Consider the following 115,343-nt stretch of genomic DNA (forward strand, 5'->3'; position numbering starts at 1 on the left):
GAGGCGATGCCGGTCTTTTCGGCGATCTGGGCGGCCGCCTGGGCTGCGATCTCCCGCGGGGATACGGCGGGGTCGTGAAGCGGGTTTGTGGTGGTGTCAGACATGTACCCACTCTAACCGGAGCGCCGATTTCGTGCCGGGTTTTTGGGCGCGCCGAATTCACTTTGAACCGGTCGGTACACCTGCAAGAATGGAGGTCATGGTCTACGACTTTGAACGCACCCAAAAGATTGCGGTAATCGGTGGCGGCCCGGGCGGCTACGAGGCTGCCCTGGCTGGCGCACAGCTTGGCGCGGAGGTGACCCTGATCGAACGGATCGGGGTGGGCGGATCCGCCGTCATCTCCGACGTTGTCCCCTCGAAATCCCTGATTGCCACCGCCGAGGCAACCACTGCCATCCGGACCGCGAGTGATCTCGGGGTCCGTTTTTATGCGCAGGATGAGAGCACCGGTAAGCCCATTCAGCCCGAGGTGGCGGTGAACCTGGGCGCGGTGAACAAGCGCCTGCTGAGCATGGCGCACGCGCAGTCTGAAGACATGCGCCAGGCGCTCGTGGAGGCCGGGGTGACCATCATCGATGGCCATGGCCGCCTCGATGGTCGCGACGCCGTGATCGCCTCGACCGAGTCCGGCGGCACCGGTGCTGACTTCGACCGCATTGAGGCCGACACCATCGTCGTCTCGGTGGGTGCGAGCCCCCGTATTCTGGACACCGCGAAGCCCGATGGCGAGCGAATCCTCACCTGGACCCAGCTGTACAACCTCAAGACCGTTCCCGAGCACCTCATCGTGGTGGGTTCCGGCGTGACCGGCGCCGAGTTTGCCTCGGCCTACCGGGCCCTGGGCTCCACCGTCACCCTCATCTCTAGCCGTGACCAGGTGCTCCCGGGCGAGGACGCCGATGCGGCCGCCGTGATCGAGAAGGTCTTCAAGCGCGGCGGCATGACCGTGCTCAACAAGTCGCGCGCCGATTCCGTGGTGCGCGATGGCGATGGCGTGCTGGCCACGCTCTCCGATGGACGTACCGTCTCGGGCTCGCACGCGCTGATCGCCGTGGGTTCGATCCCGAACACCGCGGGTATCGGCCTCGAGGAGGCCGGGGTGCTGATGAGCGAAACCGGTCACATCCGTGTGAACCGCGTGGCCCGCACCTCCGTGCCGAACATCTACGCCGCCGGCGACTGCACCACCTTCCTGCCGCTGGCCTCGGTGGCTTCGATGCAGGGCCGCACCGCGATCTATCACTCCCAGGGTGACGCGGTGAACCCGATCGAGCTGCGCAACGTGGCGGCCAACGTCTTCACCCAGCCGGAGATCGCGACCGTCGGCTGGAGCCAGAAGGAGATCGAGGACGGCAAGGTGCGGGGCGAGATCTATAAGCTGCCCCTCGCGCACAACCCCCGTGCCAAGATGATGGGTCTGAAGGACGGCTTCGTGAAGCTGTTCGCGAGCGTGGGATCCGGCGCCGTGCTCGGCGGCGTGATCGTCGCCCCGAAGGCCTCCGAGCTGGTCTTCCCGCTTGCGCTCGCCGTGGAGCACCGCCTGACGGTGGACCAGGTGGCCGCCGCCTTCGCGGTGTACCCGTCTCTCGTGGGCTCGATCACCGATGCCGCGAAGGCGATGCACCGGGTCGGTTAGGTCGAACAGGAGCTCGTCCGGAACCCCGCCCACCCGTAGTGGTGGCGGGGTTTCGTGCTGTCACCGGGGTGTGTTGTCCGTATTGTCCGCGTTATCTCGCCCATGTTTCGGCGGCTCCGTCTAGCCATACGGGTATTACAAATCTTTCGTCCTCAGGCTGATCGAAACGATCACATCGAGGAGGGAACACCGTGGTTCAGAAGTTCGAAATTAGCTATTCAACGGCCTGCCAGCGCGAGATGGATAATCTGCGTGAATCCCCGCAGATGCGGAAGAAACATCGGCGCGTGACGCTCGCGCTGGAAAAGCTCGCAAACGACCCCTGGTACCCCTCGCTGCGCAGCCATAAGCACGTCGCGGTGAATGACGAGGAGGGGGCGGGAGTATTCGGCTCGTATGTGGAGCACCACACCCCGGGGGCCTGGCGGTTGCTCTGGCGGTATGGCCCGGGCCCACGGGAAATCACCGTGCTGGGTGTTGGGCCACACCCCTAGGCCTCGCAATGTGACCCGCTCCCGAGGTATGGTATCGAAACAAACCTCGGGTCGCCGATGTGCGAGCCGAGGCCTCAGAACGGCGAGAGGAGTGACATGAGCGCACAGACCGAGGGCACCAACGGCGGAAACGCGGAGCACGACCACGTGTCGGATCCGGCACACAGCGATGAGGTCGGGAGCGACTGGACCGATGAGGGCGGGGCCACCAAATACGGGGCAGCCACCCACGTGGACGATCCAGACGCCCACGAGCTGCCCGCTGACTCGGAAGTATAGACAAAACGAAGGCCCGGATCCTCTGGATCCGGGCCTTCGTGGTGTGGGGAGCGGTGCACCCGTGGGTGTTCCGCACTGACGCGTTATGCGATGCAGGGTGCTCCGGGTTTGAGGGGCACGGAGTCGTCCGCGGATTCCATCGGGGAATCGGTTTCGCGGAGTGCGCGGCGCAGATAGGCCGAGTCGCGCATGTCATTCCAGAGGCCGCGAACGGCCTCGCCGAGGCGGAGGGCTGTGGTGATCATCGTGTGTTGATGCTCCCTTCGGAATTGCTGGTGTGGATGGTCTCGGGCCGAGGCGCCGAGGCCGGGTTACCGGACGGCGACGCCGTCGCGGTGGTCGGGGGCCGCATCGAGATCGCGGGCGATTTCGATGCCGGGGATTTCGGTCGCGGGCAGTGCGGCACCGGCGGCGGCGATAACCACCGCGGCTTCAGCCTCGAGGGCCTCGTCCCGCAGTTCCTCTCGGGTTTCGGTGGGTGCCGGGCGGCGGCGCGGGATGAGCGCTGCCGCGGCGGTGGCGGCGATGCCGGTGATGGTGATGAACACGAATCCGGCGGTGTAGCCCGCGGCGGTGGGGATGCCCTCACCGTTTGCGGTGGAGGTGACGATTGCGCCGAAGACCGCGGTACCGACGGCCCCGCCGACGGTACGAATGTTTGTGTTCATGCCGGTGGCCACGCCGGTCTGGTGGGCGGGTACGGCACCGACGATCACGTTGGTGAGGGCCGCGTAGGCGATGCCGAGGCCGAGGCCATAGATACCGCAGGCGAGGGCGATCTGCCAGAGCGCGAAGTGCTCAATCACGATCAGTGCGGAACCGATGGCGCCCATCGCGCTGGCGAGCATGAGCGGCAGGCGGTATCCGAATGAGCGGGTCAGCGGGGCGCTGAAGACGCCACCCACGGCCATGCCCACGGTCATTGGCAGGATGACGAGGCCGGCCAGGGTGAGGGTCGCACCGAATCCGTAGCCCTCGGCGGGGTTTGTCTGCACGTACTGGGGCACAAACGCGATCATCGCGAACATGCCGGCACCGAAGAGGAAGGCCACCAGGTTGGTGGTCCAGACCGCGGGGAGCCGCATCATCTTCATGTCGACGATCGGGGTGGGGGAGCTGGCCTCGATGCGGATCCAGGCGAAGATCAGGACGGCCGCGAGCACAAACAGGCCGATGGTGAGCGGTGACGCCCAGCCCCAGCGCGAGCCATTGGACAGCGGGAGAAGGAGCGCAACGAGCCAACCGGCGAGGAGCACTGCACCGAGTGGGCGCAGGCGACCGCCGGGTCGATCCTCGGATTCGGGGAGCACAAACGCGGCACCGATTGCAACGACCGCGACCACGGTGGCGGGCAGCCAGAACAGCGCGCGCCAGCCGAGGGCGTCCACGATCGGGCCGGCGAGCACGCTGCCGAGTCCGCCACCCACGGCGATCACCGAGGACATGATGCCCACGGCGCCGGCGACCCGGGCGGTTGGGAAGTTTTCGCGGATGAGGCCGAAGGCCAGCGGGAAGACCGCCCCGCCGAGGCCCTGGAGCACGCGGCCGGCGAGGAGCAGGCCGATGCTCGGGGCGAAGGTGGCCAGGATGCTGCCGGCCACGATCGCGCCGAGGGCGAATAGGATGGTGCGCTTCTTGCCGAAGAGGTCTCCCATTCGGCCCACCAGCGGGGTGCTGGCGGCGGCGGAGAGCGCCCAGGCCGTCAGGATCCAGGTGGTGGCGGTCTGAGTGGTGTTCAGCTCGTGCTGGATCAGCGGAAGTGCGGGGTTCAGCAGCGACTGCAGCATCGACATCGCCGCGGAGGCGATGGCGAGGATGATGAAGATGAGGGTGAGTGGACGACGAATCGTGGTCGACACGGTGGGGACCTTTCAGAAACGACTCGAACGCTCGGGCTGCTGGTGGCGAGTCGGAGTGTCGTGCCGAAGGGTAGATTATGGCCTGCACGAGGAGTAAAGTGGAGGCGTCCTCCTGGATTACCGGAGGCATGCTCTTAGATTACCGGAGGGTTCCTCCGGTTCGCAAGTGTTGGAGAAAAAATTGGTGGAACTCGAGGCGTTGGTTGAAACCAGCAGACCCCACCGCGCCGATGCGGCCCGCAACTATGACGCGCTGATTGACACCGCGAAGGTGGTCTTCCGTGAGGAGGGCATTACCGCCTCCCTGGAAGAGGTCGCGCGCCGCGCGGGCGTGGGCATCGGCACGCTTTATCGCAACTTCCCCACCCGGGAAGATCTCATCGAGCGCGTTTACGCCTCCGAGGTGCTCGTGCTGTGCCGTAAGGCCGATGACCACCTGGAGGATGGCGGCAGCGAGTGGGCCGCGTTTGAGGCGTGGCTGCGCGAGTTCATTCCGTTCCTCGCAACCAAGCGCGCACTGCTGGATGGCCTGAACCGCGGCTCGGAAACCATGCTGTGCTGCCGTACCGCGATGTACGCGGCGGGGGAGCCCCTGCTGGAGAACGCCCAGAAGGCGGGACTCGTGCGCCCGGACGTCGAGATCGCCGACGTGATCCGCCTCGTGGTGGGCGTCGCCGGCGTCGCCTACGAAACCGAGGAACAGGGCGAGCGCGTGCTCGGCTTCGCCTTCGACGGCATCCGTACCGCCCACGCGTAGGCGTTTCCCTGCTGCTAGGCTGTGGGCATGCCCAGCACCCGTGATTGATTGGTCGCTCCCGTTTCTTCGGTAGCTTGACCCATCATTCATCGCGCCCGTGTGCGCCCCTGCCTGGAGTTTTTCGATGCATTCATCGCGGAATGCACGCTATTTTGACGTGCTCGCATTACCCGCTGTCCCCCTGACGTTTTTGAGCGCAACGGTCGGTCGCTCGGCCTACGCACTCGTTTTTCTTCCCCTGCTCTTTGCCGTTCAGTCCACCACCGGTTCGGTCGCCGTGGCGGGCCTCGCGGTGGCCGTCTGCGGAGCCACCGCAGCGTGCCTCGCCCCGTTTCGTGCGCGCCTCATCGATCGTTTCGACCGGCGGTGGGTGCTCCTGTGCCTCGCCCTGGCCTACGGTGGCACGCTGATCCTGTTGGCCCTCGGAGCGTTTGGCACCTGGCCCGGCACCGTGATGACGGTGCTCGCGGGTCTCGCCGGAGCGGTCGCGCCACCGATCGGCCCGGCGATGCGGGTTGCCTGGTCCGAGATGGCGGCGGATCCGGATCTCCGTCGCCGTGCCCTCAGCCTCGACGCGGTGGTGGAGGAGATGCTCTACCTGGTGGGCCCGGCCGTGTCCGGCCTGCTCCTGGCGGTGTGGGTGCCCGGTGCCGTGATGCTGGTACCCGCCGGTCTCGTCATGGTGGGCGCGGCGCTGTTTGCCTTTTCGCCCGGATATCGGCCGCGGGCCGCTGCGGCGGTGGAAACACCCGATGCCACGGAAACACCCGATGCGGAGGCATTGGCCGCGCCGGTTCCCTCGCAACAGCGTGCCCCCTCACCCTTTCGTGATCCGCGCTTTCTCGGGCTGCTCCTGCCGGTGGCCGTTGCCGGCCTGATCTCGGGCAACCTGACCATCGCGCTCCCCGCGGCCTTCCCCGGTGCGGAGGGTGCCGCCACCGCGGGCATCGCGCTGGGCCTGTTTGCCGGGGCGAGCGCCCTCGGCGGTCTCATCTTTGGGGCGCTGCGCCTGACGGCGTCCTCGCGGGCACAGCTCCTGGGCTGTAGCGGTGCCCTGGTGTTGCTGTCCTCGCTCGCGATGGTGTCCGGTCATCCCGCCTGGCTGATTACCACGGTGATCGCCGCCGGGCTCTTCTTTTCACCGGTGATGATCGTTGCGTATCTGGCGTCTCAGGACTTTGGCGGCGAACTGCGCCGCACCGAGTCCACCACCTGGGTAAACACCGCGCACAATGTCGGCGGTACGGCGGGCACGGCGCTCGCGGGCTTCGTCATTCAGGGGGTCGGGCCTGGCTCATCGTTCCTGGCCATCGGCGCGGTGTCGCTGGTGCTCCTCCTGGTCGCGGCACCGCTGTCGCGAACGTCTCACCCACGGTGGGCTTCGGCTCGCATCTAGGGGAACGCACAGCGCCCCGGCCGAGTACTCTCGGCCGGGGCGCTGTGCGTTACCGGAGTGGTTACGCGTCGACGATGTTCAGCAGGACGTGACCGGCCGAGACGGTCGAGCCAACCGTGGCGTTGATGGCACTGATCAGGCCGTCCTTGTGGGCGGTGATCGGCTGCTCCATCTTCATGGCCTCGAGGACGAGCACGAGGTCGCCCTTGACGACCTTCTGGCCCTCCTCCACGGCCACCTTCACGATGGTCGCCTGCATGGGCGAGGCCACCGAGTCGCCGGTGGCGCGGGCACCCGAGCTCGCGCCAGCACCGCGGCGGGCGGGCGGGGTTGCGAGCTTACGGGCACCGGAGTTCTGCACGGGCAGCACCGAGTCGGGGAGGCTGACCTCGAGGCGCTTGCCCGAAACCTCAACCACCACGGTGTTGCGGCCGGCCGGGGCACCGAGCGCCTGCGGCTCGCCATCCCACGGCTCGATGTCGTTCACGAACTCGGTCTCGATCCAGCGGGTGTACACGCCGAAGGTGCCATCGGCACCCACGAATGCGGGGTCGCGCACGATCTTGCGGTGGAAGGGCAGCACGGTCGGCAGACCGGCAACCTCGAACTCGTCGAGGGCACGGCGCGAACGCTCGAGCGCCTCCTGACGGGTCTTACCGGTCACGATGATCTTGCCGATCAGCGAGTCGAAGGCACCGGAGATCTCATCGCCGGCGGTCACGCCGGAGTCGAGACGGATGCCGGGGCCACCGAAGGTCTTGAAGACGCTGATGGGGCCGGGCTGCGGCAGGAAGTTACGGCCCGGGTCCTCACCGTTGATGCGGAACTCGAACGAGTGCCCCTCGGGCTTGGGGTCGTCATAGTCGAGCAGGCCACCCTCGGCGATGCGGAACTGCTCGCGCACCAGGTCGATCCCGGTGACCTCTTCGGACACGGGGTGCTCCACCTGCAGGCGGGTGTTGACCTCGAGGAACGAAACGGTGCCGTCCTTACCAATGAGGAACTCGCAGGTACCGGCACCCTGGTAGCCAACCTCCTTGAGGATGGCCTTGGACGCGGCATACAGCAGGGCGTTCTGCTCGTCGGTGAGGAACGGTGCCGGAGCCTCCTCCACGAGCTTCTGGTGGCGACGCTGCAGCGAGCAGTCGCGGGTCGACACCACAACAACGTTGCCCTCGGCGTCGGCGAGACACTGGGTCTCGACGTGACGGGGCTGATCGAGGTACTTCTCCACGAAGCACTCGCCACGGCCGAACGCGGCCACGGCCTCGCGGGTGGCGGAGTCAAACATCTCCGGCACCTCCTCGCGGGTGCGGGCCACCTTCAGGCCGCGTCCACCGCCACCGAAGGCGGCCTTGATCGCGACCGGCAGGCCAAACTCATCCACGAACGCCAGCACCTCTTCGGCACCGGAAACCGGGTTCAGCGTGCCCGGGGCGAGCGGAGCGCCCACCTTCTCGGCTACGTGACGCGCGGACACCTTGTCGCCGAGGAGCTCGATGGCATCCGGGCTCGGACCGATCCAGGTGAGACCGGCACCGATTACGGCGCGGGCAAAATCGGCGTTCTCGGCGAGGAAGCCGTAACCCGGGTGCACGGCGTCGGCACCGGAGCGACGGGCTACCGAGAGCAGCTTGTCGATAACGAGGTAGGTCTCGGCGCTGGTGCTGCCGCCGAGCGCGTAGGCCTCATCAGCGAGGCGAACGTGGAGGGCGTCACGATCCTGGTCTGCATAGACCGCGACGGAACCGATTCCGGAGTCGCGAGCAGCACGAATGACACGGACGGCAATTTCGCCACGGTTGGCGATGAGAACTTTAGAAATACGGGGCACAGTCCCCTAGCCTACGACGCCTTTGGCCCCTGGCTTTGGTTGACTCTCACAAAAAAGTGAATTGGATTGCGTGAAACCCTACAGTTCCATCTCGCCGAGGGCACCCGAACGGTTCCAGAGGTCCGTCCATTCCACCCCTAATTCGGCGAAGGATTCGCGTAATAGTGGGAGGGAAAGTCCAATAACGGTTGATGGGTGACCGGAGATCTCGGAGATGAACGCCCCGGCCAGACTGTCGAGGGTGAACGCCCCCGCCACCCACAGCGGCTCGCCCGACGCGACATAGGCGTCGATCTCGGCATCGGTGATGTTCTCGGCAAAGGTTACGGTGGCCTGCGCCACCGCACCGGTTGCGGCACCCGCCACGCCATCGCGATACTCGATCAGCCAGTGACCCGAATACAGGGTGCCGGTGCGTCCTCGCTGGGCGTGCCAGCGCGCGGTCGCCCTCTCTGCGGTGTGCGGCTTGCCCTGGGACACACCGTCGAGTTCAAACGAGCTGTCGCCACCGAGCACATACCCATTCAGGGGGGCACCCTCGGCATCCGTGGTCACCGCCTCCGCCTTCGCCCGGCCGAGCAGCGCCACCATTTCCGGGGTGGTCAGTGGCCCGGAAATGGCCTCCGCCGCCGCGACCGCCGCGGGCTCATCCACGTGGGAGGGCATCACGACCGGTTCGATTCCCGCGGAGCGCAGGAGCATGAGCCGGGCGGGGGAGGTCGAGGCGAGGTAGAGAGTCATGACGTTCCTTGGCACAAAAGTAGGTTGCGGCGGGCAAAACGTGGGAAGCTCAGAGGGTGAGTGTGCAACCTGATTCCCAGTTTCTTGAGCTTGATGTAACCAACGTAGCCCACGGCGGGGTGTTTATTGCCCGGCACGAGGGGCGCGTGGTGTTCGTCTCCGACGCCATCCCCGGTGAGCGCGTGCGTGCGCGCGTGCGTCGGCAGAAGTCGAGCTTCTGGGAGGCCGACACCGTCGAGGTGCTCAGCGCCTCCGAGCACCGCCGCGACCACGTGTGGGCGTCGGCGAGTGTGGATCGCGACCCGGCCGAGCGTGCCGGCGGTGCCGAGTTTGGCCACATCGCCCTCGCGCATCAGCGCAGCCTCAAGGAGACCGTGGTCACCGAGGCGCTGTCCCGGTTCGCCGGCATCGACCTGCCCGTTACCGTGTCCGCCGTGCCCGGTGATGACGCGGCAAACGGCCTCGGCTGGCGCACCCGGGTGAGCCTGCAGGTGGATGACGCGGGCCGGGTCGGCCCCTACGCCGCCGGCAGCCACACCGTCATCGAGGTGCCCGATCTGCCCCTCGCTCACGCAGACATTGCCGCGCAGATCCCGCGCTCCGGTGTGCCCGCCGGCACCGCCTCGATCGACATCCTGCGCACCTCCGGCGGCGAAACCCGCGTGAGCCTGCGCGCGCAGCAGCGTCGCCGTGGCCGTGCGCCGGTCGCCGCCGCGGACGCCCCCACCATCGTGGAGACCGTGGGCGGGCGCGAGTTCCGCCTGGCCGAAAACGGCTTCTGGCAGGTGCACCACGGTGCCGCCCAGGTGCTGACCGAGGCCGTGCAGAACGCCGTCAACCGCGGCCTCTTCGACCCCGCCGCGGGCAACCTCGACCTCTACGGTGGCGTGGGCCTCCTCGCCGCCGCGCTCGGTGACCGCTTCGGTGCGGGCACCCGCATCACGAGCGTCGAAGCGAGCGAGCGCGCCACCACCCACGCCGGCGAAAACCTCGCCGAGTGGGTCGGTGCCCGGGCTCAGACCGGCCGGGTCGACCAGTTCCTGGACGAACTGCTCGCCACCGCCGGAGGCGCTGCTCGCGACCGCATCGCGGCCGGTACCGTGGTGCTGGATCCTCCGCGCGCGGGTGCCGGCAAGCGCGTCGTGGAGCAGCTGGTGGAGCTCGCCCCCGCTCAGCTCATCTACGTCGCCTGCGACCCGGTGGCCCTGGCCCGCGACCTCGGCCAGCTCACCGCCGCCGGATACACCCTCACCGGCGTAACCGGCCACGACCTCTTCCCGCACACCCACCACGTCGAGGCCGTCGCCTCGCTCGTCAGAACGGATCTTGCATAATGGCTGCTATTCGCATTGCCGTCATCGATGACCACGAGTCGGTACGCCTCGGCCTGCAGGCCGTGTGTGCGGCCGCGGGGCACCGCATCGTGTCCAGCACCGCGGGCGTTGCCGAGTTCCTCGAGATCCACATTCCCGTGGACGTCGTGGTGCTCGATCTCTCCCTCGGAGACGGATCAAGCGTCTCCGACAACGTGCGCGCCGTCTCTCAGGACGGTGCTGCCGTGCTGATCCACAGCATCGCCGACCGGGTAAACCTCGTGCGTGAGGCCCTTGCCGCCGGTGCCGCGGGCGTGATTCCAAAATCCTCGCCCGCGCACGACGTGGTCGCGGCGATCGAAACCGTCGCCGGTGGCGGCCCGCTCACCAACGTTGAGTGGGCGAGCGCGATCGAGGCCGACCGCCAGTTCGCCGTCGCCCAGCTCGGGCCGCGCGAGCGCGACGTGCTCAACCTCTACGCATCCGGCCTGCCGCTGAAGGACGTGGCCGTGGAGCTCGGCATCGCGCCCTCCACGGTCAAGGAATACCTGAACCGTATTCGCGCAAAGTACGTGGAGGTCGGGCGCCCCGCCCGCACCAAGCTTGAGCTGCTGCGTCGCGCGGTGGAGGACGGCATTCTCGAAGACCTGCCCGGTGCCACCGGTGACGCCACCCCGGGCGCGTAGCTCCGTCGCGGGCCCCGGGCCCGCGGGAGCCGCGTCCGTGGACACCGCGTTCGCCGCGGTGGTCGCCGACACCCTGGTGAGCCGCGCATGGTGACGTTCCCGGGCGTGAGTGTCACGCGCGCCGAGGAATCGACCCGGCTCGGCCGCGAGCTCAACTCGATCGCCGCGGTCAGTTCGCTCGGTGCCCACCGGGTCGAGCGCTGGATCGCGATCTGTATCGGCCTGATCGGGTTGCTGTACGGAATCCTGGCGCTCACCGGGATCCTCGCCGACGGCGTGCAGCGCTTCGACCTGCCGATCATCGGCTGGGCGGTGGCCCTTCTCGAGCTCGTCCCGCTGGCGTTTGTGGTGCTCACCACACCCTGGCCGCGGATCCAGCGCTGGGCAAGCCTGATGTTTGTGGTCGGCTATCTCATCGCGGTGCTGCTGTGGGTGCGTTTTGTGCCCAACCCGCTCGATCAGCCCTCCTGGATCTGGTACCTCTGCACCGTCGCGAGCGCCTGCGTTGCGCAGCCGTTTGGCCGCACCATCGCGCTCTGGTACACGGTGCTGATCGCGCTGCTCGTCGGTGCCAGCGGCGTGGTGCACGAGGGCTTCACCGCGGCCGCCCGCGAGCCGATGATGGACGCCGTGTTCTCGCTCACCCTGGGTGCGCTCGTGGTGATCCTGGTCGATCTCTTCCGCTCCTCCGTGCGCAAGATCGACACCACCGCGCGCCTGGCGCTCGAACAGTATCGCGGCACCGTGGAGCGGGCCGCGCAGGAGCTCGAGCGTGCCGAGGTGGACGCCCTGGTGCACGACACGGTACTGGCCAGCCTGAGCGCCGCCGTGCAGGCGCACTCGCCCCAGCAGCAGCATGTGGCGCGCGATATGGCCGATGACGCCATCGTGCGCCTCACCACGGCCGTGGCGCTCGCCGCCCCGCTCGAAGAAAAAATCCCGCTCGAGGACGTCCATAAGCGCCTCGCCGAGACCATTGCGCTGCTTGAGGCCCCGGTGCTCATTCAGCGGTACGGCCTGCTCACCGGTGCCCTCCCGGCCGAGGTGGCACACGCGCTCATCCAGGCGGCCACCCAGGCACTGACGAACAGCGTGCAGCACGCGGGAGACGCCGCGGTGCCGCGGCAGCTGACGCTGCGCCCGACGGAAAACGGGGGCCTCGTGATCGAGGTGATCGACCGCGGGCGCGGATTTAAGCCCGATCAGATCGCACCGGGACGCCTCGGCGTACGGGTATCGATTCGTGGCCGAGTGGAATCCGTGGGAGGAGAGGTGCGGGTGCTCTCCGCCCCGGATCGAGGCACCCGGGTTGTGCTCTCCTGGAACCCCGTGGAGACCGCCTCATGATGCGCCGCGCCCCCCTGCTCGTGCTCGCCGGGGTATTCTCCCTGCTGCACGGAATCCTCGCGCTCACCCACCTCGATCGCAACCCCTCGACCCCGCCGGTCCTGATCGCGATTGCCCTGTACCTCGGGATATCGGTGCTGAGCCTGGCGCTGCCCGGAGGCAAGCGCCTGCCCCTGGTGGTGGCGGTGCTCAACGTCCTGGTTTCCGGGGTGGTACTGCTGCTCGTGCTCCCGCCGCTCGATCCCCACGCCGTCAATGGCTACGCGACCTGGCCGATCGCCGCCATCGGCACGATCATGGTGATCACGCTGGTGCGCGGGCGCGAACTGACCGCGTGGGTGGGCACCGGGGTACTGATCGCGATTGCGATGGCCTGGGCCGGCCCCGCGGGCGCCATGGGGATCGGTCTGCCGGGTTCGGTGGTGTGGATGGTTGGTGCGAGCCTCCTGAGCCGCGCCATGCGCCGCCTGGAGCGCGACAACGCCCGCCTCATGCAGGCCAGCCGGGAAACCACCCTGCTGCGCGCCGGGCAGGACGCCTACCGCGGCGTCCGCCTGCACCGACTGCGCCAAACCCAGCTGCGTGCGGCCCCGATGCTGCGCGAGATCGTGCGCAGCGCGGGAAACCTTGATGATGAGGGCCGTGCCGAGGCGGTGCTGCTGGAGGCCGGCCTGCGCGACGAGATCCGCGGCGGCGGACTCCTGAGCGATCGGGTACGTGCCGCCGCCCTCGACGCGCGTCGCCGCGGCGTACGCGTTGACCTCTTCGACGAGGACGGCCTGGCCGGGGTGCCCGCCGAGCGTCGGGAACAGATCGCCGACGTGATCGCCGATGCGCTGGGCAAACTTCACAACGGCCGGATGGTCATCCGCACCGGTACCGGTGAGATCGCCGTCACCATCGTCGGTATCGCACCGGATGAACACGGCGAGGACGAGCTCAAGTTCCGCACCCAGGTGCCGCGGGTCGCGTAGCGGCCACACGAGCCCGTTAACTACTCTCACGACGATCTAGAGCCCGGTGCCTCTAGGTGGTGTAGTTTTTTGCCGAGTTGTACCACGAGGAGGGATTGCTCACACCGTGCTGCCCACCATAGACGATGACGCCCGAGCCCGGATGAGGCGCGTGTGCGACGCTCGTGCTGTACGCCCACGGGCCGTAAAAGCGTTGAGGTTCACCCCGTGCTCCATATACGAGACGCACACCAGCCGTTCCACAGACTACCCCGTCGGTTGTGAAACCCCCGTTCGTCCTACTACTCGAACCGGTTGTCTGGGCGTCACGGGTGCAATCCATGGTCTTGTTTCCCACCGCATTCGCGGGTGTCGCCGTTCCGAGGAGAAACGTGGCGACCGCCGTCATTGTCAGTACCGAACCTGCAATAGTTCTTTTCATGGTTAATCATCCTTGATCCCGTATCAGAAAGCCTGCTGTTGCGAATGATCGTATGCGGGTCTGCGCAGTCTGCGGGTCATACCCGCACCAACTCCGATCACAATTCGGCTAATCACATCGCATATGTCACCGCTCTTTAGCCTGGGTAATCGGATCTCTTGCGATCTGACCGAGGGCAAAGGGGGCGCCTGCCACACACCACGCAGCGCTCGCAGCTACCGCCGTGAGGAGCATGGCCACAGGGGAGACGAAGGTCGAGTAAAGCACCGACAGCGACAGTGCCGTTGACATGAAGAAGATGCCTGAGACGATTAACTGTTCGCAAGAGATGATGCTGAAGAGCACTGCCCGAGAGGTCCCGCTGAGCCGATAAGTGGAAAACTCGCTGGTGCGTGCTCGCAGTACAACGCCGGAGAGCAACGCGCCGATTGTGCCGAGGGCCACGGGCAAGAAACGCTCCGTGCGCGTGAGATAGTCCATGACGGGGTTCGTTACGGCCTCAAGACTCGTATTCGCGCCAAGCGAAGACTCAGAGACGCTGAGGCTGAGCGCAGCATCCTTGGTTTGCCCAGTGATATCGGCATTCTCCGAGAACTGAACGATGCACGCCTCTCCTTCGCGCACGTTCGGGGAGAGGGGAAGGACTATTCCGGTGTTCACGTCTAGCCCACGGGGCTGCTTCGGCAACACCGCCGCAGAGCGCGCCCCACCGGCTATTCCAATCAGGGCGGGGCGATTATCAGCGCCGAGCACCGAACCAATCAGCGCGTCATAGCGCTCAAGGCCGGGAAAGAGTGTGACGCTCGCCCGGTAGATGTGCACGCGGGGGTCGATTCCTGAGACATTCTCGATTCGATCCGGTTGGAGGAGCCCTGATCGTTGGACATCGGGCCGAACGGAGAGAGCCTCACAGGACGTTCGGTCGATTTTGGCAGCCGCATCAGGTGAGGAAGACAGAAACGTGACGACGTTTCTACCCAGCTGATTCTGCCGTAACATCTCCTGCGTAAAGCTCTGGTCCCGATACGACGAGAATGAGCTAACGAACACACCCGCAAGCACGGCATAAGCGAGTAGCAGCCCCATTCTTCGATCATCGCTGAATAGGTTCCGTCGTGCTTCCGTAAGGATGTCCCGCTTATTCCAGCTACGTTTCACGATGTTCAGACGCATCGCGGATATCGATGGTGGCATCGCCTGAAGCGACGAGCACGGGATCATGGGTGGCGATGATGATGGTAGCCGTGGTCGAGAGGGCTCTGAGAATCTCTGCGAGAGCGAGCGTGTTCGCGAGATCCAGGCTTGAGGACGGTTCATCCGCAAGAAGTAGAGGCCTATTCGTGGCAAGGGCCCGCGCGAGCGCGAGTCGTTGCAATTCACCACCGGAAAGCAGCTTGGCCCGGAACGTGGCTAGGTGCGCAATTCGGACGGTAGCAAGGAGATCGTGCGCTCGTTCGCGCGCACGTTGCCGGGGCTCACCGGCCGACAACGATCCCATCATGACATTGTCCAGCACACTCCGGTGGGGGAGAGCGTTTGTCCCCTGGGTCACCCATGCCGTTATCGAGGTGTGCTCGGGGACCGTTCGCCCCAGCGAGTCAGTAATCGTTATGTGGCCGCTAGTGAGTGGGAGGTACCCTCCGATAGCCGCGAGAAGGCTTGATTTACCAGAGCCGGAGGGGCCGGTAATCGTGGTTATTTGAGACGGCTCAATGGTCGCGCTCAGGTGGGAGAAAACATCCCTCCTTCCGAACGAGATGGCGGCGTGAGAAATAGCTACTCGCACTCGGCCCTCACCTCGGTCGGGAGGTGAGAGGGGGCCCGCAGGATTTCACGGCCCTCCAGCGAATCTGGCACGATCACATATCCGATCTCGGGGATGACCGCCGCCGACCGTGGCACTGCAATGGGGCGTGGCGATTTTTCATCTTCTTCCGGGACGAGGAAGACGCACTGCCTCCCGGTGGATGAGACATGAACGGTGGTGGCAGGGGCGACCGCAACGCGGCGAGGATCAGCTACCCGAAGAATAATTCCAGTGGCAACAAGGCTGCGGCCGAGCTGATCAGGATCCGAAAGATCCACTCCCGCACGGAGCAGCGCATCGTAGAAGGCTTGGACCTCCGACTCGGGCACGAGAGGAGACGCGAGTACGAAACTCTGGCCTGAGAACTCGGCGGTGACGGGCGCATCCTCAAAGTCGTTCAGGGAGCCGGCTGCGTCGACGGGCTTGAACTCAACCCGCGCGGTGCGTGCCGTTGAACGGGCAATCTCCGAACCGGCCTCAACCGGATCTCCCAAACCAACCGAGACGCTCTCCAGCGCATTTACCGACCGGGGGAGGAAAAGCAGGGAGCGATGATCCATGCTGCCGGTTGGTGGCAGAAAGTGGCGTCCCTGCCACTTTTTCACCGCTCGCTCTACGGCCGGGGTAAACCTCTCTCCGACCAGGCCCGGAGCAAGGAGACCCGTGTCGGCCAGGAAAAGGGTGAGTTCACCAACATCTTTACCGGCATCGCCGCGGGCAAGATCCCGGTAGAGAGGTCGATCGGCAAGAAAGAGGAATGCGGGCTCTCCATCCAGATCAAACAGGCGCTGCCCCTGAGTCAGCGATGCGTGTTCGACAAGCTGAATGTCGGTCACCATCCCGCTCCTCTTTGACCGCAGCAGAGGTTGCTCATCAATTTCGAAATGGGCCGTCACCGCGAGGGGAAACGAAAGATCACGCGAGCCCACGCGCACGCTCTCCGGGAGATCCGCGCGCACCTGCAGACTTTCAACCGTGGGTATTACAAAACTCGCAAGTGCAAACACCAGGAGTGGGACGAACCACAGCAGGGTGAGCGGCCAGACGGAGAACAGAGCTCCGTCTGAGATGGCACGGTTCTTGCCCATTATTGGGAGGCACCGGAGAGACAGGTTGCCGGATCGATGCCGGCCGCAATCACCTGCTGATAGAGCTCGTCCTCTGTCGTTTGAGGCTCAACCTGATTCGCGACTAGGCACCCAATAAGAAGCTGGATGACCGCCGAACTGTCACGATTCGCAAGCTGCCACGAACGGTCCACAAGCTCGAACTCTCGTTCGTAGCACTCGCGGTCCTGCCCGGAGTCTACGGCACCTTCGGGCACGCCATAGTCGATGATTTGACCCGTTTCTCCTCGATCATCGAGTGAGTAGCCGGCCACGCGCAGACACTCGGAGTACCGCGCAAATGACTGACGGTAATCGTCCACACTCACCGTTTCAGCAGCCATGGCGTCTAGCTGAAACTTCGAGCGCGCGACGGGTGCGGTGCCTTCTCCCTCCTGAGGTGGCGATGCGATCGGTGTGACACCACATCCGCTCAGGAGAAGCACACTCAGGATCGCGATTGAGACGAGTGTTCGGCGGGTCATGTCGAATAGTTCCGATTTTGAGTAAATAGTCCTGCCGGTTTACTCACCGAATTGTGACCCCCATAGACCAGCAAGCCCTGCCCGGGGTGGCCGATCGTGGCAACGGAGGGGTCGTAACTCCAACCCGTATAGAATCGCTGAGGTTCCCCACGCGCCCCATAGACCAGCCGAACGCTGGCTGTGCCGCAATTGCCATTCGAGCTGGTCGTAAATCCACCCATTTGCGCGGTGCTAGACCCGGTAGTTTGGTCGTACCATGCGCAGTTGAGGGTTTTGTTTCCCAGCGCTGACGCGGGAGTAGCCCCGACCAGAACCAGGGCGGAGGCAATGAGGGTGACGACTCCAGACCTCAGCGAAATGGATGTGCGCATGGCATTTTCCTCTCGATTCGTGTGTCTGAAACCTATGCACAACAAATCGAAGCGGCAACACCCAAAGCGATTTCCCCGGGAATACTAGGTGTTTGGTGCATGGCAGTGTTCACGCGCCACCGGTTAAAGAAAGCGGTCGGAGTCATTCCGAAGAACAACCCCGACCGTTCCGGTTGAAGAGTCTAACCCGAATAGACTCTCCATCCTCCCCCCAAGACGTTGTTCTTACCCTAGAACGAGTGTCTTGGTAGACGAGTGGTGTATCCACCACACATCTGTTGTCTATTTTGCTGGAAACCGCGCGGAACGCCAAGCGAAACGGTGTTTTTGTCAAAAGTGGAAACGTTTGCGCTGATCCGGGGCGCGATTTCACCGGGGGTTCCGGGCGTGTCATACGACAGCACGGCGCCCCCACACGCGAGGTGCGGGGGCGCCGTGGACGCAAAAAGCGGCGGACTATCCGGTGAAGCCACGCCAGCGGCCGGCACCGGGGTGCAGCGGTGCACGCACGGCACGCTGCGAGCGGGTCCAGGCCGACACCGAGGTGTTCTCCTGACGCTCGGCGCGGGCACCCTCCTCCGCCAGGGCGAGGGTCAGCACGGCCGAAACCGCGGCGATCTCCTCTTCGGTGGGGGTGCCGCGGGTGAACCGCAGATCCGGGGCGGGCAGGCCTGCGTCACTCACAGCGGGATGTTTCCGTGCTTCTTGGGCGGCAGGCTCGCACGCTTGGTCTTGAGTGAGCGCAGGGCCTTGATCACCGCGACGCGGGTGGCCGCCGGCTCGATCACGCCGTCCAGCTCGCCACGCTCGGCGGCGAGGAACGGGCTGGCCACGTTGTACGTGTACTCGTTGGCCAGCTTGGTGCGAACGGCGGCGACGTCCTCGCCAGCCTCCTCGGCCCGCTTGATCTCACCGCGGTAGAGGATGTTAACCGCGCCCTGACCACCCATCACGGCGATCTCAGCGGTGGGCCAGGCCAGGTTGATGTCGGCACCGAGCTGCTTGGAACCCATCACGATGTACGCGCCGCCATATGCCTTGCGCAGGATCACGGTGACCAGCGGCACGGTGGCCTCGGCGTAGGCGTAGAGCAGCTTGGCGCCGCGGCGGATTACGCCGGTCCATTCCTGGTCGGTGCCGGGCAGGTAGCCGGGCACGTCAACCAGGGTGAGGATCGGGATCGAGAACGCGTCACAGAAGCGCACGAATCGGCTGGCCTTCTCGCCGGCCTCGATGTTCAGGGTGCCGGCCATGGCCTGCGGCTGGTTCGCCACGATACCCACCGGGCGGCCCTCGACACGGGCGAAACCGATCACGATGTTCGGGGCGAACAGCGGCTGCACCTCGAGGAACTCGCCGCCATCCACCACGTGCTCAATGACGGTCTTGACGTCATAGGGCTGGTTGGGGGAGTCCGGGATCAGGACGTTGAGCTTGCGGTCCGAATCGCTGGTTTCGAGGTCCACCTCGGTGGGGTACTCGGGCAGCTCGGCCAGGTTGTTGTCCGGCAGGTAGGAGACCAGCGAGCGCGCGTAGTCGAGCGCGTCGGACTCATCCTCGGCCAGGTAGTGGGCCACACCCGAGCGGGTGTTGTGGGTGAGCGCGCCGCCGAGCTCCTCCATGCCGACGTCCTCGCCGGTGACGGTCTTGATGACGTCGGGGCCGGTCACAAACATCTGGCTGGTCTTGTCGACCATGATGACGAAGTCGGTCAGGGCGGGGGAGTACACGGCACCACCGGCGGCCGGGCCCATGATGATCGAAATCTGCGGGATGACACCCGAGGCGGCGGTGTTACGGCGGAAGATCTCGCCGTACTTACCGAGGGCAACCACGCCCTCCTGGATGCGGGCGCCGCCGGAGTCGAGGATGCCGAGGATCGGGACACCGGTCTTCAGGGCGAGATCCATCACCTTGATGATCTTCTCGCCGGCCACCTCGCCGAGCGAGCCACCAAACACGGTGAAGTCCTGCGAGTACACGGCCACCTGGCGGCCGTGGATCGTGCCGGTTCCGGTGACAACCGCGTCACCGTAGGGGCGCGAGCGGTCCATGCCGAAGGCGGTGGTGCGGTGGCGCACAAACTCGTCGAGCTCGACGAAGCTGCCCGGGTCGAGCAGCTGTTCGATGCGCTCGCGCGCGGTCTGCTTACCCTTGGCGTGCTGCTTGGCTTCGGCGGCCGCGCTCGGCGCGGTTACGGCCTCGTCGTAGCGACGCTTAAGGTCGGCGATACGGCCGGCGGTGGTCGAGAGGTCCGCCGCGCTGGCGGCGTTCGGCTGGGCTAAAGATTCAGTCACACGAATTACTCTATCTCGCCCACCCCCGGCTTGCGGGTGCATTGGTTCCTACAGTGTGATTCGTGTTTCGTTGTGGGAATCACTCAGCGCCGGGGGAGGGGCACGCGTATTCTGGGGGAATGACCGCCGATGCACCCCTCCTGCCCCGCTCGACCGCGATCGCCCAGCGCCTGCGCTGGGTCAGCGAGTCCGGGTCAACAAACGCCGATCTGCTGGCCGCGGCCACCGCGGATTCGGCCCAGTGGCCGCACTTCAGCGTGCTCCTGACCGACACCCAGGTGGCGGGGCGCGGGCGGTTGGATCGCGCCTGGTCTTCCCCATCTGGCAGCGGTCTGGCCATCTCACTCCTCATCCGCCCGGCGGGAAAACTGCCGATGGGAAGCTACGGCTGGCTCTCGCTCCTCGCCGGCACCGCGATGGCAGAGGCCGTGAACTCCCGGCTGAGCGCCGCCGGAGTGGCCCCGGATGCGCGGGTCAAGTGGCCCAACGATGTGCTGGTCGCGGGCAAGAAGATCTGCGGGGTACTCGCCGAAATCACCGCCGACGCCTCGGTGGTGATCGGCACCGGCATCAACACCGCGATGACGGCCGAGCAGCTGCCGGTCGACACCGCAACCTCCCTGGCGGTACTCGGAGCCGATCCGGATGCCGACGCCCTGCTGCACGCCTACCTCACCACCTTTGCCGAGCTCTATGACGCCCTGGTTGCCAGTGGCGGCGACGCCGAGGCCTCGGGGCTGCGCCGCCGGGTCGAGGCACGCTGCGACACCCTCGGCCGCAGCGTGCGGGTGGAACTCCCCGGCGGACGCTTCCGATTCGGCCGGGCAGAGCGCCTGGACCGAGACGGCCGGATCGTCATCCTCGATACCGAAACCGGTGAGCGAGACACCGTCTCGGCGGGGGATATCACCCACCTGCGCACCCAAGACTAATCCCGGGAATCCGCGCCCAATCCGCGGAATATGGCCGAGCCATGCCGCTTTGCGCCTCGGTAACTGATAGGAATGGGTCATGGTCGATTACACCCGTGGTCCCGAGACCGGGGACGCCACCCAGATCCTCGGATCCGCGGCTGGCTCCTCCGCCTATCCCACGCCCAGCAGCGTCCCCACCGAGCGCGTGGTTGCCCGGCTGCGGCGGCACGGAAGCTTTCTGATCCTCCCCTCGCTGCTCTTCATCGCCCTGCCCGCCGCGGTCACCTACGGAGTGAGCCGGTTTCCCACCGGCCCCGAGTTCTGGATGGTCACCGGCGGCGCTGCCGCGGTGTTCCTGTTCCTCGTGCTGTGGCCCTACCTGGTGTGGCTCAACCGGCGCACCACGATCACCACCCGCCGCGTGGTCATGCACCGCGGCTTCCTCGTGCGTGAGCGTCGTGAGGTCTTCCACAGCCGCGGCTACGAGATCGCCACGCGCCGTGGTCCGCTGCAGCTGGCCTCGGGATCGGCCACGATCCTGCTGACCCCGGGCACCGATCGCCCGCTCGTGCTGGTCGCGATCCCCGGTGCCCGCCAGGTCGTCGAAACCCTGCACCACCTCATCGAGGTCAACCAGGTGGTGCCCTCGCTGCCGTCGCGGGACTCCGGCACCCTCTAGCCCCACGGAACACAAAACGCGCACCACCCGAGGGTGATGCGCGTTCTTGCGTGCGCAGGGTGTCGAGACTAGAGCAGCGCCACCAGCTCGGGCGTTGCCGCGGCGCGCACGGCCTCGCGGGCACCGGCGGGGGACTCCGCGGCCAGGGCGGCCGCCGCGAGACGCTCGCAGTGCTCCATCGTGTGGGTCTTGAGGGCCAGTCGTACCCCGCGGATTTTGCTCGTGGCCATCGAGAGGCTGCTGACGCCGAGGCCCACCAGCACCAGCGCGAGCAGGGGATCTCCGGCGGACTCGCCACAGACCCCGAGCGGCTTACCCGCCTGCTTTGCCCCGTTGGCCGCGGCCGCGATCACGTCGAGCACCCCGGGCTGCCAGGGATCCAGCAGCTCGGAGAGCTCCCCCTCCATACGGTCGGCCGCCATCGTGTACTGGGCCAGGTCGTTGGTGCCGAGGCTGCCAAACTCGACCTCGGCGAGCACCTGGGAGGCCCGCAGCGCCGCCGCGGGCACCTCGATCATCACACCCGGCTTGGGCAGCCCGTTGGCGCGGACCCGCTCGGCAAACCAGCGCGCCTCGGCCACGGTTGCGACCATCGGGGCCATCACCCGGACGTCCGCCCCGGTGAGCCTGGCCGCCGCGGCGAGTGCCTGCAGCTGGGTTTCCAGCAGCTCGGGCAGGGCCTGGGAGAGGCGCAGACCGCGGCGGCCGAGCGCCGGGTTCTCCTCCTCGCCGAGATCGGCAAAGGCGAGCGGCTTATCGGCACCGGCGTCGAGGGTTCGCACAACCACCCGGCGACCATCGAAGGGGGTGAAGACCCGGCGGTACACCTCGGTCTGCTCCTCGAGGGTGGGCGCGTGCGCGGCGGAGAGAAACACAAATTCGGTGCGGAACAGCCCCACGCCCTCGAGATCCTCGGCCCCGGCGAGCTCGGCATCCTCGGCCCCGCCGATGTTGGCGAGTAGCGCTATCGGGTGGCCGTCCTGGGTGCGTCCGGGGCCGGACACCTCGGCGAGGGCCGCGGCCCGGCGCTCGCGACGCAGCCGCTGACTGGCCACGGCCTCGGGATCGGGACTAACCACGACCTCGCCGGTGTCCCCATCCAGGGAGATCGGCGTGCCAGCGGGAATCTCGGTGGCCCCGGCGAGCTGCACCACGGCCGGGATACCCATCTGGGCGGCAAGAATTGCGGTGTGGCTCGTGCGCCCACCGGCGCGCGTCACGATACCGAGCACCAGTGAACGGTCGAGCGTCGCGGTTTCGGCGGGTGCCAGATCCTCGGCCACGATGATGCTCGGCACGCTAAAGGACGGTACCCCGGGAGCGGGCAGCCCCAGCACCCGGGCGATCGCCCGCGAACCGATATCACGCAGGTCGGTGACCCGCTCGGCAAAGTAGCCGCCGAGCGCCTCAAACTTTGCCGCGAACTCGTCGATCGCGAGGTTGATCGAGGTGGCCGGGCCGTTGCCCTCGCCCAGGTGCTTCGTGACCGCACGGTGCAGCGCACGATCGCGGGCGATCATCGCGGTGGCCTTGAGTACGTCACGGGCGGTGGCATCTGCCTGGGCGGAGCGCGCCTCGAGATCCTCGGCCACAAACATAAAGCTCGCGATTGCGGCCTCCGAGGCTGCCGCAGTGTCCTCCGCCACGGCCTCATTCTGCGGGGGTTGCACCGGTGCCGCTACCCGCACCACGGGGCCATAGGCGGAGCCGGGGCTCACCCCGACCCCCTGGCGGACCCCCGCCGTCGGAGCGCTCGCCGAGGTGGCCGCCACGGCACCGATGCCCGTCACTCTGCGTCCAGGTCCGAGTTCAGCAGCTCGACGAGGCGGTCGAGCACGGCCTCAGTCTCGGGGCCCTCGGCCGTCAGCTCGACGGTCTCGCCGTTGCGCGCACCGAGCGCCATGACGCCCAGGATGCTGCCGGCGTCCACGGTGGGCTCGCCCGGTCGGCCAATCTCAACCTCGAGGCCCGAGTCTTCGACGGCCTCCACGAAGATCGCGGCGGGCCGCGAGTGCAGGCCGATGGACGAGGCGATGATTGCGGTACGAGTTGCCATGATGTGCTCCTTTGGTAGGTGTGTTTACGGTAGCCCGCCGCGCGGCGAACGTACAGGGGTAGGGGTTAGACGGTGACCTGTGCGGTCGCCTGCTGGGCCAGCTTGTTCCGGGCGGCGATCGTCTTGAGCGTGATCACCAGCAGCGCGGTGATCGCGACACCGATGGCCAGCGCCAGCACAAACAGCAGCGGCTGGCCGATCAGCGGCAGCACCCAGATGCCGCCGTGCGGGGCACGCAGGGTCGCGCCGAAGAGCATCACCAGGCCGCCGGTGATCGCGGAGCCGATCGTCGAGGACACCATCACGCGGATGGGGTCGGCCGCGGCAAAGGGGATCGCACCCTCGGAGATGAACGAGGCACCCAGCAGCCAGGCGGCCTTACCGTTCTCGCGCTCAGGGGCGGAGAACAGCTTCGGACGCAGCGCCGTGGCCAGGGCCATCGCGAGCGGAGCGACCATACCGGCGGCCATGACCGCGGCCATAATCTTGAGCTGCGGGGCATCCAGGGAGGCACCGGCGGCGGCGAGGCCGGCGGTAGCGAACCCGTAGGCCACCTTGTTGACCGGGCCACCGAGGTCAAAGCCCATCATTGCGCCGAGGATCAGGCCGAGCACCAGCACGCCGGCGCCGGTCAGGCCGTTCAGTCCGTCGTTCATCGAGGTCATCAGCCAGACGATGGGGCGGCCGAGGACCGCGATGAACAGACCCGCGGTAATGAGGGTGGACAGCAGCGGGATGACCACGACCGGCATCACACCGCGAACGCCCTTGTGGACCTTCCAGCTCGAAATCCAGTGCGCCACAGCACCGGCCAGTAGACCGGTCACGATACCGCCCAGGAAGCCGGCATTCATCGAGGCCGCCAGCGCACCGCCGACGATACCGGGCACCAGGCCCGGACGGTCGGCGATACCGAACGCGATGTAGCCGGAGAGAATCGGCACCAGGAATCCGAACGAGGCCGAACCGATCACAAACAGCAGCCCAGCCCACGAGGTGAGGCTCGCGATGTTGAAGCTCTGGGTGATATCGAACGCGGCGTCCTCGGTGTGAATACCGTACTTGACGATCTCGATCGCCCCGCTCTGGCCCAGCGCGATCTGCGCGAGCATGAACGAGAGCGCGATCAGGATGCCGCCGGCGGCCACGAACGGAATCATGTAGGAGACACCGGTCATCAGCCACTGCTGCAGGCGGGTTCCAAATCCCTTCCGCTCCGAAGACTCGCTCGGCACCGGGGTGGCGCTCGCCGCGGACGTGGCCCGGGCCGGATCGGCGGCCCAGGCATCGGCGAGGCGTTCGGCGTCGATCAGGAGCTGGGGCCCGGCGGAGATCGCCTTCTTCACGCCCACATCGATCGTGGGCTTCCCGGCGAAGCGTGCGCGATCCTTGACCTCGACGTCGTGGGCAAAGATGACGGCGTCTGCGGCCGCGATATCCGCAGGCTTGAGCGGGGTGGACCCGGCCGACCCCTGAGTCTCCACCAGGATCTGGTGACCGGCCTCGCGGGCGGCGTTCTCCAGCGCCTCGGCGGCCATATAGGTGTGGGCGATGCCGGTGGGGCAGGAGGTGACCGCGACGAAGCGCAGCACCCGTGCCGGGGCGGGTGCGGGTGCCTCCTCGGCGGGAGCAGCGGGGGCGCTGGCCGGAGCGACGGATGCAGCCGGGGCGGCCGGTGCCGCGGCCTTCAGCTGCACGTGCTCCTCAACGATCGCCACGACCTCCTCCTCGCTCGCGGCGTTCAGCAGTGCCTGCCGGAAGTCATCGTGCATGAGGGCACGCGCGAGCTGGGGGAGCACCTGCATGTGGGCGTCTCCGCCGTCGGCGGGGGCGGCGATCAGGAAGACCAGGCGCGCCGGGCCATCCTTCGCACCCCAGTCGATACCGTCGGCGATCCGGCCGAACACCAGCGAGGGTTCGGTGATGGCCGCACTGCGTGCGTGGGGGATTCCGATACCCCCGGGCAGGCCGGTGGCCATCTTGCTCTCGCGCTCCTGAACATCGGCAATGAAGAGATCGATGTCGGTACAGCGACCGCTGGCCACGAGGCGCTGAGCCAGCGTGCGCGTGGCCTCGTGCCGATCGGTGCCGGTGAGATCGAGCACCACCTGTTCAACGTTGATGAGTGGCATTTCGAGTCCTTTCGGGGTTCCTACGTGGTGTGACGTGCGTGGGGGTCAGTCGGTGACCGGAAGGTCACGCTGCGGGGTATGGATCACATCGGTCCGGATGTGGTCAAGATCGGTGGGGGAGGGTACCTCGGTGCCGGGTAGCCGCACGGCGGCGGCCCCCCAGCTCACGCCGCGAATGAGGGCGTTGGCGGGGTTTACCTGCTGGCTGAGCCCGTGCAGGAGCCCTGCGAGCATGCAGTCGCCGGCACCCACCGTCGAGACCGGATCGGTCACGACCGAGCGTGCGTGCACGACGCTCTCGGCGCTGACCAGCACGGCGCCGTCGCGGCCGAGGCTCACCGCGACGTAGCGGATTCCGGCGTCGACCAGCTCCTGAGCGGTGTCGATGACCTCGCCCAGGGTGGTCAGCGACCGGCCGCTCAGCTCCTCGAGCTCCTCACGGTTGGGCTTGATCAGGGTGGGGATCGCCGCCACGGCGGCGGCAAATGCCGGGCCGGAGGAGTCGATCGCCACGTGGGCACCCAGGCGCTTCGCCTCGGTCACGAGCTGCGCGTAGAGGTCGGTCGGGGCACCGGGTGGCAGGCTGCCGCAGCCCGCTATCCAGGTGCCCGCGCTGACCGGTGCGAGCGTTGCCGCGAAGAGCGCGTGGGTATCGGCGGTGCCGAGCTGCGGGCCGGCCTCGTTGAGCTTGGTGGTGGTCCCGTCGGGCTCGAGCACGCTGATGTTCATGCGCACGCTGCCGGCGATGGGTACGATCCGGGTCTGCACCGCGGTCTCGCGCAGCAGCGCCTCGAACAGCGTACCCTCGGGTCCGCCGGAGGGGACCACGACGAGGGGATCCCCGCCCATGCTCGCGAGTGCGCGGCCGACGTTGACACCCTTGCCGCCGGGATCGATGCGGGAGGAGGATGCGCGGAGCACCTGGCCGCGATACAGGGCTTCCACCGTGACGGCGCGGTCGATGCTGGGGTTGGGGGTGAGCGTGACGATCATGAGTGAATTACCTTCGGTCCGGCCGCGCGGATCGCCTCGGCGAGATCCTCGTCCACATCCCCGTCGGTGATGATCACATCCATCTCCTCAAGGGTTGCAAAGCGGTGCAGGTGCACGCTCGCGGCCTTGCTGGAATCCGCCACGAGGACGGTGGTGCGGCTCGCGATGACCATCGCGCGCTTGGTGGCGGCCTCGATCTGATCGGGGGTCGTGAGCCCCCGGGCAAGGTCGAAACCGTTGGTGCCGATGAATCCCACGTCCACGGTGAGTTCGGCGAGGGCGTCGGTGGTCCAGCGGCCGACGGCGGCGCCGGTCATGGAGCGTACCTGGCCGCCGAGTTGCAGCAGCGTAATACCGGGCTTGGTCGACAGGGCGGCGCAGATCATCGGGCTGTTGGCGACGACCGTGAGTTCGGCATCCGCGGGCAGTGCCTGCGCGATCGCGAGCGTGGTGGTGCCGGCATCGAGCAGGATGGTGCCGGTTTGAGGCAGCTGTTCGAGGGCGAGCTGGGCGATACTGCGCTTATCGGCGAGGTGGCGCCCGATGCGCTCGGTGACGTTGATCTCGGAGTTCAGCGCGTCGGTGGGGATGGCACCGCCGTGTGCACGCTTGACCAGGCCGCGCCGCTCGAGGGCGGTGAGGTCGCGTCGAATGGTCTCGGCGGTCACCTCAAGCTGGTCGGCCAGTGCGCTGCCCTCGACTCGCCCCTGGGCACGCGCCAGGGTGAGGATGAGCTGCTGTCGTTCCGCGGCGTACACGGTGTCTCCCGTCGTTGGTCGATCAATTTGACCCATAGTCCCACAGAAACAGAAGAAAACAAATGCTAAACAACACATTGACGCCGGGTTTGGCGCAAAATGCCCGCCCATATTTCTGTGTTTATGTGGATTTTGCCCCGTGGGCGGGGGTCGCGGTGCTCGAAAAATCCCGGATGTGCGCGGGGTGCGGGCGCAGCAAAACACCCTCCCCGGCCGAGATCCTGGGCGGATCAGTGGCGGGAGAGGGCGTCTGCGGTGGCCGGGGAGACCGGCGAAAACTAGCGGATTTCGTCCGAAGTGGTGGTCGAGGCCGCGGCCTCGGGGGCCTTCGAAATCTCAACCTCGGGCTCGGTAAACTCGGCGGCGCTGGCCTCGAGGTCCGCGATTTCCTCGTTCTCGTTTCCGCGGTTGGGCGAGAAGACCCAGTAGCGATAGAGCACGAAGCGGAAGATCGAGCCGAGGATCAGGCCCACGCCGTTCAGCGCGATGTTGTCGGCGGCGGCCGAGGTGAACCCCAAAACATCGTGGGAGACCCAGACACAGAGGGTGCTGATTCCCATGCCGGCAAAGCTCACGGCGAAGAACTCGATGCCCTCACGCACGGTGCTGTTGGTGCGGTGGGTCGCAAAGGTCCAGAAGCGGTTTCCGAGCCAGTTGGTGATGATCGCGAGGGTCGTGGCGATGACGGTGGCGATGACCACGCCGTTCTTCACGTGCTCGGGATTCAGTGGGCCCATGCGCAGCAGGTTGAACGAAACCGCGGTGACGACAAAACCGGCACCGCCGACCACGGCGAACTTGAAGAGCTGCATAAACAGCGGATACCAGGAAGCGGACTTCACTCTGCTCAGGTTCATTAACCCCCCTCGGGCGGAAAACTCCCCGGCGGGTGTTCTCGGCTACTAACGGTATTCACATGCGGAAAGATGTGCACCGGACGGATAGTCTACCCGGTGTTCTATAACATTAGCTTTGAGAGTGCTGAAGAACACGCCTCGGAGACGGAGACCCACGTGCTGAAAATCGGAGTTATCGGTGGCGGTCAGCTGGCGCGGATGATGATCCCCGCCGCGATCAACCTCGCCCTGGACGTGCGGGTGCTCGCCGAAGCACCGGGTTCACCGGCCGAGATCGCCGCGACATCGGTGGGTGACTATCGCGACGCCGCGACCGTCCTCGCCTTTGCCGCCGAGGTCGATGTGATCACCTTCGACCACGAGCACGTGCCGCAGTCGGTGCTGGCCGCCCTCGTGGCCACCGGGGTACGGGTACACCCGGGCCCGGACGCGCTGCTCTACGCGCAGGACAAGCTGCTGATGCGTGCGAAGCTCTCCGAACTGGGCCTGCCCACCCCGGACTGGGCCGAGGTGCGCTCGGCCGCCGAACTGCAGACCTTCCTCGACGCTCACGGCGGTGCCGGCGTTCTGAAGACCCCGCGTGGCGGATACGACGGTAAGGGCGTGCGCGTGGTGCGCTCGGCCGCCGAGGCCACCGACTGGTTTACCGCGGTTGCCGAATCCGGAGACACCGGCAGCCTCCTGGTTGAGGAGCTCGTCGACTTCACCCGGGAGCTCGCACTGCTCGGTGCGCGTCGTCCCGGTGGGCAGAGCGCCTACTGGCCGGTCGTTGAGACCATCCAGCGTGACGGCGTCTGCGCCGAGGTGCTGGCACCCGCGCCCACGAGCGACACCGCGGTGGCAGCGGAGGCCGAGCGGATCGCCCGGGCCCTGGCCGATGGTCTGGGAATCACCGGTGTGTTTGCCGTGGAACTGTTTGAAACCCGGGACGGCCGCGTGCTCGTCAACGAGATGGCGATGCGACCGCACAACTCCGGTCACTGGACCCAGGACGGCTCCTTCACCAGCCAGTTCGAGCAGCACCTGCGCGCGATCGCGGACCTCCCCCTGGGCGACCCCGCGCCGCGCGCCCCGATCACCGTGATGGCCAACATCCTCGGCGGTCCCGTCGAGGGTACCCTGGCGGATCGCTACCCCCTGGTGATGGCCCAGTTCCCCGAGGCCAAGATCCACAACTACAACAAGGAGCCGCGGCCGGGTCGCAAGGTCGGCCACGTCAACGTGACCGGAACCGACCTCGGTGAGGTGCGCACCCGAGCACGGGAGATCGAATCACTCTTCCAGGGTTGAGCCGTTAGCATGGACCCATGTCACATCACGCCAGCGAACATCCCCGGGTCGGCATCGTCATGGGAAGCGACTCCGACTGGAGCGTCATGGCCGCCGCCTCCGCCCAGCTCTCCGAGTTTGGGATCGACCACGAGGTCGAGGTAGTCAGCGCCCACCGCACCCCGCACAAGCTCGTCACCTACGGTGAGCAGGCGCGTGAGCGTGGGCTGAGCGTGATCATCGCCGGTGCCGGTGGTGCGGCGCACCTCCCGGGAATGCTGGCCTCGGTCACCACCCTTCCCGTGGTGGGCGTGCCCGTGCCGCTCGCCACGCTGGATGGCATGGACTCCCTGCTGTCGATCGTGCAGATGCCTGGCGGTATCCCGGTCGCAACGGTCTCGATCGGCGGGGCTAAGAACGCCGCGATTCTCGCCGCCCGCATCCTGGCTACCTCTGATGCGGCGCTCGCCGACACCCTGGCCACCTACCAGCGCGAGCTTGCCGAGCTGGTCGAGGAAAAGAACGCGGCGCTCAAAGCACGCCTATGATCGACCAAGCTGAGCGGCCCATCCGCCACCCGAACACCGCCTCCCCGGCGGTGATGACCCGTCGCGGGTGGTGGCTGGTGCTGCTGAACTTTTTGCTGCCCGGTTCCGCCCAGGTCCTGGCGGGTAACCGCCGCCTCGGCCGGCTGGGTCTGATCAGCACGTTTACGCTGTGGCTGCTGGCCATCGCGGCCGGTGTGCTCGCGCTGGTGCGCCCCGAGCAGCTGTTCGCGTTTGCAACAAACTCGTGGTTCCTGGTGCTCGCGCAGATCGTCCTGATCGCCTACGCGGTGCTGTGGTTTGTGCTGGCCGTGGATACCCTGCGCCTGACCCGCATCATTCGGGCCACACCGCTGGGCCGGGTCGCGATCCTCGGGCTGGGCCTCGCCTTCCTCGTGGCGTCCACCGGTATTGCGGGGGCCGGGGCCTACTACGCAAACGTGGCGGGAGACACCCTGGGCAAGCTGTTCGGGGCGAGTGCCCCGCCCGAGGACCCCACCGACGGCTACTACAACATTCTCCTGCTCGGCGGCGATGCGGGGCCGGACCGCTCGGGCATGCGCCCGGACAGCCTCTCGGTCGTCTCGATCAACGCCGACAGCGGCCAGGCGACCATGATCGGCCTGCCGCGTGACATGCTCAACGTGCCCTTCAACGACACCTCGCCGATGCACAAGCGCTACCCGAACGGCTATAACAAGTGTGATGTGAGCGCGTGCAAGCTCAACTCGATCTACACCGAGGCCGAGGTGCGCCACCCCGACTTCTACCCGAATGCGAAGGCCGAGGGTTCCTCCCCGGGCATCGAGGCCACCAAGGACGCCGCCGAGGCCCTGACCGGCCTGCGCATTCCGTACTACGTGCTGGTGGATATGCAGGGCTTCGCCGATCTGATCGACGCCCTGGGCGGCGTGGAGGTCACCGTGGATAAGCGTCTGCCGATCGGCGGCGACGAAAACCTCAACGGCGTGATCGAGTGGATCGAACCGGGGACCCAGCACATGGACGGCTATCACGCTCAGTGGTTCGCGCGCTCCCGTCACGGCACGAGCGACTTCGACCGGATGGAGCGGCAGCGTCAGCTGCAGGAGGCCGTGCTGAAGCAGTTCACACCGGCCAACGTCTTCTCGAAGTTCCAGGGCATCGCCGATGCCGGCACCCAGGTGGTCAAGACCGATATTCCGCGCGACCTCATCGGATACTTCGTCAACCTCGCGACGAAGACGCGGGCGCTCCCGGTGCAAAAGCTCGAGCTCACCCCGGCCAACGGTATCAACCAGGATCACCCGGATATCGATCAGATTCACGGCAAGATCCGTGATCTCCTGTATCCGAAATCCACACCCGCCAAGTAGGCGAACAAAAACGGCCCCGTCGTCGACGGGGCCGTTTTCGTATCGAAAGATTCTCCGACTAGAGCTCGGCGTGCAGCGCCCAGACGCGCTCGGCCGAGTCGCGCCAGTCGAACACCTGCGCCCGGTCGGCACCCGCGATGCCGAGTTTTGACCGGCGCTCGGCGTCTTCTACCAGCTCGGTGATTGCGGCGGCCAGCCGTTCGGGGAATCCGGCACCGCGGGCTTCGACGACCTCGCCGGCACCGCCGGAGACCTCCAGCAGCGCGGGATCATCGGTGTGCAGCACGGGGGTGCCGTGGCTGAACGCCTCGAGGATCGGCATTCCGGTGCTCTCGCGCACGCTGGGGTAGATAAAGAGCTCGGCGCGCTCGTAGACCGTCGCGAGGTCCGGGCCGCCGAGATCGCCGAGGGCACGCACGCGGCCCTCCTCGAGGCCCGCCTCATCGGCGGCGGCGGTCAGTGAGGAGGAGCCCCACTGATCCGGGCCGATCACGAGCAGCGGAAGGTCGGGGACGCCGGGCTGGGCGAGGGCGTGCAGGAGGGCATCCAGTCCGCGCCGGGGATCCAGGCTCCCGAGGGTCAGCAGATAGCGCTCGGGTAGATCGAGGTTACTCGCGCGCCAGGCCGCGTCCGCGGGCAGAAGCAGGGTGGATGCCGGGGCCTCGGGGATCACCCGGATGCGGTCACCGAAGTCGGCGATCTCGGCCAGCTGGGTCGCGACCGCATGGGTCGGCACCACGATCGCATCGGCGTGCCGCCGTGCGCGCTTCAGCATTTGCTTCTGCCAGGCGACCGAGGTGGGGGTGAGGCTTTTGGGGTCGGTCCAGGCCAGGGTGTTGCGCAGCGTCACCACGATCTGCGAGGACTCCCGCGAGTGCCGGCGCAGCGGAGCCAACAGGCTGGGGGAGTGCAGCATGCCCTCACCGATACCGCTGGCGATACCGAGCTGCCAGGCGGTGGTGAGCTCGCGCCGGGCGAGCGTCGAGCGGTGAATCTCGGCGATCCCGGGCAGCCGGGCGGCGAGTCGTTCGACCCGCTCCGGGCTCTGCGCCGACACGATGCCGTGTACCGTGCATCCGCGCGGTGCCGTGCGGATGAGCGCGCGGGTGAGTTCCTCGGTGTAGTGGCCGGTTCCGGTGGCACCGGGGCTCAGCGCGGCATCGAGTACAACGCGAAGAATCGCTGCCATCAGGGGTCCCTTCTGCGGGGTGTGTGGTGGGCCGCCTCGGAGCGGCCCACCTTGGCTACTGCGTGGGTTCGGGGGCGGTGATGGCCCCGGTCTGAATGGCCTCATGCAGGGCCTCGCGCCAGTCGCGCATGGCGGGCAGGCCGGCGGCGGCCCAGCCCGCGTGGCCGAGCACCGAGAATGCGGGGCGCGGGGCGGGGCGGACGAAGCTGGCGCTGTCCGTGGGCAGAACGCGCTCCGGGTCGAGGCCCGCCTCGGTGAAGATCGCCCGGGTGAAGTCAAACCAGCTGCCGCTGCCGGCGTTGGTGCCGTGGTACACGCCGGCGGGGGCGTCGGACTCGGCCAGGAGCACGAGCTGCGCGGCGAGGTCACGGGTCCAGGTGGGCTGACCGATCTGATCGGTGACGACGCTCACCGTGGGGTGGCTGCCGGAGAGGCGCAGCATGGTGGCCGCGAAGTTGTTGCCGTACTCGCCGTAGATCCAGGCGGTGCGCACGATGAAGCCGCCGCGGGGGTGCTCACCGAGCACGAACTCCTCGCCCGCGGCCTTGGTACGGCCATAGGCGTTCAGCGGTGCGCGGGCGGTGTCCTCGGCATAGGGCTCGGTCGCGTTTCCAGCGAACACGTAGTCGGTCGAGATGTGGATCAGTTTGGCCCCGTGCGCGGCCGCGGCGATCGCGAGATTACGCGGTCCCAGCGCATTCACGGCATAGGCGGCGTCCTCATCGGTTTCGGCGGCGTCCACGGCGGTGTACGCGGCACAGTTGATGACCACGTCGTGGCCGGCCACGGCGGCGTGAACGGCGTCCTGATCGGTGATATCGAGATCCTCGCGCCCGAGAGCGGTGACGTCGTGGTGGGCGAGGACGATGCTCAGGTCACGTCCCAGCATTCCGGCGGCACCGGTGATCAGATAGCGCATGTTTCCCTTTTCTGTCGTTTCCCTGATTCTACGCGCACAACAAGAGCACAGCTATCGGTCAGGATCCGGGAATACCGTGAACTCCCGCGCCCGTTAGGGGTGATTCCCCCGCCCCATCCTGCAGAAAGCAGTCCCCGTGAAACTCAACCTGCTGGATGTGAACATCGTCAGCGGCCCGGTGGTCATCACCATCTATGTGATCGCTGCGGCGTTCCTGCTGTACCTGTTGATTCGGCCGTGGTCGCGCTGGTGGTTGCGCACCGCGCTCCTGACGATCGCGATCAGCGCGGCCCTCGCCATCGCGACGCTGCTCGTGGTGGAACGCGGCCTCAAGCTCATTGATGCCCCGCTGGGCGCGGATTCTCACGCCTGGGTGGTGGCGACGTTTGTGGGTGTCGGGTTGGCCGTGGTCAACCTGTTCCGGAGCCGCTGGTGGCGAAAGGTCCTCGCGGTGCTCGGTATCGTCTCGTTTGCCCTGGCCGCCACGGTCGGTATTAACGCGGCCTTTGGGATCAACCCGACGGTCGGGGCGTTCCTGCACATTGTCGAGTCAAAACCGATCAGCGTGGCCAAGCCCACCGCGACCCCCTCCGATGCTCCCACCGGCCCGCTCTATCAGTCGTGGAAGCCGCCGGCGGATATGCCCGCGCTCGGACGCACCGGTACCCAGGTGATTCCCGGCCTACTCTCGGGATTCAAGGCGCGCACCGCGGGCATCTATTTGCCCCCGGCCGCGCTGGTCAAGAATCCACCCGCCCTGCCGCTGATGATCATGATGATGGGGCAGCCCGGCGATCCGAACCCCGCGTTTATGCAGCAGGCCCTGGATGCCACCGCCGTCGCCCACAACGGCCTCGCCCCCATCGTGATCGTGGCCGATCAGCTCGGCAACCCCAACACCGATACCCTCTGCATCAACTCGAAGAAGTTTGGAAACGTCGAGACCTACATCACGCAGGACGTGCCGAACTGGGCAAAGGCAAACCTCAACATCAGCCACAACCCCGCGGAGTGGACCATCGCCGGCTACTCCAACGGCGGTGGATGCGCCATCTACTACGGTGCCGTTCACCCAGACATCTTCAAGAACGTGGTCGATATTTCCGGTGAGGACTACCCTGGTGCCTCGGAGGCAAGCGCCTCGTTGAAGAGCATGTTCGATGGCAACATGGCCGCCTATGATGCGATCAAGCCGCTCAGGATCATGAAGGATCGGCAGTATCCCGGAACCACGGCTATCTTTACCGGTGGTTCGAAGGACCCCGACTACTCGGCCGCCGCCGCCCGGGTCGCGGCCGGTGCCCGCGCCGCGGGAATGGCCACGACGCTCTTCTCCGTGCCCGGTGCCGGGCACGGTGCCGACGCGCTGGTGGGCGGTATGCGCATGGCCGCGGGGGTGCTCTTCCCCGTCCTGGGGCTGGAGGCGAAATCCTAGTGCCCCTGAGCCGCCACGGGGTGGCAGTGTGGCACCCGATGGGCCGTATGCGTCCCCTTACCCTGCTCCGCGAGGGAAGATTGGTAGACTGACCGAGTGAACATCCGTGAACTAAAAATCCGTGACAGCTATGAGATCACGCCGAAGCAGTTCGGCGACGACCGTGGCGTCTTTCTCGAGGCGTACCGATTTGACCGCCTGACCGACGCCACCGGCCGTGCCGTGAACCTCGCCCAGGTCAACACCTCGGTATCCAAGCGCGGCACCGTGCGCGGCATCCACTTCGCCGATGTTCCGCCGAGCCAGGCTAAGTACGTCATGTGCCAGCGCGGCGCGGTACTCGACTTCGTGATCGACATCCGGGTTGGTTCGCCGACGTTCGGTCAGTGGGACGCCGTGCGTCTTGACGATGTCGAGCGCAAGGCCATCTTCATCTCCGAGGGCCTCGGCCACTGCTTCGTGGCTCTCACCGATGACGCCACCGTGACCTACCTCGTCAACGATGTCTTCCGCCCCGAGCGCGAGCACGGCATCAACCCGCTCGACCCGGAGATCGGTCTCGAGTTCCCGGCCGAGGCCGGAGAGCTCCTGCTCTCCCCGAAGGACACCGAGGCCCCGAGCCTCTCCGAAGCGGCGGCCACCGGCCTGCTGCCCACCTGGGACGCTGCGCGTGCCTACTACGACTCGCTGAAGGGCAACTAGTTTTATGAAGGGCATTATCCTCGCCGGTGGTTCCGGCACGCGGCTGTGGCCGATCACCAAGGGCATCTCGAAGCAGCTCATGCCGATCTACGACAAGCCGATGGTGTACTACCCCCTCTCGACCCTGATGATGGCTGGGATCAACGAGATCCTGATCATCACCACCCCCGAGTACAACGAGCAGTTCCGGGCCCTGCTGGGTGACGGCTCCGATCTCGGTATCCGCCTCGAGTATGCCGTGCAGCCCTCGCCGGACGGCCTGGCTCAGGCGTTCATCATCGGCGAGGAGTTCATCGGTGATGACTCCGTTGCGCTCGTACTCGGTGACAACATCTTCCACGGCACCGGCCTCGGCTCGGCGCTGCGCAACCACAGCGAGATCGACGGTGCCGTCATCTTCGCCTACCCGGTTGCCGACCCGCGCAGCTACGGCGTGGTCGAGTTTGACGAGAACTTCACCGCGATTTCGATCGAGGAAAAGCCCGAGAAGCCCAAGAGCAAGTACGCCGTTCCCGGCCTCTACTTCTACGACAACTCGGTCATCGAGATCGCCAAGTCGATCGAGCCGAGTGCCCGCGGCGAGCTGGAGATCTCCACCGTCAACGAGCGCTACCTCGAGCAGGGCAACCTGCACGTGCAGGTGCTCGACCGTGGTACCGCCTGGCTCGACACCGGCACGTTCGAGTCGATGATGCAGGCCTCCGAGTACGTGCGCGTGATCGAGGACCGTCAGGGCTTCAAGGTTGGCTGCATCGAGGAGATCTCGTGGCGTGCGGGCTGGATCGACACCGCCCAGCTCACCGCGCTCGCCCAGCCGCTGATCAAGAGCGGTTACGGCAAGTACCTGGCACACCTCGCCGACAGCGAGGGCTAGGCTCAGCCACGGCAACCATCGTGTGGGGCGGGATCCGATTTCGGGTCCCGCCCCACACGCGTTTCTCAGCGACCGTGCCGAGACCGAGCGACACACGCATCGCTCGTTACCGCGGAATAGATCCGGGGGCCACCATGGTTGCACCTGACGTGTTTACCCTCATCAATCAGGAGCCCCGACAGATGGGCGCGCTCGATCGTGCACTCGCCTCGATCGACTGGCCGCTGCGTGAGGCCCAGCGAGATCTCGTGGCCGCGGGGCAGAGCCTACAGCGCACGCATAACGCCGCGGGCTTCCTCCTGCTGTCCTCCGGTTCCGCCACGATTCGCAGTGGCACCGAGTCGCTCGAGGCCCCGGCCGGCAGCTTTCTCGTGTTTCCCCACGGGCACTGCTTCGACCTCCGAGCCCACGAGGATGCCACGCTCATCTACGGCTGGTTTCTCCCCTCGGATCCCTCCGCTCAGACCCTCGGCACGTTTCCGCACACGCTGATGATTCGCGAGTTCTCGGTGCTCGAACCCACCATGGTCGCACTGGTTGAGGGACTCCTGAAGGGCGGATCGCGAGCGAGCGGCCACCGTCGGGCCGGCGATATGGTGGTGTGCGGCCTGATCGCCGCAACCGTGCTTTCCTCGGCGATCCGGCTGTGGGCCGAACTCGGCTGCGCCCCCGATCGCTGGTTGCACCGGGTGTCGGATCCCTTCATCTCCCGGGCGCTCGACGCGATGCACGAGAGCCCCGGCCGTGCCTGGAGCGTGAGCGAGTTGGCCCAGGTGGCGACGATGTCGCGGTCGAGCTTTGCCGAGCGCTTTGCGACCCTGGTGGGCCAAACGCCGGCCTCCTACCTGACCGATGTCCGGATGGAGTCGGGAAAGCAGGTGCTCCTGCGCGAACACGTAACCATCGCCGATGCCGCCCTGCAGCTCGGATATGAGTCCGAGGCGGGCTTCCGCCGCGCCTTCCAGCGTCACACCGGGGTCAGTCCCGCAGCCTGGCGCACGCGGCAGCGGGCACAGAGCGTGCCCGCTGCCGAGGCGCTGCCCGCCGCCTAGGGGCGGCGCCTGCCACCCGCGAGGCGGAAGACAATACCGCCCACCAGCGAGGCGATTGCCGCCGAGCTGAGCGTCACCACGACCCCCAGCGAGTCGGCCACGATGCCGCCGATACCCGCGCCGAGGGTGATGGCCAGCTGGAAACCGGCGACCACGAGCCCGCCCGCGGCCTCCATCCGCTCGCCGACCAGACGGCCGACCCAGGTGTTGACTAGCAGGATCCAGGAACCGAAGCCGATGCCCCAGATGAGGGTACCGGCCGCTACCGCCCAGAACGCACCCGGGAAGAGCACGGTGATGGCGATGCCGACGGAGATCATCAGCGGAACGACGAGGCGCATCAGGTCGAGCAGTCGGTCGACCACGAGGCCCACCACGAAGTTTCCAATCAGTCCGCCGATGCCGAACACCGCGAGCAGGAGCGAAATCTGGCCCGCGGTAACGTCCGGAATGCGCTCGAGGCCGAGGCGAATGTAGGTGAATGCGGCGAAGTGGCCGAGCACCGTGAGCACGTGACCGACGAGTCCAACCGAGACGCCGGGAATGCGCAGGGTCGCGGCGATCTCGCCGAATCCGCTGCTCTTCGCCGGGGGAACCTGCGGCAGCAGGATGCGCAGCAGCGCGGCCACGATCAGCGAGATCACGGCGACGCCCACGAAGACCTCGCGCCAGTCAAACACCGAGCCCAGGTAGGCGCCGATGGGCACACCGGCGACGGTGGCCAGCGTGGTTCCACCGTTGACCAGCATGAAGCCGCGCCCCAGGCGCTCGCGCGGAACGAGCTGCGCGACGATGGCGAGGGACATCGCCCAGAACCCGCTGATCGCGACGCCGAGGATCAGCCGGGCGATCAGCAGCAGCACAAAGTTCGGCGTGAGCGCGACCATGATGTTTGACAGCGCCGCGGCGAGGGCGAGGGCGCTCAGCAGCGTGCGGCGATCCAGGCGGGGGAAGATCATGCCGATCAGCGGTGCGGCAAGGAACCCCATGAAGGCGGTGGCCGTGACGGTCTGCCCGGCCTGACCCTCGGTGATGTTGAGCGCCTCGGCCATCGGGGTCAGCAGGCTGGGCGGAAGAAACTCGGCGAGAACCAGGGTAAAACTGGTGGCCGCGAGGGCGAGCACAGCGACCCACCCGGCCCGCGGGGAGCGGAGGGGCGCGGCGGCCTCGGTTACAGCGTTTTGTGTCATTATCCAATTCTGTTCCGCCCGGCCCTGCCCCACGGGACCCTGCGTCCACCGAACCGCGCACAGCGTCCGTCACGCACGGGCCGGGCGCTCGCACCGTGACCGGTGTACCGTGGGCGGAGGCTAGCGGGAGGGACGCAGCAGGTGGAAGCGAGCCCAGAGGCCCACGCGCAGCCCGAGGCGCAGCGGGGCGTAGTACCAGGCGGGATACCGCTTCGACATAAAGCGGGAGGCGCTCTGGTGGTGCACCCGCAGCATGCGGTCAGACTCGGAACGGGTGGATGCCCCGCCGGTGTGCACGGCGCTCACCTCGGGAAGATAGGTGTTTGTCCAGCCGGCCTTGCCGATCCGGTACCCCAGATCAACATCCTCGAAGTACATGAAGAAGCCCTCGTCGAACCCGCCGAGCTGCGCAAACATATCGCGCCGCACGAGGAGGCAGGCACCGGAGAGCCAGCCCGCGGGCCGCGGCTGATCACCGTAGCTGTCATCGGCCCGATAGTGCCTGGACCACGGATTGTTCGGCCAAAAACGGGCAAACAGCGCGTGGCCAATGCCGTTTCCGAGCGAGGGGACCGCGCGTGCGGACGGATAGACCGTGCCGTCCTCATTGAGGAGCTTGGGACCCACCGCGGCGCACTCGGGGTGTTCATCCAGCCAGCGCACGAGTGCGGGCAGGGTGCCCGGGTGGAGCTGCACGTCGGGGTTGGAGAGGAGCACGTGCTCACTCTCGGGGGCGAGGGTGTCGACACCGCGATTCATCGCGGCACCGTAGCCCACGTTTTCGGGCAGCCACAGGAAGTTCGCTCCGAAGTCGGACACGATCTGACCGGTGGGCTCGGCCTCGGGGGAGTTGTTCTCGACCACCGTGACCGTGGCGGCGGGAATTGCCGCCGCGGCCACCGAATCCAGGAAATCGGACACCTGGGCGCACGAGTTGTAAGTCACCGTAACTACGGCGGCTCGTTCCGGATTTTGGGAGGACATTGTTCCCAGTGTAGCCATCCCGGGACGCCCCCGCCGCGCGGGTGCGCGCGAAGAGGGCCGAAATGCCGGTAATTCTCGGGCAGCTCACATGCTCCAGCTTGATAGACTGACTGTTCGCTGGCCTTCAGGCCGCTTGTCAACCCGCGGGGAACCCGTGGGTTGTGCACGATTGACGAGGGGAATTTCCTAAACCGTGGCAAAAATCTTCAACGCCGTAGGGCGCTCGGCCAGACTCATTGCCGACGAGGGATTCAAGACCTACCTCGGGCGCGTGTTCGCCAAGGCCTCGACGGTGCTGATCCCGCAGAGCCCCGCCAGCCAGATGCTGGTTGATCTCGGTGACGCCGCGGAACTCGACTGGACGCTGCCCGCGCCTCAGCTCGAAAACCCGATCGTGGTGGCAGACGGCCCGATCAACATCGCCTGGATCATGTCGCCTCCCGGGCGCGAATCTGGCGGACACCAGAACCTCTTCCGCTTCATCGACTTCGCCGAGAAGGCGGGCCACAAGTGCACGGTGTACCTCTACACCACCTCGGATTTCGGCCCGAACCTGCGCGACACCAAGGCGATGCTGAACCAGAGCGACGCCTACCCGAACGTCAAGGCCGACATCAAGCTGTACGACCGCAAGGTGGGCGTAGACGCCGACACCCAGGCCCTCTTTGCGACCGGCTGGGAGACCGCCTACCCGGCCTACCTGGATAAGACGCACGCGCGTCGGTTCTACTTCGTGCAGGACTTCGAGCCGAGCTTCTATGAGCTGGGTTCGCAGGCGATCCTTGCCGAAAACACCTACCGCTTCGGTTTCCACGGAATTACCGCCGGTGGCTGGCTCTCGCACAAGCTGAGCACCGAGTTTGGCATGACCTGCGACTCCTTCGACTTCGCCGTCAACAAGGACAACTACTCGCTCACCAACACCGAGCGTCGTAACGAGGTCTTCTTCTACGCCCGCCCGGTCACCGCGCGCCGTGCCTTCGAGCTGGGCATCATGGCCCTGGCCGACTTCCACAAGCTCAACCCGGATGTCACCATCAACCTCGCCGGCTGGGACGTCTCAAACTGGGACATTCCGTTCCCGCACAAGAACCTCTCGAGCCTCAAGCTCTCCGAGCTCAACACCGTGTACAACCGCTGTGCCGCGGGTCTGGTGCTCTCGCTCACGAACATGTCCCTGCTGCCGCTCGAGCTCCTGAGCTCGGGAGTGGTTCCCGTGGTGAACGACGGCCCGAACAACCGCATGGTCTCGGACAACCCCTACCTCGACTACTGCGAGCCGGTACCCGGTGCGCTGGCACGTCGCCTGAGCGATGCCGTCAACCGTCCCGACGCGCCCGAGTATGCAAAGATCATCTCCGCCTCGGTGGCGGATGTGAACTGGGAGGACTCCGGCGTGCAGTTCAACACCGCCCTCGAAAAGGCGATGCGTGGCTAGGGCACTCGTGGTGGGTGCGAACGGTTTTATCGGTTCGCACCTGGTGGATGCCCTCGCGCTGGCCGGTCACGACGTCACCGCGTTTGACCGCTTTAGCTCGCAGGCACCCACGTTCACCCAGCCGGGCGTGCGGGTGTTCCGTGGGGAGTTCCTCAGCCGATCGGACCTCGAGGAGGCCGCGGCAGGGCAGGACCTGGTGTTCCACTTCCTCTCGACCACCACACCGGCCACCGCCGAATCCGACCCCACCCTTGATATTCGCACGAACATTGCGCAGACCGTCGAGCTGCTCGAATCCTGCGTGAGCGCGGGCGTCGGCCACTTCTACTTCGCCTCCACCGGCGGCGCCATCTATGGTGCCCAGGGGAAGGCCCTGTACGGGGAATCCGATCGCGCACTGCCGATCTCGCCCTACGGCATCGGCAAGCTCGCGATCGAGAACTACCTCAACTACTTCCAGACGCGCCACGGCCTGGACTCCACCGCCCTGCGTATCTCGAACCCCTATGGCACCCGCCAGCACCCGAACCGCCGACAGGGCCTGATCCCGATCGCGCTGCGCAACATCGCGCGTGGGGAGTCGGTTGTGCAGCTGGGTGACGGTTCGATGGTGCGCGACTACGTCTACGTGAGCGACCTGGTCGCAATGATCGTGGCGTTTATCGGCCGCGAAACCGAACACTCCCTCTATAACCTGGGCAGTGGACAGGGATATAGTGTGTCCGAGATCCTGGCCGCCCTGGCCCGGGTCACCGGTGAAGACTTCTCCATTGAGGAACGACCCAAGCCCGCAACCTTCGTCGACAGCGTGGTGCTCGACACCTCGCGTTTGCGCGCCGAGTTTGGTGAGCCCGCGCTCACCAGCCTCGACGTCGGGGTTGCCGCGACCTGGGCCGAGATTAAGGAACAAACACATGGCCTCCGATAAGACCGCCCCGCTGTTGACGGTGGCGATCCTCACCTACAACGGAGAGGACTACCTGGAGCGCATTCTGACGCAGGTGCGAAATCAGGAGCTCGACGGCGAGATCGAGGTTTTGGTCATCGACTCCGGCTCGACCGACTCGACGCTTGAGATCATCGGGCGCTTCCCCGAGGTTGTGCTGCACCAGATTCCGAACCACGAGTTTGGCCATGGACGCACCCGCAACCTCGCGGCACAGCTCGCACACGGTGAGTTCATCGCCTACCTGACGCACGACGCGATTCCGCAGACCCCGTCGTGGGCGGCCGAGCTGCTTGCGCCGTTCGCGCTGTCCGAGCGCATCGTGGCCGTGATGGGCAAGCAGGTACCGCGGCCCGGGTGCTTCCCGCTGCTCAAGTACGAGATCCAGGGCATGTTTGCCGGGTTCGGCCCCGACTTTGGCACCGGCGTCTTCTATAAGGACAAGTTTGTGCAGTCGGAGGGTGTGCTGGGGGCAATCGCGTTCTATTCGGACGTCAACTCCGCCGCTCGTCGGGCGTTCCTCACCGACGTGATTCCGTATCAGGACGTGCCCTACGCCGAGGACCAGCTCTTCGGCCGGGACCTGGTGGAGGCGGGCTACGTGAAGGCCTACGCGCCGCGCGGAGCCGTGGAGCACTCCAACGATCTGACGCTGAGCGAGTATCGCAAGCGCATCTTTGACGAGACCGTGGGGCTGCGCCGGATCGGTCACGACATCCCCGTCCTGACCAAGAAGGCTCAGGCGAAGCTCACCGTACGCGGCATCCTGGGCGACACCCTGCGCATCCTCCGGGATCGGGAGTTCTCGTGGAAGCGCCGCCTGTTCTGGCTCGCGAACAACCCGCGCTACCAGGTCGCGAAGTGGAAGAGCTACCGCCGCTCGACCCTCGTTGATCTCGGCGATGAGGCCGCGCTGCGTAGCGGATCGCTCGAGCACTCGCGCAAGCGCTAGCGGCACGCAGAGGGCCCCGGAATACCAACCTGGTACTCCGGGGCCCTCTGCGCGCGCCTGTGGCGCGAAAGGGGCCGCCCCGGGCTAGACGCCGGAGCCGCGCAGCAGACCGAGCTTACGCGCGGCGCGAATCGGCAGTACCGACTCGAGCCGCTCAATGCGTGCCTGCTGTTCGGCGATGACTGCCTCAAGCTGCAGGTGGCTCGCGTAGATGTCACGCATTTCGCCGAGCGTGGCGAGCCGCCGGGCCTCCACCGAACCGAGCGCGAGGTCGTGATCCGCGATGACGCGTTCGGCCTGCTCGAGATAGAGGGCGTTCCGCCGTGCCTGCTCCTGCTCCGTAGGCTCCACCTGGGCGGGGAACCCGCCGCCGAGGAGACCCACATAGCGGTCGTAGGCGTCGTTGATGAGGGTAGCATCCGCATCGATCCGTGCGGTGAAATCCATCTCGCCCGAGCCCGCGCGTTCGAGGGCGGAGGTAAACTCGGCGTTATCGCGCACGAGCTGGCCCTCAAGGCCGCGGTCACGGAAGTAGTACTCGGCCTTGCGCTGGTGGATCGACACAAACGGCACGTTTTGGCCGTAGGAGAAGATCGAGGCGTGCAGGGAGGAGACCACGGTGAAGCGCATCTGTCCGAGTACCGAGTGCAGCTGCAGCGGCTCAAGCTTAGGCAGCATGATCGCGTCGGTCATATCGAACAGCGAGCGCATGAACGACTCGTCGCCGTTGTAGTGCGTGAAGGGGATGAAGACCTTGCGATAGGGGATCGCGTTGATCAGGGTCAGCAGATCATCCACGAGGCGCAGCGAGTGCGGCACGAGGTGAATACCCACCACGGGTTCCCCCGCCTCGAGCCCCGGGATCTCGTAGTGCTCGGAGCGCATGATCGTCGTGGAGCACGGAAGCACCTCGACGTTATCCGCGTGCGGCGCGAGCGTCTCGGCCTCACGGCTGGAACGCGCGGACACGTACGCGTAGTCGCGCAGGTAGTCGAGGTCGTCGGCGCGATCCCAGATGCCGGCCGCGTTCAGGATGTGTGCGCCGCGGGGGCGGAACCGGTCGTAGAAGTCGTCCCCGGCGGTGCGGATCAGCTCCCCGCCACCGATGATCATGGGGGAGTCGGAGTTCGCGAGGGGGCCAAACGGGTCCACGATAACGTTGCCCACACCGCGGGCAGTCAACAGCTGCTCCGCGGCGATACCCATGGCGATGTCGCCGGTGTTGCGACTCACCGAGTCGTAGAGCAGTCCGGCGTCGATCTTGTCGTTCATGTTTAGGAGGTTACCGTTATTTCGGGGTTGATTCGGATCAGGCCGTATCCAAAGTCGTTCTCCTCGACGGCAAACGAGGCGGCACCGGCGACACGGTGGAACGTCTGGCCCGCCTGATTGCCGAGCCCGATGTTGATCAGATAGGTGCCCGCGCCCACCCGAACCTGGGGCAGCACGATCTCGAGGCTGTGCAGCCCGCGGGTGTTGGGCAGCACCAGTTCGGGGCGATCGAACGTGGTCATACCGTACATGTGGGTGCCGAGGGAGTTCTCGATCGAGAGCCCGATGCCCCAGCTTTCGCGCGGCTGCAGGATCTCGACGTCGAGGCGCACCCGGATGTTATCGGGCTGACCGGCATCGGGGGTCGCGACGGCGCTGGCAATGCGGTAGCTGTCGACCGCGGGAGCCCCGGCCTTCTCCTTGTTCTCGGCCTCGTGCGCGACGCGGTCGGCCTCGTAGCCGGCACGCAGGATCGCGAGGCCCTTGGCCGGGTCGCCATCGTGCATGACCTTGCCGCCATCGAGCACGATGACGCGGTCGCACAGCGAACCAACCTGGGCTGCGGAGTGGCTGACCAGCACGATGGTGCGGCCCTGGCTCTGGAACTCGGCGATCTTGTCCATGCACTTGCGCTGGAAGGGCTCGTCACCCACCGCGAGCACCTCGTCCACGAGCAGGAGGTCGGGTTCCACGTGGATGGCCACGGCGAAGGCCAGGCGCACGTACATGCCCGAGCTGTAGAACTTCACCTGGGTTTCGATGAACGACTCGATGCCGGAGAACTCGACCACGTCGTCAAAGATCGCGTCGGTTTCCTCTCGGCTGAGCCCGAGGATTGCGGCGTTCAGGTAGACGTTTTCGCGGCCGGTGAGGTCCGGGTGGAAACCCGCGCCGAGCTCGAGGAGCGCGGCGAGGCGCCCGCGGCGCTCAACCCGGCCGGTGGTGGGCTGCAGGATGCCGCCGATGACCTTGAGCAGGGTCGACTTGCCCGAGCCGTTGTGGCCCACGAGGCCCACGGTTGTGCCGGCCTGGATGGTGAGGTCGATGTTCGAGAGCGCCCAGAAGTCGTTGCGGTGCTCACGGGACTTCCGCACGTTGAGGATGCGCTCCTTGACGGACTTGTCCTGGTGCAGCACGAAGCGCTTGGAGACGTCGTGGATGCGGATGATGTCGGTTGTGGTCATGGTTTAGAGCTCCTGTGCAAAGCTGCCCTGAAGGCGGGCGAAGAGGCGCTGGGCGAGCCACAGCAGCACGAGGGAAATACCGAGGGTGATCAGCAGGCGAATCTCGAGGTTCGGCGGCCAGTACTGAACCAGGTCCTCGTGGGTTGCGGTCGATCCGGCGCTCCACAGGGCACGCTGCATCGAGACGATACACAGCGTGATCGGGTTGTTCAGGTAGATCTGCTCGAGCCAGTTACCGTGCAGGTGCTGGTGCACAAAGCGGAGCGGATACACGATCGGCGAGGCCCAGAACAGGATGGTGATCGCGAGCTCGACAAAGTGCTGAATATCACGCAGGTAGACATTCAGCGCGGCAAGGGCCAGGCCGATCGCCGTGGCGAACACCACCAGGGTGATCAGCGCGAGCGGGGCAAGCAAGAGGTAGTCCGGCAGCGGCGGGGCCTTGAGCGCGACGAAGGCAATGACCAGGATGACCAGCTGCACGCCAAAGTTGAACAGGGCCGAACCCACCCCGGCCAGCGGGAAGATCTCGCGCGGCAGGTACACCTTCTTCACCAGACCGGAGTTCGACACGATCGAGCCCACGCCGGTATTGAGGATGTCGGTGAACAGCGCCCACATGGTGAGGCCGATGAACACGAAGATCGCAAAATCCGGGGTGTTTCGGGCGGCGCCGAGTACCTGACCAATGGCGAAGTAGTAGATCAGGAGCTGCGCGAGCGGGCGCGCGAGGCTCCAGACGATGCCGAGGCGGCTGTCCTTATACTTTGCGCGCAGCTCGCGGCGCACCAGTAGGCCGAGGAGCTCGCGGTGCTTCCAGATGTCGACGATCGACGCGCGGGTGCCCGAGAAGAAGCCGGGGTTGTGCCCGACCGAGACAAAGGGTTCGGTCGACAGCCGGGCGATGCGGCTCTCCGCCGATTCGGCCGGGGTGTTGTTCACGGACAGGGGTTCCTCCAGGACTCTGCGCACCCGCCCGCCGGAGCGGCGGACAAAGCGGGTGCACGTGGGTGCGGGCATATTTTGGCCAGCGTGTACAAGCATACTAATCTACGGATAATAGAGGTCGATGTGTGCCGTCTGGGCGCCGGGATTTCCCGGGTGCGAGCCCGCAACCGAGGAGTGGCCATGAGTGACGCACGGCGATGGGGCATCCGAGTACTCGCGGCGTTTCTTTTGCTGGCCGCGAGCGTCGCGTTTGTCGGGGTCAACGCCGCCAAGCATCAGGCCCTCTCGCCGATTGACGAGTACGTCTATATCGACTATCTGGCAAAGGTGTCCTCCCAGCCCGCGGTTGCCGCGGGGGAGGCCACGGGGGCGTTTGCCCGCGAGTATCTTGACTGCCACGGCGTGCAGTTTGCGCTGGAACCACGCCCCGAGTTTTGCGGCACGGGTCTGGCCGGATCCGACACGGACTACCCGTTCGGCGGGGCGAACACCGCGGACCTCTATACGCCGATCTACTTTGCGGTAACCCGGGTTCTGGCTCAGCCGATCATGATGATCGGCGGGCTGGACCTGGTGGCCGCGGGGCGCCTGGTGGGGAGCCTCTGGCTGGGGGCCGCGGCCATCCTGCTGGCGGCGACCCTTCGCCGAATGGGAGCGTCGCGTCTGCTCAGCGTGTGCGCTCCGCTGCTGCTGGTGGGATCCCTGCCGCTGTGGTGGGCCACCACCTTTGTGACGACCGATGCCACCGCGCCCCTGGCCGGGGCGGCGATGGCCTATGCCACCGTGAGGTGGCTACAGACCGGCCGGGCCGGATGGCTGCTTCCGGCCATCGCGACAGTCGTCACACTTGCCAAACTTCAGAATCTGATGGCGGTGGCGGCGTGTGCGCTGGCCATTATCGTGTTGGCCCTTCGCCGGGAGGGCGGCCCGACGCTGAAACGGGCGGTGCCGATCGTGGCGACGATGCTCGTCCTCCCCGTTGTGGGCCAGGGGCTGTGGAGCGTGCTGCGGCCGCGCGCCACGGAGCCGCTGTCCGGCGCGCAGGGCATTACCCAGCCCTTCACCCCCGACGCCCTGGTTCGCGAAGTCCTGCGCTTTTTCGGCTCCTATACCTCAAGCGGACGCGACCCCCTCCTCTTCAATGCACCCGGATACGCGGTGGCAACCCTGCTCGGGTGGGTGATCATCGCGGGGCTGCTGGGCGTGCTGATTCGCGATGGCCGTCGTCACCCGGAACTCGCGCCGGGCGGGCACCCGGAATCGGACGGGGTACCGACACCGACGCGAATCGGTTTCGCTCTGGGCCTCGGGACCATCGTGGTGAGCCTGCTGGGCGGGCCACTCCTGGTGGCGGCACTCTGGGCTACGGGGCAGGGCTACTTCCCGCTGCCCAGCCGGTATGCGCTGTCCCTGTTTCCGCTCGCCCTGATCGTCACCGTCGGCTTTTTTGCGCGCACGCGTATCGGCAGGATCGCCCTGATCGTGGGTGGTCCGCTGGCCACGATCGCGGGTCTGTTCTTCGTGTTTACCGGGGTCCAGCTGGGCGTGGGATAGCCCGCGGTCGCAATAGTGATCCACGATCTTCCGCGACACGGGTATTCGACTCGGAGGCACCCGTCCATTAAGCTGACAGAGTAACCAGGGACGGTTGTGACTCATTCGAGCCACAACGCGGGGAGTGAAGGAGCAAATCCGGTGCAGAGACGTGCAACGAACCGGATGGGCGGCGGCAGCCGGCATCCACGATTGTTGGGTACCGGTGTGGGGGCTACCCTTGCGCTGCTCCTTCTTGCCGGCTGTGCCGTGCACGAACCCGACGACAACGCGTCACTCGGCCCCGGTCCCCTTCCTTCGAACCAGACGAGCGCCTCGCCCGGTACCGAAACGGAAACCCCCGAAGACAGCACCGATGCCGTCCTGGTGCTGGCCAGCGTCGACGTTGACGGCGCGAACGTGTCCCTGTCGGGATACGTAAATGGCATCATCGAAGACGGTGGATCGTGCACCTATGAGCTCACGAGCGAAGAGGGCACCATCGAAAAGGTGGAGCGCGCCGGTGCGGCCGATCGCTCTACAACCAGTTGCGGCGTGGGACAGATCCCCGTCGAAAAGCTTCCGAGTGGGACGTGGACCGCACGTCTCGTCTATCAGCCCGTGGACGGTTCCGCAAAGCCGGTAACCTCCGCCCCCGAGTCCGTGGAGGTTCCATGAGTGTTCGCAGTCGATTCCTGAGCGGCGGCCTCTTATTTACGCTGCTCCTCGGTCTCCTCGTCGGTTTTACGCCGGCGATTTCGGCGCAGGCCGCCGATGCCCGAGACTTCAACCCGGGAAACCTGATCAGCGATGCTCAGTTCTTCAACGGGCAGGCGATGACCGCCGCCGAGGTACAGTCGTTCCTCAACGGCAAGGTGGCAAGCTGCCAGAGCGGGTTCACCTGCCTCAAAGACTTCAAGATGAACACCGTGAGCCGTCCGGCCGATGCGGGTAAGTGTGCCGCTTACGACGGACGCAATAACGAGACTGCCGCGCAGATTATTGCGCGGGTGGGTCAGGCCTGCGGCATCAGCCAGAAGGCCATTCTGGTGCTCCTGGAGAAGGAGCAGGGTCTGGTGACCCTGCGTAACCCGTCCGCCTCGCGATTCACCATCGCTACCGGCTACGCCTGCCCGGACACCTCGGCCTGCGATGCCAAGTACTTTGGTTTCTATAACCAGGTGTACATGGCCGCCCTGCAGTTCAAGCGCTACCAGGCCAGCCCGACGAGCTGGGGGCACATCGCCGGCCGTGTGAACAACGTGCGCCTGCACCCCGCCGCCTCCTGTGGTTCCACCCAGGTGTTCATCCAGAACCAGGCAACCGCCGGTCTCTACAACTACACCCCGTACCAGCCCAACAAGGCCGCCCTGGCAAACCTGTACGGTGTGGGCGATTCCTGCAGCTCGTATGGAAACCGTAACTTCTGGCGCCTGTTCACCGACTGGTTCGGTGCGGCAACCGACCCGAGCGCACTGGTTCGCACCGCAAGCAACTCCTCCGTCTACCTGGTGAGCGACACCCGCAAGCACCTCGTGTCGGATATGACGCTGCTCAACAACCTTGCGCCGCTCGGCAACGTGTCGATCGTGGATCAGGCCTACCTGGATCGCTTCACCACCGCCCAGCCGGTGGGCCGCATCATGCGTGCGGCGAGCGGTGCGATGTACCTCTTCGATAACGGTCTTCGGTTCGCGTTCGACTCCTGTGATCGCGTCTCCGACTACGGCGGTGCGTGTAACCCCGCCGGTTACGTGCAGCTCACCGATGATCAGGTTGCCAAGTTCACCAGTGGTCCGGCCCTGACCTCCGTCGTGGGCCTCACCACGGGCCAGCGGTTCTACATCAAGAGCGCGCAGCGCCGCGAGGTTGCCGACGCAGCCTCGCAGACCCAGGCGGGCATCCCCGCCGGATTCACGATGCTCTCGGCCTCGGCCATCGCCTCGCTGAAACTGGGTACGCCGGTGATCCGCGATTCGCTCGTGGTGCAGAACCGGGATAACTCGTCGCTGAGCTACCTCTACGGGACCAGCCGTTACCCGGTGACCACCTCGGCATTGAACGCGCTGCGCAACAACCTGAAGCCCTACGGCTCGCTCTCGAACGAATCGCTGGGTAAGCTCACCGCAAACAGCACCGCGTTTGCGGGGCGGGTGAAGGTTGCCGGTACGGGACCCACCCAGCTTCTGACCTCGGACGGACGTGTCGAGTGGGCCGCCGATAGCAACGACGGTAGCCTGCCGAGCGTGCCCGCCACCGCGGCCCTCATTGCCGGTTACCCGCTCCAGGGCACCGTTCCGGCCGGTGGCGGCGTCAAGGGCGCGAACTCTCCGGTTATTTCCCGGGCAGCCGACGGAAAGATCCGAGCGTATGACGCCTGGACCGGCTTCCTGCGCCTGAACGGTTCGAGCACGTTTGTCACCCTGCCGGATAAGTCGCTTGCGATGCTGTCGACCGGGTCTTCCCAGCTCACCGTTGGCGGGTTGTACCGCACAGCGGGTAACCCCAACGTGTATCTCATCGATGGCCCGAAGTCGAAGATTCTGCTGAAGAGCTTTGACCCGGCCTCGGCCGCGGGAATGTCCCTCAAGGTGGCGTATGTGAGCGATGCCGAGCTGAAGGCCTACACCGACTCCGGAACGCCGCTCGGCTACGGATACGTGTGTGGCACAAACGCCTATGTCGCCGCGGGCGGGACGCTCGTTCCGGTACCGGATCGAACCCTCTACCCGGTGGCATACAACAGCCTGGATGCGTCCACCTGCGCGGTGTTCAGTAAGTCCAAGACTCCGGCACCGAAGTTCATTCGCACCGGCGACGGAAGAATCTATCTGCTGGATGGCGGGCGCAAGCGCGCGGTCGACACGATGGCCCGGTACATCGCCCTGGGCGGACCGAGCATCGGGTTCCTCAGCGTCAGCTTCGACTTCGTGAAGACGATCCCGGACGGCCCCCTGGCCTAATCCGACTCCGCAGCGCCGTGGCAGCAGTTGGGCCATGGCGCTGCGGCGTTTCCGGCAGGCGGCGCGCATTTTCGGCGTGGCGAGGGTGGGCAGAGGGTTCCCAGACAACAGTGTTTTACACTGGATACGAATACCGAGCGAGGGAGAATCGCATTTCCACATCAGTAACCGAACGAACCTGGCTTGTGGTGCCCCTGTACAACGAGGCCCAGGTGGTGCGGGAGGTCGTTGAACACGCCCGCCAGACGTTCCCCAACATTGTGTGCGTCGATGACGGGAGCACGGACGGTTCCGCGGAGCAGGCCCGCTTGGGCGGTGCGACGGTGGTGGTTCACCCCATCAACCTCGGGCAGGGTGCCGCGTTGCAGACCGGCATTACGTACGCGCTGCAGGACCCAAACGCCGAGTTCTTTGTGACCTTCGACTCCGATGGCCAGCACCGGGTGGAAGACGCCCTCGCGATGGTAAACCGGCTCGACACCGAACCGCTCGACGTCGTGATCGGATCCCGCTTCCTCGATGGTCGCACGAAGCCGGGGCTGCTGAAGAAGGTCGTGCTGAAGGCCGCCGTGATCTTTGGCAACCTCACCTCCGGGATGAAGCTCACCGACGCCCACAACGGCCTGCGTGCGTTCAACCGCACCGGTGCGGGGGCGATTCGGATCAGGCAGAACCGGATGGCTCACGCCTCCGAGATCATCGCGGAAATCGCCAACGCGAAACTGCGCTACGCCGAAGAACCCGTGTTTGTCGTCTACACCGACTACTCGCGTTCCAAGGGGCAGTCGCTCTGGAACTCGGTCAACATCCTGAGTGATCTCTGGCTGAAGTAGGGGAAACGGTACACGGAAATGGACAATCAGTTTTTTATTAAGGCAGTGCTCATCGCGGTTTTCCTCATCATCGGGCTGTTCCTGGTGATCCCCACACGCGGGGCACGGCAGCTTGCCGTGCGTCGTCTGACCACCCTGCTCCTGGTTCTCGTCGCGATCTTCGCGGTGGCGTTCCCCGACCTGATTAACTCACTCGCGAATCTGATCGGCGTGGGCCGCGGCACCGACCTGCTGCTGTACGGCCTGATCGTGGTGTTTATCGGAAGCTCGGTGACGGCGTCTCGCCGGTACCGGCAGCAGGAGGCTCAGATTACCGATCTGGCTCGGGCCGTTGCGATCGCGCAGGCAAACCACCCCGCCGAGAAGAGCGACGAGACCCCCTAGCGCCACACGGTGCAAAAAGACCGGGGCCGGATGAGAGTGTTCTCATCCGGCCCCGGTCTTTTGCGTGGCTGCGTTGGTAGCTACGGGGCGAGCACCGGTGCCGCGGCCAGGACCACCACGTAGAGGGCTACCGCGTACACGCCGATGATTGCCGTGGCCCAGCGGTTGCGAATCTGCATGCCCGCGAGCATGAGGAAGGCCGCCAGCATGGGGGAACCGTAGCGCGGGGGAAGCGGGAAGTACGCGCCCGTGGCAAGGGTGATGACGATGGCGAGCATCGGTGCGAAGAACACCGCCGAGATGGTGACCGCGATGATCATGTGGCGTGCCGGGTTGGTCTTCTTCAGCGCCCAGAACGCGCCCACAACGCCGGCGATGCAGAGCCAGCTCAGCGGAATCACCGCGAACGTGGGGATCGCATACGCGAACTCCGTGCTGCCGGAAATATTCACGTTGGAGGTGATGGTGCCCGGCAGGAAGGTGGTGGTTTGAAGGAGCAGTTCCTTGGCTGTGAGCGGGACGGAGATGGCCTGGTTGGCGCTCTCACCCACGGAAACAAGGTGGCGGAAGACGAGCCAGGCAACCTCGACGATACCCGCCGCGACGATCGAGGTCAGCGCGAGGGTGAGGGGGTTAAACCATCCGCGTCGCGCCGGCGGTTCGATGCCGCGGCGACGCTTTGCGATGAACTCATCCAGCCAGACGATACCCAGGTAGAGGGCGACGAGGCAGACCGCGAGGATGTTGGTGACCTTGATCGACAGGGCAAATGCCGACAGCCCGACCACCCACCAGCCCGAACTCCTGCCGCGAATGTAGAGCGTCGCGGCGATGAGGAGCGCCGTGCCCAGTGCCATGGTGGGCGCATCGGTACTGACGTAGGTGAAGGTCCACCACGCGTAGGGCGAGCCAATGAAGGCGAGGCCCAATACCAGCGCTACCGTCTTGGGTACCCGCCACAGGCGCATCAGCCAGTACATCAGGATCATGGTGAGGGCCAGCCAGATCGACCCGGTCAGGCGCCAGGAAGTGAGCTCGTGGGCACCGGTGACGGTGTGAATCGCGTCGCCGATCACCCGGGTGATCGCAAAGTACACCGGGGTATACGGGTCCGCGGAGGTGCGGGCGGCAAACGGGAACTTACTGAGGTCCGAGTAGTCTCCGCGACAGGATGGCCCCATCGGGCCATACGGCTTCACCCCGTCGCAGGCCATCGCATCCAGCGCCTCGTGACCGATGATCTCGCCCTGCTGCAGGATTCCCTGGTGGGGAAGCTTGTAGAGGTAGTCAACGTAGACCCACTCGTCGATGGGGGAGAGCGCGTGGCTGTGGTTCGCCGTCACGACAAATGACATGCCGAGGCCCGCCAGCACCAGCAGAACCGGAGCCCACAGGAGCCGTGCCCAGCGTTCGGTGGTCAGCCGCCGCCCGGATGAGGGGGTCTGCGGTCGGCGCGGGGGAACCGCGGACGTCGACGCGCGGGGTGCGGTGTCGGCGGTCAGTACGCGGGTGGGTGGCGCCGAGGCCTCCGGATTATGGGCGTCGTCAGTGGGTGTCTGTTCAGTGGGCACATTTCATGGTAACCGGTGAACCTGCACGCGCCCGAGACCGAGCCAGGTATGGCGGGTAGTGTGGACCCGTGCAGTTGCAGAATTATCGAAACGGGGCCCGTGCGTGAGCGAGATCACCGAAACCACTCCGGCGCGGTCGGGTCTTCGCCTGACCCTCGCGGCCACCGCGGTTGCCGGCATCCTGGGATTTGTCATCCAGATCGGGATGGGTGGCGTGCTGGGAAAGACCCCCGCATACACCTCGTTTATGGCGTTCTGGGCCGCGTTCTACCTCGTCGTTGGGGCGATCGCCGGTGTCCAGCAGGAGTACGCGCGAGCGGTGGCGCACACCCAGCGCACCCCGTCGATGCGCGAGACCGGGGTGGGGGCGAGACGATTTGCGCTGCTGTGCGCCGCCATCGTGGCCGCCGTACTCGGCCTCAGCGGCCTGCTCTGGGGGCCGCACGTTTTTAGCCACGACTGGGGCACGGCGATCATTCTCATCGCACTCGGCGGCGGCGCCTACGTGCTCTTCTCCGCGGTGAACGGAAACCTTTACGGCCGCGAGCGGTGGAACCTCATCGCGGTGGGAATCATCGGCGACCCCCTCATCCGTCTCGTGCTGCTCGCCCTGGTCCTGGTGCTCTGGCCCGGGATCGAAAACGGGCTGCGCATTGCCGTGGTCGTTCCCGTCCTGCTCACCGTGATCATTCTCGAGGTGTGGGGGCGCGGTGCCGGTTTCGGGCAGACCCGGTTGGGACTTCCCGGCACTCAGATCGGATGGAACATCCTGCGCACGGTGGGCGGTGCCGTATCCACGGCCGCGCTGATCAGCGGATACCCGCTCTTTCTCACCATCGTGGCCGGGGCAAACCCCGCGCTGCCCGGGCTCATCTACGTCTTCACCCTGGTGCGAGCGCCGATCGTCATTCCCATGCTGGCACTGCAAAACTTCATGATCGTGCACTTTGGGAAAAACCCCCGGCGTGCGCTCGGCACCGCCCTGCGCCTGATGGGGGGCGTTATTCTGGGCGCGATCGTCCTGGGTGCCGCGGCCGCCTGGGTGGGGCCGTGGGTAATCTCGCTGGTGAGCGCGGGACAGTTTGATCCGTCCCCCTGGCTCGTGGGTGCGATGGTCGCCTCGGCGGGGGCTACCGGTGCGCTCTGCGTGAGCGGTGCCGCCGCGGTTGCCCTGAACCGGCACACCGGCTTCCTGCTGGGTTGGGTGGTGGCGGCACTCGCCAGCGTCCTCTTGCTCCTGCTTCCGGGCGCGATCGAGCAGCGGGCACTGATCGCGCTGACCGTGGGACCGGTGCTCGGCCTCATCGTTCACCTGGCGACCCTGCGTCGCGCCTCCCGAGAATCAGCCCCGGCTTTCCCGAACACGCCCTCGGACAAGGACGACGACGCGGGCGCGGGCGCGGGCGAGGGCGCGCGCTAGCCGCCGAACACGTGGCGCAGGAGTGAGCGCACGGCGTCCCGGCTGCCGAACCGGATGGCACCGGGGAGCTCGGTCAGCGCGTTTGCGCGCGAGGTGAATCGGATTTTCGCGGTCCGACGGGCGCGCTTCCAGCCGAGCGCCTCCGCCCGGATGGCCGCATCGTGAAAGAGTTCGCGCTCCTCCACAAACTTCTTCCCGTCGGGCCCTCGCTTTGAGGAGACCGAGGTGGCGTGGCGACGGTAGTGGAACACGATCGGGTCCTCATCGATGAGCAGGGTGCCGCCCGCCTCGAGGATTTCGAGAATCATGACCAGGTCTTCCACGACCTCATAATCGGTGCGGAAGGAACGCTTTTTCAGCTCGTCAACGCGCCACACGAGCGAGGGGAAGTAGAGCCAGTTGCCGCGCAGAAGACCGGTGACCAGCTCCTCGCCCGAGGCCACCCGGGTTCCGGTACCCGCGGGGCGGAGTCGATACTTGATCCGGTCTGCCAGCGGGGAAACCGCGGTGCCATCGGCATCGATGATGCTCACCCCGGGCTGGATCAGCGCGGCCTCGGGGTGCGCGGCGATGAGGGTGCGCACGTGGGTAACATATTCCGGAAGCAGCACATCGTCACACCCCATGATGATCGCGTGTTCGGCGTTCATCAGGCGAATGCTCTCGTTGAAGTTTCCGCTGATCCGAAGGTTCTTCTCGTTGCGACGGTATTCGATCCGCGAATCCTCGGCCGCGATTGCTGCGGCCCACTCGCCGGGTTCGGGGTCTGGATACTGGTCGTCGATGATGACCAGACGCCAGTTGGGGTCGGTCTGTGCCTGAATGCTCTCAACCGCCGCCTTCAGGTGGTCGAATCGGCCGTAGAACGGGAGCATAATGTCGAGGATCACCCCCATATGCTAACAGGAGCCGTTCGAGAGGCAGCCGGGTACGCGCGCACGGGGTGGGCGCACACTCAGGGTTGCTTCCGGGCCCTTTGGTAGGCTTCGATACATGCGAACTCTCGTTACCGGCGGAGCCGGCTTCATCGGTGCCCACGTTGTTGATCTGCTTCGGCAGCGCGGAGACGACGTCGTGATCGTGGATGATCTCGTGACCGGATTGGCCGAGCGGGTACCCGGAATCGTGATTCACGAGATGGACATTGCCGACACCGCATCGGTGGCACCGCTCACCGAACTCCTGCGTGCCGAACGCATTGACTCGGTGATCCACTTTGCCGCGCGCAAGCAGGTGTTTGAATCAATGCAGCGGCCCGCCTGGTATGTCCAGCAGAACCTGGGTTCGCTGGCGAACCTCCTGCTCGCCATGGAGGGCGCGGGCGTGCGTCGCCTCGTGTTTTCCTCCTCCGCATCGGTCTATGGCACGACCGAGGGCGAGGCTATCGTCGAGTCCGATCCCACGGTTCCAGTCAACCCGTACGGCGAGACCAAGCTCGTGGGCGAGCACCTGGTAGCCGCCGCCGGTGCCGCCTGGGGGCTGCGCGGGGTCAGCCTGCGCTACTTCAACGTGGCCGGTGCAGCCTCCTCTCTGCTGGGCGATCGCGCCGTACTCAACCTGGTGCCGATGGTGTTCGAGCGTCTCGATGCCGGTGAGTCCCCGCTGGTCTTTGGCGGTGACTACCCGACGCCGGATGGCTCCTGCGTGCGAGACTACGTTCACGTGAGTGACCTCGCCGATGCGCATCTCGCGACCCTGGACGATCTCGAACAGCGCGCCGACGGTTGGCATGATGTCTACAACGTCGGAACGGGAACCGGCACCAGCGTGCTGGAAATCGCCCGAATTGTGCGCGAGGTTACCGGAATCGAGATCGCTCCCGAACTCCGTCCGCGTCGCGCCGGAGACCCCGCGATCGTCGTGGCCTCCGCCGCCAAGATCGAGCGCGAGCTCGGGTGGCGTGCGCGCCGCGATATCACCGAGATCATCGCGTCGGCATGGAACGCACACCGCGCGAACTCCGGAGAGCACGCTGTCTAGCGACGGCCCCGCCGCCGCGCGGGCGCTCTCCGTTGCCCTCGCCAGCCATAACGGCGCGCGGTATCTCGAAGAGCAGCTCCGCAGCATTCTCGATCAGACGGTACTCCCGCGGGAGATCGTGCTCGCCGATGACGACTCCCGCGATGGCACGGTGGATCTTGCTCGCGCCGTGGTGGGGGACACCCTGCCGCTGCGCATCCTGGAACACCGCCCCGCCCTCGGAGTGCGGGAGAACTTCTCCCGGGCGATCGCCCACACCGAGGGGGACCTGATCGCCCTCTGCGATCAGGATGACCGCTGGCACCCCACCCGGGTCGAACGCGCCCTCGACTACTACGCGGCACGCCCCGGCACCGAACTGCTCTTCACCAACGCGCGCATGGTCGATACCGCGGGTATGCCGCTCGGCTACACCCTGTTTGATGCGCTGGAGTTCGGTGCCGAGGAGCGGGCACTGATCCAGAGCGGGCGGGGCGCCGAGGCGTTTCTCCGCCGTAACCTGGCCACCGGCGCAACGGTGACGCTGCGTCGCACGCTCTTTGACCGAGCGGCCCCCATCCCCGACCCCTGGATCCACGACGAGTGGCTGGCCGTCATCGCCGCCGCCCGCGGTTCCGTCTCATTCCTGGACGAACCGCTGATCGACTACCGTCAGCACGATTCGAACCAGATCGGCATGCGTAAGCCAGGCCTTCGCGTCAAGATCGATCGTGTGCTCGAGCCACGTGGAGACCGAAACCGCACGCTCGCACGCCGCACAGACCTCCTCGTGGAGGCGCTGGCCCGGCCCGAGCTCGAGGTTCCCGCAGACATCCTGGCGCGAGCCCGCGGAAAGCAGCGGATGGAGCGCTTCCGAGCCGAGCTTCCCACCACCCGTATTCGGCGTCTACTACCGGTACTGGGGGAGGCCCGACGCGGTGACTACGCGCGCTTCACCTCCCAGGGGCGCCTGGAGATCCTGCGCGACCTGCTGCAGCCCGCCTAGCAGGCAGACCCGGCCGGAGTGCCGGGTACTACTCGCGGGGAACGGGCGGTAGCGCCCGCCTCGTCTCGCGGAAGCGTGCCAGCCAGGAGGTGGAGCGTGAGGCCAGCACCGCGCAGATCACAAACATGACCCAGCCGCCCGAGGTGAGCACGAAGCTCTCGGCCATCGACGTACCGGCGAGGGCCACCATGATCAGCGCGGGCCAGGTGTAGGTGACGGTGCGTCGGTTGCTTGCGAGCAGCCAGGAGCGGATAAACGCGGTGATGCCGAGAATGAGAAAGAGCCCCGCCCCCACGAGCCCCACCTGCAGCGCGACGTCGAGATACGCGTTGAGGGCCGAGGTGTGGTGGGTCTGAAGCGAGAAGTTGATGGTGTTGTACGGGGTGGTGGCCTGACGCCAGATTCCGGTCCAGCCCCAACCCTCCATCGGATTGACCGGGATCAGACGCCACACCTGAATCCACAGCGAGTAGCGGGTGAGAAATTCGCCGTTGGCGTTGAGGAGTGTGAGCACCCATACGCGGTTGAGGTAGACGATCAGCGCGAGCACGAGGCTCAGCACCAGGAGGCCCCACTGCAGCGCGGGTCTGCGCTGCGCCGACGCCTTGCGGATGCCGTAGAGGGCCGCGGTCGCAATGCCGAGGAACACGGCCACGAACATCATCACCGGGGAGCGGCTCAGCAGCAGACACATCAGTGCCAGCGAGATTGAGAAACCGGCCACGGGCTTCGGCACCGAGCGGGTACGCCACTCGATCACGAACGAAATGAGCGCGATCATGGTCGCGAAGGCGAGGAAGCTTCGGGTGCCAAAGACACCCTGAATCGGGCCGCCGGAGGCGATGGTGCCGGAAATCTTCAGGAACGGCACCGGGGTATCCAGGAGGATTCCGGAGAAGATCTCGAGCATGAGTGAGGCGGTGAGGAGGATGCGCATCGCGGTACCGACGGCACGCACAACCTGGATCGTGTCGCGGCTGAGTGCGACGGCCACCCCGAGGAACCCGAAGCCCAGCTGGTACGCGGCCCCCACGATGGCAACCCCCGGCGAGGTGGCCCAGAGCACCGAGAGGAGGCACCAGATCACAAACACCACGATGGTGAGCGGGATCGCGCCGCTCCACTCGATGTATTCGCGGCGCCCGATCAGCATCAGTGCGGCGAGGAAACACAGCGTCGCGAGTCCGGCAGCCACCCCGGCCCACCCCAGCAGGGAGTGGGTGAACGGGATCATGAACGACCAGCCGATAATCGTGACCGCGAGAGCCTGCACCCCGGGGGCACCGGTGAGAACCTCGCGCAGGTGGCGGATCGGTGCCGCTCCCAGGGGGCCCGGCTGGCTCACGCGTGTGCCGTTCGGGTATCGGCCCCGGCGGGCTCGGCGGGCTCGGCGGGCTCGGCGGGGCGCACGTAGCGGGGCTGCGGATCGGCATCGGGAGCCAGGTCGGTGCCCGCGTCCAGCAGCGGTCGACGCACCCCGGTGAACGCAAACAGACAGATCAGGACCCAGCCCGATTCGAGGAGCGGCCGGCTCTCCGCCGCAGACTGCACCAGCAGCGTCGCGAGGATCAGCAGCGGCACGAGAGCGTACGGTGAAAACGCGTTGGCATCGGCGAGGCCGGTGCGGGGGCGGTCGATCGCGGTAAACCAGGAGCGCCAGAGCGCCGAGAGTAACGCCAGCGCCAGCAGGATCACGCCGATGATGCCGAGCTGCATCCAGACGTCCAGCCAGGTGTTGTGGGCCTGCAGCTGAAGCACGCGGTTGCGCACCACCAGGTGGTTGAATGGCTCGACCCAGGGCACCCAGGGGCTCGCGAAGCCGTTGCCCACGATCGGGCTCTTCTGCGCCTCACGGATTACGACGTCCCAGATCTCGGCACGGCCGGTCAGGTCGGAGTTCTTGCCCAGCAGCGAGAAGAGGCGATCGCGCAGCAGCCAGACCGCCGTGCCACCCACCAGGAAGATGATGCCCACCACCACCGAGCGCGGGAACTGCTTTCCCGGGGCACCGGCGCGCACCCAGAGGGCAGCCGCGGCCACCACAACCACCGCGGCCAGCGCGAGAACGAGGGTGGAGGAACGGGTCAGGGCAAAGAGAAGGACCGCAAGCGCGAGCCAGCCCGCGGTCACGCCGCGGTGCGGTTCGCGGGCGCGGGCGGCGGGGGAGAGCCCGCGCCAGCCCATGAGTCGCAGGGTAAAGAGGATGATGCCGAGCAGCGCGACGAACGCCAACAGGTTGGCGTTGCCGAGGATGCCCTGAATGCGATCGCCGGTAAAGAGCACGTTGCGCGACCAGTAGGCCAGCAGCGGCGGTTTTCCGTCGTAGTGCACCCCGAGGGGAAGCACGGGGTGGCGAATGATCAGCGCAACCACGAGCTCAAACACGATCGACAGCGCGAGTACCGCCTGCACGGCCCGCGTGAGCGCCCCGATGATTTCGTTCCAGGTCATCACGAGGGCGAGCAGGATCGCCAGGGCGGTGCACGCGAGCATGCCCACCAGGGTGACCGCACTTCCGCCCGGATAGCGAGACCAGGCGAGGGAGAGCACGGCAAAGAGAATGTACCCGATGAGCGCGAGCGGCCAGGGCCCGGTGAGGGGGCGTGGACGCAGCCGCACGGTGAACCAGATCACCGCCGCGGTGACGATCAGCGCCACGATGACGTATCCGGTCAGACCGAGCAGGTTTCGCAGCCCATCACCCGCGAGCGCGACAAACAGCGCAAACGTCGCCACCGCGCGCAACCACAACCGCTCGGTGGTCAGCGCGGCAGGCGGAAGAACTCGGGTGTCGGGCATAGCTCCACACTACCCGGCGGGACGGCGAATCCCGATCCGTTCAGGGGCGTGTGCGGGTGCCGAGTTTTCGCGGCGAATCACACAAATGCCGCGGTGCCCGTGATCGAGCGCCCCACGATCAGGGTGTTCATCTCACGGGTGCCCTCATAGGAGTAGAGCGCCTCGGCGTCGGCGAAGAACCGGGCCACCCCGAAGTCGAGCACGATGCCGTTTCCGCCGAGGATTTCGCGCGCCCAGCCCACGGTTTCGCGCATGCGCGCCGTACAGAACGACTTTGCCAGCGCCGAGTGCTCATCGCGCTGGGCATCCTCATCGTGCATCTCGGACACGCGAACGCACAGCGCGATGGACGCGGTGATGTTGGCGAGACACCGGGCGAGGAGATCCTGGATGAGCTGGTGCCCGGCGATGGGCTTGCCGAACTGAACCCGGTCTTGTGCGTAGGCGAGGGCCGCCTCATAGGCGCCCACGGCCACGCCCACGCTCGACCAGGCGACGCCGGCCCGGGTGAGCCGCAGCACCTTCGCGGTGTCGGCAAACGTGTTGGCGTTTTCGAGCTTGAGGGCGTGCGGGATGCGCACATCGGTGAGGGTGATGTCGGCGTTCTGCACGATGCGCAGGCTGGTCTTGCGCTCGATCTTGGTGGCCGAGTACCCCGGGGTGGAGGTGGGGACGATGAAGCCCTTGACCTGCCCATCGGCGGTGTCCTTCGCCCAGATGATGGTGATGTCGCTGAACGTGGCATTGCCGATCCAGCGCTTCGCCCCGTTCAGAACCCAGGTGTCGCCCTCGCGGGTGGCCGTGGTGGTGAGCCCGCGGGCGCTGTCCGATCCGGAGAGCGGCTCGGTGAGCCCGAACGCGCCGATGATCTCGCCCGAGGCGAGCTTTGGCAGCCACTCGGCGCGCTGCTCGGCGGATCCGCAGACCCCGATCGAGCCCATCGCGAGGCCCTCGGTCACGCCGAGGAAGGTCGCGATGGAGGCATCCACCCGGGACAGTTCGAGGGTGAGGAAGCCGCGGAACACCGCCGAGTTTTCGGCTGCGCGGGTTTCTTCCCAGGCCCAGGTGCCCACGCCGGTGGCCATGAGCGGAGCGATCAGATCGTGCGGGAACTCGGCGGCCTCCCAGAGTGCATCCACGCGGTCGGCCACGTTTTCCGCGAGAAAGGAGCGGACCCGCGTCAGGGCGTCTTGCTCGTGCGGGGCGAGCCGCTGGGAAAAGCCGTAGAAATCGCTGTCGAGGGGCACAAACGTCATGGGAGCTCCTTTGCCTATTCACCGATGAATCCGCCCCCAGCTTAGGGAGTGGGGCGCACGGCCACCAGGATCATTGGCAAGAACCTCTAGCGCCTCTCCGGATCGCCCCGGGTGGCCTTGTATGGTGGGCATAAGCATGGCCGCGAGGACGGCGTGCGGTGTCGTTTTCGGAAAAGAGGATTCCCGTGTTTGTCACACTCGCCAACACTCCCCGCGACTATGCCTGGGGAGCTCCCGGTGCGATCAGCGAGCTCCTGGGGGCGCCCGCGACCGACCGGGTAGAAGCTGAACTGTGGCTCGGGACCCACCCCGGAAGCCCCACCCGTGTGCTTGCCCCCGCGGGCCCCGCCTCCTTCGACACCCTCGACCGCTGGCTCGCGGCCGAGCCCGAGGCCTCCGGAGCCCCCGAGGGCGCGCTCCCATTCCTCTTCAAGGTGCTTGCCGCCGCCTCTCCGCTGTCGATCCAGGCGCACCCCGATGCCGCGCAGGCGCGCGCCGGGTTTGAGCGCGAAAATGCGGCGGGAATCGCGCTCGATGCCCCTACCCGCAACTACCGCGATCCGTTCCCGAAGCCCGAACTGATCGTCGCGATGCGCGACGGTTTCGAGGCTCTGTCGGGCTTCCGTCCGCTCTCCGAGGTCGTGAGTGATCTTGACGAGCTGGCGGCGCTCGGCGATCTCGATCCGGTGCTGGATGCCCTCCGCGCCCGCCTCGCCGCCGCGGTGGCGGCGGGCACCGAAACCGAGGTGTTGGCCCACGAGGTTTCGGCGGCGCTGGATGGCGATCGCGAGGCGGAACGCTCGGCCCTGGTGGCCTCCGCGCACTCGGTAAACGGCACTCCGCTGCCCCGCCTCGCCGATACGGTACGCCTGCTCGTCGCGGAATATCCCACCGATCCGGGCGTTTTTGTGGCGCTGTTTCTCAATCGCGTCACCCTAAATCGGGGGGAGTCGCTGTACCTGGATGCCGGCAACATGCACGCCTATCTTCGCGGTATTGGCCTCGAGCTGATGACCGCGAGTGACAACGTGCTGCGCGGGGGGATGACCCCCAAACACGTGGACGTGCCGGAGCTGCTCACGGTGGTGCGTTTTGCGCCCGGTCCGGTGCCGTTCCTGCCACAAACGGAGGTTGCTCCCGGCATCATCGGGTATCAGCCGGAGGGCGCGAATTTCGCGCTTTACCGCGTAGATCCGGCGATCGCGGGGGAGTTCCGGGTGGTTACGCCCGCGATCGCCGTGCAAATCGCCGGGGACTCAGCGCTTTCCCAGGGCGACGAACGAGCGTCGCTCTCGGTCGGAGATATTCGCTATCTGACGCCGAGCGATTCGAGCGTGCGCATCGCCGGAAACGGCGAAATCTGGGTGGCAGCCGGAGCCTACGGCGTCACCAGTTGAACACGATTTGAGCGCGTCGGCGCGTCATGAAGTCTCTAGCTCGCGGTGAGGGTTTACGATTTGCGACTTGACGAATCCCTAAATACACAGGTGTAATTATCTAGGTGTCACTAACCGGTGCACCACTCACCAAGGGGAAGGGGGTCGATATGTCGCTGGACTATCGACAGGGGGTTCCCGACGACTGGTTTATCGACCCGGTTGATCTGGGAGTACCCGGAGTCCGCCGCGACGATGAGGAGGGGAATCCTCTCTCGTGGCAGGCAGACTCGCTGTGCGCCCAGACGGATCCCGAAGCGTTCTTTCCGGAAAAGGGCGGCTCAACGCGAGACGCCAAGCGCATCTGTACCTCGTGCGAGGTTCGTGCACAGTGCCTGGAATACGCGCTTTCTAACGATGAGCGTTTTGGCATCTGGGGCGGCCTCTCGGAGCGAGAGCGTCGCAAGCTGAAAAAGCGCGCGAGCTAGAACCAATCACGGGGTGGAATCGTCACGATTCCACCCCGGGTTCGTTTCCGGTACACGCAACTCCTCTTTCCTGTGGATGTACCCGGTTTGAGGGCGCGCCGACACACCCACGCCCCTCTTTCGGGTGGAGAACATAGTCTGGGAGAAATGTCTCCTCGTGTAACCGCCATTGTTGTTGTCCAGGACGGCTCCCGGGATGCCGCTCATCTGAGGGCCACCCTGCATGCCCTGGACGCGCAGATTCGCCGCCCCGATCACATCGTGGCGGTGGCTCTTGCCTCCCCTCCGCAGGTCATCGAGATGTTGCAGGGTGCCGCGATTCATCAGATCGTGCAGCTGCGCGACAACGTAAGCTTTGGCGAGGCCGTGCGCGCGGGTATTCGTGCCCGGGTCGAGGATCCCGCCGCCGATTCCGATGCCGGGTCGAGCGCGTTCTGGCTCCTGGCACAGGACACCGCTCCCGAGCCGGGTGCCCTGGCGGCCCTGGTGGGTGCCCTCGAGGTCTCACCGTCGGTGGGTATCGTGGGCCCGAAGCTGCTGGATTGGGACCACGGCGAGACGATTATTTCCTATGGCGAATCGATGACCCCGCTGGGGGCCGCGGTGTCGCTGGTGTCGGGTGAGCTCGACCAGGGGCAGCACGACTCCGTGAGCGATGTGCTGGGTGTCGCGGCACCGGGCATGCTCGTGCGCTCCCGCGTGTGGGAGGAGGCCGGCGGTATCGATCCGGCCCTGCACCAGGCCGATGATGGCCTCGATCTTTCCGTGCGCGTGCGACTGGCCGAGCACCGGGTATCGCTCGAACCGAACGCCCGCGTGCGTTTTGCCGGAGACGGTGTGGCTGGCCCCGCGCGATCGCGTCGTGGCGCGGTGGTGCGCCGGCAGGCGTTTGTGTCGCGTGCGGCCCAGCTGCATCGCCGGCTGACGTATGCCAACCCGGCCGTGGTGTGGTTGCACTGGCTGAGCCTACTGCCGCTCGCCATCGTGCGCGCCGTGTGGCGACTGATCACCAAGCAGCCCGAGCTGATCACCGCCGAGATCGGCGCGGCTCTCCGAGTAGCGTTTGGTTTCGGCCGAGTGTCCCGTGCCCGAGCGACCCTGCGTCAAAGCAAGCGCGCCGGGTGGTCACAGCTGCAGCCGCTGCGGATCTCGGTGGGCGAGGTGACGCGGCGTAACCGCCTGCGGCGCGAGGCCGGCACCGTCAGCGTGGTGGTGGAGCGCAGCGATCTGCGCTTTATTTCCGGCGGTGGCGGCTGGCTGGTTGCGGCTTCGGCCGTGCTGTCGGCGGTACTGTTCTTCCGATTTGTCGACGTGGCCGCCCTCGGCGGTGGCGGGCTGTTGCCGCTCTCCAACACCGTGGCCGAGCTCTGGGGTAACACCGGTTTTGCGTGGCGCGATCAGGGGCTTGGCGTCATCACCGCGGCGGATCCCTTCGCGACTGTTCTCGCGGTGCTCGGAACGCTGACGTTCTGGAACCCGTCATTCTCCATCGTTCTGCTGTACCTGATTGCGCTGCCGCTGGCGACGCTGGGCGCGTGGTTTGCGGCTACCCGCCTGACCGAGCGCAGCGGCTACCGCCTGTTCGTTGCGGCACTGTGGACGCTCGCGCCGAGCCTGCTGGGCTCGCTGGCCGCGGGCGAGTTGGGCGCAATCCTCGTCCACCTGCTGCTGCCCTGGCTGTTCTACACGTCGTCGGTTTTCCGGCGTTCGTGGGCGGCGACGGCCGTGGCGGCGATGCTGGCAGCCGCGATTCTCGCGAGTTCACCCTCGTTGACTCCGGCGTTTGCGATTATCTGGGTTGTTCTCCTGGTTTCCGCCGGCCGCTACATTCCGCGCGTCATTTGGATGATCGTGCCGGCGCTCACGCTGTTTGCCCCGCTTATCTGGCAGCAGGGTATCCGCGCCGGAAACTGGTGGGCGCTGCTCGCTGATCCGGGATCGGTCGTGGCCGCGTTCCCCGTTACCGAGGGCTGGCGCATCGCCCTCGGTCTGCCCGCCTACGAGGCGAGCGGATGGCCGGGGCTGATCTCCTCCCTCGGTATCGGCGGGGTCGCCGCCGAGTGGGCGCTGCCCGTGCTGCTGGCACCGTTCCTGCTGCTCGCCCTCGCGGCCCTGCTCTTCCGCGGCACGCTGCGTGCCGCGGGCCTGCTGGGCATCGCGCTGCTGGGCCTGCTGACCGCGGTACTCGCCGGTCACGTGCTGGTCACGCTGAGCGGCCCGAACACGGTCGCCATCTGGCCGGCACCCGCGCTGAGCCTGTACTGGCTCGGTCTGATCGGTGCGGCGGCGGTGGGTCTCGATGCGATGCGTCGCCGCGGTCTCGTGCCCGCCCTCGTGGTGGGCGTGCTCGCGGTGGTGGTTGCCGGCCCGATGATCTCGGTATTCCCCGCGGGAAACAGCCCGGTGCACGCGACCGATGGTCGCACCCTCCCCGCCTACGTCACCGCCGCGGCGGGGCAGGACCCGCGCCAGGGCACACTGCTGATCAGACCCGAGGGCGCCGATTCGATCTCTGCCACGCTGATTCGTGGTGGAGGAACGAGCCTGGATTCCCGGTCGACCCGCGCGAACACCCGCACGACCCTTACCGAGGATGACAACCGCGTCGCCGATCTGGCGGGCAACCTGATCTCCGCGAGCGGTTTGGACGTCGCGAAGACACTCACCGATCTGCGGGTACGCTTCGTGCTGCTCGCACCGGCGAGCCCCGGGCTGAACCCGGGCGATGCCGCCGGCGCGGAACAGACGCTGAACCGCGCGATCGCGGCCCTCGAAACCGAGGGCGCGCTGGGCCGGGTTGGCCCGACCGATCAGGGCATTCTGTGGCGTTTTGACGGTGAGATCCCGCCGGCCGCGCCCGCCCCCACGACCTGGGCTACCCCGGTGGTGGGCCTCCTGACCGGCATCGTGTTTGTGGTGGCGCTGCTGCTGGCAGTGCCCACGGCCGCATCGCGTCGCCTGGCCGAGGCCACCCCACGCACGATCGGCCATGCCGTTCCGCGATCGGGTGGCGGACGCCGAGCCGCCGGAAAGCGCGGAGCCTCCGCGGGGGAAGGGTCGGCGCGTGCGCGCCGCCGTGCGGAGCGCGAGGCCGAGCGCGAGGCCGAGGCGGCGGTTGCGGCCGCGGTTGAGGCCGAGCCCACCGTCCTGGCGGATCCGGACATCCCGGTGCCGCATGCCACCGAGGACGACACCCCGGCCTGGCCCGAGCCTGCGGCACCGCCCACGGCGGCCGCGCCGGTGATCGAGCCCGCCCCGTCGGCCGAGCCCGTACTGCCGGCCGAGACTGCCCCGACTGCTACTGACGAGCCCAAGGAGAGCAAGTAATGGTGAGTCCGAAGCGCATCGCGATTATTTCCGGCCGGGTTATTGCCGGGGCGCTCGGGGTGGGCCTCGTGGGAGTCCTCGCGGTTGGCCTGACGAGCGTGACCATTCCCTCGGTGTCCGCGAAGGCACCGAGCGTGCAGGTTCACCCGACCGCCGCCGCGCAGACCCGCGTGTGCACCGGGCCGCTGCTGCAGCCGGGCGAGTCCGGTGGACAGGCCACCGTCATCGGCGGCGGGAGCACCGTCGTGAGTGCCGATTCAGATCCGTCCAGCACACCGCTCACAAACTCCGAACTCTCGGGCACCGATCAGGGGTCCGCCACGGCCCTGCGAATCCCGGTTGAGGGTTCCACCACACCGCTGATCGCCGCCGCGCAGTCGCAGGCGGTGGGTCTGCCGGAGCTCTCCGGTTTTGCCGCGAGTGCCTGCGCCGAACCGGTGGCGGATGCCTGGCTGGTTGCGGGAAGCACCGCGACCGGACGCACCTCCCTGATTACGCTCGCAAACCCCGGCACCGCCGATGCAAACGTGGTTCTCGAGATCTTCGGCGAGAGCGGCCGCGTGGATGCCCCGGGTGCCGATGGCATCATCGTGCGGGCGGGCTCGCAGAAGGTTGTGCCGCTGGCCAGCCTGGCACCGGGCGTAGAAAAGCCGATCATTCACGTGAGCACCCGTGGTGGGCACGTGCTCGCCACTCTCCAGCAGAGCTCCGTGCGGGGCCTGACCCCCTCGGGTGTAGAGCTGGTTGGCCCCGCCGCGGCACCCGCCCTGACGCAGTACATTCCCGGCGTGGTGATTCCGGAAACCCCGGCCGAGATCGAGGGGGATGACACCTACGATGACCGTGCCACCGCACTGCGCCTGATGGTGCCCGGAACCGTCGATGCGCAGGTCAAGATTTCGTTCGTGAACGAGTCTGGCGGGACGGCCCCGATGTCTCTTGACGCCACCGTTCCGGCGGGTGAGGTGCACGAGATCTTCCTGGCGAACCTTCCGGCGGGGACCTTCGGGGTCTCCGTCGAATCGGATCAGCCGGTGGTGGGTGGCGTACGCGTCACCGCCTCAAACGGCTCGGACTTCGCCTGGTTTACCTCGACCGTCCAGGTGGGGGACAGCGCCCGCATTGCGATCGCGCCGGGCGAGAACCCGCGCCTGCACCTGGGCAACCGCGGCGATGCGGATGCCCGGGTGACGCTGACTCCGGCCGACGGCGAACCGATTGAGGTCACCGTGCCCGCCGGTGGCGGTGCGAGCGTGCCGGTCACCGCCGGTGCCGGATATGTCCTCGCGGGCGCCGGCGACGTGCTCGCCTCGGTGAGCTATGCCGGCCCGAACGAGTTCTCCTCCTTCACCGTGCAGCCGGCCAGCCCCGGCTCCTCCACGGTGACGGTTTACCCGCGCTAGCGGTACGAAAATGCCCGCATCCGCTTCGGCGGGTGCGGGCATTTTCGGCGTTTAGGCACCGGCGCGTGCGCTCCAGCGGCCCTCGTGTTCACTGATCCGAATGGGGTATTTGAAGCTCTCCGAGACGGCCTCGGTGGTCAGGACTTCCCGGGCGAGGCCCTGGGCAGAGATCCGGCCGTCGGTCACGAGCGCCGCATGGGTCGTCGAGGTGGGAAGCTCCTCGAGGTGGTGGGTCACGAGCAGGGTGGCGAGGTCGGGCCGGACGGACACCAGATGGTCAACCGTTTCCAGGAGCTGTTCGCGGGCGGCCACGTCGAGGCCGGTGGAGGGCTCGTCCAGCAGGAGGAGCGCCGGATCAGTGATCAGGGCGCGGGCGATGAGGGTCCGACCACGTTCGCCCTGGGACAGCGTGGTCCAGTGCTCGTTGAGCTTGGATCCGAGCCCCAGCAGATCGGCCAGTTCGAGGGCGCGTGCGGTCTCCTTGGCGGAGGGTTCCCAGCGCATCATTCGTTCGACGCTGCCGGTCAGGCCGGTGAGGATCACGTCGAGAATCGGCAGTGGGCTCTGCAGCGGATGTCGCGGATTGACGTGCCCGATGTGGGTGCGCAGCTCGCGGATCTCCACCCGCCCGAGGCGCGCACCGAGCACGTCCACGGTGCCGGTGGTCGGGTGCTGAACGGCACCGCAGAGACTCAGCAGCGTGGACTTCCCGGCACCGTTGGCACCGATGACGGCCCAGCGTTCACCGGCGTGAACCGTGAGGTTGATATCAATCAGGAGCGGGCGTCCACCACGGACGAACCCAACGTTTTCGAGGCTCAGCACCGCGGTGCCGGGTTCTTGGGGTGAGGAGGAGGGGAGCATTACACGCTTTCAAGACGGGATCGCGCGGACCGAGCAGGCACGATCAACACCGTGCCGGCACGAATAACACTGTGCAGGGAGCGCTGCGGGGTCGTGGCGCGGGGACGCGAGTCGTGGGTATGCGGCGTCGTGCCCGGGGTTTCAGCCTAGCGGAAACGCTCCGGCCCGAGGTCCCACGGGTCACGGTCGAGGAACTCGGCGGTGGCGCGGAACACGCAGCTTTCGATGTACATCTGGCGGTGCAACTGGTCGTTCACGTGGAGGCGTGCGAGGCGCTCGATCGGCACACGGTAGAGGATAATGCGGCGCTGATCGCGCAGGGCATCCCAGCGGCGCACGCCGTTCGGGCCGGGCTCGCCGAGGGGCATGCCGCCGATTTCGAAGCTGACGCCCTCGAGGTCTGCACTCCACATGCCGCGCAGGAAGTCTGCGGTGCTGCCCACGATGAGATCGAAGAAGTCGATGCGTCCGCGCAGCGGCGGCAGGTGCGGCCCGGTGACCGAGCTGCGACCGGCGCGGCCGTGCCGATCGTGTCGTACCGCGCGCCGAGAGGTGCTCTGACGGGCGGAGTGGGAAGAACGAGCCATGCCACCAGTCTAATCCGTGCACCGCGAAAACGCCTGGGCACGGGCAGGGTACGCTGGAGGGGATATGAATCAGAGGCTCTGCTCCCGAATCGGCTGTAACCGCGAGGCGGTCGCGACCCTCACCTACGACTATGCGGATTCGATGGCCGTGATCGGCCCGCTCGGCACCGAACGTCGCCCGCACTGTTACGACCTGTGCGCGTTTCACGCGACCAGGCAGACGGTACCGCTCGGGTGGACCCTGATTCAGCCGCGAATTACCCCCTAACTCGGAGGCAGCATGAGCCCGTTCCAGCGTGTGTCCTACATCCTGTTCATCATCGTGGGCGCGGGGTTTGTCATCTACGGCTTCATGCGCGGGGCGATGGGCGGATTCACCGGTTCAAGCCTGCTCACTGCGATCGTCTTGATTTTGGCCGGTGGCCTGGTTCTTTACCGCGGGTTCCGCGGAGTTCGCGCCATGCTGGAGGGCGGCTCGGACGACAAATCTGACCGCTGAGAGGCGGCCCCAAAGATCCTCCGTAACGTGGCAAAATGGTCTGCGACAATGGGACTATGTCGCGTCCCGAACTCTCCACTGACCTTCCCTTCCTCGTCGCCGATCTGAGCCTGGCCGAAGCCGGCCGCCACCAGCTGCGTCTCGCCGAAAACGAGATGCCCGGCCTGATGAGCCTCCGTTCCGAATTCGCCGAGAGCCAGCCGCTGGCCGGTGCCCGCATCGCCGGTTCGCTGCACATGACGGTGCAGACCGCCGTGCTGATCGAAACCCTCGTTGCCCTCGGTGCCCGGGTGCGCTGGGCCAGCTGCAACATCTTCTCGACCCAGGACGAGGCCGCCGCGGCCGTCGTGGTGGGCCCGAACGGGACCGTCGAAAACCCGCAGGGTGTGCCGGTGTTCGCCTGGAAGGGTGAGACCCTGCCCGAGTACTGGTGGTGCACCAGCCGCATCTTCGACTGGTCGACCGAGGCCGCCGAAGCCGGCGCCGACTGGGCCGGCCCGAACCTGATCCTGGACGATGGCGGCGACGCCACGATCCTCGTGCACAAGGGCCGCGAGTTTGAGCTCGCCGGTGCCGTGCCCGCCACCGCCGAGACCGACAGCGTCGAGTACGGCGTGATCCTCGACCTGCTGCGCGACTCGCTCACCACCAGCACCGACCGCTGGACCCGCATCGCCGCCGAGGTTCAGGGCGTCACCGAGGAGACCACCACCGGTGTGCACCGCCTCTACGAGCTTGAGCGCGACGGCCAGCTGCTGTTCCCGGCGATCAACGTCAACGACTCGGTCACCAAGTCGAAGTTTGACAACCGCTACGGCATCCGCCACTCGCTGCCGGACGGCCTGAACCGCGCAACCGACGTCCTGATCGGCGGCAAGGTGGCCTTCGTTGTGGGTTATGGCGACGTGGGTAAGGGCGCGGCCGAGGCGCTGCGTGGCCAGGGTGCCCGCGTTATCGTCTCCGAGGTTGACCCCATTTGCGCGCTGCAGGCCGCGATGGACGGCTTCCAGGTCGCACAGCTCGAGTCGGTCGTGGGCCAGGTGGACATCTTCGTGACCACCACCGGAAACTTCAACGTGATTCGTCCCGAGCACATCCTCGAGATGAAGCACCACGCGATCGTTTCGAACGTCGGTCACTTCGACAACGAGATCGACATGGCCGGCCTCGCGAAGATCGAGGGCGTCTCCCGCGTGGAGATCAAGCCACAGGTGCACGAGTGGAATCTGCCCAACGGTCGCAGCGTGATCGTGCTCTCCGAGGGGCGCCTGATGAACCTGGGTAACGCCACCGGCCACCCCTCGTTCGTGATGAGCAACTCGTTCACCAACCAGGTGCTCGCCCAGATCGAGCTGCACACCCGCCTCGAGGCGTACCCGATCGGCGTCTACACGCTGCCGAAGCTCCTGGATGAGAAGGTCGCCCGCCTGCACCTCGACGCCCTGGGTGTGGAGCTCACCGAGCTCTCGCCGGCCCAGGCCGCGTACATCGGTGTCTCGGTGGAGGGCCCTTACAAGGTGGAGCACTACCGCTACTAGCCGGTAACGCACGAAACGCCCCGGTATCCGTGGATACCGGGGCGTTTTGCGCGCGCTCGGCCCGGTGCGGTTACTAAACGGTGGTTTCCCAGATATTGAGGCTGACGCTGAACCCCTGCCCGAGCTCCTCGGTGACCCGCATGGCGAGGATGCCGCCCTCGGCCGCGTGCGCCTCCGCGTGGGCGATGTTCTCGCCCCAGCCGTGATCGTGGTGGTAGAGGGTGTTGAAGCCGTGGGCCCAGGCCTTCAGCCGGGCGCGCAGGGCATCCGAAATCTGGGGGAACTGTGATTCGACGGTGAGCCCCTCCGGCCCCCAGAGCGGCCAGTCCACCCCGTACTCGTTTGCAATCTTGATGGATGTCCGCTCGCGGGTTAGACCCAGCCGGAACCGGTCGCCGGAGAACACCTCAAAGCGCTCACCGCTCAGGGGTGCCTCGGCAAACCAGATCGGTGTATCGCTCGGGAGTCTCGTATCGGCGGTCGCCGCTCCCGTCTCCGGTTCATTCCGCTCGCCGGGCTCGATCGCATAGCTCAGCGCCAGTTCGTCACCGGTGGTGCCGCGGATGCCCCAGTTTTCGCGTGGGGTCTCGGTGAGGGTGATTTCGAGGTCCTGCGGGTCGATGCCGACGTCCGTCGAGACCCGCTCAAACAGCTCGTGGATGAAGCGCTTTCGGGTGTCCACGCTGCGTCCGGCAAAGAGGGATACCTCGATGATCGTGTAGTTTTCGCTGCGATCCGCGGGCGTGAAGAAGTCTTCGCGCTCGAGCGTGATGAAGCGGTGGAAGCGCTTGGTTTCGGGCAGGCCGAGCTCCCGCACCGCGGCGGCGTGAATTGCGTCCGAAAGTGCCTGCCGGCGGGGGCGGAGGGTGTCGGCGAGTCCGTAAATGATGATCTGGGCCATGTGTGACAGTATGCCCGCGTGTGGGCCGCGGCAACAGGGTACGCTGGAATCCGTCCCGCGCGTAAGCGCATCCATTCTGGAAGGTATCGGATTCCGTGAAGCCGCCCACCGTGTATGACGTCGCCGAGCGTGCGGGGGTGTCGATCGCCACCGTATCGCGGGTGCTGCGCTCGCCGAATCGGGTGCGTCCGGATACCGCGGCCCGGGTTGAGGCGGCGGTGCGTGAGCTGGGATATGTGCCAAGCGGCGCTGCTCGCGGCCTTGCCGAGCGCCGGACCGGCGTGCTGGGGCTGTACCTGCCGGGCTTCGACGCGATCGAGGAGCTCACCGAGATTGAGCTGCCCGAGACCGGCGGGACCGATATCGTCAGTGATCTGGGCCGGAGCGCCGATGATCACGTGGCCGACCTCTACTTTGACGAGGTGGTCCGCGGTGCCGAGCTGGAGGCCTGGCGGCGCGGATACGCACTCATGGTTGCGGTGGGGCGCGGGGAGAACTCCGTGCAGACCTTTACCGATATGGCCGGTCGGGTGGACGGTTTGATCGTGCTGGCGCGGGCCGTGCCGGATGCGGTACTGACCCCGCTGGCCGCGCGGATTCCCGTGGTGGTGCTCTCCGCTCGCGGTGACTATGAGGCGTTTGATCGGGTGTCGGTGTCGAACCGCGAGGGGATGGCGGCGCTGACCGATCACGTGCTCGCGCACACCACCGGCGAGATCGTGTACCTCGGTGGCCCCGAGGAGTCTCCGGATGCCCGGGACCGCCGCCGCGGCGTGCGGGACGCCCTGGAGAAGCACGGCCGTACCGAGGACGTGCGCTGGATGAGCGAGATCTTTACCCGGGATACCGGCCGGCGGGTGGGCCGTGAGCTCGTGCGGGCGGCCGCGTCGGGGGAACCCCTGCCCGGTGCCGTGCTGTGCGGTAACGACCAGATGGCGCTCGGTGTGCTGGATGAGTTCACCGCCGCGGGCATCGCCGTGCCCGAACGGGTGCTGGTCTCGGGCTTTGACGGTATTCCGGCGGCGGCGCTCTCGAGCCCGCGGCTCAGCACCGTGCGTCAGCCCATCGAGGACCTGGGCCGCGCGGCAATTGCGCTCCTGGACGAGCGCTTCCAGGCTCCAAATGGTGAGCCGCGCGGGGTGCGCCTGCCGGTGTCGGTGCTGCTGCGCGAGAGTACCGCGCCCTCCGTCTAGGGCTCGGATACCTCCGCCGAGAAAACATTGCGGTTGTGAGGAAAATCGTGTTGCCTGGGCACCACCCGCGCGTGACCCGACAGCGGGCCGTGCGCCACGAACGTGGGCTTGCAATTTGTAAATGTATGCGCTTACACTGAGTGAGTTGCACGCGACCGCGTCGCAACTCGACGCGTTCGTTGCCCTCCCCTGAACGCGCCGACTCGTGACGAGGATGACTCGAGGTTTCGCATTCAATGAAGAAATTTCCCCGCCGATCGCGACTACTTTCACTGGTCGCAATCACGATCGCGACGGGTCTAGCCCTCACCGGATGTAACATCCACATCGAGAGCAAGCCGGACCCCACCATTCCCCAGGACACCCTGCTCCTGGCCGCCGACCAGGGCTCGCCCATGTATCAGCGGAACTTCAACCCGTTCATGGCCAACCGCCGGATCGGTGCCGCCTACATCTACGAGCCGCTCGTTATTGTCAACGACGTCAACGGCGATGTAACCCCGTGGCTGGCCCAGAAGGTCTCCCAGCCCGACGCCTCTACCGTGATGTTCACCCTGCGTGACGGCGTCAAGTGGTCCGATGGCAAGCCGCTGACCGCGAAGGATGTTGAGTTCACCTTCAACATGCTGAAGACCAGCCCGACCCTCGACCTCCAGGGCATCTGGCAGTACATCAGCACGGTCGAAACCGGCACCGAAGAGGGTAACCAGACCGTCACCGTGCACCTGAAGTCCGCGGATGTTCCCGCCGCGAACATCATCGCGCAGACGCTGATCGTGCCCGAACACGTCTGGAAGGACGTGAAGGACCCGGGCACCTTCACCGATGACAACCCGGTGGGTACCGGCCCGTTCGAGCTGGGGAACTACAGCCCCCAGCAGTACACGATGAACCGCAATGAGACCTACTGGCAGAAGGACAAGGTCACGGTCAAGCACCTGATCCTGCCCGCCACTAACGGTCAGCTCGCCATGGTCACCCAGGGATACGACTGGGGTTACATGTACATGAGCGATGTGGAAAAGACCTGGGGCGGTGCCAATAAGTACAACCGCTTCTGGTTCCCGCCGGGTGGTGTGATCTCGCTTCAGCCGAACCTCACCAAGGCACCGTTCAACAACCCCGACGTGCGTCAGGGTATCGCGCTGGCCCTGGATCGCAAGCAGATCGCCGACGCCGCAACCGAGGGCTCGATGCAGCCCGCGACCCAGGCCGGAATCCTGCTGCCCAACCAGCAGGCGGACCTTGACCCCTCGATCCCCAACGGTGGTGTCATCACCCAGGATGTGGAGGCGGCCAAGGCGGCCTTCGCCCGGGCGGGCTACCACGAACAGGACGGCAAGCTCGTGGACGCCTCGGGCACGCAGCTGAGCTTCTCCCTGCTCACCGCCAACGGCTACACCGACTGGCTGCGTGCGGCCAGCCAGGTGCAGCGCCAGCTCTCTGCCCTCGGCATCGACGTGAAGCTCACGCAGCCGCAGCCCCCGGCCTACCAGCTGGCCCTGCGTAACGGTGACTTCGACATCGCGATGGGCGCCTACGGTGGGCTCGGTTCGCAGTATCAGGACCTCAACGGCCTGCTCAACAGCTCCAACTTCCGGCCCGTCGGCCAGGAGGCTCCGAGCAACTTCGAGCGCTACCAGAACCCGGCCGTGGACGAGATCCTGGCCAAGTACCGGACCTCGCTCGACCCCAATGAAACCCGCGAGCTGGGTTACCAGCTGCAGCACGCGATGATCACCGACCTTCCGGTTATCTCGCTCTACTACGGCGGCTCCTGGGGTCTGTACAGCGAGAACAAGTACGTTGGCTGGCCCGATGCCGACCACCCGTACGCCTCGCTGAAGACCTACACGCCGACGGCCCTGCTGATCTTCACGTCGCTGACGCCGCGTGATCAGACCGAGGACAAGAAATAATGACCTACGCACTGCGCAAGCTCGGCATGCTGCTGCTCACCCTGTGGGCGGCCGTCACGCTGAACTTCTTCCTGCCCCGGCTGATGCCCGGTTCGCCGGCCGACGCCGCGATCGCCAAGCTCTCCCAAAACGGTCCCGTGAGCGCCGCCACCCGCGCCGCCATCGAGGCCCAGCTGGGTGTGCCCGGCGGTAACCTCCTCGAGCAGTACGTGCACTACCTCCAGCAGGTCGTCACGCTCGACTTCGGAGTTTCGTTCACCTTCTACCCTGAGAAGGTGTCGGACCTCGTCCTCACCGCACTGCCCTACACGGTGGTGCTCGTGGGTATCGTCACCGTCCTCGCGTTTGTGATCGGCACCCTGATCGGTGTCCTCGCCGCGTGGAAGCGTGGCACCTGGATGGACACCCTGCCCACCCTCGGCGGCAGCTTCCTCAGCGCGTTCCCGTACTTCTGGATCGCCCTGCTCCTGCTGTTCTTCGCCGGCTATGTGGGCCACCTGTTCCCGACCTCGGGTGCCTCCTCACCCACCGCGGTGCCGGAGTTCTCGCTCTCCTTCATTGGCGACCTGATCTATCACGCGGCCCTGCCGGCCCTGACGATCCTGATCACCTCGCTGGGTGGCTGGATCCTCGGTATGCGTAACGCGATGATCAACACCCTGGGTGACGACTACGTGACCTTCGCCGAGGCCAACGGCCTGCGCGGACGCACCGTGGCCCTGAAGTACGCCGCCCGCAACGCGATCCTGCCGAACCTCACCGGTTTTGGTCTGGCGCTCGGTGGCGTGGTGGGTGGTTCGATCCTGGTGGAGCAGGTGTACGGCTACCCCGGAATCGGATACCTGCTGTACAACGCCGTGGTCAACCAGGACTACCCGCTGATGCAGGCCCTCTTCCTGATGATCACCGTGAGCGTGCTCATCGCTAACTTCCTCGTAGACATTCTCTACGGTGTACTCGACCCAAGGACGCGACGATGACATCCACCACTACCCCCGTGCGGGCGCGCGCACTGCGTGGCGCGCTGCGCACCGTTGGCCGCATCGCGAGCACCATCTGGTCCAACCCCCGGGCCCGGATCGGTGTGGTCCTGCTGGCGATCTTCATCCTCGCCGCCACCTTCGCCCCCTGGCTCGCCCCGTACGGCGCCAGCCAGGACGGCTTCGAGCGCAGCGCCGGCGGTTCCGCCGCCCACTGGCTCGGCACCACCGCCGCCGGTGAGGACGTGCTGTCTCAGATCATCTGGGGCGCCCGCGTCTCGGTCTTCGTGGGCTTCGCCGCCGGTGCCATCGCCACGGTGATCGCCGTGCTGATCGGCCTCAGCTGGGGTTACTCCCGCGGCTTCGGCGGCGAGGTTGTCGGGTTCATCGTCAACCTGTTCCTCGTGATCCCGGGTCTGCCCCTGATGATCGTGATCGCGTCCTACCTGCAAAACGGTGGCATCGCGATGATCATCGCGGTGATCGTGGTGACCGGTTGGGCCTGGGGTGCGCGCGTGCTGCGCAGCCAGACGCAGACCCTGCGCTCCCGCGACTTTGTGACCGCCGCCCGGTTCGCCGGCGACAGTTCGTTCAGGATCATCTTCCGCGAGATCCTGCCCAACATGACCTCGCTGATCACCGGAGCGTTCTTCGGTGCCGCCACCGCGGCGATCCTCGCCGAGGCCGGCCTGGAGTTCCTGGGTCTCGGTGACCCGACCACCGTCAGCTGGGGAACGATGCTCTTCTGGGCACAGAACTCCAACGCGCTGCTCACCGGACAGTGGCTGCTGCTGTTCGCCCCGGGTCTCTGCATCGCGCTGCTGGCTACGAGCCTCACGCTCATCAACTTTGGTGTCGACGGGATTTCGAACCCGCGGCTTCGGGAAGGAAAGGGTCGATGACCACCAACACCACCCCCGGCCAGGTCGACGAACAGCCGATCCTGCGGGTCGAAAACCTCACGGTCGAGTACCGCAGCGAGGGCTTCGAGCCGGTTGCCGCGGTCAAGAACGTCAGCTTCACGCTGCGCCGTGGCGAGTTTATCGGGCTCGTGGGCGAGTCCGGTTCGGGCAAGTCCACCCTCGGTTTCGCGCTGACCCGTCTGGCGAAGCCGCCGGCCACCATCGTGGACGGCAAGATCCTGTTCCACGGTAGCGACATTCGCACCCTGGACGCCGAGGAGCTGCGTAAGCAGCGCCGCGGTGGCTTCGCGATGGTGCTGCAGTCCGGTATGAACGCGCTGAACCCGGTGCGCACCATCCGCAAGCACTTCCACGACATCTTCCGCGCCCACGGGCACGTCGAGCCGGGTAGCTTCAACGCCCGTGCGAGCGAGCTGGTGCGCAAGGTTGAGCTGCCCGAGACCGTGCTTGACCGCTTCCCCGGGGAGCTCTCCGGCGGGATGCGGCAGCGCGTCTCGATCGCCCTGGCGCTCTCGCTCGAGCCCGAGCTGCTGGTCTTTGACGAGCCCACCACCGCGCTGGACGTGCTCGTGCAGCACGCGGTGATGGACACCATCCGTCAGCTGCAGGCCAGCGAGGGCTTCACCGCGATCCTGATCTCGCACGACCTCGGTATCGTGCTGGAATCCACCGAGCGCGTGCTCGTCATGCACGACGGCGTCGTGGTGGAGGATGGCCCGAGCCACCAGATTCTGGATGACCCGCAGGCCGAATACACCCGGATGCTGCTCAGCCACTATGCGGACCCGCGGGCCGAGGAGATCCACATCCCCGGCTTTAGCACCCGCGGACGCTCGGCCGATGCCGCGCGCGCCGAGCGTGCCACCACCTCGCCGCGATCCGATGCTCGGGCGGCCCGCCGCGCCGACGCCTCGATCGTGGTCGAGGGTGCCAGCAAGGTCTACGCGCCGCCGCGTCGGGGCGAGAAGCCCGTCGTCGCGGTGGACAACGTGTCGTTCACGCTGGCACCGGGGGAGTCCCTGGCGCTCGTGGGTCAGTCCGGTTCGGGCAAGTCGACCATCGCCCGCCTCGTGACCGGTGCCGAAAAGCCCAGTTCGGGTCTCGTGCGCTTCGGCGACTCGAACCTCGCGAGCCTGCGTCGCCGTGAGCTGCGCGATCTGCGCAAGAACGTCCAGATGGTGTTCCAGGACCCGTATGCGGCGCTCAACCCGCTGCACACGGTGGAATACACGCTGATGCGTCCCATCCTGAACTTCACCGAGCGTCGTGGTGAGGCCGCGCGTGAGCGCATGTTGGAGCTGCTGGAAACCGTGGGGCTCACCCCCGCGGAGACCTTCGCCGCGAAGCTCCCGCACCAGCTCTCCGGTGGTCAGCGTCAGCGCGTGGTGATTGCCCGCGCCCTGGCGAGCGACCCCCAGGTTCTGGTGGCCGATGAGCCCGTGTCGATGCTGGATGTCTCGCTGCGTGCGGGTGTGCTCGGGCTGCTCGAGGATCTTCGCGAGCAGTGGGGCGTGAGCATGCTGTACATCACGCACGACCTGCTGAGCGCGCGCCTGGTGACCGACCGGATGATGGTGCTGAACGCCGGCCGCGTGGTCGAGTCCGGCCCCACCGCCGACGTGCTGCGCAACCCGAGCGATGAGTACACCATCCGCCTGCTGGATGCCGTACCCAACCCGGCCCGCGCCCGCGAGGGCCGCTAGCACCACCCCTGCGCGCCCGGGGAAACCCGGGCGCGCTCCCTCCCACCCCCGTGAAGGAGCACGCATGAGCACCCTCGATTCCCCCGCACCCGTGATCGGCCCGGGCACCGCCTTCGGCGGCCTCGAACTCGATCCGCGGGTCACTCCGCTGACCATCAATGCGCGGGTCGGTACGCTGACCGCGCTGCACTCGGCACCCGCCGGGCAGCGCCGCGGCACCGTGCTGTTTGTGCCCGGGTTCACCGGCTCGCGCGAGGACTTCCGCACGTTCCTCCCGCTGCTCGCCGAGCGCGGCTGGGACGCCTGGGCCTACAGTCAGCGCGGGCAGGCCGATTCGGTGGGCCCCAAGGGTGTCGAGCAGTACACGCTTGATCTCTTCGCAGCCGATGCGGTGGAGGTGGCCCGGATTGTAGCCGCCGAGACCGGGGAGGCCACCGTGCACCTCGTGGGCCACAGCTTTGGTGGCTGCGTGGCGCGGGCCGCGGCGATCCTCGACCCGAGCGCGTTTGCGAGCGTGACGCTGCTGTGCTCGGGCCCGCACGGCTGGCCCGGCCGCCATCAGGACACCGAGTTCGCGGTGCAGGAGGGCGGCTCGATCGGCCTCTGGTACCGCGACAACCCGCACACCCTGGGGATGCCCGATGAGGACATGGACCCGGAGATGGCGTTCCTGCGTCACCGCGCCGCCGCCACCTCCTCGGACAACCTGATTTCCGGTGCGCGGATCCTGCGCAACGACCCGGACACCACCCCCGAGCTGGCCGCCACCGGCCTGCCGGTGCTCGTGGCCCACGGCGAGCACGACGATAAGTGGCCGATCCCGATGCAGCGCGACAGCGCCGAGCGTCTCGGGGCCGACTACGTCGTGATTCCCGAGGGTGCCCACTCGCCCCAGTTCGAAGCGCCCGAGGCCACCGCCGTGGCCCTCGACGCGTTCTGGGCCGCCCACTAAGTTTTTCCCATCCTCCGCACACTCACGACCAAGGAGTAGTACCGTGCTGAAATTCCCCGAAGGCTTCCTCTGGGGTGCCGCGACCGCCGCGCACCAGATCGAGGGCAACAACGTCAACAGCAACTGGTGGGTCATGGAGCACGCCAAGGACACCACGATTGTGGAGCCCAGCGGCGACGCCATGGACAGCTACCACCGCTACCCGGAGGACATGAAGCTCCTCGCGGATGCCGGCCTGAACTCGTACCGCTTCAGCATTGAGTGGGCGCGCATCGAGCCCGAGCGTGGGTTCTTCTCCAACGCCGAGATCGACCACTACCGTCGCATGATCGACACCGCCCACGAACTGGGTCTCGACCCCACCGTGACCCTGATGCACTTCACCGTGCCGCGCTGGATGTACAACGACGGTTTCTGGCGTGCCAAGGACGCCGCAGACCTCTTCGCGCGCTACACCGAGAAGCTGCTGCCGATCCTGCAGGACGTCAAGCACGTGTGCACGATCAACGAGCCGAACATCGCCGCGATGCTCGCCGGTGGCGAGGACGCCTCGAACCTGGTGGCCTACGGCCTGCCCAACCCGGACCTCGGCGTGGCCGACACCCTGCTGGAGTCGCACCGCCGCTCGCGCGAGGTGCTCTCGCAGATCTCCGGCCTGAAGTCCGGCTGGACCGTCGCGACCCAGGCCTTCCACTCCACCGGTGAGCCCGGCGCGGACGAAATGATGCGCGAGTACGGTCACCCCCGCGATGACTGGTACCTGGAAAACGTGAAGGGCGATGACTTCGTGGGCGTGCAGGCGTACACCCGCACCTTCATCGGCCCGAACGGCCCGCTGCCCGTGTCTGAGGATGTCGAGACCACCCTCACCGGCTGGGAGTTCTTCCCGAAGGCCCTGGAAATGGGTGTGCGTTCGGCCTGGGAGCTCACCGAGGGTGTGCCGGTCTTCGTGACCGAAAACGGCATCGCCACCGCCGATGACACCCGCCGCATCGCCTACCTGGACGGCGCCCTCGAGGGCCTCCACTCGGCCATGCAGGACGGCGTTGAGGTGCTGGGTTACCAGCACTGGAGCGCGCTGGACAACTACGAGTGGGCCTCCGGTTTCCGCCCGACCTTCGGCCTCATCGCCGTGGACCGCGAAACCTTCGTGCGCACCCCCAAGCCCTCGCTGGCCTACCTGGGTGAGATCGCCAAGCGCAACGCGCTGTAGGGACTAGCCCTGCTGGAGGGACTAGCCCTGCTGGGGGGACTAGCTCCGAGGAGTGCCCGGGACCGTCTGGTCCCGGGCACTCCTGCGTTTCCGGGGCTAGTGCGTGCTGTCAATGCGGTGCGCGGTGAGTGGCTGAAACAGCGAGGCGGGATCGTCCCGATCGGCACCGGCTCGCGCGCAGAGGCCCGGGAGTGCTTCCGCGAGGCTGCCGCCCAGGCGATGCAGCGACCCGAGCCCGCGGGACTCCCACACGGGAAGCTCACCCCGCGCATCGCGTGCCCCGAGCTCCCACAGCAGGAAGTCACCGTTTTCGCTCCAGCCGAAGACCTCGAGACGCTCGATCAGCTCCCAGGAGCCGTTCGGTTCAATCACCCAGTCGTAGTCCTCGGCCCGGCTGTCGGCGTACCACGCCTGAAAGCGTTCGCCGAGGCGCAGGGTGCGCCCGGGCCGCCCATCAGCGAACCCCGGAAGAACCGGCGGATAGATGAACCACAGCCCGAACAGCCGCCCCCACCCGACCGTCCGGATGAGCGCGCGATAGGAGGGCGGCAGCGGTGTGCCATCGGACAGCAACCCGCCCTCGAGTGCGTCCAGATCAATGTGTGCCAGCGTGGGGGACTCCGGTGTCCCGATCCAGTCGATATCGGTCATGTGGACAGCGTAGCCGGACCGCCGCAGGCCCGGGCTAGCCGGCCACCGCCTCGAGGGCGATGAGAGCCGTACGTCCCGGCCGCAGCGGCGGCGGCGTAATCCCGACCTCTTCGAGCATCCGGCCGGTGAGCACGGGAGCGTTTCCCTCCGCCCAAGCCGGAACCTCGGCCGGAGTCTCGGCACCCTCCGGCCGCACCGATCGCACCCGATAGCGAACGTCGGGGCGCAGGCCCGGGAAGCGCAGCGGATCGGTGGGTGCGCTCCCGGTGGGTGCGGGATACGCCACCAGGAACAGCGCGCGATCGCGATCCGAGGACACCTGCCCGGAGAGCTCGAGGGCATCTCGCCGATCCGCGGTGACCGCGGTGCCGTGGTGCAGGAGCGGGCGGTATTCGCGGTGCAGGGCGATCCAACCGGCCACGCGCTCGCGCTCGGGTTCAGCCAGCGCGGTCAGGTCGAGCTCCACGCCCATGTTGCCCCACAGGGCCACGGATCCGCGAGTATCGAGATCGCTGGTCCGGCCGGTGGTGTGCGCCGTCGCCGCTCCGATGTGGGTGCCCTGAATCTCGGGCGGCACCAGCAGCCCCGTCCAGCGCTGCACGCGCAGCCGTTCCAGCGGGTCATTATTGTCCGAGGGCCACACCCGATCACTCACCTCGAGCACACCCAGATCGATGCGTCCGCCTCCCGCCGCGCAGGATTCGATTCGCAGCCCGGGGAATTCCGCGATCAGCTCGGCCATGAGCGCGAGCGCCGCCCGTGACTGGTCACGCATGCCCGCGCGACCGCCGAGGTGGGGGTGACCGGCATCCAGCAGATAACGATTGTGATCCCACTTGAGGTAGTCGACACCGATCTCACGAATCAGGGCGTGGAGGCGCTCGCTGATCCAGGCATAGGCCTCCGGATGCGCGAGATCCAGGACGTGCTGATATCGCGATGCGGGCCCCACCCCGTGGCCGGCCTGCGCGATCCACTCCGGGTGAGTCCGCGCGAGGTCCGAATCGAGATTGATCATCTCCGGTTCGACCCACAGCCCAAAATCCATGCCGAGCGAGTGCACCAGATCGCTCAGCGGGCGCAGACCCTCGGGCCACTTGCGCGCATCGATGAACCAGTCACCGAGCGAGCTCTGGTCATCATCCCGGGCCCCAAACCAGCCATCATCCAGCACAAACATCTCGGCACCCGCGGCCGCCGCGGCCCGCGCAAGCGGATCAAACCGCTCGAGGCTGTGCTCAAAGTACGCCGCCTCCCAGGTGTTCACCAGCACGGGGGCGCTCTCGCGTACCCGGGAGATGGAGCGAAGATGGGTGTGGAAGCGTGCCGCCAGGGCGTCGAGACCGACACCCCAGGACGCGTACGTCCACGGGGTTTCATGGGTGGCCAGTGGGGCGAGTACGAGCTCTCCGGGAGCCAGGATTTCCTCGGCAATCAGCCGGCGCTCGCCGGAGGAGCGACGCTCCGCGGTGAGCCGTTGGTTACCGCTCCACCCCAGGTGCACGCCGTAGGTGTGACCGGAACGGAAACCAAATCCCGGCTCTCCCGCCAGCATAAGCAGCGGGCCATCCAGCCCGGGCTTGCCGCCCCGAGACTCCCGGGAGGTGAGCCCCACCCCAAACTCTCGCCGCTGCGGGTGCCTCTCATTTGCCCAGGTTCCGGTGAAATCCAGCAGCTCTTCGGCATGCGTGGGCACGGGTACGGCGAGCCTGAGGGCGCGGAGCTCATAGTCGGTGTCCCCGAGGTTGGTGAGTCGTGCCCGCAGCCGCAGAAGGCCGCCCGGTTCGAGTTCGATTTCGAGGGTGAGCGCGAGCCCGGACTCCGGATCGGCGAGATCGAGCGAGAGCCGCGGCCCGTCGATTCGGTCACCCACCGAGCGAAACTTGGGGGCCCATCCGGTCCCCGACGGGGCACCCAGTCGCAGACCCTCGATGCCCGGCAGCCCGAGCCAGCCATCGGCGAGCTGCGGCAGGATGGCCTCGGGGATGCGGGTGGTGATGACGCTGTCTCCGAGGAGCGGGGTGGCGGCACGCTCGAGGGCCTCCAGGTCGTCCGGGGCGAGCGCACCGAGGTCGGCACCCCAGTGCAGAACGCGCGGGGAAGAGTCGGCGTCGCTCGCCACAATCAGGGTGGTTTCGCCGGCGCGAAGCTGCACCAACAGTTTGTTCTGCCGGCGGCTTATCGTGGCGAATTTCTCGGTTTCGACACCGGCATTCTTTCCCGTTTGCGCCGCCGAAGTGGTGTCCGAGCCTGTGGTCATCATTGACCCTTTCCCGTGGTAATCCGCGTTATTACGCGGTTTGTGAGCATTTTTCGAGGGTAAAAAAGTTTTTCTTGACCGAATCGTATCAACCGGTCATTATTAGTTCTACCGCCGAACATACTAGGGAGATCGACGATGATCAAGACCGTAAGTGGCTCACTCATGAGGAGCATGAACCGTGCCTCCGTGCTGAGCCTGATTCGGGATCGCGCTCCGATTTCCCAATCCGACATCGTGACGCTCACCGGACTCGGCAAGGCCACCGTGTCGAGCATCATCGCCGAACTGGTTGCCGATGCCTGGCTCCTGGACGTGGGTGCCGGTGCCGCCGCCGGTACCCGGGGCGGACGACGCACCACACTGCTCAAGCTGGACCCGCGCCGCGGCTTCGTGGTCGGCGTCAAGATCCTGGAGGGTGCCGTCGCGCTCGTGGTCACCGACCTGGAAGCTCAGGTGGTATTCCACGACACGACCCCCGTGCGTCGCGGCCGGAGCGGATACACCGCCGCGGCCGTCCTCGAAACCACCGTGGACCGTGTCAACGCCGCGATCGGCGCCGCCGGCATCGAGCGCTCCCGCGTGCTCGGCGTGGGCGTGGGCGTCACCGGGCTTGTGGACGGCCCGGAGGGCGTGGGCTACTTCTCCCGGCTGTTCCCCGACGAGCCCGAGTTCCCCCTGGGAACCCGACTGAGTGAGGCCCTGAACCTGCCCGTCACCATCGAAAACGACGTTAATACCCTCGCCGTTGCCGAGCGCTGGTTCGGAGTCGGACGCGGGGTGGACGACTTCGCGGTGGTGACCATCGGCCGCGGCATCGGCGCCGGCCTCATCGTGCACGGCACCCTGGTCAAGGGCATTCGCGGGGGTGCGGGGGAGCTTGGCCACATCAAGATTCAATCGGACGGCCCCCTGTGCGAGTGCGGTCGCCGCGGATGTCTGCAGGCGAACGCCGCCGATCCCGCGGTGGTGGCCGCGGTGACCGCCCGACTCGCGGCCGGAGAGCCCAGCTCGCTGGACGAGCACGGGCTGACCATCACCCGCATTATTGCCGCCGCAGATGAGGGCGATCTGCTCGCCCGAGACGCCCTCGGCGCGTCGGGGGCGGCACTGGGCCGGGGTATCGCCCAGCTCATCAACATTCTTGCACCGGAGAAAATCATCGTCTCCGGTGAAGGTATCGGCGACGGCCCCTGGCGGGTGGAACCGATGCTCAAGGCAATCCGCGGAGAGGCCTTCGATCAGGTGGCCGACGCCGTGGATATCCAGGTTGAGCGCTTGGGCTTTGAAGCCTGGGCGCGCGGGGCCGCGTGCGTGGTCCTCGGTCAACTATTCGATTCCCCAGTCAACGAAGAGTAAGGAATACAGCACATGTACAAGCACACAGCAAAGACGCTGGGCGCTGCGGCACTCGCCTCGGCACTGGCCCTCACCGTGGGATGCTCCTCCGGGACCCCCGGTGCAAGCGGCGGCGACGATCAGATCGAAATCACCCAGTGGTACCACGAGTACGGTGCCCCGGGAGCGAAGGAGGCGGTGCAGAAGTTCGCCGCCGACTACACCAAGGAAAACCCGAAGGTGAAGGTCAAGGTGGTCTGGGTTCCGGGTGACTACCCGGCCAAGCTCAACTCGGCCCTGCTCTCCGGAACCGGCCCGGACGTCTTCGAATCCAGCCCGGTGGGCGAGCGCATTTTCGCCGGCCAGGTGGCCCCGCTGGACGACATCTATGGCGACGCCAAGTCCGACTTCCTGCCGAACAGTATCTCCTCGATGACCGTGGACGGGCACATCTACGCCGTTCCCATGACCGATGGCACCGGCATGCTCTACTACCGCAAGAGCGTCCTGAAGGACGCCGGGATCGAGCCACCGGCCACCATGGACGAACTCATCTCCGCGGCAAAGAAGCTCACCACCGGCGGGAAGAAGGGCCTCTTCATCGGCAACGATGGCTGCACCAGCGGCCAGCTGCCCAAGATTGCGATCTGGTCCTCCGGCCAGGAGATCATCAAGGACGGCAGCGTCGTCTTCGACAATGATCGTGCGGCGAAGGCCTACGAGAAGATGGCCGAGCTCTGCAACTCCGACTCGCTGCTGCTCGGTGCCCCCGCCGACTGGTACGACTCCAGCTCATTCATCGACGGACTCGTCCCGATGCAGTGGGGCGGCCAGTGGACTCTCGATGAGGTGGAGGAAAACCTCGGCGACGACTTCGGCGTGGTGCCGTGGCCCGCGCTGGACGCACAGGGAACCCCCGCCACCTGGTACGGCGGTTGGCACCAGCAGGTGAGCTCGAAGAGCAAGAACATTCAGGCCGCGAAGGACTTTGTCCAGTGGCTGTGGATCAAGAACACCGATGCCCAGAAGAAGTGGGCCACGGACTTCGGCAGCACCGCCCCGGTCCGCGAGAGCATCGTGGCCGAGATCCCGGCGTTGACCAAGAGCCCGGGCAAGGACTTCATGGACGCCATCAAGAACTACGGACACCTCGAAAGCGGCGTGTACTGGTCCACCGCAACCGAAACGGCCCTCGGCGACGCCCTCAACAACGTCGTGAAAAACGGTGCGGATGCCCGCGCCGAAATCTCGAAGGCCGCCGCGAAGGCCACCTCCGAGGTGGAACGAATCAAGGCCGATTCAAAACTCAAGTAGGACCGGTTCCCCCGGCCGGAGAAGGACTCCCTCGTGACCCTCGCCCCCACTCCGTCGGCCCCCACCGGTGAGCGCGCCCGCCGCGCTCACCGGCCGGGGCCCGGCCGCCGCGGCATCAGCCGCCAGACCCTCGCCTTCTGGGGGTTTATCGCCCCCATGGCCATCGGACTCCTCGTTTTTGTGGTGGTCCCCATCGTGTGGGGCCTCATTCTCTCGGTGTCCAACGCCCAGACCACCATCACCCCCGATCGATTCGTTGGCCTCGACAACTACGTGGCCGTACTCGGAGACCCCGCATTCCGTGGTTCCCTCGTCCTGGTAGTGGTCTTCGCCCTCGTGATCGTCCCCACCACCCTCGGGTTCTCGCTGCTGCTCGCACTGCTGGTCAACGCGGCCCCTTGGGGGAAGGGAATCTTCCGGACCATCTTCTTCATTCCCACCGCCTGCTCCTACGTGGTGGCATCGGTCGTCTGGAAAATGAGCCTGTTCAACGGCCTGCCCACGGGCCTCGCAAACTCGGTCCTCGGGTTCTTCGGACTCGAACCGATCGCCTGGATCGGCACCACCACGCCACCCTGGTTCTGGATCGTGCTGGTCACCGTGCGTCTCTGGCTGCAGGCCGGCTTCTTCATGATCATCTTCACCGCTGGTCTGCAGGAGATTCCGCGCGAGCTCTACGAGGCCGCCCAGCTGGATGGCATTCGCGGCCCGCTGCAGGAACTGCGCTACATCACGCTGCCGCTGCTGCGAAACACCACGGTTTCCGTGATGCTGCTCTGCCTGATCGGAGCGTTCCAGGCCTTCGACGAGTTCTACAACATTCTTGGCAGCGCGGGCGGAGGCGGACAGGGCAATATGAGCGCGGCAATGACCCCGCTCGTGTACCTCTACAAGGCCGCGTTTGCCGATCAGAACTATGGGCTGGGAAGTGCCGGCGCCTTCGTGCTGACCGCGCTGATCCTGATCATCACCCTGATTCAGGGACGAGTGTTTGGACTGAACCGTGAAAAATAGCGATATGGTCGCGTTCCGGCGTCGCCGAGTCGCACGGCTGGTACTGCTCTATGCGGTGCTCATCGCCCTGGCCGCCGTCTTCCTCATTCCCTACTACATCATCATCCGCAACGCGTTCAGCACGCGGGCGGAAATCACCGCGGGCGGGTGGTCCTGGTTTCCCGCCGAGCCCACCCTCAAGAACATTGCGGCGCTGGTCGAGGGAGACTCCCCAATTCTGCGGGGCCTCTGGAACTCGTTTGTGGTGGCCACCGTGCAGCTGGTCGCCCAGCTCGCGATCGCGGCGCTTGCCGGGTATGGGCTGGCCCGCATCCCCTATAAGCATCGCAACCTGATCTTTGTACTGTTCCTCGCCACGATGATGGTGCCGAGCGCGGTGACCTTCGTTCCGACCTTTGCCGTCATCGCCCAGTTTGGATGGGTGAACACCCTCACCGGCATCATCGTGCCGGGCCTGTTCAACGTGTTTATGGTGTTCATTTTCCGACAGTTCTTCCTCGATTTCCCACAGGAGCTCGAGGAGGCCGGTCGGCTTGACGGTCTCGGCTACTGGGGCACCTTTGTCCGGATCGTCCTACCGAACTCCGGTGGCGTGATGGTGGCGCTCGGCGCGATCGGCTTCATCAACAGCTGGAACGCCTTCCTCTGGCCGCTCGTGGTCGGTCAGGACGAGAGCACCTGGACGGTGCAGGTCGCGATGTCCACCTATCTCAACTCCTACAAGATCAACCTGCCGGGTCTCTTTGCCGCCTCGCTGCTGAGCGTGCTCCCGCTGATCCTCCTGTTTTTTGTCTTCCAACGCTATATCGTCCAGGGCGTCAAGTTCTCGGGCTCGAAAGGCTAACCCATGTCCACCCTGTATGACCCCGAAAACCTGCTCGCCCCGGTTCCTCCGCTGGGTTGGAACTCCTACAACGCCTTTGGCGGAATGCACGGGCTGCCCGCGGATACCAACCCCCTGCTCCCGGGAGACGTGGCCCTCGAGGAGCGACTCATTCTGGAAACCGCCGATGCGCTGGTGTCCAGCGGCCTGCGTGACGCGGGCTATGTCTACCTCAACATTGATGATCGCTGGCAGGATCCGCGCACTCCGCGCGATGCAGAGGGTCGGCTGCGGCACGACGAGCGCCGATTCCCGCGAGGAATGGCGTTTATCGGCGAGTATCTGCACGAGCGCGGGCTGAAGTTCGGCCTCTATACCGTGGGCAATACCATCGCCTGCGGGGGCGAGGAGGGCGATGGGCCCAATGGCTTTCCGCAGACCGGGAGCCTCGGCCATGAGTTTGCCGATGCGGCGTCCTTCGTGGAGTGGGGAGTCGACTTCCTGAAGATTGACTGGTGCGGTGTGGATGAAGCCTGCAATCGCGGGAACGCACCTTTTGTATTTGAGAAGTGGAACCGGGCGATCGCCGAGGCCGGCGGCCAGATCGTGCTGTCCGCCAGTACCTGGGGCGAGGAGAACGAGGCCGCCTGGGCACCGAACCTCACCCACCTGTGGCGGACCACCGCGGACGTCCACGCCACCTGGGAGTCGATCATCTCGATCGCCCGGGCTACCGCGGCCGAGAGCTGGGCGGCGGTCGCCGGCCCCGCGACCGGCTGGAACGATCCCGACATGATGCACGTGGGGCACCCCGATCTCACGCTCTCGGAGTCGCGCACGCACCTCGTCCTGTGGTCGATGCTCTCGGCCCCGCTGCTGCACGGAAACGACGTGCGCACCATGAGCGCGGAGATTCGTGACCTGCTGCTGACCCCCGAGATTCGCCTGATCAACGCGGATCGGTCCGCACCCGCGCGATTCGAGACGCGAGCGGACGAGTGGGAAATCTGGTCTCGCCCGCTCGCGAATGGCCGGGTTGTCCGCGCCGTGGTGAACCTCGCGAATGAGCCGCGCGAGCTCCCCATCGATCTGGTCTTCCCCGGCACCGACGTGTTCGCCCAGACCCACACAGACCCGGATACGCGCCGCGTATCCGCTCACGGGGTTCGGCTAACCCTCGGCTAGCCGTCCCGTATCCACTAATGAAACCGACTGGAGATGCAATGAAGCAACGTCTAGCTCGTCTGCTGGGGGTGGGAGCGGCGGCGATCGCCCTCACCCTCGGCGGGACCCTGATCCCCGCGGCCCCACCGGCCGAGGCGGCCACCCTATTTGACCCGGGCAACAACATGGCAAAGACGCCGCCGCTCGGCTGGAACTCGTACAACATTTTCGGGGGAACCTTCTTCCCGCAGTACAACGACTGCTCTCTGCCCAGCTGCATTCCGCTGAACGAGACGCGGGTCAAAGAGGTTGCGCAGGCAATGATCGACAACGGCCTGCGCGACAAGGGTTACCGTTCGATCAACATCGATGACCGCTGGCAGGACCCCCGGGTACCGCGCGGCACGGATGGCAAGCTGCGCTGGGATGACCGCCGGTTCCCGAGCGGAATGCCGGCGCTCGCCACCTGGCTGCACGATCGCGGGTTCAAGATGGGACTCTACGTGCTGCCGAACGACCGCCCCTGTGGCGGCGAAGAGGGCCCCACGAACAAGCCCGGCTGGCCCTCGGGGCTGCCGGAAACCTCCAGCATGGGACACGAGTACGTTGATGCCCAGACCTTCGCGGACTGGGGCGCCGACTACCTGAAGTTTGACTGGTGCGGGGTGAACGAGACCCACACAAACGGTCAGGCCGGCACCGTGTTTAAGAAGTGGAACCAGGCCATCCAGGCCAGCGGGCGCAACATCATGGTTGCCGCCTCCACCTGGGGCTGGGAGAGCGAGCAGAACTGGGGCCCGCAGTACGCCCACACCTGGCGCATCGACGGCGATGTGGGACCGAACTGGAACGACGTGCTGAAGACCCTGGACAAGGGATCGACCGCGACCCTGCGTTCGGCCTCCGGGCCCACCAAGGGGTGGAACGACTTCGACACGCTGCAGGTGGGAAACCCGGGTCTCACCCCGGCCGAAAACAGGACCCACTTCATGATGTGGGCCATGTCCAACTCCCCGCTCATGCTGGGTAACGACGTGCGCTCGATGACGCCGGATATCGCGAGCCTTATCGGTAACACCGAGATCCTCTCGGTCAACCAGGACACCCTGGGGGAGCAGGCCTGGCTCGCCAAGAATACCGGCGGCCTGCAGGTGTGGGCGCGCTCGCTGCAGGACGGCAGCAAGGCCGTCGCGCTGGTGAACCGCACCGGAAGCACCGCAAACATCACCGCGAACTTCTCCGATATCTTCCTGGGAAGCACCTCGGGTGCCGTGCGCGACCTCTTCGCACAGGCCGATCGGGGTGTCTCCACCACCGGGTACACGGCCAGCGTGGCCTCCCACGACACCGTGATCCTCAGGGTGATTCCGGCGCGCAGCACCGAGGCTGAATCCGGTACGCTCGCGGGCGGCGCGGCCATTCAGAACTGTGCCACCTGCTCCGGCGGCAAAAACGTCGGTTATGTAGGGAACAACTCCGGTACCGCCACGGTCACGGTCAACGCCGCGAGTGCGGGCAACCATGCGCTCACGGTGTTCTTCAACAGCGGTGATGACCGTTCGGTGCAGGTATCGGTAAACGGTGCTGCCCCGATCACGCTCTCCGCGCTCAATAGCGGCGGGTGGTCCCAGGTGGGGCAGCGAAGCATCCCGGTCACCCTCAACTCGGGAAACAACACGATCCGATTCAGCAATGGTGCCGGGCAGTGGGCACCGGACCTGGATCGGGTGACGATTCATCGCACCCCGTAGTTTCGGGGAACGCGGCGGCGCACGGGTGGTCAGCGACGACCGGCCGTGCGCCGTTTCCGTGACACCGGGTCGCTACCGCTGCGGGAAGTCGTGCGGGGTGCTCTGCAGCGCCGGCGCCAGTGCATCGAGGCGGCGGGCGCGGGCCTGGAGGGCACGGGAATCCCTGTCGCGGCGGATTGCGGCGATGCCGATGAGCAGCGTTTCCGGGTGCACCGGGGGAATGGGGGATGTATAGGCCCCGGCCTCCTGAGCCAGCTCGGTGGCCACACGCAGCCGGGATTCCGGAGTGAAGCGGTCGGCCTGTGCGAGGAACTGGGTGATCCGGCGGGCGAGCGGTTCGGGGAGCTTTGCGACGTCGGCGATCTGCGCCCAGCCAAACAGCTCGGGCGGCATCGGGCGGACGAAGCGGCGGATCTGCGGCACCCGCTCGTGCTGCGAGTAGGTGCCCGCGAGGAGGTCGCCGAGACGCCGGCTGCGGCCGTTCAGCAGCCCCACCAGGGCGGCGATGCCACCCAGGGTGAAGTAGAGTTCCAGCACACCGGTCAGGGAGCGGGTGATCGCGTGGCGGAACGAGATCGCCCCGCCATCGTTGCGGACAATACGGGCACCGACGGCGAAGCGTCCGGCCGATCGGCCCCGGGTTACCGTCTCGATGACGGCCGGGAGCACGACGAGCGAGACCGCCATGGACGCGGTGATCAGGGCCTGCGCGATCGCCGAATCGAGGCCCAGCACCGTCTCGATCACGCCGATCATGAAGAGGCAACCGAAGAAGAAAACCACCGACACCAGGCCGTCAATCAGCGCACCGGCCGCGCGCAGCAGGAACGAGGTGGGGCGCACCTCAAGGGCCACGGCCTCACCGGTGATGAGTTCGTTTTCCGCCCGATCCGAGGCGGTAATCGGCGAGAACGTCGCGGTCATGTCTACAATCTAATCAGATGGATCTCGACGCGTATCGTGCCGCGCACGAAAAACAATGGAACCGGCTTGAGGCTCTGACCTCCCGCGGGTCGCTCAGCGGTGCCGAGGCGGACGAGTTCATCGCCCGGTATCAGTCGGCGGCGAGCGACCTCTCGGTGCTGCAGGCCGCGGCCGGCAGCACCCCGGACGGTGATCGCCTCGGCGTGGGCATCGCCCGCGCCCGCCTGCGGTTCACCGCCGCGAGTAAGAACGTACTGCTGCAGCTGGGGGAGTTCTTTCTGCTGCAGCTGCCCGCGGCGCTCTACCGCATTCGCTGGCTCACCCTCGCGGTTGCCCTCGGCACGATCCTGATCGCCTCGGCCTGGGCCATCTGGCTGCTCGGGGATCCGCAGCTCGTCTACAACCTCGGTACCGAGGCGGGGCTGCAAAAGTACGCCGAAGAAGACTTCTACAACTACTACTCCGAACACGCCTCCAGTTCGTTTGGTGCGATGGTCTGGACAAACAACGCCTGGATTGCCGCCCAGGCTGTCGCATTCGGGGTAACCGGTGTCTGGGTGCCCTTCATCCTCGCCCAGAATGCCCAGGGGCTCGGGCAGTCCTTCGCGATCCTGCACACCTTCGGCCACGGCGGCGACTTCTTCCTCTTCATCGCCCCGCACGGCATGCTCGAACTCACCGCGATCTTTGTGGCCGGTGCCGCCGGGCTGCGCATCTTCTGGTCATGGGTGGCACCGGGCAACCGGCCGCGGCTGGTCGCGCTTGCCGAGGACGGCCGCGCACTCATCACGGTTGCGATCGGGCTGGTCTTTGTGCTCGGTCTTTCGGGGCTCGTGGAGGGCTTCGTGACGGGTTCGGATCTGCCCTGGCCGGTCAAGATTGGTATCGGTGCCGTCGCATTCCTCGCGTTCCTCGGATACATGCTGATCCAGGGTCGTCGGGCGTATCGCGCCGGTGAAACCGGGGATCTGGGCGAGTTCGAGTCGGGCGTTCGCCGGGTGTACGCCGGATAGACGACACTCGGATACCGAGAGTTATTTTTAGTCATTCAAAAAAGCATGTAGGGTGGGATCTATGACCACCGCCACTCCCGAGGCCCTCGCCGACGCCATCCGTGGTGCCGGCCTGCGCCTCACCGCGCCGCGTCTCGCGGTCATGCGGGCGGTGGGCGAAAAGTCCCACGTGGATGCCGGAACGGTGTTCGATCGGGTCGTCACCGACCTGCCAGACACCTCGCTCCAGGCCGTCTACGGCGTTCTCTCCGCACTCACCGATGCCGGCCTACTGCGCCGCATCGAACCGGCCGGTTCCCCGGCCCGGTACGAGCGTCGGGTAGACGATAATCACCACCACATCGTGTGTACCCGCTGCGGTGCAATCGCCGATGTGGACTGCGTTGTGGGGCACGCGCCGTGCATGATTCCGGGGGAGACCTCCGGGTTCTCCGTGCACACCGCCGAGGTCACATTCTGGGGGCTGTGTTCGGCCTGCCAGATCGCCGTGGCCGCTCAAGAAAATGAGGTCGCGGACACCCCCTGAACCGGGTGAACCCGCGTCCCGAACGAACACACTGCCACACCCCGGAGGCCTCAGGCCTCGCGGGGTACTTGCCAGCGAAAAAAAGGAGTACCACCATGACGGATACACCCACCACGACCACCAACTCCGGTGCACCGGTGAGCGCCGATTCACACTCGCTCGCGACCGGTCGTGACGGCGCAATTCCGCTGCACGACCACTACCTGGTCGAGAAGCTGGCACAGTTCAACCGCGAGCGCGTGCCGGAGCGCGTGGTGCACGCCAAGGGTGGCGGTGCGTTTGGTAGCTTCACCGTGACCCACGACGTCTCCGCATACACCAAGGCCGCGCTGTTCCAGCCCGGTGCCGTCACCGAGACCCTCGCCCGATTCTCGACCGTTGCCGGCGAGGCTGGAAGCCCCGACACCTGGCGCGACCCCCGCGGTTTCGCGCTGAAGTTCTACACCTCCGAGGGTAACTACGACCTCGTCGGAAACAACACCCCGGTGTTCTTCATCCGCGACGGCATCAAGTTCCCCGACTTCATCCACTCGCAGAAGCGCCTGCCGGGCAGCCACCTGCGCAACAACGACATGCAGTGGGACTTCTGGACCCTCTCCCCGGAGAGCGCCCACCAGGTCACCTGGCTCATGGGTGACCGCGGTATCCCCGCCAACTGGCGTCACATGGACGGCTTCGGTTCGCACACCTACCAGTGGATCAACGCCGCCGGTGAGCGCTTCTGGGTCAAGTACCACTTCCGCACCAACCAGGGCAACGCGTCCCTCACCGCGGCCGAGGCCGACAAGCTGGCCGGTACCGACGCCGACTACATGATCCGCGACCTCCACGAGGCCATCGAGCGTGAGGAGTTCCCCAGCTGGACCCTCTCGGTGCAGATCATGTCCTATGAGGACGCCAAGACCTACCGCTTCAACCCGTTTGACCTCACCAAGGTGTGGCCGAAGGCCGACTACCCGCTGATCGAGGTGGGCCAGTTCGAGCTCAACCGCAACCCCGAGAACTACTTCGCGCAGATCGAGCAGGCCACCTTCGCGCCCTCGAACTTCGTGCCCGGAATCGCCGCGAGCCCGGACCGCATGCTGCTGGCCCGCATCTTCTCCTACGCGGATGCGCACCGCTACCGCGTGGGTACGAACCACGCCCAGCTGCCGGTGAACGCCCCGAAGAACGAGGTGCACTCGTACTCGCAGGACGGTGCCGCCCGCTATTCCTTTAACTCCGCCTCGACCCCGGTGTACGCACCGAACTCCGTCGGCGGCCCCGCCGGTGACCCGGCATACGCCGCCGACGAGCGTGGCTGGGAGAACGACGGCGAGTTCGCTCGTACCGCCGCCAGCCTGCACGCCGAGGACGACGACTTCGGTCAGGCCGGGACCCTCGTTCGCGACATCATGGATGACGCGCAGCGTGCCCGCCTGCTTGAGACCATCACCGGTCACGTGGGTGCCGTGCAGAACGCCGAGATCCGTGCTCGTGCCATCGCGTACTGGACCAACGTGGACGCCACCCTGGGTGTGAAGCTCGCCGCCAACCTCGGCGCGTAGTTTCGGGTTCTCCTCGCCGCACGGCATCGTCCCTCGGGACGGTGCCGTGCGGCCGTTAACCCGGTGTCCGGGTATGGCCGGGTGTCGGTACTCCCGGATACGCTGGGAACAATCTTCAGAGTGGAAAGGACCACCCGATGCGACTCGGCATGATCACCCTCGACTGTCTCGACCCGGTACCCGTGGCCGCCTGGTGGGAGGGCATTCTCGGCGGCTCCACCATCGACGTGGGCGAGAGCGGCGAGTTCCTCGTGCTCTCCGGAGCGATCCCGGGCATCAACCTGGGCTTCGCTCGGGTTCCCGATCCCACCCCCGGGAAAAACCTCATCCACCTCGATTTTGATCTCGAAGCAGGCGAGGAGCGCGCGGCCCTGCTCGCCTCGATCGTGGCGGCCGGTGCCGTGCACCAGGCCCACCACGAATACCCCGGCATGCAGTGGGACGTCTTCCAGGACCCCTTCGGCACGGTGTTCTGCATCGGCGACGCCCACGAAGACTAGACCGCGCGCGGCACGGTGTTCTGCATCGGCGACGCTCACGAAGACTAGACCGCGCGCGGCACGGTGTTCTGCATCGGCGACGCTCACGAAGACTAGACCGCGCGCGGCCCGGCCTGGGCGGGGCTACAGCCTCCCGGCGGCCTTGAGCGCGAGGTAGTGGTCGGCGAGCAGCGGCGGCAGTGCCTCGGGCGCACCCGAGATGGGGTCCGCTCCCACGCGGCGGAGCGCCTGGGCTACCCGTTCAGCGTCCAGCAGCGATCGCTCGGCCGCCGCTGCCTCGTAGACATCCGCCCGGCTGTCTACGATGGTGCGAGCGTCGAGGGCCTCCGGGTCGCGTACCGAGGTCACGACCACGAGGTGGCGGGCGGTGAGTTCGGGCAGGCTGGCGATCATATCGCCCGCAGACCCCGGGCTTTCCGCGGCGGTCAGGATCACCACGAGCGAGCGCTGCGAGGTGATCTGGCGTACCTCGGACGGAATAGCCGACCAGTCGGTTTCGATGAGTTCCGGCTCGATATCCGCCATGGTGTTCACCATGTTTTCGAGCAGCGCGGCCCCGGTAGAGCCGGTGACGCGGCCGCGTACCCGTCGGTCGAAAGCCAGGAGATCCACGCGGTCGCCCGCCCGGGTCGCGAGTGCCGCGAGCAGTAGAGAAGCCTCAAACGCGGTGTCCAGCCGGGGTTCGTCGGCAATGCGTGCAGCACCGGCACGACCGGTATCCACCACGATGATGACGCGCCGATCACGCTCGGGCCGCCAGGTTCGCACCACGAGGTGTTCACCACCGGCGGGCTGCCCACCCATCCGGCGGGCGCTCGCGCGCCAGTCGATCGAGCGCACGTCGTCTCCGCGCACGTAGTCGCGCAGCGAGTCGAACTCGGTGCCCTGACCGCGCACCATCAGCGAGGTGGCACCGTCGAGCTCACGCAGCCGTGCCAGCCGGGAGGGCAGGTGACGGCGCGAGCGGAACGGCGGCAGCACCCGCAGCGTGCCGGGGGCGTTCAGCGTGGCCTGCCGGGCCCCGAGCCGCAGCGGCCCAAATGAGCGCACGGTGACGCTCGCGCTCCGCCGCTCACCGCGGCGGGAGGGCACCAAAATGGTACGGATCAGGCGACGCTCACGCCCGGGAATACGCACGCGCACCCGCGAGGCCTGCGCGCCCGCCGAGGGCTCCCAGGCATCGCGCACGATACCCGAGAGGGTGCGGGCGGAGGAGTTTGTGAGGTAGAGCAGAACGGATGCCGGCTCGCCCAGCCGGGCACGCCGATCGCCCGCGCGCTCGAGGCGCAGCGCCCGCGGGGAGGCTGCGAGGGCGAGGTCGAGGGCGAGCAGGATCACGACCAGCGCGATCCAGCCCAGCGCGATCAACCCCGGTTCTCCGCCGAGCCCAGTGCCCACGACGATCGGGATCACCCCGACGCCCAGGAGCAGCACAAACCATCCGGTGATCGCCATTTAGATGGGCACCTGCACCTGCTGCATGATGGAGCGCAGGATGGTGTCGGCCGACACGCCCTCGAGCTCCGCCTCCGGGCGCAGCTGCAGGCGGTGCCGCCAGACCGGCAGCACCATCGCCTGCACGTGGTCCGGGGTGAGGGCCGGGTACCCACTCAGCCAGGCCCATGCCTTCGCGCTGGCCAGCAGGGCGGTGGCACCACGGGGGCTCACACCCATGCGCACGGACGGGCTGTGCCGTGTGGCGCGGGCGAGATCCACGATGTAGGCGAGGACATCCGCGGACACCGCGGTTCCGGCGGCGGCCTCCTGCGCGGCGCGCAGCTCCTGCGCGGTGAGTGCGGCGGTGACCCCGGCCGATCCGAGATCGCGCGGGTTGAATCCGGCGGCGTGACGGCGCAGCACCTCCACCTCGACGTCTCGCTCCGGCAGGTCGAGGACGAGCTTTAGCAGGAAGCGGTCGAGCTGAGCCTCGGGCAGCGTGTAGGTACCCTCGTACTCGATCGGGTTCATCGTCGCCGCCACCAGGAACGGGGTGGGCAGCGGAAGCGAGACGCCATCCACCGATACCTGGCGCTCCTCCATCGCCTCGAGCAGTGCCGACTGCGTCTTCGGGGGCGTACGGTTGATCTCATCAGCGAGCAGCAGGTTGGTGAAGACCGGCCCGCGACGGAACTCGAAGTCTCCGGCCTTGGCATCGTAGACGAGCGAACCGGTAACATCGCCCGGCATGAGGTCCGGCGTGAACTGCACCCGCTTGGTCTCGAGTGACAGGGCCGCACTCAGGGTGCGCACCAGCAGCGTCTTGGCGACACCCGGCACACCCTCGAGGAGCACGTGCCCCTGCGCGAGCAGGGCGATGATCAGTCCGGTGACGGCGGCATCCTGGCCCACCACCGACTTCCCAACCTCGGCCCGAACACGGGCGAGGGCGGTGCGCAGCGCGGTGTCGCGGGCGTGGATCTCTTCGGCGGTGAGGGTCATGATGAGTGTCTACTTCCGGTCGAGGGACGGGGATCAGGAGTGTGTGGGCCGGCGCGGAAACCGCCCGTGCCGGGGGAGGTGGGGTCCAGGGCGTCGGCGGCCGCGGCTTCCAGCCGGCCGAGCTCCTGGGCGAGGTGCACCAGCTCGGCTTCGGAGCGTACGGCCCGCGCGATCAGGAGGTCATACACCTCGGCGCGTGGGATGCGCAGGCGATCCGCGAGGGTATTGGACACTGCGTCCGCGGGGGTCTGCCGAGGCAGGCCGAGGCGCGTGGCCAGACGATCCATGGTGCCGATGCGCAGGGCATCCAGGGCCCGGGTACGCGCGCCCACCCGCTGGTAGAGGCGTGCGCGTCCGTGGCGGGTTTCCGCGGCCGGAACGCTCACCGGGAGATCCTCGCCCACGAGCGCGCCGAAGCGGCGCCCGCGCCAGAGCGCGGCGGTCACGGCGGTGAGGATCAGCATCCAGAGCACCGGGCTGAGCCAGCGCGGGGTGGCCTCGGCGAAGGTGGTGCCACCCCCGTTGGCCACGAGATCGGCGGCTGTGGGCAGGTACCAGACGAGGTTCGGGGTCTCGCCCAGCAGGCCGATCGCGAGGGCCGCATTACCGCGCTCCAGGATCGACTCGTTGCGCAGGACCTCGGCGGGCCCGAGCACGGTGATGCGCTGATCCGGGGAGATGACGAGGCTGAAGCCCGACTCCGCCGTGCCGAAGCAGGCGGTGCCCTCGCCGGGGGAGTACACCGGGCCGGAGCTGATGCTGCCGGCGCGCTCGGCGGCGGGCAGCGTGCAGGCGAGCGGCAGGGTGGCATCCGGGCCTGCGGAGCCCGCGGGGGTGATCGGGGAGTCCACCGCATCGAGGGTGGTGTAGCCGGGGTTCACCAGCACCGTGCGATCCGCCCGGTCGGTGAGATTCCGCGTGCGTTCGGCGTCGAGGAAGCGCCCCTCATCGGCGAACAGTAGCGTGCTCTCGCCCGTTCGCAGCGCGGAGAGCGCCTCCTCATAGGTGCGCGCGACGGTGACGTTGATGCCGCGGTTGCTCAGCACCGTGGCGATGGCTTTTGACCCGGTGGGCGAGGGATCCTGCGCATCGAGTGAGCGGTCTCGTGCGCTGCCGGAATTGTTGAACACCATGAAGACGATAGCCGTGATAATCACGGCCACCGCGGCGATGATCCAGAACCGGGAGCGCCGAAAAAACGCGCGCACGGTGGGGGTCTGAACCGAACCCGACGCGGGCACATCGGCGGTCTCGGCTCGGCTGCCCGGGGCGAGTACCGGGGCTTCCTGAACGCTCATCGCGCGGCCCCCTCGGGAATCTCGGCCAGCTGTGGGCTCTGCGCGCGCAGCTCGGCATCTACCGCCGTGATGTACTCCCAGCGATCGGAGGTACCGGGCTCGGAGAGGTAGCGAACGCCGTCAAAATAGTCGGCCGACTGAGCGAGAAGCTCGCGGGTTTTCGGGAACGCCAGGGCCGCCGCGCGTGCGGCCTGATGCGCGGTGCTGCCCGGGTCGAGGATGATGATGGTGCGCTCATCCAGGTCGCGGCTGAGCGCGCGGAACGCCTCGAGGACGGCGGTGGTGTAGTCGCCGGCGGCGGCCGCACGCTGCGATGCCGCGCGAATCGCGGCGGCGCTGCGGGTGTCGTTCTCACCGAACAGCGTGTGCGCGGTGGCGCGACGCGAGCGGTTCAGCCGCGGGCGACCCCAGATGATGATTGCCGCGGCCACCGCGGCCAAAACCAGCAGGATGATCGCGACCGGAACCCAGTCTGCAGGCGTGCTGGTATCGCCCGAAAAGAGCCGCCCCAGCCAGGCGAGAAACTCCGAAACGGCGCGATCAAACGGGGTGGGTTTGGCGGCGGTGTATTCGGGTTTTGCCAGCTCATCGCGCAGCCAGGTGGCGGCATCCGGAGCATCCGGGGTCAGCGGCGGAACCGCGAAAGCGAGGCTCATACCCGCGGTGCCTCGGGAGCGGGGGGAACCGGGGGTGCGGGCGGGTAGCCCTGCTGGCCGGGGTGGCCCTGCGGTGCCGGGTAGCCGGGTGCCGCCGGGTAGCCGCCCTGCTGAGGGTAGCTCGGGGCCGCCGGGTACCCGCCCTGCGGGGGATAGCCCGGGCCGGTGGGGCCCTGTGAGCGGTGAGACGCGGCCGAGGCCGCGGATTCGGGACGCACGATCGTATAGGGGTCGGGCAGATCGCTCGCGGTCGCGCCGGCCTCGACGTAGCGCATCAGGTCGATATCGAGACCCTCCTTGCGCATGCGCAGGTCGAGGTAGATGAGCGCGATGGCGGAGGAGGAGACGACCGCGCCGATGGCACCAATCACGATTGCCAGGATGCCGGAGATCAGGGTCGGGAGGAGGACCGAGGCGAACATGCCGGAGGGGTCGTTGGGGTCGGTCGGCGAGGTGATGACGGGGATGATCGAGGTGATCAGAACCACCGGGGTGAGGACGAGCTGCGTCACCGTGGACACGATGACCGTGACCAGCAGCTGCACGCCGAGGGTCTTCCAGAAGTAGCCGTTGGTGAGTCGCCAGGAGCGCGCGATCGAGGCCCGGAGGCTGCGACGCTCGAGCACGATCACGCTGGGGGTCAGCGAGGTTTTCACCGCGAGCCAGGCGAAGAGGAGGAACACGGCGAGGCCGAGAAGGAGACCAACAAGAATCGTGGCGACCCAGTTGTCTTCCGTCAGCCAGAAGGTGAAGACGATCGCGCCGCCCAGGACGGTGAAGCCGACCAGTAGGATCGCGAAAATCAGCAGGCTGTATCCCAGCAGGGGCACCACCCGCGGCCACACCGCGCGCCACAGCTCGCCGAGACGACGCTTTTCGCCGAGGGTCGCGCGGGAGACCTCGCTGACCAGTACACCCTGGAGGTAGGCGGTGGTGAGTGCCTGAAGGAGCACGGGGATCAGGAACACGATCAGCATGATCGCTCCGGAACCCGCGGTGATTGCTGCCCGATCCGCGTCGGAGGCGCTGTAGACGCGCTCCAGGAACCAGTCGGTTGCAAACCAGGAGGCGACGAGCGCAAGGATCCCGGTAAAGCCCTGCAGGATGAGCGCGCTGCCGAGCGTTGCCCGGGGGTTCCGGGTGAGTACCCGGAACGGTGCCCCGATCAGGGTGCCGAAGGCGAGTGGCCGCAGCGGAATAAGCCCGGGCTTCGGGGCCGCCTGCCAGCGGCCTTGCGCGGCAGACTGCCCGGCAATGGGCTGCCCTGCGGCAGCGGGGTAACCGGTAGCGGGGTATCCGGGCGCTGGGTATCCGGGGGCGGCGGCAGCCGGGTAGCCTGACGCAGCCGGATAGCCAGACGCAGCCGGGTAGCCTGACGCAGCCGGGTAGCCGGCGGGTGCCGGTGCTGCGGGATAGCCCGATCCGCCCGTGGAGGCGGCCGGCGCGCTCGGTGCCGCCCAACTGGGCAGGGCCGAGCCGGGGTCGGGAGCGGGAGCCGAGCCGGCGGGAGCGGCCGATTCCGGCGAGGCTGACGCGGCTCCGGGTGCCGCCACTGTTCCGTCTTCGGACACCGGTCCGTCTTCGGGCACTGTTCCGTCTTCGGGCGCGGGGGTGTGGGGCTGTCGTTCGTCGGTCACCGGAGTTCTCCTTGCCGGTAGGGATAGCTATCGATGCTTCCATCGTGACATACCCGCTCCCTTCCCGGGGGGATCTCGCCGCCCACGGGGGTGAAGAGGTCGGTTTTTGTCACGCGGCTGACGCGTTCACTCACAATCTTCCGTCCAGATTCTCGAAAAACCCGCCGGATCTGCCCGGACAATGCGGTCATTCGCGCCACGATCTCCGCAAAGCGTCCAATTTTTTGTTGCACCGAGTAGTCTGGGGGAACTGTGTTTCCCCCTGCGCGGTGTATTTCCGCGGCGACAACTGAGAACGGGATCGATGACTCCACGCATTCTGGTGGTTGATGACGATACGGCGCTTGCCGAGATGATCGGCATCGTGCTGCGCACCGAGGGCTTCGAGCCCGAGTTCTGCGCGGACGGCGCCGCCGCGGTGGACGCCTTCCGCGAGTACAAGCCCGACCTGGTTCTGCTCGACCTCATGCTTCCGGGCATGGACGGCATCGAGATTTGCACCCGTCTTCGCCAGGAGTCCGGGGTGCCGATCATCATGCTCACCGCAAAGTCGGATACCGCCGACGTCGTCAAGGGGCTCGAATCCGGTGCCGATGACTACATCGTGAAGCCGTTCAACCCCAAGGAGCTGGTGGCGCGGGTGCGCACGCGCCTACGTCCCGCGAGCGAGAGCGCCACCTCTGAGCTGGTCATCGGCGACCTCACCCTGGATGTGGCCGGCCACGAGGTCCGGCGCGGCACCACGCGGATCAACCTCACCCCGCTGGAGTTCGATCTGCTGCACGCGCTCGCCGCGAAGCCCGCCCAGGTGTTCAGCCGCGAGGCCCTGCTCGAGCAGGTGTGGGGATACCACTACAAGGCGGACACCCGTCTGGTCAACGTCCACGTTCAGCGCCTGCGTTCCAAGGTGGAGCTTGACCCAGACAACCCGCGCATCGTGATGACCGTGCGCGGCGTGGGCTATCGCGCGGGGAGCGCCGAGTAGCGGCGGACCATGCCCGAAGACTTCTTCACCGCCGTCCGGCTCCGCCGCTGGCGGGGAATTCCGCGCCGACTCGTGCGTTCCTGGCGGCACTCGCTGCAGTTCCGCGCGGTGACGATCACGATGCTGCTGAGCGCGCTCGCGATCATGCTCTCGAGCGGATACATGACGATTTCGATCGGCAGCGATCTGTTTCAGTCGCGGGTTTCCCAGGCGCAGAGCGATACCCGTCGCGCTCTGGACAACGCGCAGCGCACGTTTGACTCCTCCACGGCCGAGTCTCGGGTTGACTTCCAGGCCCTGATGACCACCGCGCGTACCGACCTCTCGCAGGCCTCCGGAAGCGCGCTGGTCGCGGCATTCCGCATCCCGAACCAGCCCTTTAGCGCCACCGCACCCCAGGACTTTGTGAGCCCCGGTCTGCAGAACGGGGTGATCAGTGATGAGCTGCGCCGCACCGTGCAGAAGAACCCGGACGGCCTGTGGTGGCAGTCCACCGCGTTGGCCGCGAGCGGTGAGCACACGGATCCCGGGCTGATCGTGGGTGGGCAGGCCCGCCTCCCCGACGGTGCGGCCTACGAGATCTATATCGGCTACGACCTGTCGGGCACCGAGGAAACCCTCGGATTTGTGCAGCGCTCGCTCCTGGTGGGTGGGCTCGTGCTGCTGCTCCTGGTCGGCGGGGTCGCCTGGGCCGTGGTGCGCCTGGTTGCCGATCCGGTCAAGGTGGCCGCACAGACCTCGGCGAAGCTGGCCGCGGGCGACCTCGAGGTGCGTATTCCGGTTCGTGGGCAGGATGAGCTGGCCACCCTGGGGCGATCCTTCAACCGCATGGCGGACAGTATGCAGGGCCAGATTCAGAAACTCGCTGCGCTCTCCAGCGTGCAGCAGCGTTTCGTCTCGGACGTCTCGCACGAGCTGCGGACCCCGCTCACGACGATCCGCCTGGCCGGGGACGTCCTCTACGATCAGCGCGAAGACTTCCCTCCCACCACCGCGCGCACGGTCGAGCTCCTGAATACCCAGACCAAGCGATTTGAACTCCTCCTCGCCGACCTGCTGGAAATCAGCCGCTATGACGCGGGATCGATCCAGCTGGACCTCGAGCCGGTGAGTCTGCCCGCGCTCGTGCGCGACTGCGTGGAGGGGATGCAGCAGCTCGCCGACCAGAGCGGATCCCGCCTCGTGGTGCTCGCCCCGGGCGGATACGGGCCGATCGATATCGACCCGCGCCGGATTCGTCGCATCGTCAACAACCTTCTGGGGAACGCGATTGAGCACGGCGAGGGTCGTCCGGTCGTGATGACCATCGACTCGACCTCCAGCACCGTCGCGCTGACCGTGCGCGACTATGGGCTCGGGATGAGCGAAACCGATGCTGCGCGCGCCTTTGACCGCTTCTGGCGCGCGGATCCCTCGCGGCGGCGCACCATCGGTGGAACCGGCCTGGGATTGGCCATCGCCCTCGAGGACGCCCAGCTGCACGGGGGAACCCTGGCGGTCTGGTCCCGCACAGGTGCGGGCTCTAACTTTAGGCTCCTCCTTCCCCGCCACCACGAGCAGGAGGACGGCCTTGGCGCGTCCCCGCTGCCCCTGGAACCCGTGGATGCGGGCATGGACGGACCGGACGAAACCGCGTTTGAAGGGATCACCGCATGAGTGCAGCACGGATGTGGCGTCGTCGCGGAGCCGCGCTGGTGGGGGCGTTCACGGCGCTCCTGCTGATCTCCGGATGCGCGACGATCCCGCGCGGCGGAAGCGTAAACGCCGGCCATGCGGTTGATCGTTCTGAGGGCCCCGAGGTGGTGTTCCTGGCGCGCGGTCCGGAAAAGGATGCGAGCCGTGAGGAGCTCCTGACCGGCTTTATCGAGGCCGCGGCGAGCCCCGCGAACAACTATGCGACCGCCCGCGAATTCCTCACGACGACCCTCGCCGGAACCTGGAAGCCGGATGCCCGCGCGATCATGGATCAGGCCGAGCAGCGTCGGATCGAATCCAATGAGGCCGTCGGTGGGTTGACGATGACCGCAACCCCGCTCGCCACGGTGGACGCCACCGGGCAGTACACCCCGGAATTTGGAAACTCCTCGATCCAGCTGGACTTCACCTTTGCGAAGGTGGGTGGGCAGTGGCGCATCTCCAGTGCGCCCGATGGCGTCATGCTCGACCCGGTGAAGTTCCGCGAGGTCTTCAAGCCGTACACGCTGCGATTCTTTGATCCGAGCTGGACCGCCCTGGTGCCGGAGGTGCGCTGGTTCCCGTCACGCTCCTCGACCTCCACCAACGTTGTGAAGGCGCTGCTCGCCGGTCCGAGCCCCTGGCTGGCCGGGTCGGTCTCCACCGCGTTCCCCGAGGGCACCAGGCTCCTGACCGATACCGTGCCGATCGAAAACAGCACGGCCACGATCAACCTCAACCGCGAGGCGAGCGGGCAGGATGAGCTCACCCTGCGCCGGATGAAGGCGCAGCTGGTCGAGAGCCTGTCCGAGGTGTCCTCGATCAAGTCCGTCACCCTCAGCGTGAACGGCGTCCCCCAGGAAGCCACTCCGCTGACAATCTCCGGAGCTCGCACCGATCCCCGCGCGCTGGTGCTCACCGAGGCCGGCTTCGGGTTCCAAACCGACGACAGCATCGACAAGATCCCGGTGATCTCCTCGCAGGTGGAGGCGCTGAACCCCACCGCGGCGACCATCGATGGTTCGCGCCAGCTCGTTGCCGCGCTGGCCCCCAGCGGGGTGTCCGCTATTCGTCCGGCCGGGCCGGAACTCGTGGATGCCCGCGCGCACCTGATTCCGCCGAGCATCGATGGCTCCGGCTACATCTGGTCCGTTCCGGCGGATGCCCCGTCCGAGCTGGTTGCCATTGGGCCGGATGGGAAGAAGCTTCCGGTGACGGTGAGCTGGCCGGATGCGGCACAGATCGTCTCGCTGCAGGTCTCGCGAGACGGTACCCGCGTACTGGCCTTCGTGGTGTCGGGTGGTCGAAGCGTGCTGCTGGTGGCCGGAATCCAAAAGGACGAAAACGGCGTGCCCGTGCGGCTGGGCGAGCCGGTGCGCGTGCCCGCCGCGGGCGGCTCCGCCCGCTCCGCGACCTGGGTTGATGAGAACACCGTAGCCTCGCTCGGCACCAACGAACAGGGCGTGGCCCAGATCGTTCAGTCGGTTGTCGGCGGGCGAAGTGATTCCCTGGTGCCCGTGACCGGCGGGACGATGATCGTTGGCGGGAGCAACATCAACCAGCTGAGGGTCCTGGGGGAGGACGGTCGCATGATGTTCTGGCGTTCGGGATCCTGGCAGCAGGTGGCCACGGATGTACGCCTGATCGCGACGCAGCAGGGCGCACCCGAGCGCGTCGAGTAGTCGCCGGTGGAATCTCCCCGGGTATCTCGGAGAGATTCCACAGGCGGCTGTGCCCCCGCAGGAGCCCACAGATTTCGAGACGGTCTGGGCACACGGGCACGCCCGAACTGAGGATGGTCTCATGACGATTCCTCTGCTCCACACCTCGCCCACGTCCGTCGCGAGCCCCGCGGCGTTACCCACCGAGTTACCCACAGCGTTACCCACGGTCTTTCCCCTCGTGGCGCGTGTACTCGGTTGCCTACTTCCGATTCCGTGCCCGGGCTGTGCCCGCCCACCCGATCCCCGTCGTCCTGCCTCCGGGCTCTGCTCCACCTGCCGCAGGGTGCTGAGCGGGCAGGTCGCGCGGCGCGGTCTCCTGCCCGGGCAAGAGTCGGTGCCACTCTGGTGGGCGCTCGCCTACCGCGACGCCCCGGCTAGGCTCATCCTGAGCTTCAAAAATCACGATCGGGTGGATCTCTGCCGCGCCCTCGCCGACCCCCTCGCCCGCGCGATTCGCGCGGCGCAGCCACGGGAGTCCGCCCTGCCGCCACCGATCCTGGTGCCCGTGCCTGGCCGCGCAGCGGGATTTCGACGCCGCGGATATCACCCGGTTGTCTCCCTGCTGCGCGCGGCCGGTCAACGCCCACGCCACCTCCTGAGCTGGGCACGCGAACCCGGCGACCAGCTGGGCCTCAGCATCGCCGAGCGCGCGCACAACCTCCGTCACGCGATGCGTGCCCGGCCGGTGCCCGCAAGACTCGGTTCGCCGAGCCTGACACACGACGCGAACCTCGCCTCGGTCTGGGTGGTGGACGATGTGTGCACCACCGGTGCCACCCTGCGGGAGGCGATTCGAGCCCTCAGCGCGCAGGGCGTGGTCGCGGCAGGGGCGCTGGTCCTCGCCCGAGCTCCGCGCCGAGGAGCGTCGAATCCGAGCAGAAATTGAGCTCGGCGGCACGGCATGACCCCTCGGCTGTCGGGTTTTGACGGTCCCTGCTGCGGGCGGTTGCGCCCGGCCTCGGAACGGCAATATTAACGTGCTCCCCCGTATTTGTCCGGCGAAATCGAGATCGTGTGACCGCGTTCGCCACCGTAAAAAATACCCTGGTAAGGCCGTGAAAAAAGAGTGCATTGACAGGGTTTTCTCGGCGATTTTACGCTTGCTCTCGGCATCACCAACGTGTGTTGGGGGCAAGACCGTCTAGGGGGAAATCCGTGTTCACAGTGACTAAACCGACCGCTCCTGTGGGAACGATCATTCTGAAGAGCCTGTGGTACGGGTTCATCGCGGGAATGATCTCCGGGATGGTGAAAATCGGGTGGGAGGTGATCTTCCCGCCGCGCACCATCGAGCGCAACGCCACCAATCCGCCGCAGACCCTGCTCGAGCAGTTTGGGATGGCGACGGAACAAACCCACGACTTCGTGATGTTCGGCGACCAGCAGGTCTTCTATTTGGCCCTGATCATTCACTTCGCCTTCTCGATCGTGTGTGCCATGGTCTACCTGTTCGCCGCCCAGTATCTGCCGATCACCTCACTCTGGCAGGGGGCCGCGTTCGGCCTGGTGGTGTGGGTGTTCTTCCACCTGATTCTGATGCCCGCAATGGGCACCGTTCCCGCGGCCTGGGATCAGCCCTGGGAGGAGCACTTCTCCGAGCTCTTCGGGCACGCGGTTTGGGGCTGGGCGATCGCCGCCTGTGGGTTCTTCCTCGCGCAGAAGGATCGTGCGAAGACCCTGGTAAACCTCTAGCTGGCACCTGGGAATTCACGGCGCCAGGGTGGGCAGTATGCCTCTCTTGCCGCCGTTTTTTGCCCCTTCTTCGGGCAGGTTTCGCGGCGGGGCACGCCCGGAAAGTGACGGATATCAGATTTCTAATGACAAGCGTTGGCGAAGGGACTACGGTGGTGGCTAAAGGCGTGAAAGGACCGCCGGGATCAACTGGCGGCACGCTTTGACAGGAGGTCCCCATGGAAACCAACATCGTAGGATTTGGCCTGAAGATCACCGATCGTTTCCGTGACTATGTCGAGGAAAAGTCCGCAAAGGTCGAGCACCTTTCGGAAAAGGCAATCTCGTTTGAGGTCAAGGTTTCTCGGCACAGCGATAAGTCCGGCCGTCGCGGCGAAGACCGGGTGGAACTCACCCTGGTGGGCCCCGGCCCGCTGATTCGCGCCGAGGCCACCGGATCGGATAAGTACGTCGCCTTCGATCTCGCCATGGCGAAGATCATGGAGCGCATTCGTCGCTCAAAGGACCGCCGCAAGGATCTCCGCGGTCGTGGGCGCACCTCGCTGCATGAGGCGAGCAGCGAGGGTTTCAGCTCGATCGGTCTGGAAGCTGCCGGCGTTGACGTGCTCAACGCGGTAGCCACCGGATCGGTCCCGATCGTGGACGCCGTTGAAGACGACGCCCCGTACAGCCCCGTGGTCATCCGCGAGAAGCTGTTCCCGGCCGAGTGGATGACCGTCGAGGAGGCCGTGGACCGGATGGAGCTCGTCGGGCACGACTTCTTCCTCTTCATCGATGCCCGTACCGATCGGTCCAGTGTCGTCTACCGCCGCAAGGGCTGGGACTACGGCGTGATCGGTCTCTCGGAAGAGGCCGAGGCCCAGGCCTCCTAGCGGTTCTTCGCCGCTCAGCGCCGTAATCTCGCGGAATCTGGTCTGACCTCTTTGTCGGGTCCGTCGCAGTCCGCGAGGCAAAAAGCCGCCCCGATCGTGTGTGTTTCACGGTCGGGGCGGCTTCGCTGTGAGGGAAACTTGCTGAGTTTTCGGTCGAAATACGCGCTCGAACGCGGTGTTTTCCTCCCGTCCCGATAACATAGAGTTGGCCCTCGGTGGTCCCATCGATGGGTTGGCCGCACATACCGTGCGGAACTGCGCCCCGTCGACAGCGGTTGGGCCGCACACCCCGTGCGAATCCGCGCCCCGTCGGCGCCCAAAGACAAGTGGAGAGCAAGTCGTGGCCTCAGTCCTGGAAAAAGTCCTTCGTGTTGGCGAAGGCCGAGTCATCAAAAAGCTGCAGAACCTGACCAAGGCGGTCAACGCGCTTGAGGAAGACTTCAACGGCCTGACCGACGAGGAACTGCGCGAGGAAACCGCGGAGCTCCGTGGTCGCTTCGAGGCGGGCGAGACGCTTGACGACCTGCTCCCCGAGGCATTCGCCGCCGTCCGTGAGGCCGCCAAGCGCACCCTGGGTCTTCGTCACTTCGACGTCCAGATCATGGGTGGTGCCGCACTGCACCTCGGCAACATCTCCGAGATGAAGACCGGTGAGGGTAAGACCCTGGTCGCAACCCTGCCGGCCTACCTCAACGCCATCGCGGGCAAGGGTGTCCACGTGGTGACGGTCAACGACTTCCTCGCGAGCTACCAGTCCGAGCTGATGGGCCGCGTGTTCCGCGCCCTCGGCATGACCACCGGTGTGATCATCTCCGGTCAGACCCCGGCCGAGCGTCGTGAGCAGTACGCGGCCGACATTACGTACGGCACCAACAACGAGTTTGGTTTCGACTTCCTGCGCGACAACATGGCCTGGCAGTCGGCCGATCTCGTGCAGCGTGGCCACTTCTTCGCCATCGTTGACGAGGTTGACTCGATCCTGATCGATGAGGCGCGTACCCCGCTGATCATCTCGGGCCCGTCCTCAGGCGAGGCCAACCGCTGGTTTACCGAGTTTGCCCGGATCGCGACCAAGCTGGAATCCGGCGTCGACTTCGAGGTAGACGAGAAGAAGCGCACCGTGGGTGTGCTCGAGCCGGGTATCGAAAAGGTTGAGGACTACCTCGGTATCGACAACCTGTACGAGTCGGCCAACACCCCGCTGATCTCGTTCCTGAACAACTCGATCAAGGCCGCCGCCCTGTTCAAGCGCGACAAGGACTACGTCGTGATGAACGGCGAGGTCATGATCGTTGACGAGCACACCGGTCGTATCCTTGCCGGTCGTCGCTACAACGAGGGTATCCACCAGGCCATTGAGGCCAAGGAGGGCGTGACCGTCAAGGCGGAGAACCAGACCCTCGCCACGGTGACCCTGCAGAACTACTTCCGTCTCTACGAGAAGCTCTCCGGCATGACCGGTACGGCCGATACCGAGGCCGCCGAGTTCATGTCGACCTACAAGCTCGGTGTGGTCCCGATCCCCACCAACAAGACGATGCAGCGCATCGATCAGCCCGACCTCGTGTACAAGAACGAGCAGGTCAAGTTTGAGCAGGTCGCCGAAGACATCCAGGAGCGCCACGAGAAGGGGCAGCCCGTCCTCGTCGGAACCACCTCGGTGGAAAAGAGCGAGTACCTCTCCCGCCTGCTGGCGAAGAAGGGCGTGCGCCACGAGGTTCTGAACGCAAAGAACCACGCACGTGAGGCCGCGATCGTGGCCCAGGCCGGTCGCTTCGGCGCCGTGACCGTGGCCACCAACATGGCCGGTCGTGGTACCGACATCATGCTCGGTGGAAACGCCGAGTTCCTGGCCGTCGCCAAGATGACCGAGAAGGGTCTGAGCCCCTCGGAGAACCCCGAGGAGTACGAGGCTGCCTGGGATGACGTCTTCAAGGATGTCAAGGCCGAGGTCAGCGTTGAAGCCGAGAAGGTTTCCGAAGCTGGTGGCCTCTACGTGCTCGGTACCGAGCGTCACGAGTCGCGTCGTATCGACAACCAGCTGCGCGGTCGTTCCGGCCGTCAGGGCGACCCGGGTGAGAGCCGCTTCTACCTGTCGCTCACCGATGATCTGATGCGCCTGTTCAACTCCGGTGCCGCCGAGGCCCTGATGAACCGTGGCGGAACCCCGGATGACGTTGCGATCGAGTCGAAAATGGTGTCGCGCGCGATCCGCAGCGCACAGTCGCAGGTTGAGCAGCGTAACGCCGAGATCCGCAAGAACGTTCTGAAGTATGACGACGTTCTGAACCGTCAGCGCGAGGCCATCTACACCGACCGCCGCCACATCCTCGAGGGTGACGACCTGCACGACCGGGTCGAAACCTTCCTCGAGAGCGTGATCGACGAGATCCTCGACGTGCACGTGCACGAGGGTAACGGCGATGACTGGGACTTCGACGCCCTCTGGGTTGACCTCAAGCAGATCTACCCCGTCGGTGTAACCATCGATGAGGTCATCGCGGAGGCCGGCCAGCGTGGCCGCGTAAACCGTGACTTCATCCGCCGCGAGATCCTCTCGGACGCCAAGGTTGCCTATGGCACGCGTGAGGAACAGCTGGGTGAGCCCGCGATGCGTGAGCTTGAGCGCCGCGTGGTGCTGCAGGTGGTTGACCGCCGCTGGCGTGACCACCTCTACGAGATGGACTACCTGAAGGACGGCATCGGCCTGCGCGCGATGGCTCAGCGTGACCCGCTGGTTGAGTACCAGCGCGAGGGCTACGCGATGTTCCAGCAGATGATGGGCCAGATCCGCGAGGAGTCCATCGGCTTCCTGTTCAACCTTGAGGTTGAGGTCGCCCCGAGCGGCCAGGAGTCCGTCGAGGTTTCCGCCAAGGGTCTTGAGCGCAATGAGCCCGAGCAGCGCAAGCTGAGCTACACCGCCCCCAGCGAGGACGGCGAGGTTGAGGTTCGTGGCGCAGGTGGCCAGATCAACCAGACCGCGACCGCCAAGGCACAGCGTGAGTCGGGTTCGGCACCCTCGGGTTCCGCACCCTCCGGCGACCGCGGGGCTTTTGGCCAGCAGTCCGGTGGTGGCAACCGCGCCGACCGTCGTAAGAAGAAGTAGCCACCGCTCGTGAGTTTCGGTGCCGCCTGCCCTTCGGGGCGGGCGGCACCATTCTTTTGCACGCGAATGCCCGGAGATTTCTCACACTAGATGACGTGCAGGTGCACAACCTGCCAGCGGGAATCCCCGCGCTCGAGGCGAATTGCGACCGCGATCGCGCTGCGTTCGGTCTGGGCGACAACGGCGGCTTCCACGACGTCTGGGGTGGGGTAACACAGGTGCGGGGTACCGAGTGAGTAGGCCGTGTGGTGGGGCCCCTGATTGCGCTGCGCCCTACTTCGCCGGGCGAGGGCGGCACGCAGCTCAAGGTGGGTGTATGTTTCGGTCGAGATCCAGTGCGCCAACTGGCTGACATCGCGGACACCACCGACCACCTCAAGTGCGGCGAGTGCCACACGCAGGACGATCGTGGGAACGGACGGACTGAGCAGGGGCGGGGATGCCGCGGCGGGCCCGCTGGGTGAGGACCGTTCGGGGCGAGACGCGGGCACGGGTGAGACGGAGGACATATGGTCCCATTTCTGAAGGGTGGCCGCGTGGTGCCGGGGGATGGGGCCGGGTGGCCCGAATGTGGCGACACTGGGTAACCATCAAAACAGCGTTCCGCCACCCGCGGCGCACACCCGTGAGGCACTGTGTAAAACTATTGGTACCGAGACGGTGGGGGAAAGCTTCCGCGGGCCGTCACACCTGACCCCGCCGAGCATTCTAAACTGGGGGAATGTCGACTCTCAGTGACCTCATCCACCGTCAGGGCCTTGCCAGCGAGGAAGACATCGATTGGCTGCATATGCTCATCGGTGACGCCCAGCTGCTCGCCGACCTTGCGTTCGCGGATATCGTCATCTGGGCACCGACCTCGGACGGCTCCTTCGTCTCGATTTCGCACCACCGCCCCTCGAGCGCCGCGACCCTGTTCTACCGCGATGTGGTGGGCCAGCGGGTGAAGCCGCAGTGGGCTGCCCAGGTTTCGAGCGCGTTTGAAGACGGCAAGATTGTCGACTCCTCGTCTCCGGACTGGTACGAGGAAACCCCGACCCGCGTGCGCGCTGTCCCGGTGATGCGCCGCCTGACACCGAGCTCGGCCGAGAACGCCCCGCGGCCGATTGCCGTGCTGACCCGGCACACAAACCTCTCCGAGACCCGCACGCCGAGTCGTCAGGAACTCACCTTCAACGAGTGCGCCGACGATCTGTTTGAAATGATCGCCGCCGGAGACTTCCCGGATCTCGGTGCGCCGAGCGGACCGCGCCGCGGTGCCCCGCGCGCGAACGACGGCCTGATTCGTCTGGATGTCGAGGGCATCACGACGTTCGCGAGCCCCAACGCGCTGTCCGCCTTCAACCGGATGGGTTTCGTGGATGAGCTGGAGGGGGAGTCCCTCGCCGAGGTCACCACGCAGATCCTGCCCGGTAAGCAGGACATCGACGAGTCGCTGCCGCTGGTGGTGACCGGCCGCGCCCCCTGGCGCACGGACATCGAGGCCCGCGGTGTAACCGTCTCGCTGCGCACCATTCCGCTGCGGCACCGGGGCGAGCGGGCCGGCGCGATCGTGCTGTGCCGCGACGTTTCCGAGCTGCGCCACCAGGAGCGCGAGCTGATCACCAAGGATGCGACGATCCGCGAGATCCACCACCGGGTGAAGAACAACCTGCAGACCGTGGCCTCGCTGCTGCGCATCCAGGCCCGTCGTGCCCGCACCGAGGAGGGCGCCGAGGCACTGACCCAGGCGATGCGCCGAGTGTCCGCGATCGCGGTGGTGCACGATACCCTCTCCGAGGGTCTGAACCAGGCCGTGGACTTTGACGACGTGTTTGAGCGCGTGCTGATGCTGATCGCCGAGGTTGCCTCCTCACACAACACCAAGGTGCACCCGATCAAGACCGGTACCTTCGGCGTGCTGCCGAGTGAGTACGCGACCCCGCTCGCGCTTGCGCTGACCGAGCTCGTGACCAACGCCGTGGAGCACGGCCTCGCCGGCCGCGAGGGCAAGGTCGAGATCGTCGCCCAGCGCGATGCCGAGACCCTGACCGTGCTGGTGCGCGACAACGGCGCCGGTTTGCCCGAGGGGCGCGTGGGCGCGGGCCTCGGTACCCAGATCGTGCGCACGCTGATCCAGGGCGAGCTCTCGGGCCGGATCGACTGGCACACCGTGATGGGCTCGGGCACCGAGGTTACCATCGAGGTGCCGATGCGGTTCATCCGCGGCTAGTCGAGAACTAAAGAACGGTCGTCTCCGATGAGGAGACGACCGTTCTTTCGTGGCTAGCCCTGCGAAACCGCGGCCGGGCGCTCGGCGGTTGAGACGATGGGTACCGCGGTGCCGGTGTGGGCCGAGATCAGCACCGACTCCATGATTTCGAGCACGTGCAGGGCGAGGGCGCCGCTGGTGCGTG

The 115,343-nt window shown here is 66.5% G+C and carries 103 protein-coding genes (2 of these 103 running past the window's edge); 61 read left to right on the top strand and 42 right to left on the bottom strand.

All coding sequences use genetic code 11. From position 1 onward, the window contains the following. Positions 1 to 104, bottom strand: partial view of a purine-nucleoside phosphorylase gene (locus tag D9V32_RS07260; protein ID WP_121648239.1) — the beginning only. It extends 730 nt beyond the left edge of the window; the window shows 104 of its 834 coding nt (coding positions 1-104); it begins with the start codon at positions 102 to 104; the stop codon falls past the left edge of the window. A gap of 95 nt (positions 105 to 199) precedes the next feature. Here D9V32_RS07260 and D9V32_RS07265 point away from each other — a divergent pair, with 95 nt between their 5' ends. The 3 genes from D9V32_RS07265 (at position 200) to D9V32_RS07275 (ending at position 2,412) form a co-directional block, all read left to right on the top strand. Further along, positions 200 to 1,639 carry an NAD(P)H-quinone dehydrogenase gene (locus D9V32_RS07265; protein WP_121648240.1) on the top strand — a complete coding sequence of 480 codons (1,440 nt, stop codon included), beginning with the start codon at positions 200 to 202 and terminating at the stop codon, positions 1,637 to 1,639. Between the two features lie 191 nt (positions 1,640 to 1,830). After that, positions 1,831 to 2,133: a hypothetical protein gene (locus D9V32_RS07270; RefSeq protein ID WP_121648241.1), complete on the top strand. Its 303-nt coding sequence runs from the start codon at positions 1,831 to 1,833 to the stop codon at positions 2,131 to 2,133. Positions 2,134 to 2,229: 96 nt separating this feature from the next. After that, complete coding sequence (locus D9V32_RS07275; protein ID WP_121648242.1) at positions 2,230 to 2,412, top strand: hypothetical protein; 183 nt, start codon at positions 2,230 to 2,232, stop codon at positions 2,410 to 2,412. 83 nt (positions 2,413 to 2,495) lie between these two features. Here D9V32_RS07275 and D9V32_RS16215 read toward each other — a convergent pair whose 3' ends face one another. Then, positions 2,496 to 2,657 carry a hypothetical protein gene (locus tag D9V32_RS16215; protein WP_183086220.1) on the bottom strand — a complete coding sequence of 54 codons (162 nt, stop codon included), beginning with the start codon at positions 2,655 to 2,657 and terminating at the stop codon, positions 2,496 to 2,498. A gap of 66 nt (positions 2,658 to 2,723) precedes the next feature. After that, positions 2,724 to 4,271 carry an MFS transporter gene (locus D9V32_RS07280; protein ID WP_220700670.1) on the bottom strand — a complete coding sequence of 516 codons (1,548 nt, stop codon included), beginning with the start codon at positions 4,269 to 4,271 and terminating at the stop codon, positions 2,724 to 2,726. A 184-nt stretch (positions 4,272 to 4,455) separates the two neighbouring features. On the opposite strand from D9V32_RS07280, the gene D9V32_RS07285 reads away from it, so the two are divergent. Further along, a complete protein-coding gene (locus tag D9V32_RS07285) occupies positions 4,456 to 5,028 on the top strand; it encodes a TetR/AcrR family transcriptional regulator (protein WP_245982158.1) in 573 nt (190 codons plus the stop codon). Positions 5,029 to 5,218: 190 nt separating this feature from the next. Then, positions 5,219 to 6,424, top strand: coding sequence for an MFS transporter (locus D9V32_RS07290; RefSeq protein WP_183086221.1), 1,206 nt, complete (start codon positions 5,219 to 5,221; stop codon positions 6,422 to 6,424). A gap of 61 nt (positions 6,425 to 6,485) precedes the next feature. On the opposite strand, the gene D9V32_RS07295 is transcribed toward D9V32_RS07290, so the two are convergent. Together D9V32_RS07295 and D9V32_RS07300 are read right to left on the bottom strand one after the other, a co-directional pair. Continuing rightward, positions 6,486 to 8,258: an acetyl/propionyl/methylcrotonyl-CoA carboxylase subunit alpha gene (locus D9V32_RS07295; RefSeq protein ID WP_121648245.1), complete on the bottom strand. Its 1,773-nt coding sequence runs from the start codon at positions 8,256 to 8,258 to the stop codon at positions 6,486 to 6,488. 78 nt (positions 8,259 to 8,336) lie between these two features. Continuing rightward, positions 8,337 to 8,999, bottom strand: a complete 663-nt coding sequence (locus tag D9V32_RS07300; RefSeq protein WP_121648246.1) for a Maf family protein — start codon at positions 8,997 to 8,999, stop codon at positions 8,337 to 8,339. Between the two features lie 62 nt (positions 9,000 to 9,061). Between D9V32_RS07300 and D9V32_RS07305 the strand changes: the two genes are divergently transcribed. The 4 genes from D9V32_RS07305 to D9V32_RS07320 all read left to right on the top strand — a co-directional run bounded on the left by D9V32_RS07305 (position 9,062) and on the right by D9V32_RS07320 (position 13,319). Then, positions 9,062 to 10,333, top strand: coding sequence for a class I SAM-dependent RNA methyltransferase (locus D9V32_RS07305; RefSeq protein WP_121648442.1), 1,272 nt, complete (start codon positions 9,062 to 9,064; stop codon positions 10,331 to 10,333). After that, positions 10,333 to 10,998: a response regulator transcription factor gene (locus D9V32_RS07310; RefSeq protein WP_121648247.1), complete on the top strand. Its 666-nt coding sequence runs from the start codon at positions 10,333 to 10,335 to the stop codon at positions 10,996 to 10,998. Before D9V32_RS07305 ends, D9V32_RS07310 begins: the two co-directional genes overlap by 1 nt. 105 nt (positions 10,999 to 11,103) lie before the next feature. After that, positions 11,104 to 12,345 (top strand): sensor histidine kinase, encoded by a 1,242-nt coding sequence (locus D9V32_RS07315; protein ID WP_183086222.1) that lies wholly within the window; start codon positions 11,104 to 11,106, stop codon positions 12,343 to 12,345. Beyond that, the gene (locus D9V32_RS07320) at positions 12,342 to 13,319 is read left to right on the top strand and encodes a hypothetical protein (RefSeq protein ID WP_121648249.1); all 978 of its coding nucleotides are present in this window, start codon (positions 12,342 to 12,344) and stop codon (positions 13,317 to 13,319) included. The genes D9V32_RS07315 and D9V32_RS07320 overlap by 4 nt, the downstream gene beginning before the upstream one ends. A gap of 547 nt (positions 13,320 to 13,866) precedes the next feature. On the opposite strand, the gene D9V32_RS07325 is transcribed toward D9V32_RS07320, so the two are convergent. From D9V32_RS07325 to D9V32_RS07355, 6 genes are all read right to left on the bottom strand, one after another. Then, positions 13,867 to 14,913 (bottom strand): hypothetical protein, encoded by a 1,047-nt coding sequence (locus D9V32_RS07325; protein WP_147440421.1) that lies wholly within the window; start codon positions 14,911 to 14,913, stop codon positions 13,867 to 13,869. After that, positions 14,888 to 15,526: an ATP-binding cassette domain-containing protein gene (locus D9V32_RS07330; protein WP_121648251.1), complete on the bottom strand. Its 639-nt coding sequence runs from the start codon at positions 15,524 to 15,526 to the stop codon at positions 14,888 to 14,890. The genes D9V32_RS07325 and D9V32_RS07330 overlap by 26 nt, the downstream gene beginning before the upstream one ends. Next, complete coding sequence (locus D9V32_RS07335; protein ID WP_121648252.1) at positions 15,517 to 16,635, bottom strand: peptidoglycan-binding domain-containing protein; 1,119 nt, start codon at positions 16,633 to 16,635, stop codon at positions 15,517 to 15,519. The genes D9V32_RS07330 and D9V32_RS07335 overlap by 10 nt, the downstream gene beginning before the upstream one ends. Continuing rightward, positions 16,635 to 17,138: a hypothetical protein gene (locus D9V32_RS07340; protein ID WP_121648253.1), complete on the bottom strand. Its 504-nt coding sequence runs from the start codon at positions 17,136 to 17,138 to the stop codon at positions 16,635 to 16,637. The genes D9V32_RS07335 and D9V32_RS07340 overlap by 1 nt, the downstream gene beginning before the upstream one ends. Positions 17,139 to 17,965: 827 nt before the next feature. Beyond that, positions 17,966 to 18,193, bottom strand: coding sequence for an acyl-CoA carboxylase subunit epsilon (locus D9V32_RS07350; protein ID WP_121648255.1), 228 nt, complete (start codon positions 18,191 to 18,193; stop codon positions 17,966 to 17,968). Beyond that, a complete protein-coding gene (locus D9V32_RS07355; RefSeq protein ID WP_245982161.1) occupies positions 18,190 to 19,806 on the bottom strand; it encodes an acyl-CoA carboxylase subunit beta in 1,617 nt (538 codons plus the stop codon). Before D9V32_RS07355 ends, D9V32_RS07350 begins: the two co-directional genes overlap by 4 nt. Before the next feature lie 119 nt (positions 19,807 to 19,925). On the opposite strand from D9V32_RS07355, the gene D9V32_RS07360 reads away from it, so the two are divergent. Together D9V32_RS07360 and D9V32_RS07365 are read left to right on the top strand one after the other, a co-directional pair. Then, the gene (locus D9V32_RS07360; RefSeq protein WP_121648257.1) at positions 19,926 to 20,738 is read left to right on the top strand and encodes a biotin--[acetyl-CoA-carboxylase] ligase; all 813 of its coding nucleotides are present in this window, start codon (positions 19,926 to 19,928) and stop codon (positions 20,736 to 20,738) included. A gap of 79 nt (positions 20,739 to 20,817) precedes the next feature. Then, positions 20,818 to 21,399 (top strand): PH domain-containing protein, encoded by a 582-nt coding sequence (locus D9V32_RS07365; protein ID WP_121648258.1) that lies wholly within the window; start codon positions 20,818 to 20,820, stop codon positions 21,397 to 21,399. A 68-nt stretch (positions 21,400 to 21,467) separates the two neighbouring features. Here D9V32_RS07365 and ptsP read toward each other — a convergent pair whose 3' ends face one another. From ptsP to D9V32_RS07395, 6 genes are all read right to left on the bottom strand, one after another. Then, on the bottom strand, positions 21,468 to 23,171 hold the full coding sequence (gene ptsP / locus D9V32_RS07370) for a phosphoenolpyruvate--protein phosphotransferase (protein WP_121648443.1): 1,704 nt from the start codon (positions 23,169 to 23,171) through the stop codon (positions 21,468 to 21,470). A gap of 14 nt (positions 23,172 to 23,185) precedes the next feature. Further along, the gene (locus D9V32_RS07375) at positions 23,186 to 23,455 is read right to left on the bottom strand and encodes an HPr family phosphocarrier protein (RefSeq protein ID WP_121648259.1); all 270 of its coding nucleotides are present in this window, start codon (positions 23,453 to 23,455) and stop codon (positions 23,186 to 23,188) included. 65 nt (positions 23,456 to 23,520) lie between these two features. Next, positions 23,521 to 25,587 (bottom strand): PTS fructose transporter subunit IIABC, encoded by a 2,067-nt coding sequence (locus tag D9V32_RS07380; protein WP_121648260.1) that lies wholly within the window; start codon positions 25,585 to 25,587, stop codon positions 23,521 to 23,523. A gap of 45 nt (positions 25,588 to 25,632) precedes the next feature. Continuing rightward, a complete protein-coding gene (gene pfkB / locus D9V32_RS07385; protein ID WP_121648261.1) occupies positions 25,633 to 26,580 on the bottom strand; it encodes a 1-phosphofructokinase in 948 nt (315 codons plus the stop codon). Continuing rightward, entirely contained in the window at positions 26,577 to 27,374 is a 798-nt protein-coding gene (locus D9V32_RS07390) for a DeoR/GlpR family DNA-binding transcription regulator (protein ID WP_245982163.1), read from the bottom strand. Before D9V32_RS07390 ends, pfkB begins: the two co-directional genes overlap by 4 nt. 242 nt (positions 27,375 to 27,616) lie before the next feature. After that, the gene (locus D9V32_RS07395) at positions 27,617 to 28,195 is read right to left on the bottom strand and encodes a GtrA family protein (RefSeq protein ID WP_220700671.1); all 579 of its coding nucleotides are present in this window, start codon (positions 28,193 to 28,195) and stop codon (positions 27,617 to 27,619) included. Positions 28,196 to 28,264: 69 nt separating this feature from the next. Here D9V32_RS07395 and D9V32_RS07400 point away from each other — a divergent pair, with 69 nt between their 5' ends. The 3 genes from D9V32_RS07400 to D9V32_RS07410 are packed head-to-tail and all read left to right on the top strand — an operon-like array spanning position 28,265 to position 31,364. Next, positions 28,265 to 29,485 (top strand): 5-(carboxyamino)imidazole ribonucleotide synthase, encoded by a 1,221-nt coding sequence (locus D9V32_RS07400; protein ID WP_121648263.1) that lies wholly within the window; start codon positions 28,265 to 28,267, stop codon positions 29,483 to 29,485. 17 nt (positions 29,486 to 29,502) lie between these two features. Continuing rightward, positions 29,503 to 30,012 (top strand): 5-(carboxyamino)imidazole ribonucleotide mutase, encoded by a 510-nt coding sequence (gene purE / locus D9V32_RS07405; RefSeq protein WP_121648264.1) that lies wholly within the window; start codon positions 29,503 to 29,505, stop codon positions 30,010 to 30,012. Next, on the top strand, positions 30,009 to 31,364 hold the full coding sequence (locus D9V32_RS07410) for an LCP family protein (RefSeq protein WP_121648265.1): 1,356 nt from the start codon (positions 30,009 to 30,011) through the stop codon (positions 31,362 to 31,364). Before purE ends, D9V32_RS07410 begins: the two co-directional genes overlap by 4 nt. 58 nt (positions 31,365 to 31,422) lie before the next feature. Here the strand turns inward: D9V32_RS07410 and D9V32_RS07415 are convergent, their stop codons facing one another. Continuing rightward, entirely contained in the window at positions 31,423 to 32,553 is a 1,131-nt protein-coding gene (locus D9V32_RS07415) for a glycosyltransferase family 4 protein (RefSeq protein ID WP_121648266.1), read from the bottom strand. Positions 32,554 to 32,608: 55 nt separating this feature from the next. Then, positions 32,609 to 33,472 carry a dTDP-4-dehydrorhamnose reductase gene (gene rfbD, locus D9V32_RS07420; RefSeq protein WP_121648267.1) on the bottom strand — a complete coding sequence of 288 codons (864 nt, stop codon included), beginning with the start codon at positions 33,470 to 33,472 and terminating at the stop codon, positions 32,609 to 32,611. Positions 33,473 to 33,608: 136 nt separating this feature from the next. On the opposite strand from rfbD, the gene D9V32_RS07425 reads away from it, so the two are divergent. The 4 genes from D9V32_RS07425 to D9V32_RS16655 all read left to right on the top strand — a co-directional run bounded on the left by D9V32_RS07425 (position 33,609) and on the right by D9V32_RS16655 (position 37,535). Beyond that, the gene (locus tag D9V32_RS07425; protein ID WP_183086223.1) at positions 33,609 to 34,907 is read left to right on the top strand and encodes an alpha/beta hydrolase; all 1,299 of its coding nucleotides are present in this window, start codon (positions 33,609 to 33,611) and stop codon (positions 34,905 to 34,907) included. 96 nt (positions 34,908 to 35,003) lie between these two features. After that, on the top strand, positions 35,004 to 35,609 hold the full coding sequence (locus D9V32_RS07430; protein ID WP_121648268.1) for a dTDP-4-dehydrorhamnose 3,5-epimerase family protein: 606 nt from the start codon (positions 35,004 to 35,006) through the stop codon (positions 35,607 to 35,609). A 4-nt stretch (positions 35,610 to 35,613) separates the two neighbouring features. After that, complete coding sequence (gene rfbA / locus D9V32_RS07435) at positions 35,614 to 36,483, top strand: glucose-1-phosphate thymidylyltransferase RfbA (RefSeq protein ID WP_121648269.1); 870 nt, start codon at positions 35,614 to 35,616, stop codon at positions 36,481 to 36,483. Positions 36,484 to 37,304: 821 nt separating this feature from the next. Beyond that, positions 37,305 to 37,535 carry a helix-turn-helix transcriptional regulator gene (locus D9V32_RS16655; protein ID WP_425462004.1) on the top strand — a complete coding sequence of 77 codons (231 nt, stop codon included), beginning with the start codon at positions 37,305 to 37,307 and terminating at the stop codon, positions 37,533 to 37,535. Here D9V32_RS16655 and D9V32_RS07445 read toward each other — a convergent pair. Beyond that, a complete protein-coding gene (locus D9V32_RS07445; RefSeq protein ID WP_121648270.1) occupies positions 37,532 to 38,725 on the bottom strand; it encodes an MFS transporter in 1,194 nt (397 codons plus the stop codon). The two genes, D9V32_RS16655 and D9V32_RS07445, sit on opposite strands and share 4 nt — an antisense overlap. A gap of 120 nt (positions 38,726 to 38,845) precedes the next feature. Further along, entirely contained in the window at positions 38,846 to 39,709 is an 864-nt protein-coding gene (locus D9V32_RS07450; protein WP_183086224.1) for a glycosyltransferase family 2 protein, read from the bottom strand. A gap of 193 nt (positions 39,710 to 39,902) precedes the next feature. On the opposite strand from D9V32_RS07450, the gene D9V32_RS07455 reads away from it, so the two are divergent. Genes D9V32_RS07455 through D9V32_RS07465 form a run of 3 tightly spaced genes read left to right on the top strand, consistent with a single transcriptional unit; the run spans position 39,903 to position 43,045 of the window. Continuing rightward, entirely contained in the window at positions 39,903 to 41,147 is a 1,245-nt protein-coding gene (locus D9V32_RS07455; RefSeq protein ID WP_121648272.1) for a rhamnosyltransferase WsaF family glycosyltransferase, read from the top strand. Continuing rightward, positions 41,140 to 42,075 (top strand): NAD-dependent epimerase/dehydratase family protein, encoded by a 936-nt coding sequence (locus D9V32_RS07460; protein WP_121648273.1) that lies wholly within the window; start codon positions 41,140 to 41,142, stop codon positions 42,073 to 42,075. The genes D9V32_RS07455 and D9V32_RS07460 overlap by 8 nt, the downstream gene beginning before the upstream one ends. Next, positions 42,062 to 43,045, top strand: coding sequence for a glycosyltransferase family 2 protein (locus tag D9V32_RS07465; protein WP_121648274.1), 984 nt, complete (start codon positions 42,062 to 42,064; stop codon positions 43,043 to 43,045). The genes D9V32_RS07460 and D9V32_RS07465 overlap by 14 nt, the downstream gene beginning before the upstream one ends. Before the next feature lie 84 nt (positions 43,046 to 43,129). On the opposite strand, the gene D9V32_RS07470 is transcribed toward D9V32_RS07465, so the two are convergent. From D9V32_RS07470 to D9V32_RS07480, 3 genes are read right to left on the bottom strand one after another with little or no spacing between them, the layout of a single operon-like run. Beyond that, complete coding sequence (locus tag D9V32_RS07470) at positions 43,130 to 44,317, bottom strand: polysaccharide pyruvyl transferase family protein (protein ID WP_121648275.1); 1,188 nt, start codon at positions 44,315 to 44,317, stop codon at positions 43,130 to 43,132. Between the two features lie 2 nt (positions 44,318 to 44,319). Further along, entirely contained in the window at positions 44,320 to 45,501 is a 1,182-nt protein-coding gene (locus D9V32_RS07475) for an ABC transporter ATP-binding protein (RefSeq protein ID WP_121648276.1), read from the bottom strand. Positions 45,502 to 45,504: 3 nt separating this feature from the next. Beyond that, complete coding sequence (locus D9V32_RS07480; protein WP_245982166.1) at positions 45,505 to 46,443, bottom strand: ABC transporter permease; 939 nt, start codon at positions 46,441 to 46,443, stop codon at positions 45,505 to 45,507. 186 nt (positions 46,444 to 46,629) lie between these two features. Between D9V32_RS07480 and D9V32_RS07485 the strand changes: the two genes are divergently transcribed. The 5 genes from D9V32_RS07485 to D9V32_RS07505 all read left to right on the top strand — a co-directional run bounded on the left by D9V32_RS07485 (position 46,630) and on the right by D9V32_RS07505 (position 52,162). After that, on the top strand, positions 46,630 to 48,003 hold the full coding sequence (locus tag D9V32_RS07485; RefSeq protein WP_147440422.1) for a hypothetical protein: 1,374 nt from the start codon (positions 46,630 to 46,632) through the stop codon (positions 48,001 to 48,003). Positions 48,004 to 48,144: 141 nt separating this feature from the next. Then, positions 48,145 to 48,660: a hypothetical protein gene (locus D9V32_RS07490; RefSeq protein WP_147440423.1), complete on the top strand. Its 516-nt coding sequence runs from the start codon at positions 48,145 to 48,147 to the stop codon at positions 48,658 to 48,660. Then, positions 48,657 to 50,945 (top strand): hypothetical protein, encoded by a 2,289-nt coding sequence (locus D9V32_RS07495; RefSeq protein WP_121648280.1) that lies wholly within the window; start codon positions 48,657 to 48,659, stop codon positions 50,943 to 50,945. Before D9V32_RS07490 ends, D9V32_RS07495 begins: the two co-directional genes overlap by 4 nt. 188 nt (positions 50,946 to 51,133) lie before the next feature. Further along, on the top strand, positions 51,134 to 51,778 hold the full coding sequence (locus D9V32_RS07500; RefSeq protein ID WP_425462002.1) for a glycosyltransferase family 2 protein: 645 nt from the start codon (positions 51,134 to 51,136) through the stop codon (positions 51,776 to 51,778). An 18-nt stretch (positions 51,779 to 51,796) separates the two neighbouring features. Further along, positions 51,797 to 52,162, top strand: a complete 366-nt coding sequence (locus D9V32_RS07505) for a DUF2304 domain-containing protein (RefSeq protein ID WP_121648281.1) — start codon at positions 51,797 to 51,799, stop codon at positions 52,160 to 52,162. Between the two features lie 80 nt (positions 52,163 to 52,242). Here D9V32_RS07505 and D9V32_RS07510 read toward each other — a convergent pair whose 3' ends face one another. Continuing rightward, complete coding sequence (locus tag D9V32_RS07510; protein WP_147440424.1) at positions 52,243 to 53,733, bottom strand: hypothetical protein; 1,491 nt, start codon at positions 53,731 to 53,733, stop codon at positions 52,243 to 52,245. Between the two features lie 103 nt (positions 53,734 to 53,836). On the opposite strand from D9V32_RS07510, the gene D9V32_RS07515 reads away from it, so the two are divergent. Then, entirely contained in the window at positions 53,837 to 55,153 is a 1,317-nt protein-coding gene (locus tag D9V32_RS07515; RefSeq protein WP_121648283.1) for a hypothetical protein, read from the top strand. On the opposite strand, the gene D9V32_RS07520 is transcribed toward D9V32_RS07515, so the two are convergent. Then, positions 55,150 to 56,043, bottom strand: coding sequence for a glycosyltransferase (locus D9V32_RS07520; protein ID WP_183086225.1), 894 nt, complete (start codon positions 56,041 to 56,043; stop codon positions 55,150 to 55,152). The genes D9V32_RS07515 and D9V32_RS07520 overlap by 4 nt on opposite strands. Positions 56,044 to 56,146: 103 nt before the next feature. On the opposite strand from D9V32_RS07520, the gene galE reads away from it, so the two are divergent. Both galE and D9V32_RS07530 read left to right on the top strand, forming a co-directional pair. Then, the gene (gene galE, locus D9V32_RS07525; RefSeq protein WP_121648285.1) at positions 56,147 to 57,133 is read left to right on the top strand and encodes a UDP-glucose 4-epimerase GalE; all 987 of its coding nucleotides are present in this window, start codon (positions 56,147 to 56,149) and stop codon (positions 57,131 to 57,133) included. After that, positions 57,054 to 58,118 carry a glycosyltransferase family 2 protein gene (locus D9V32_RS07530; RefSeq protein WP_245982168.1) on the top strand — a complete coding sequence of 355 codons (1,065 nt, stop codon included), beginning with the start codon at positions 57,054 to 57,056 and terminating at the stop codon, positions 58,116 to 58,118. The genes galE and D9V32_RS07530 overlap by 80 nt, the downstream gene beginning before the upstream one ends. Positions 58,119 to 58,146: 28 nt before the next feature. Here D9V32_RS07530 and D9V32_RS07535 read toward each other — a convergent pair whose 3' ends face one another. The 3 genes from D9V32_RS07535 to D9V32_RS07545 form a co-directional block, all read right to left on the bottom strand. After that, positions 58,147 to 59,463 (bottom strand): O-antigen ligase family protein, encoded by a 1,317-nt coding sequence (locus D9V32_RS07535; RefSeq protein ID WP_121648286.1) that lies wholly within the window; start codon positions 59,461 to 59,463, stop codon positions 58,147 to 58,149. After that, the gene (locus tag D9V32_RS07540) at positions 59,460 to 60,917 is read right to left on the bottom strand and encodes an O-antigen ligase family protein (protein WP_121648287.1); all 1,458 of its coding nucleotides are present in this window, start codon (positions 60,915 to 60,917) and stop codon (positions 59,460 to 59,462) included. Before D9V32_RS07540 ends, D9V32_RS07535 begins: the two co-directional genes overlap by 4 nt. A 77-nt stretch (positions 60,918 to 60,994) precedes the next feature. Beyond that, entirely contained in the window at positions 60,995 to 62,173 is a 1,179-nt protein-coding gene (locus tag D9V32_RS07545; RefSeq protein WP_121648288.1) for an acyl-CoA dehydrogenase family protein, read from the bottom strand. Between the two features lie 185 nt (positions 62,174 to 62,358). Between D9V32_RS07545 and manA the strand changes: the two genes are divergently transcribed. The 4 genes from manA to D9V32_RS07565 all read left to right on the top strand — a co-directional run bounded on the left by manA (position 62,359) and on the right by D9V32_RS07565 (position 68,767). Next, positions 62,359 to 63,570: a mannose-6-phosphate isomerase, class I gene (manA, locus tag D9V32_RS07550; protein ID WP_183086226.1), complete on the top strand. Its 1,212-nt coding sequence runs from the start codon at positions 62,359 to 62,361 to the stop codon at positions 63,568 to 63,570. 149 nt (positions 63,571 to 63,719) lie between these two features. Next, positions 63,720 to 64,037, top strand: coding sequence for a WhiB family transcriptional regulator (locus tag D9V32_RS07555; RefSeq protein WP_121648290.1), 318 nt, complete (start codon positions 63,720 to 63,722; stop codon positions 64,035 to 64,037). 147 nt (positions 64,038 to 64,184) lie between these two features. Then, positions 64,185 to 67,364, top strand: a complete 3,180-nt coding sequence (locus D9V32_RS07560; RefSeq protein WP_121648291.1) for a glycosyltransferase family 2 protein — start codon at positions 64,185 to 64,187, stop codon at positions 67,362 to 67,364. Then, the gene (locus D9V32_RS07565; protein ID WP_121648292.1) at positions 67,364 to 68,767 is read left to right on the top strand and encodes a DUF5719 family protein; all 1,404 of its coding nucleotides are present in this window, start codon (positions 67,364 to 67,366) and stop codon (positions 68,765 to 68,767) included. Before D9V32_RS07560 ends, D9V32_RS07565 begins: the two co-directional genes overlap by 1 nt. A 51-nt stretch (positions 68,768 to 68,818) precedes the next feature. Here D9V32_RS07565 and D9V32_RS07570 read toward each other — a convergent pair whose 3' ends face one another. Further along, positions 68,819 to 69,631, bottom strand: coding sequence for an ABC transporter ATP-binding protein (locus D9V32_RS07570; protein WP_121648293.1), 813 nt, complete (start codon positions 69,629 to 69,631; stop codon positions 68,819 to 68,821). 146 nt (positions 69,632 to 69,777) lie between these two features. Beyond that, positions 69,778 to 70,218: a metallopeptidase family protein gene (locus D9V32_RS07575; RefSeq protein WP_121648294.1), complete on the bottom strand. Its 441-nt coding sequence runs from the start codon at positions 70,216 to 70,218 to the stop codon at positions 69,778 to 69,780. 64 nt (positions 70,219 to 70,282) lie between these two features. On the opposite strand from D9V32_RS07575, the gene D9V32_RS07580 reads away from it, so the two are divergent. The 3 genes from D9V32_RS07580 to ahcY are packed head-to-tail and all read left to right on the top strand — an operon-like array spanning position 70,283 to position 72,255. Then, the gene (locus D9V32_RS07580) at positions 70,283 to 70,486 is read left to right on the top strand and encodes a DUF3499 family protein (RefSeq protein WP_121648295.1); all 204 of its coding nucleotides are present in this window, start codon (positions 70,283 to 70,285) and stop codon (positions 70,484 to 70,486) included. 12 nt (positions 70,487 to 70,498) lie between these two features. After that, positions 70,499 to 70,717: a hypothetical protein gene (locus tag D9V32_RS07585; RefSeq protein ID WP_121648296.1), complete on the top strand. Its 219-nt coding sequence runs from the start codon at positions 70,499 to 70,501 to the stop codon at positions 70,715 to 70,717. A 56-nt stretch (positions 70,718 to 70,773) separates the two neighbouring features. Continuing rightward, a complete protein-coding gene (gene ahcY / locus D9V32_RS07590) occupies positions 70,774 to 72,255 on the top strand; it encodes an adenosylhomocysteinase (RefSeq protein ID WP_121648297.1) in 1,482 nt (493 codons plus the stop codon). A gap of 73 nt (positions 72,256 to 72,328) precedes the next feature. On the opposite strand, the gene D9V32_RS07595 is transcribed toward ahcY, so the two are convergent. Beyond that, positions 72,329 to 73,156 (bottom strand): tautomerase family protein, encoded by an 828-nt coding sequence (locus D9V32_RS07595; protein WP_121648298.1) that lies wholly within the window; start codon positions 73,154 to 73,156, stop codon positions 72,329 to 72,331. A 95-nt stretch (positions 73,157 to 73,251) separates the two neighbouring features. Between D9V32_RS07595 and D9V32_RS07600 the strand changes: the two genes are divergently transcribed. The 7 genes from D9V32_RS07600 to D9V32_RS07630 all read left to right on the top strand — a co-directional run bounded on the left by D9V32_RS07600 (position 73,252) and on the right by D9V32_RS07630 (position 82,039). Next, entirely contained in the window at positions 73,252 to 74,349 is a 1,098-nt protein-coding gene (locus tag D9V32_RS07600) for a LacI family DNA-binding transcriptional regulator (RefSeq protein ID WP_121648299.1), read from the top strand. Positions 74,350 to 74,585: 236 nt separating this feature from the next. Continuing rightward, positions 74,586 to 76,268 carry an ABC transporter substrate-binding protein gene (locus D9V32_RS07605; protein WP_121648300.1) on the top strand — a complete coding sequence of 561 codons (1,683 nt, stop codon included), beginning with the start codon at positions 74,586 to 74,588 and terminating at the stop codon, positions 76,266 to 76,268. Then, positions 76,268 to 77,248: an ABC transporter permease gene (locus tag D9V32_RS07610; RefSeq protein ID WP_121648301.1), complete on the top strand. Its 981-nt coding sequence runs from the start codon at positions 76,268 to 76,270 to the stop codon at positions 77,246 to 77,248. Before D9V32_RS07605 ends, D9V32_RS07610 begins: the two co-directional genes overlap by 1 nt. Continuing rightward, on the top strand, positions 77,245 to 78,150 hold the full coding sequence (locus D9V32_RS07615) for an ABC transporter permease (RefSeq protein WP_121648302.1): 906 nt from the start codon (positions 77,245 to 77,247) through the stop codon (positions 78,148 to 78,150). Before D9V32_RS07610 ends, D9V32_RS07615 begins: the two co-directional genes overlap by 4 nt. After that, complete coding sequence (locus D9V32_RS07620) at positions 78,147 to 79,874, top strand: ABC transporter ATP-binding protein (RefSeq protein ID WP_121648303.1); 1,728 nt, start codon at positions 78,147 to 78,149, stop codon at positions 79,872 to 79,874. The genes D9V32_RS07615 and D9V32_RS07620 overlap by 4 nt, the downstream gene beginning before the upstream one ends. Before the next feature lie 64 nt (positions 79,875 to 79,938). Beyond that, complete coding sequence (locus D9V32_RS07625) at positions 79,939 to 80,826, top strand: alpha/beta fold hydrolase (RefSeq protein WP_183086227.1); 888 nt, start codon at positions 79,939 to 79,941, stop codon at positions 80,824 to 80,826. A 43-nt stretch (positions 80,827 to 80,869) separates the two neighbouring features. Continuing rightward, the gene (locus D9V32_RS07630; RefSeq protein ID WP_121648305.1) at positions 80,870 to 82,039 is read left to right on the top strand and encodes a glycoside hydrolase family 1 protein; all 1,170 of its coding nucleotides are present in this window, start codon (positions 80,870 to 80,872) and stop codon (positions 82,037 to 82,039) included. A gap of 96 nt (positions 82,040 to 82,135) precedes the next feature. On the opposite strand, the gene D9V32_RS07635 is transcribed toward D9V32_RS07630, so the two are convergent. Together D9V32_RS07635 and D9V32_RS07640 are read right to left on the bottom strand one after the other, a co-directional pair. Next, positions 82,136 to 82,690 (bottom strand): SMI1/KNR4 family protein, encoded by a 555-nt coding sequence (locus D9V32_RS07635; protein WP_121648306.1) that lies wholly within the window; start codon positions 82,688 to 82,690, stop codon positions 82,136 to 82,138. A gap of 34 nt (positions 82,691 to 82,724) precedes the next feature. Next, positions 82,725 to 84,845 (bottom strand): alpha-galactosidase, encoded by a 2,121-nt coding sequence (locus tag D9V32_RS07640; protein ID WP_245982169.1) that lies wholly within the window; start codon positions 84,843 to 84,845, stop codon positions 82,725 to 82,727. 279 nt (positions 84,846 to 85,124) lie between these two features. Between D9V32_RS07640 and D9V32_RS07645 the strand changes: the two genes are divergently transcribed. Genes D9V32_RS07645 through D9V32_RS07670 form a run of 6 tightly spaced genes read left to right on the top strand, consistent with a single transcriptional unit; the run spans position 85,125 to position 92,354 of the window. Continuing rightward, on the top strand, positions 85,125 to 86,309 hold the full coding sequence (locus D9V32_RS07645; protein WP_183086228.1) for an ROK family transcriptional regulator: 1,185 nt from the start codon (positions 85,125 to 85,127) through the stop codon (positions 86,307 to 86,309). 12 nt (positions 86,310 to 86,321) lie between these two features. Further along, entirely contained in the window at positions 86,322 to 87,602 is a 1,281-nt protein-coding gene (locus D9V32_RS07650; protein WP_121648309.1) for an ABC transporter substrate-binding protein, read from the top strand. 33 nt (positions 87,603 to 87,635) lie between these two features. Continuing rightward, the gene (locus D9V32_RS07655) at positions 87,636 to 88,616 is read left to right on the top strand and encodes a carbohydrate ABC transporter permease (RefSeq protein ID WP_121648310.1); all 981 of its coding nucleotides are present in this window, start codon (positions 87,636 to 87,638) and stop codon (positions 88,614 to 88,616) included. Positions 88,617 to 88,620: 4 nt separating this feature from the next. Beyond that, the gene (locus tag D9V32_RS07660) at positions 88,621 to 89,460 is read left to right on the top strand and encodes a carbohydrate ABC transporter permease (RefSeq protein ID WP_121648311.1); all 840 of its coding nucleotides are present in this window, start codon (positions 88,621 to 88,623) and stop codon (positions 89,458 to 89,460) included. 3 nt (positions 89,461 to 89,463) lie between these two features. Beyond that, complete coding sequence (locus D9V32_RS07665; protein WP_121648312.1) at positions 89,464 to 90,624, top strand: glycoside hydrolase family 27 protein; 1,161 nt, start codon at positions 89,464 to 89,466, stop codon at positions 90,622 to 90,624. A gap of 38 nt (positions 90,625 to 90,662) precedes the next feature. After that, positions 90,663 to 92,354 carry an alpha-galactosidase D gene (locus D9V32_RS07670; protein WP_183086229.1) on the top strand — a complete coding sequence of 564 codons (1,692 nt, stop codon included), beginning with the start codon at positions 90,663 to 90,665 and terminating at the stop codon, positions 92,352 to 92,354. Between the two features lie 72 nt (positions 92,355 to 92,426). Here the strand turns inward: D9V32_RS07670 and D9V32_RS07675 are convergent, their stop codons facing one another. Continuing rightward, positions 92,427 to 93,278 (bottom strand): RDD family protein, encoded by an 852-nt coding sequence (locus D9V32_RS07675; protein ID WP_121648314.1) that lies wholly within the window; start codon positions 93,276 to 93,278, stop codon positions 92,427 to 92,429. Between the two features lie 17 nt (positions 93,279 to 93,295). Here D9V32_RS07675 and D9V32_RS07680 point away from each other — a divergent pair, with 17 nt between their 5' ends. The 4 genes from D9V32_RS07680 (at position 93,296) to D9V32_RS07695 (ending at position 96,864) form a co-directional block, all read left to right on the top strand. Beyond that, entirely contained in the window at positions 93,296 to 94,291 is a 996-nt protein-coding gene (locus D9V32_RS07680; RefSeq protein ID WP_121648315.1) for a stage II sporulation protein M, read from the top strand. 61 nt (positions 94,292 to 94,352) lie between these two features. Continuing rightward, positions 94,353 to 94,817 carry a Fur family transcriptional regulator gene (locus D9V32_RS07685; protein ID WP_121648316.1) on the top strand — a complete coding sequence of 155 codons (465 nt, stop codon included), beginning with the start codon at positions 94,353 to 94,355 and terminating at the stop codon, positions 94,815 to 94,817. 95 nt (positions 94,818 to 94,912) lie between these two features. Next, the gene (locus tag D9V32_RS07690; RefSeq protein WP_121648317.1) at positions 94,913 to 96,364 is read left to right on the top strand and encodes a catalase; all 1,452 of its coding nucleotides are present in this window, start codon (positions 94,913 to 94,915) and stop codon (positions 96,362 to 96,364) included. A 137-nt stretch (positions 96,365 to 96,501) separates the two neighbouring features. Next, positions 96,502 to 96,864 carry a VOC family protein gene (locus D9V32_RS07695; RefSeq protein WP_121648318.1) on the top strand — a complete coding sequence of 121 codons (363 nt, stop codon included), beginning with the start codon at positions 96,502 to 96,504 and terminating at the stop codon, positions 96,862 to 96,864. Positions 96,865 to 96,987: 123 nt separating this feature from the next. Here D9V32_RS07695 and D9V32_RS07700 read toward each other — a convergent pair whose 3' ends face one another. The 5 genes from D9V32_RS07700 to D9V32_RS07720 are packed head-to-tail and all read right to left on the bottom strand — an operon-like array spanning position 96,988 to position 102,894. After that, positions 96,988 to 98,319 (bottom strand): DUF58 domain-containing protein, encoded by a 1,332-nt coding sequence (locus D9V32_RS07700; protein ID WP_121648319.1) that lies wholly within the window; start codon positions 98,317 to 98,319, stop codon positions 96,988 to 96,990. Then, a complete protein-coding gene (locus D9V32_RS07705) occupies positions 98,320 to 99,303 on the bottom strand; it encodes an AAA family ATPase (protein ID WP_121648320.1) in 984 nt (327 codons plus the stop codon). Beyond that, positions 99,300 to 100,601 (bottom strand): DUF4350 domain-containing protein, encoded by a 1,302-nt coding sequence (locus tag D9V32_RS07710; protein ID WP_121648321.1) that lies wholly within the window; start codon positions 100,599 to 100,601, stop codon positions 99,300 to 99,302. Before D9V32_RS07710 ends, D9V32_RS07705 begins: the two co-directional genes overlap by 4 nt. Next, positions 100,598 to 101,257: a DUF4129 domain-containing protein gene (locus tag D9V32_RS07715; RefSeq protein ID WP_121648322.1), complete on the bottom strand. Its 660-nt coding sequence runs from the start codon at positions 101,255 to 101,257 to the stop codon at positions 100,598 to 100,600. Before D9V32_RS07715 ends, D9V32_RS07710 begins: the two co-directional genes overlap by 4 nt. After that, a complete protein-coding gene (locus D9V32_RS07720; protein ID WP_147440425.1) occupies positions 101,254 to 102,894 on the bottom strand; it encodes a hypothetical protein in 1,641 nt (546 codons plus the stop codon). The genes D9V32_RS07715 and D9V32_RS07720 overlap by 4 nt, the downstream gene beginning before the upstream one ends. Before the next feature lie 304 nt (positions 102,895 to 103,198). On the opposite strand from D9V32_RS07720, the gene mtrA reads away from it, so the two are divergent. The 7 genes from mtrA (at position 103,199) to secA (ending at position 112,947) form a co-directional block, all read left to right on the top strand. Continuing rightward, positions 103,199 to 103,879 (top strand): MtrAB system response regulator MtrA, encoded by a 681-nt coding sequence (mtrA, locus tag D9V32_RS07725; protein WP_121648324.1) that lies wholly within the window; start codon positions 103,199 to 103,201, stop codon positions 103,877 to 103,879. A 9-nt stretch (positions 103,880 to 103,888) separates the two neighbouring features. Beyond that, positions 103,889 to 105,535, top strand: a complete 1,647-nt coding sequence (gene mtrB, locus D9V32_RS07730) for an MtrAB system histidine kinase MtrB (RefSeq protein WP_121648325.1) — start codon at positions 103,889 to 103,891, stop codon at positions 105,533 to 105,535. Beyond that, on the top strand, positions 105,532 to 107,235 hold the full coding sequence (locus D9V32_RS07735) for an LpqB family beta-propeller domain-containing protein (protein WP_121648326.1): 1,704 nt from the start codon (positions 105,532 to 105,534) through the stop codon (positions 107,233 to 107,235). Before mtrB ends, D9V32_RS07735 begins: the two co-directional genes overlap by 4 nt. 376 nt (positions 107,236 to 107,611) lie before the next feature. Next, complete coding sequence (locus D9V32_RS07740) at positions 107,612 to 108,163, top strand: ComF family protein (RefSeq protein WP_121648327.1); 552 nt, start codon at positions 107,612 to 107,614, stop codon at positions 108,161 to 108,163. Between the two features lie 359 nt (positions 108,164 to 108,522). Next, positions 108,523 to 108,969 (top strand): DUF1440 domain-containing protein, encoded by a 447-nt coding sequence (locus D9V32_RS07745; protein ID WP_245982171.1) that lies wholly within the window; start codon positions 108,523 to 108,525, stop codon positions 108,967 to 108,969. 218 nt (positions 108,970 to 109,187) lie between these two features. Beyond that, a complete protein-coding gene (gene hpf, locus D9V32_RS07750) occupies positions 109,188 to 109,841 on the top strand; it encodes a ribosome hibernation-promoting factor, HPF/YfiA family (RefSeq protein ID WP_121648329.1) in 654 nt (217 codons plus the stop codon). Positions 109,842 to 110,181: 340 nt separating this feature from the next. Further along, complete coding sequence (secA, locus tag D9V32_RS07755) at positions 110,182 to 112,947, top strand: preprotein translocase subunit SecA (RefSeq protein ID WP_121648330.1); 2,766 nt, start codon at positions 110,182 to 110,184, stop codon at positions 112,945 to 112,947. Between the two features lie 86 nt (positions 112,948 to 113,033). On the opposite strand, the gene D9V32_RS07760 is transcribed toward secA, so the two are convergent. After that, positions 113,034 to 113,456: an Rv3235 family protein gene (locus tag D9V32_RS07760; protein WP_121648331.1), complete on the bottom strand. Its 423-nt coding sequence runs from the start codon at positions 113,454 to 113,456 to the stop codon at positions 113,034 to 113,036. A 212-nt stretch (positions 113,457 to 113,668) separates the two neighbouring features. Between D9V32_RS07760 and D9V32_RS07765 the strand changes: the two genes are divergently transcribed. Continuing rightward, the gene (locus D9V32_RS07765) at positions 113,669 to 115,159 is read left to right on the top strand and encodes a sensor histidine kinase (protein ID WP_121648332.1); all 1,491 of its coding nucleotides are present in this window, start codon (positions 113,669 to 113,671) and stop codon (positions 115,157 to 115,159) included. Between the two features lie 53 nt (positions 115,160 to 115,212). Here D9V32_RS07765 and D9V32_RS07770 read toward each other — a convergent pair whose 3' ends face one another. Then, positions 115,213 to 115,343 carry the 3' end of a Gfo/Idh/MocA family protein gene (locus D9V32_RS07770; RefSeq protein ID WP_121648333.1) on the bottom strand. The gene runs 967 nt beyond the window's last position, so 131 of the gene's 1,098 nt are visible here — the last part of the coding sequence; its start codon lies off the right edge, out of view; its stop codon occupies positions 115,213 to 115,215.

The sequence above is a fragment of the Mycetocola tolaasinivorans genome (genome assembly GCF_003667565.1).
GTDB lineage: Bacteria > Actinomycetota > Actinomycetes > Actinomycetales > Microbacteriaceae > Mycetocola > Mycetocola tolaasinivorans.

Bases quoted from the DNA above. Each gene is read 5' to 3' on its own strand.
- D9V32_RS07735 (WP_121648326.1), top strand. From the start codon at position 105,532: ATGAGTGCAGCACGGATGTGGCGTCGTCGCGGAGCCGCGCTGGTGGGG.
- D9V32_RS07680 (WP_121648315.1), top strand. From the start codon at position 93,296: ATGGATCTCGACGCGTATCGTGCCGCGCACGAAAAACAATGGAACCGG.
- D9V32_RS07465 (WP_121648274.1), top strand. From the start codon at position 42,062: ATGGCCTCCGATAAGACCGCCCCGCTGTTGACGGTGGCGATCCTCACC.
- D9V32_RS07275 (WP_121648242.1), top strand. From the start codon at position 2,230: ATGAGCGCACAGACCGAGGGCACCAACGGCGGAAACGCGGAGCACGAC.
- D9V32_RS07380 (WP_121648260.1), bottom strand. From the start codon at position 25,587: ATGCCACTCATCAACGTTGAACAGGTGGTGCTCGATCTCACCGGCACC.
- D9V32_RS07475 (WP_121648276.1), bottom strand. From the start codon at position 45,501: ATGACCACAACCGACATCATCCGCATCCACGACGTCTCCAAGCGCTTC.
- D9V32_RS07615 (WP_121648302.1), top strand. From the start codon at position 77,245: ATGACATCCACCACTACCCCCGTGCGGGCGCGCGCACTGCGTGGCGCG.
- D9V32_RS07570 (WP_121648293.1), bottom strand. From the start codon at position 69,631: ATGCTCCCCTCCTCCTCACCCCAAGAACCCGGCACCGCGGTGCTGAGC.
- D9V32_RS07395 (WP_220700671.1), bottom strand. From the start codon at position 28,195: ATGAACCTGAGCAGAGTGAAGTCCGCTTCCTGGTATCCGCTGTTTATG.
- D9V32_RS07705 (WP_121648320.1), bottom strand. From the start codon at position 99,303: ATGACCCTCACCGCCGAAGAGATCCACGCCCGCGACACCGCGCTGCGC.
- D9V32_RS07450 (WP_183086224.1), bottom strand. From the start codon at position 39,709: ATGTCCTCCCAAAATCCGGAACGAGCCGCCGTAGTTACGGTGACTTAC.
- D9V32_RS07675 (WP_121648314.1), bottom strand. From the start codon at position 93,278: ATGACCGCGACGTTCTCGCCGATTACCGCCTCGGATCGGGCGGAAAAC.
- D9V32_RS07690 (WP_121648317.1), top strand. From the start codon at position 94,913: ATGACGGATACACCCACCACGACCACCAACTCCGGTGCACCGGTGAGC.
- D9V32_RS07335 (WP_121648252.1), bottom strand. From the start codon at position 16,635: ATGGGCAAGAACCGTGCCATCTCAGACGGAGCTCTGTTCTCCGTCTGG.
- D9V32_RS07665 (WP_121648312.1), top strand. From the start codon at position 89,464: ATGTCCACCCTGTATGACCCCGAAAACCTGCTCGCCCCGGTTCCTCCG.
- rfbA (WP_121648269.1), top strand. From the start codon at position 35,614: ATGAAGGGCATTATCCTCGCCGGTGGTTCCGGCACGCGGCTGTGGCCG.
- D9V32_RS07560 (WP_121648291.1), top strand. From the start codon at position 64,185: ATGTCTCCTCGTGTAACCGCCATTGTTGTTGTCCAGGACGGCTCCCGG.
- D9V32_RS07300 (WP_121648246.1), bottom strand. From the start codon at position 8,999: ATGACTCTCTACCTCGCCTCGACCTCCCCCGCCCGGCTCATGCTCCTG.
- D9V32_RS07765 (WP_121648332.1), top strand. From the start codon at position 113,669: ATGTCGACTCTCAGTGACCTCATCCACCGTCAGGGCCTTGCCAGCGAG.
- D9V32_RS07710 (WP_121648321.1), bottom strand. From the start codon at position 100,601: ATGAGCGTTCAGGAAGCCCCGGTACTCGCCCCGGGCAGCCGAGCCGAG.
- D9V32_RS07485 (WP_147440422.1), top strand. From the start codon at position 46,630: ATGAGTGACGCACGGCGATGGGGCATCCGAGTACTCGCGGCGTTTCTT.
- D9V32_RS07555 (WP_121648290.1), top strand. From the start codon at position 63,720: ATGTCGCTGGACTATCGACAGGGGGTTCCCGACGACTGGTTTATCGAC.
- mtrB (WP_121648325.1), top strand. From the start codon at position 103,889: ATGCCCGAAGACTTCTTCACCGCCGTCCGGCTCCGCCGCTGGCGGGGA.
- D9V32_RS07595 (WP_121648298.1), bottom strand. From the start codon at position 73,156: ATGGCCCAGATCATCATTTACGGACTCGCCGACACCCTCCGCCCCCGC.
- D9V32_RS07715 (WP_121648322.1), bottom strand. From the start codon at position 101,257: ATGAGCCTCGCTTTCGCGGTTCCGCCGCTGACCCCGGATGCTCCGGAT.
- D9V32_RS07410 (WP_121648265.1), top strand. From the start codon at position 30,009: ATGATCGACCAAGCTGAGCGGCCCATCCGCCACCCGAACACCGCCTCC.
- D9V32_RS07495 (WP_121648280.1), top strand. From the start codon at position 48,657: ATGAGTGTTCGCAGTCGATTCCTGAGCGGCGGCCTCTTATTTACGCTG.
- D9V32_RS07415 (WP_121648266.1), bottom strand. From the start codon at position 32,553: ATGGCAGCGATTCTTCGCGTTGTACTCGATGCCGCGCTGAGCCCCGGT.
- D9V32_RS07375 (WP_121648259.1), bottom strand. From the start codon at position 23,455: ATGGCAACTCGTACCGCAATCATCGCCTCGTCCATCGGCCTGCACTCG.
- D9V32_RS07670 (WP_183086229.1), top strand. From the start codon at position 90,663: ATGAAGCAACGTCTAGCTCGTCTGCTGGGGGTGGGAGCGGCGGCGATC.
- D9V32_RS07650 (WP_121648309.1), top strand. From the start codon at position 86,322: ATGTACAAGCACACAGCAAAGACGCTGGGCGCTGCGGCACTCGCCTCG.
- D9V32_RS07565 (WP_121648292.1), top strand. From the start codon at position 67,364: ATGGTGAGTCCGAAGCGCATCGCGATTATTTCCGGCCGGGTTATTGCC.
- D9V32_RS07265 (WP_121648240.1), top strand. From the start codon at position 200: ATGGTCTACGACTTTGAACGCACCCAAAAGATTGCGGTAATCGGTGGC.
- D9V32_RS07660 (WP_121648311.1), top strand. From the start codon at position 88,621: ATGGTCGCGTTCCGGCGTCGCCGAGTCGCACGGCTGGTACTGCTCTAT.
- D9V32_RS07365 (WP_121648258.1), top strand. From the start codon at position 20,818: ATGGTCGATTACACCCGTGGTCCCGAGACCGGGGACGCCACCCAGATC.
- D9V32_RS07585 (WP_121648296.1), top strand. From the start codon at position 70,499: ATGAGCCCGTTCCAGCGTGTGTCCTACATCCTGTTCATCATCGTGGGC.
- hpf (WP_121648329.1), top strand. From the start codon at position 109,188: ATGGAAACCAACATCGTAGGATTTGGCCTGAAGATCACCGATCGTTTC.
- D9V32_RS07625 (WP_183086227.1), top strand. From the start codon at position 79,939: ATGAGCACCCTCGATTCCCCCGCACCCGTGATCGGCCCGGGCACCGCC.
- D9V32_RS07340 (WP_121648253.1), bottom strand. From the start codon at position 17,138: ATGACCCGCCGAACACTCGTCTCAATCGCGATCCTGAGTGTGCTTCTC.
- D9V32_RS07685 (WP_121648316.1), top strand. From the start codon at position 94,353: ATGACCACCGCCACTCCCGAGGCCCTCGCCGACGCCATCCGTGGTGCC.
- D9V32_RS07390 (WP_245982163.1), bottom strand. From the start codon at position 27,374: ATGGGTCAAATTGATCGACCAACGACGGGAGACACCGTGTACGCCGCG.
- D9V32_RS07645 (WP_183086228.1), top strand. From the start codon at position 85,125: ATGAACCGTGCCTCCGTGCTGAGCCTGATTCGGGATCGCGCTCCGATT.
- D9V32_RS07470 (WP_121648275.1), bottom strand. From the start codon at position 44,317: ATGAACGACAAGATCGACGCCGGACTGCTCTACGACTCGGTGAGTCGC.
- D9V32_RS07360 (WP_121648257.1), top strand. From the start codon at position 19,926: ATGACCGCCGATGCACCCCTCCTGCCCCGCTCGACCGCGATCGCCCAG.
- D9V32_RS07745 (WP_245982171.1), top strand. From the start codon at position 108,523: ATGGTGAAAATCGGGTGGGAGGTGATCTTCCCGCCGCGCACCATCGAG.
- D9V32_RS07695 (WP_121648318.1), top strand. From the start codon at position 96,502: ATGCGACTCGGCATGATCACCCTCGACTGTCTCGACCCGGTACCCGTG.
- D9V32_RS07545 (WP_121648288.1), bottom strand. From the start codon at position 62,173: ATGACGTTTGTGCCCCTCGACAGCGATTTCTACGGCTTTTCCCAGCGG.
- ahcY (WP_121648297.1), top strand. From the start codon at position 70,774: ATGTCGCGTCCCGAACTCTCCACTGACCTTCCCTTCCTCGTCGCCGAT.
- D9V32_RS07620 (WP_121648303.1), top strand. From the start codon at position 78,147: ATGACCACCAACACCACCCCCGGCCAGGTCGACGAACAGCCGATCCTG.
- rfbD (WP_121648267.1), bottom strand. From the start codon at position 33,472: ATGCGCTATCTGATCACCGGTGCCGCCGGAATGCTGGGACGTGACCTG.
- D9V32_RS07580 (WP_121648295.1), top strand. From the start codon at position 70,283: ATGAATCAGAGGCTCTGCTCCCGAATCGGCTGTAACCGCGAGGCGGTC.
- D9V32_RS07605 (WP_121648300.1), top strand. From the start codon at position 74,586: ATGAAGAAATTTCCCCGCCGATCGCGACTACTTTCACTGGTCGCAATC.
- galE (WP_121648285.1), top strand. From the start codon at position 56,147: ATGCGAACTCTCGTTACCGGCGGAGCCGGCTTCATCGGTGCCCACGTT.
- D9V32_RS07400 (WP_121648263.1), top strand. From the start codon at position 28,265: ATGTGCACCGGACGGATAGTCTACCCGGTGTTCTATAACATTAGCTTT.
- D9V32_RS07575 (WP_121648294.1), bottom strand. From the start codon at position 70,218: ATGGCTCGTTCTTCCCACTCCGCCCGTCAGAGCACCTCTCGGCGCGCG.
- mtrA (WP_121648324.1), top strand. From the start codon at position 103,199: ATGACTCCACGCATTCTGGTGGTTGATGACGATACGGCGCTTGCCGAG.
- pfkB (WP_121648261.1), bottom strand. From the start codon at position 26,580: ATGATCGTCACGCTCACCCCCAACCCCAGCATCGACCGCGCCGTCACG.
- D9V32_RS07310 (WP_121648247.1), top strand. From the start codon at position 10,333: ATGGCTGCTATTCGCATTGCCGTCATCGATGACCACGAGTCGGTACGC.
- D9V32_RS07635 (WP_121648306.1), bottom strand. From the start codon at position 82,690: ATGACCGATATCGACTGGATCGGGACACCGGAGTCCCCCACGCTGGCA.
- D9V32_RS07540 (WP_121648287.1), bottom strand. From the start codon at position 60,917: ATGCCCGACACCCGAGTTCTTCCGCCTGCCGCGCTGACCACCGAGCGG.
- D9V32_RS07325 (WP_147440421.1), bottom strand. From the start codon at position 14,913: ATGCGTCTGAACATCGTGAAACGTAGCTGGAATAAGCGGGACATCCTT.
- D9V32_RS07445 (WP_121648270.1), bottom strand. From the start codon at position 38,725: ATGACACAAAACGCTGTAACCGAGGCCGCCGCGCCCCTCCGCTCCCCG.
- D9V32_RS07505 (WP_121648281.1), top strand. From the start codon at position 51,797: ATGGACAATCAGTTTTTTATTAAGGCAGTGCTCATCGCGGTTTTCCTC.
- D9V32_RS07700 (WP_121648319.1), bottom strand. From the start codon at position 98,319: ATGGCGATCACCGGATGGTTTGTGCTGCTCCTGGGCGTCGGGGTGATC.
- D9V32_RS07320 (WP_121648249.1), top strand. From the start codon at position 12,342: ATGATGCGCCGCGCCCCCCTGCTCGTGCTCGCCGGGGTATTCTCCCTG.
- D9V32_RS16215 (WP_183086220.1), bottom strand. From the start codon at position 2,657: ATGATCACCACAGCCCTCCGCCTCGGCGAGGCCGTTCGCGGCCTCTGG.
- purE (WP_121648264.1), top strand. From the start codon at position 29,503: ATGTCACATCACGCCAGCGAACATCCCCGGGTCGGCATCGTCATGGGA.
- D9V32_RS07760 (WP_121648331.1), bottom strand. From the start codon at position 113,456: ATGTCCTCCGTCTCACCCGTGCCCGCGTCTCGCCCCGAACGGTCCTCA.
- D9V32_RS07610 (WP_121648301.1), top strand. From the start codon at position 76,268: ATGACCTACGCACTGCGCAAGCTCGGCATGCTGCTGCTCACCCTGTGG.